Source organism: Bacillus sp. MYb209, from assembly GCF_002975175.1.
GTDB lineage: Bacteria > Bacillota > Bacilli > Bacillales > Bacillaceae_G > Bacillus_A.
Genome location: NZ_PCNZ01000005.1, coordinates 112,576 through 227,918, shown reverse-complemented (window position 1 = coordinate 227,918; position 115,343 = coordinate 112,576). Strand labels below are relative to the sequence as shown.

The following is a 115,343-nucleotide window of genomic DNA, read 5'->3' as shown; positions in this document are numbered from 1 at the left end:
AAGATTTATCACGTGAAGAAGCAGTATTAAAAATTCGTGGTAAAAAAGGAACGACTGTTGCAATTGAAATTAAGCGCGCAGGAGTGGCTGATCCGATAGAATTTAAAATTAAGCGTGAAAAGATTCCGATTTTCACTGTATTTAGTTCCGTAAAGCAAGAGAGTGGAAAAGACATCGGTTATATGCAAATTACTTCTTTCGCTGAAAATACTGCGAAAGAATTTAAGGATCAGTTAAAAGAGTTAGAGAAGAAACATATAGCAGGCTTAGTTATTGACGTACGTGGTAATCCTGGTGGCTATTTAAATAGTGTAGAAGAAATACTAGGAGACATCATGACAGATAAAAAGCCAATGCTACAAGTAGAACAGCGAAATGGTGAGAAGAAGAAATTCTCTACGGAACTGAAAGAAAGAAAGTCATATCCAATTTCAGTATTAATTGATAATGGAAGTGCTTCTGCTTCAGAGATTTTAGCGGGTGCGCTGAAAGAGGGAGAAGGATACGATTTAATTGGTGAAAAAACGTTTGGTAAAGGTACTGTCCAACAAGCTGTTCCATTTAAAGATGGCAGCAACATTAAATTAACAATGTTTAAATGGTTAACACCAGATGGCAATTGGATTCATAAAAAAGGAATCGCGCCAACTGTAGAAGTAAAGCAACCAGATTATTATCATGCGACGCCAATTCAAATTGAAAAGACACTTTCATACAATTCAAATGATGTACAAGTAAAACACGCGCAAGAAATGCTTAAGAGCTTAGGATATGTACCAGGACGTGAAGATGGATACTTTAGCAAAGAGACAGAATCAGCACTAAAAGCATTCCAAAATGCGAATGAGATGGAAGCAACAGGACAACTTGATAAAAAGACAGCTGAAGTGATTCAAACTAAAATCATTGAAAAAATCCGTTCTGGAGAAAATGATTTACAATTACAGACGGCATTGAAATTAATAGCGAAATAAGAAAGAATACAGGCACTTTGATGCCTGTATTTTTTTTATGTGTTAAACAAACATTTCTTTAGTTATGATAAGATAAAAAGAAAAAATGATATAAATGGTGGTGAATGAATTCGTGGAGGCATGGCTTTTTGAAATACTACGAGCAGTTGGACGTTTTTTCTTACACCCTGCTGTCTATGTATTTTTAATTAGTAGTATCTTCGTTGGATACTTACGTATATTACGAGAACGAAAAGATTTTTCTTTTAAAGTATATGATATTTGGTTTGAACTACGAACAACTCTATTTGCAGGTATTGGGTACGGATTAATCGTATCTATTATTACGGTTGGGCTTGGGCTTGTTGTTTCAAAAGCGAGTTTATGGGCAATTTTACTTTGGACGTTATTATTCGGATTAACTGCTATGTATCGATATTTATCTGTAGCTTATACTTTCGGAATCGCTATTGTACTCGTGTTGTTATCGTCTAAGATGCCAGTTTCCTTCTTACAGCTTGGAGAAGGTGAAGAGGGTACGATTGTATCCCTTGCTATTTTATTAGGCGTTATGCTCGTTGTAGAGGGGTTATTAATCTCTAAAAATGCAGTTCGCTATTCTACGCCGAAAATTAACAAAGGTAAGCGTGGGCTACGAATTGGACTACATGAATCAAATCGTTTATGGCTTGTGCCAGTATTTATTCTTATACCAGGAGACGCGGTGACAGGATTTATTTCTTGGTGGCCTGTCGTTTCAATAGGTTCGACTACATACTCTTTATTCCTCGTTCCATTTTTAATTGGATTTATGAGAAAGGTTAGAAGTTATGAGCCGACGGAAGCTTTATTATTTACAGGAAGACGTGTCTATGGATTAGCAGGGCTCGTACTCGTTTTAGGTGTCGCAAGTTACTGGTGGCACGTACTCGCAATTATCGCGATGGGAGTCGCAATGCTTGGGCGCTTTACGATCTCGATGCAAGAGAAAATTGCAGACGAGAAAAGACCAGCATACTTTGCAGCACGTAATGATGGACTTGTTGTGTTAGATACAATTCCGAATACAATCGGGGCGGAGATGAATTTAAAGCCTGGAGAAGTTATTACGAAAGTAAATGGAATCATTCCAAGAAGTACCGAAGAGTTTTATGACGCGCTTCAAACGAAGACGACAGGAGCATTTTGTAAATTAGAAGTAGTAGATACAAATGGTGAGCTTCGTCTTGCTCAAACAGCATTATACGCCGGGGGACATCATGAATTAGGTGTTGTGTTTGTCCAGCAAGAGCATGAGTGGGATTCGGAAGCTATATAAAATAAAATGGAAACCTTCATCAAACACAGATGAAGGTTTTTTTAGTTTCATAGACGGATAACTTGAATAATTATTTGATAATGGTTATCATTTAGAGAGTCTTTTAATTTGGAAAAGGGAGGAAAGATATGCTACGTAAATTTTTTTCTTACTATAAACCGTATAAAGGTTTATTCATACTTGATTTTTCCTGTGCAGTTATCGCAGGCTTACTCGAACTTGGTTTCCCGCTTATCGTAAATCAATTTATTGATAAGTTATTACCAGGGCAAAACTGGACGCTTATTTTATGGGCTTGTTTCGGTTTATTCGCAGTTTACGTGTTAAATGCAGGTTTGCAATATGTCGTTACATATTGGGGACATATGCTTGGTATTAACATTGAAACTGATATGAGACAGAAATTATTTGATCACATTCAAAAGCTATCATTCAGATTTTTTGATAATAATAAAACAGGTCATTTAATTTCACGTCTTACAAACGATTTAATGGAAATTGGGGAAATTGCTCACCATGGACCAGAAGATTTATTCATTGCCATTATGACTTTAGTCGGAGCATTTTCATTTATGATGATGATTAACTGGAAGTTAGCACTTCTAACATTCTTCGTAATTCCATTCTTATTATGGTTGGCACTTTACTTCAATAAAAAAATGACAGGTACGTTTAGACGTTTATTCTCAGACGTTGCTGATTTCAATGCATGTATCGAGAACAATGTTGGTGGTATCCGCGTTGTACAAGCATTCGGAAATGAAAAGTTTGAGAAAGAGCAATTTGCTGTAAACAATGCTCGTTTCCGTACAACAAAATTAATGGCGTATAAAATTATGGCGTTAAATTCATCTATTAGTTATATGCTGATGCGTCTTGTAACACTCTTTGTATTAATATGTGGTACATGGTTTGTTCTGCAAGGTGAATTAACGTACGGTGGATTTATTGGATTCGTTTTATTAACGAATATTTTCTTCCGCCCAATTGAAAAAATTAATGCGGTTATTGAAAGTTATCCGAAAGGAATCGCTGGTTTTAAAAGATATGTAGAACTTCTGGAAACAGAGCCGGATATTGTAGATTCTAAAGATGCAATCGAAGTTAAACATGTACACGGTGATATTCAATACAATAACATCACATTCGGATATGAAAATAAAGAGCCGATTTTAAAAGATATTAGTTTGAAAATACATGCAGGTGAAACAGTTGCTTTCGTCGGGCCATCAGGGGCAGGGAAAACAACACTATGTAGTTTATTACCGCGTTTTTATGAACACTCATCTGGATCGATTCAAATTGATGGCATTGATACGAAAGAGATGACGCTATCGTCACTTCGGAAACAAATCGGAATTGTGCAGCAAGATGTTTTCTTGTTCTCAGGAACAATTCGTGAAAATATCGCTTACGGAAACTTAAAAGCTTCAGAAGCTGAAATTTGGCAGGCGGTAAAACGTGCCCAGTTGGAGGACTTAATTTACTCGCAACCAGACGGTTTAGAGACAGTTATTGGTGAGCGTGGTGTGAAACTTTCAGGAGGACAAAAGCAGCGCTTAGCAATTGCCCGTATGTTCTTGAAGAACCCGCCAATTTTAGTTTTAGATGAAGCAACTTCTGCGCTAGATACAGAGACAGAACTTGCTATCCAAAAATCACTTGCAGAACTATCTGTCGGCCGTACAACATTAGTTATCGCTCACAGGCTTGCAACTATTAAAAATGCAGATCGCATCGTCGTTGTAAATAAAGACGGTATTGCAGAACAAGGTTCACATGATGAATTGATTGAGCGGGGCGGAGGGTATAGCCGATTATATGAGGCACAGTTTAGTTCGTAAATATAATTTCTGCTGAATTAGTGCACCATAAGTAAGTGAAAATCTTATATGGGAGGCTATAAAGCATGATTGTAACAACAACTTCTACAATTCAAGGGAAAGAAATTATGGATTATATCGATATCGTCAATGGAGAAGCAATTATGGGGGCGAATATCGTGCGTGACCTTTTCGCTTCTGTCCGCGACGTTGTCGGTGGTCGCTCAGGCGCTTACGAAAGTAAATTAAAAGAAGCGCGCGACATTGCAATGGAAGAGATGAAAACTCTCGCAAGACAAAAAAATGCGAACGCAATTGTTGGTATCGACGTGGACTATGAAGTAGTTCGCGAAGGGATGCTAATGGTTGCTGTGAGCGGGACTGCTGTCCGTATATAAAGTGAAAAGCCGTGCTGGTGCACGGCTTTTTGTTTTGCTATTAGTGTTGCAGTTGTTGTTTCGAATATTGTTGATAAGTCGATATTCTGTATCGAATCGTTGATATAATTTTATTTCCCGAGGGTATTTTTAAAATTGTTGTTGTACAGTTGTGCTTTTGCGAGTGTTTCCGTATCATTATGGATTTCATTTAGCCCGTTCGCATCCCCAATAATATACCCTTCAAATGATGAACCAACAAAATCAAAGATATATTGAAACTGGGCGATAAGTGGTAATGCCTTCAACTTTGGATTGTCTCCGCCAACGATGACAACGTACATTTTTTTACCTTTCATTTTCTCTTTGAAATGAAGAGATGTATCGCGTAAGCTTTGTGACCAGCGATCAACGAAGTTCTTCATGTGGCCGCTCATTCCGTACCAGTATAGCGGTGTAGCGAAGATAATCGTGTCGTGCTCTAGCATGCGCTCGATTAACTGTTGATAGTCATCATTTACAGGTTGAAATCCTTCTGCATCATGACGTTGGTCTGTAATAGGATGGACGATATGATCACGCAAGTAAATTTGTTCTGTTTCAATTCCATCAATCATCATATGTGTTAGAGTTTCAGTGTTCCCGTTTTGTCTTGAACTGCCGTGTATGACGAACATGTAATCATCCCTTTTCTTTTGCTTGTTTTAGGAGTGAAACGTGTTTTTGCAAATTGGCTTGAATACTAGAGAGCAATTCGATTTGTTTCGTAACTTCACATAGTTTATCTTCGTAAAGTGCAAGAATACTACTGCATGGATTTGCGTATAGATGTGATTCGATTTCAAGGCAACGCAGCATTCTCGCGGTCTCTTCTAAATTTAAGCCAAGCTGTAAGTACATTTGAATAAGTTCTACTTTTTCGATGGCACTTTCATCAAAATCACGGTAGCCATTTGTGAGGCGTTTCGAAGGGAGTAATCCCTTTTCTTCGTAATGTCTTAGTGACCTTTCGCTAACCCCAGTTTCTTTTGATAACTCCCCAATTCGCACTGCATCTCACTCCTTCTACATGTATTGTAAACCTTCACACTAATGTAAAGGTCAACTCTGCTTTTTCGCAAAAGAATCCACATGATTTAAAAACACTTGAATGGCTTTAGACGGGATGAAATATTTGCCGCGCACGATGGAGAATGGGCGGATTAGCTTTTCGTCCGGAACAGGGACGTGGAATATTTCTTTTGCCAACAGTTCTTTTCGAACAGTCCAATCGGAAAGTATAGCGATGCCAAGCCCGGCAGCGACGGCTTCCTTCACGCTTTGAATACTGCTGAATGTAAAGAAGCGTTTCATTTTTAAATGATGTTGGTGTATAAAGCGATCGCTATAGGCACGTGTGCCAGAACCGCTCTCCCTTAATACCCAGACTTGATCTTGGAGAGTATTTTCATTTATTTCCTCAGTATGGAGCAATGGATGGTTTGGCGGGACGACAAGCTTCATCTCATCTTGCATAAAAGTTTCAACATCTATATCGGTGTATACGACTTGGCCTTCCACTAAGCCGATATCAATTTGATTAGAGCGAATGCTTTGCAAAACTTCTTCTGTATTGGAGATGAATGTATGAACTTCGACGTGTGGGTTTTCATTAGCATAGTGCGCTAATATTTTTGGAAGTAAGTATTCGCCAATTGTAAAGCTAGCACCGATCCGCAGCGTTCCCGTTACGACGTTGTGCAATTCATTAATTTCTTGCTTCGCATCTTCATAAAGTGAGAGCATTTGCTTTGCGTGTATGTATAAAATGTTTCCAGCTTCCGTAACTTGGACGTGCTTTGGGGAGCGCTGAATAAGTGTAGTCCCAAATTCATTTTCCAGGTTGCGAATGTGCATACTAACGCCGGGTTGTGAAAGGTTTAATAGTTCCGCAGCACGCGAAAAATGTTTTTGTTCAACGACAGTAACAAAGATTTTTAAAATGTCGACGTTCATTTGTTAGGCCCCTTTATTTTTGTTTTCATTTTATCATAAGTATTTCTGATGATAGGGATTCAATATTGATATTAAACTTATTATTAAAACTCTCTTATAATGTAACTAGAAAGAACATGCATGTTCCAATACGATTATTGGGGTGGTACAAAGTGGAACAAACACTTGTTATACAAAAGAAGAAGGGCTTTGGATTTTCGCAAGGTATTGGGATTACGTTATTAATCGCAATCGCCGCGAAATATTTAGCAGAGCTTCCATTTTTAAATATTATGGGACAATTAGTAATCGCTATTCTAATCGGGATGGTTTGGCGCGCGGCAATCGGGATTCCTCAAGAAGCGATAGCGGGAACGAACTTTGCGAGTAAGAAGTTGCTACGCTTTGGGATCATCTTACTTGGAATGCGGTTAAATCTTGTAGATATTGCGAAGGCGGGGCCGAAAGTATTAATCATCGCAGCGGTTGTTATTACATTTACAATTTTCGTTGTATATGGACTAACGAAAGTATTTAAAGTAGAAAAGAAACTTGGAATTTTAACGGCGTGCGGAACGGCGATTTGTGGTGCGGCCGCAGTCGTCGCGATTGCACCGCAAGTGAAAGCGAAAGATGAAGAAACGGCAGTTGGGGCAGCGATTATTGCAATTTTAGGTACAATATTTACACTTATTTATACGCTATTATACCCAGTGCTTGGCTTCTCACCCTACGGTTACGGGGTGTTCTCAGGTGCGACATTGCACGAAATCGCTCATGTTATCGCTGCGGCGGCGCCAGGAGGTAGCACGGCTGTAGACATCGCAGTTATTGTGAAATTAACGCGCGTAGCGATGCTTGTGCCAGTAGCGATTTTAATTGGATTATGGTTTGGTAAGAGCGAGGGAAGCAAGGAAAAAAGATCGTGGCGCGACCTTCCAATTCCTTGGTTCATCTTCGGATTTTTAGCAATGAGTGCGGTGCATTCGCTTGGGGTTATCCCAGAAGTTGTTGCCGGATACATTGTAGTAATTGCGTACATGCTTATTGCAATGGCGATGGCAGGGCTAGGTTTAAATGTAGAGTTTAAAACGTTCCGCAAATTAGGAAGTAGGGCATTCGTGGCAGGGCTAATTGGCTCGGTTTGCCTTTCGGTACTTGGATACATTCTTGTATATGCATTAGGATTTATGTAGTAGCAAAGAGGCATCTTATGGATGTCTCTTTTTTTACCTTTTTTTGTAAAGATATCTTCACTTGTATTTGGAAAATATTTATAATTATAGTAAAGATATCTTTACTTTCGAAGGTGGATCCTATGGGTGTGAAAAATAAAATTAAGGAATTACGAAAACAACATCATATAACGCAAATTGAAATGGCAAAGGCGATGCAAGTGACGCGGCAGACAATCGTGGCGATTGAGAACCACCACTATAACCCGAGTCTAGAGTTATCCCTAAAAATCGCCAAATATTTTGGAATGAAGGTAGAAGAAATATTTACGCTGGAGTAAGGGGAGAGAAAATGAACGATACTAAAAAGTTGTATATCGCTACTGTCTTAGGATTATGTGGAGGGGACGTTTTGGTTCGTATTATGGATCCATCCATACCGATGTTATCGCTAATAGTTAGTAACATTTTAGCAATTCTACTTTTAACAGTGTATACGTATTATAAAAAACATAAGTACAAAAAAGAAGAACTGCCAGAGATAGATGAGCGAGTAAATGAAAATATAAAAAAGTATGTAAATGTCTCATTTATATTCGCATTTATCCTTCTCATTGTTTACATTGGTGCGAGCAAAGTCGTAGGCAGAGATGTCATACCTACGCCAGAAATATTCACTGTATGTAGTTTCTTATTTGCTGGTAGTCTCATCATAGAAGTAATGGTGGGAAAACGAGCATAGCGATAGGAGGAATGAAAATGCAAGATGAGTTTGAGAGATTTCAATCAGATAAAGCGTTTAAATATGTAGGGTTATTTTTCGTGATTAGTTTGGCTATATGGAGTCTGTACAATTTAATTGTTTACGGAAGTGCTGGAACACCTTTTGTTCTATTTGTTGCGGGACAGTTTGTATATTACGGTGTGAATTATTGGCCCAAGTGGAAATTTAGAAATAAGAAAGAGGCCGATAATGCATGAATAAGCAAGAAGTTATGAGGTTTATAGGAAGCTTATCTTTAGCGGGGCTTATTTTAAATACAAGTTTAGTCATTTTAAATATTTCGTGGGAAGCGATATTGATTTCAAATGTAGCCCTTATTAGTTTATACGCTGTGTCTGAGTATAAGGAGCGAAAGCGATGGAAAGAAGAAGGCGTACCTGCATTAGATGAGAGAATCATGAAAAAAATGCAGCAATATTTTATGGTTTGTATGGTAGGTTTCTTTCTGTTTTTTATCGTGTATCTTTGTATGAATAAATATTTAGATAAACAACTTGTAAATGTGAATGAACTATTATATGTAGTTATTTTTGGTTTATTAATTAGTATGGCGTCAACGAGTGTATTAGCAACAAAGACTAGTAAATAGATAGATAAAGGGGAAGCGGAATGGGATTACCGATATTATGCGTTGCTACAGCTATATTTGCTTTATTTTGGGGAATACAAAATTATTCTCGTAATCCAGTGCCAAGTGTATGTATTATATTTGACACTGTAGGCTTATCGTACTATTTGTTAATTTCAGCGTATTATCATAAAACAGCAGTGGGTGTTGTTGTTGTTGTTGTTGTTGTTGTTGGAGCGATTATATTATCGTGTGGGCGTGCTATACAAAAGGTGTTATTTCCATAAAGGCTGTTTATACAAAAAGGTATAAACAGCTTTTTGTATTTTTTTTACAAACTACTTGAAAGTTACGTTACGTCACCTTTTATAATGAAGAAGAAGAGGTGATGGAGTTGATTTCAATTCAAGAACTAACGAGGGAAACAGGGGTTACAGTAAGGACGTTACGTTATTATGATCAAATCGATTTATTAAAGCCGAGTAGGAAAACGGATGGAGGACATCGGTTATATAGCGAGAGAGATGTTGTTCGTTTGCAGCAAATTTTATTTTTAAAAGAAATGGGTTTTTCATTAAAAGAGATTACGAATATGTTAGTAAAAGGTGAACTTAACTTAAAAGACTCGCTTGAAAAGCAACTTAGATTTGTACAGGAAGAACAAAAGAAATTCAATCGAATGGAACGTGTTTTACAAGCCGTTGTTTATTCGGTAGATGTGGAGGAAGAACTGGATTGGAAAGTTATGTTTGAACTCATTCAGCTTTCGAAGCAGTCTCCTCGTATACGTGAAATATTCCAAAATGAACTGTTTTCAAAGGAAGAGCAAGATTTACTTCATAATTTACCAAATATGAGTGAGGAAGATCCGAATGTATTAGAGTGGGTAAATTTATTAAAACAATTACGTAACTTTATGAAAGACGGTAAGGAAGCAACAAATGATGAAGTACAAGGGGCAACGAAGAAATTAATGCTGAAGTGTTTAGAGATGGCAAATGGTGATGAAGCATTTTTAGATAAATTGTGGGAAGTGAGAAAGTCAAAAGAAGATTCACAGAAAATGAGTATGTATCCAATTGAGGAAGAGCTTCTATTATATATGGATGAGGCTTTTCGTATATATGACGAAAGGGAGAGGGATAAATGAGTATACTCGCAGAATATCGTTGGTATTTTTTAATTGGGGCAGAGATTGTATTTTGGTTATCGGCTATCGGATTCTTTTTACTAAGGTATGGATTTCGCTTGAAAAAGGCGAGTTTTATTATGGGGATTGTGCTACTCGTAAATGAAGTGTTTATTTTAACTTTAGGAGTAGTGGACTACTATCAAACAGGGAAGTTCTCTAATTTTCAAATCATTACTGTAATTATATTATTGTATGCTGTCTTTTACGGGAAAAAGGATTTGAAGAAGCTAGATATATATGTACAAAAACTAGTTGCGAAGTGGCGGAATGAACCGGCGCCTATTATCGAAGAACCACTTGAAGTAACAGGTAGGGCGCATGCGAAGCAGGAAATGAAAAATTGGGTTTTACATCTTATTTTGTTTGTTGCTGTTCATATATTCTTTTTCTTCATGTATGGGCTTATTCCAGTAGAACAGTGGGGGAATTGGTTAGAGTCAGGAATCGTTTTAAATAAAGCAGCAAGCCGTGTAAGCCAAGTGTGGGCTATTATTCTTTTAGCGGATACTGCAATTTCATTTTCATATGTGATTTTTCCGAAGAAGGAGAAAGGTAAAAGAGAGACTACTTTCATAAGATGAGAGTAGTTTTTTCTTGATAAAAGGTTCGGTAAAAGAGAGTATAGAACTTTTTAATTGTGTATACAAATAGTTTGAATAGGAGAGGATGACAATAGGAAAAAGAGCGAGTTTCATATGTGTTTTCTTCTTCAGTTTAGTAGCATGTTCACAATCTAGCAGTACAGTTGATGAGAAGGATGATATCGTTGCGAAAAGGACAGGAATTTCTAATCTATACAAATTTGAAAAGTTCGTTTTGAACGTTGAACAAGGAAAAGTTGATGAAATAAGGATTGTAAATTATACACATGAAGGCGATCCAATCTTTCAAACGTTAGAACATAGTGGAAAAGAGATACGTCATATTTTAGATAATAGACGAGATGAATTCGCAGGTGATAATAAAGGTGTTCAGTCTGATAGTTGTAAAAGAATAGTCAAAGAAGTTCGTGAAGTGGATATAAGGTATAGGTTGATAGATTGTATGAATGAAGACGGACGAAATGGATATGATTTGTTAGATGTGCCATTAAAATAAATTAGAGAGAGGAAGGGAGTGTTTACTCCTTCCTTTTTTATGTATATATTGTCGAAAATTTTACCGAATATCTGTTCGTTTTTTTTAGGTTTTTTATAGGCATTCGTGTTAAAATAATAATACAGATTTTTTATGAGGAGGTCGGATTTCACTTGGAACATCAATTTGAAATTATCTCAGAGTATTCCCCGCAAGGTGATCAGCCGGGAGCGATAGAGAAGCTTGTAGAGGGAATTAATAGTGGAAAGAAAAAGCAAGTGTTGCTTGGAGCAACAGGAACGGGTAAGACATTTACGATTTCAAATGTCATTAAAGAGGTGCAGAAGCCAACACTTGTAATGGCTCATAATAAAACGTTAGCAGGACAGTTATATAGTGAGCTGAAAGATTTTTTTCCTAACAATTCTGTGGAGTATTTTGTTAGTTATTACGATTATTATCAGCCGGAAGCGTACGTACCACATACGGATACGTTTATTGAAAAAGATGCGCAAATTAACGATGAAATTGATAAATTACGCCACTCGGCAACGTCTTCCTTATTTGAACGAGATGATGTTATTATCGTTGCGAGTGTGTCGTGCATATACGGTTTAGGTTCTCCGGAAGAATACCGCGAGTTAGTTGTTTCACTTCGGGTTGGTATGGAAAAGGACCGTAATCAATTGCTTCGTGAACTTGTTGATGTACAGTATGGCCGTAATGATATTGATTTCAAGCGTGGTACATTCCGTGTGCGCGGAGATGTAGTTGAAATCTTCCCCGCATCCCTTGACGAGCATTGTATTCGAATTGAATTTTTCGGGGATGAAATAGATCGTATTCGAGAAGTAAATGCATTAACGGGTGAAGTATTAGCAGAACGTGATCATGTAGCAATCTTCCCGGCATCTCACTTCGTTACACGTGAAGAAAAGTTGAAGGTCGCCATTGAAAATATAGAAAAAGAATTAGAAGCGCGTTTAAAAGAATTAAATGATAATGGTAAATTGTTAGAAGCGCAGCGTATAGAGCAGCGAACACGTTATGATTTAGAAATGATGCGTGAGATGGGTTTTTGTTCAGGGATTGAAAACTATTCCCGTCATTTAACACTTCGTCCAGCAGGTTCAACACCATATACACTTTTGGACTATTTTCCAGAGGATTTCTTAATTGTTATGGATGAGTCGCACGTATCGGTTCCGCAAGTAAGAGCGATGTATAACGGGGACCAAGCACGTAAGCAAGTGCTTGTGGAGCATGGATTCCGTCTGCCATCAGCTTTAGATAATAGACCGCTCACGTTTGATGAGTTTGAAGAGAAAACGAATCAAGTTATTTACGTTTCGGCAACGCCAGGACCGTACGAGTTAGAGCAGTCACCGGAAGTAGTAGAACAAATTATTCGTCCAACAGGGCTTTTAGATCCACCAATTGATATACGACCAATTGAAGGACAAATAGATGATCTATTAGGAGAAATCCATGACCGGATTGCGAAAAATGAACGTGTATTAATTACGACTTTAACGAAAAAAATGTCAGAGGATTTAACAGATTACTTAAAAGATGTAGGAATTAAAGTGAACTATCTTCACTCTGAAATTAAAACGTTAGAACGTATTGAAATTATTCGTGACCTTCGCCTAGGTAAGTTTGATGTACTTGTCGGTATTAACTTATTACGAGAAGGATTAGATATTCCGGAAGTATCACTTGTAGCTATTTTAGATGCTGATAAGGAAGGATTCCTGCGTTCAGAGCGTTCATTAATTCAAACAATTGGTCGTGCGGCACGTAATGAAAACGGCCGCGTTATTATGTACGCAGATCGCATAACGAGATCAATGGGAATTGCGATTGAAGAAACGCAGCGTCGTCGCCAGTTGCAAGAAGCTTACAATAAAGAGCATGGTATTACGCCGAAGACGATTCAAAAAGGAGTACGTGACGCTATTCGTGCGACAACAGCAGCTGAGGATACGGAAACATATGAAGCAGCACCAGCTAAGAAGATGACGAAAAAAGAACGTGAAAATACAATTGCGAAGATGGAAGCAGAGATGAAGGAAGCAGCAAAAGCGTTAGATTTCGAGCGTGCAGCTGAATTAAGAGATTTACTACTAGAATTAAAAGCGGAAGGGTGAAAAGAGTGAGTAAAGATTTTATTGTTGTAAAAGGTGCTAGAGCGCATAATTTAAAAAATATTGACGTAACCATTCCGAGAAATCAGCTTGTTGTTGTGACGGGATTGTCTGGTTCAGGGAAATCATCGTTAGCATTCGATACGATTTATGCAGAAGGGCAGCGTAGATACGTGGAATCTTTATCCGCGTATGCACGCCAGTTTTTAGGGCAAATGGATAAGCCGGATGTTGATACGATTGAAGGTTTATCTCCAGCGATTTCAATTGATCAAAAAACGACGAGTCGTAATCCTCGTTCAACGGTTGGAACGGTAACAGAGATTTATGATTATTTACGTTTATTATTCGCGCGAATTGGTACGCCGATTTGTCCGAATCATGGAATTGAAATTACATCACAAACAGTGGAACAGATGGTAGACCGTGTTCTTGAATATCCTGAACGTACGAAGTTGCAAGTGCTAGCGCCTATCGTGTCAGGGCGTAAAGGTACGCATGTGAAAGTATTAGAAGATATTAAGAAGCAAGGTTATGTTCGTGTGCGCGTTGATGGAGAGATGCTGGATGTATCTGAAGAGATTACTTTAGAAAAAAATAAGAAGCATTCAATTGAAGTTGTTATTGACCGTATTGTTGTGAAAGAAGGAATTGCAAGCCGACTTGCAGATTCACTCGAAAGTGCTTTAAAGCTTGGTGGGGGCCGAGTTTTAATCGATGTAATGGGAGAGGAAGAACTTCTATTTAGTGAACATCATGCTTGTCCACATTGTGGTTTTTCAATCGGAGAATTAGAGCCGCGTATGTTCTCGTTCAATAGTCCATTCGGCGCGTGTCCTTCTTGTGACGGACTTGGCTCGAAGTTAGAGGTAGATTTAGAACTTGTTATTCCGAACTGGGATGTATCATTAAATGAACATGCGATTGCTCCTTGGGAACCGACAAGTTCACAATATTACCCGCAATTATTAAAATCTGTGTGTAATCATTACGGCATCGATATGGATATGCTGGTGAAAGATATACCGAAGGATTTATTTGATAAAGTGTTGTACGGAAGCGGGGAAGAGAAGGTTTATTTCCGCTATGTGAATGAATTTGGTCAAGTAAAGGAAAATGAGATTTTATTTGAAGGTGTTATTCCGAATATCGAGCGTCGTTATCGTGAGACGAGTTCTGATTATATTCGTGAGCAAATGGAGAAATATATGGCAGAGCAAGCTTGTCCAAAGTGTAAAGGCGGACGCTTAAAGCCTGAGAGTTTAGCTGTTTTCGTTGGTGATAAAACGATTGCCGATGTAACGAAATATTCTGTTCAAGAAGTACAGGAGTTCTTCTCAACTGTTGAGTTAACGGAGAAACAACAGAAAATTGCTCATTTAATTTTAAGAGAAATTCAGGAGCGCGTTGGGTTCTTAGTGAACGTCGGTTTAGATTATTTAACGTTAAGTCGTGCCGCAGGAACTTTATCCGGTGGTGAGGCGCAGCGTATTCGTTTAGCGACACAAATTGGTTCTCGTCTTACGGGTGTACTTTACATTCTTGATGAGCCTTCTATCGGTTTGCATCAGCGTGATAATGATCGTCTTATTCGTACATTGCAGGAAATGCGTGACTTAGGAAATACGTTAATCGTTGTTGAGCATGATGAAGATACGATGATGGCTGCTGATTATTTACTTGATATCGGACCTGGTGCAGGTATTCATGGTGGTCAAGTTGTATCAGCGGGTACACCAGCTGAAGTTATGCAAGATGATAATTCATTAACAGGGAAATATTTAAGCGGTAAAGAGTTTATTCCGGTACCACTTGAGAGACGTAAAGGTGACGGACGTAAAGTGGAGATTATCGGTGCGAAAGAAAATAACTTAAAGAATGCGAAAATGTCATTCCCTCTAGGAACATTTGTAGCGGTAACAGGCGTATCTGGCTCTGGAAAAAGTACGATAATTAATGAAGTGCTATATAAATCATTAGCTCAAAAGTTATATAAGGCGAAAGCGAAGCCAGGGTCTCATAAAGAAATTAAAGGTCTTGAGCAGTTAGATAAAGTTATTGATATTGATCAATCACCAATCGGGCGTACACCACGTTCCAACCCAGCAACATATACGGGTGTATTTGATGATATTCGTGATGTATTTGCGCAAACGAATGAAGCGAAAGTACGTGGGTATCAAAAAGGGCGCTTCAGCTTTAACGTAAAAGGTGGCCGTTGTGAAGCGTGCCGCGGTGATGGAATTATTAAAATCGAAATGCATTTCTTACCGGACGTGTATGTTCCGTGTGAAGTTTGTCACGGTAAACGTTATAATCGTGAAACGTTAGAAGTGAAATATAAAGATAAGAATATTTCTGAAGTGTTAGGGATGACAATTGAAGATGGAGTAGAGTTCTTTGCTAATATCCCGAAAATTAAGCGTAAACTTCAAACGCTTGTAGATGTAGGGCTTGGCTATATGAAATTAGGGCAACCAGCTACGACGTTATCAGGTGGTGAAGCGCAACGTGTGAAATTAGCTTCTGAATTACACCGTCGTTCTACAGGGCGTACGTTATACATTTTAGATGAGCCAACGACTGGCTTACATGCACATGATATTGCACGTCTTCTAGAAGTGTTGCAGCGTCTTGTTGAGAGTGGCGAGACGGTACTTGTAATTGAGCATAATTTAGATGTTATTAAAACAGCTGATTATATCATTGACCTTGGACCAGAAGGCGGAGACAAAGGCGGACAAATCGTTGCTTCTGGAACGCCAGAACAAGTAGTGAAAGAAGAACGCTCGTACACAGGTAAGTATTTAAAAGAGATTTTAGATCGTGATAAAGCAAGAATGAAAGAGAAAATAAAAGAAGTAGAGTTATCACAATAAGTTGTTAATGAAAACCGAGTGGAAATGACGCTCGGTTTTTGTTTTATAGGGGGAGAAAATGGAGTTTGTAGAGGGATTAAGGAAGAAAAATATGAGGGTTAGAGAGTTTCAAAAGTGGGGCGTATATTTTCGGAAGCGCTGGGAAGATCGTTTTGCAAATCATTTAAGCGATGAAGAAAAAGAAGACATTTTTTTTATGGAGATAAGTATGCATGTGGTTATCTTTGGCACATATTTAGTTATGAGAAAAAGAAGTGTTCAGTAGGGACAGAAGCAGAGGGTGCGTTTCATAATGAAGTGAAAAAGGATTGTTATGTATTTTATCAACATTGTGATGAAGTACTGTTAATAAAGGATGCGAGTTTATTACATATGGATGATATATTACGGGAGACAGACGATGCGTATAAAGGTGATATCTATATTGTAGATAAAGATTTTACTTGGACCTTTGTGAAAACTCATGAACATAGATGGTGCGGACCGTATTTCGCAAGGGAAAACTGGTAAGCTACGTTAGTAGGTATACAAGCATGAAGAATAGAATAAGTTGGTATAAGTATTTGTATGATACTTGCGTTTATTATCTATTAGCGTATGATGAAATATATATGTTAAAAGGATGTGTAAGGAAATGAGATGGATTGTATCACTTCTTGTAAATAGCGTTGTGTTAATCGCTGTATCCGGACTTTTAAAAGGGGTTGCACCAGACGCATTTTACATAGCAAATATACAAACTGCAATTATTGCGAGTATTATATTGGCAATTTTAAACGTATTTGTAAAGCCACTTTTAATTTTAATTACGCTACCGATTACTCTTGTAACTTTCGGTTTCTTCTTAATTGTTATTAATGCGATTACGTTAAAGATGACGGATTCATTATTAGGGGACGCCTTTAATATATCTGGATTTGGTGTAGCGATTGTTGCGGCAATTTGTATTTCGATTTTTAATATGATAATTGAAAAAGTAATTGTTGAACCATTACATGAAAAAAAGAGAAAATGACAAAAAGAAAAACATTTCATGATTCATATGAAATGTTTTTTTCTATTTATTAGAAACCGTGTTTCTTGTTTCCAGAAAAAAATGGTACAATATCCGATAGAATGGAATTTTACATCAAATGAGACTGAATCCGCAGCGGAGTGGAGGTTTATACATATGCCGAAAGTAAGGACAAAAGATTTAATTGAACAATTTCAATTGGAGTTAGTAAGTGGTGAAGAAGGGATTCATCGTCCGATTGATACGAGTGATTTATCGCGACCTGGAATTGAAATGGCAGGGTTTTTTACATATTATCCAGCTGATCGCGTACAGCTTCTTGGAAAAACGGAGCTTACGTTCTTTGATACGTTAACGACAGAGCAAAAGCAAGAGAGAATGAAAGCGCTTTGTACTGAAGAGACGCCTTGTATTATTGTAACTCGTAATCAAGATGTACCGGATGAGTTATTACAAGCATCACGTGAATCAGGTGTGCCTTTATTACGTTCTGCTCAAACGACGACGAGATTATCAAGTCGTTTAACAAATTATTTAGAAGGTAAGTTAGCGCCAACAACAGCTGTTCATGGTGTGTTAGTAGATATTTATGGCGTTGGTGTTTTAATTACAGGCCAAAGTGGTGTCGGGAAAAGTGAGACAGCGCTTGAACTTGTAAAGCGTGGTCACCGTCTAGTTGCGGATGATAGCGTAGAAATTCGTCAAGAAGATGAAGATACATTAGTAGGGAGCTCACCTGATTTAATTGAGCACTTATTAGAAATTCGTGGTCTAGGTATTATTAACGTAATGACGTTATTCGGTGCAGGGGCAGTACGAAATTATAAACGTATTACGCTTGTTATTAATCTTGAAATTTGGGATCAAAAGAAAAATTATGATCGCTTAGGTCTTGATGAAGAGAAGATGAAGATTATTGATACAGAACTTACGAAGATTACACTTCCAGTTCGTCCTGGTCGAAACTTGGCTGTTATTATTGAAGTAGCAGCGATGAACTTCAGATTAAAACGTATGGGAGTCAATGCGGCACAGCAGTTCTCTGAACGATTAATGAGTGCGATTGAGTTAGGAAATCAAGAGTAGACTCTGGAGAGGGAGGTCATATATATGCTGTTAGGTTCTGTACCACAGCTTGACCGTATAGCAGTCCAACTTGGACCGTTCCCTGTTTATTGGTATGGGGTTATTATCGGTACAGGTGTGCTATTAGGTCTTTGGCTAGCAACTCGCGAGGGAGAAAGGCTTGGTATTCACAAAGATACATTTATCGACCTTGTATTAATCGCAGTACCAATTGCCATTCTTTTTGCGAGAATGTATTATGTCATTTTTGAATGGGAATATTATTCGCAAAATCCGAGTCAAATTATTAATATTCGTCAAGGTGGTTTGGCGATTCATGGTGGTTTAATCGGGGCTGTTATTACAGGGATCCTTTTTGCGAAACGACGCGGGCTTTCATTCTGGAAGTTAGCGGATATTGCTGCGCCGAGTATTTTATTAGGACAAGCAATTGGCCGATGGGGAAACTTTATGAACCAAGAGGCGCATGGTGATGAAGTAACGAGACAGTTTTTAGAAGGTCTTCATTTACCGGATTTCATTATTAATCAAATGTACATTGAGGGTGTGTATTATCACCCAACGTTTTTATATGAATCATTATGGAACTTTGCAGGTGTTATTTTACTACTCGCGTTACGAAAAGTGAATTTACGCCGTGGTGAATTATTCTTCACATATTTAATTTGGTATTCGGTGGGACGCTTCTTCGTAGAAGGTTTGCGTACAGATAGTTTAATGTTAGGACCACTTCGTATTGCACAAGTAATGTCTATTGGAATTGTTGTTATTTCTATCATTTTCATTATTGCGAGACGAAAAATGGGGCAAGCTGATAAAAGATATTTAGAAAATTAGAGAAAAGTAGCATCTTATATAAGATGCTGCTTCTTTCATATTCAGGTAATGAAAGGATTAAGGACGATGAAAATAAATACAGTGTTATTTGATTTAGATGGAACGTTAATTAATACAAATGAACTTATTATCTCTTCTTTTTTACATACGTTAAATCACTATTATTCTAATCAGTATAAGCGTGAAGATGTATTGCCATTTATCGGTCCATCTTTGCATGACACTTTTAGTAAGATTGATGCAAGCAAGGTTGAAGAGATGATTACATGTTATCGCCAATTTAATCATGAGCATCATGATGAATTAGTGGAAGAATATGAAACTGTATATGAAACGGTTCAAGAATTGAAGAAGCAAGGTTATAAAGTCGGCATCGTTACAACGAAAGCGAGACAGACGGTTGAAATGGGATTAAAGCTTTCAAAACTTGATCAGTTTTTTGATGTTGTCGTGACAATTGATGATGTGGAACATGTGAAACCACATCCAGAACCACTTCAAAAAGCGCTCGAATTATTAGATGCAAAGCCAGAAGAAACATTGATGGTTGGTGATAATCATCATGATATCGTCGGTGGACAAAATGCAGGTACGAAAACAGTAGCGGTTTCATGGACATTGAAAGGTAGAGCGTATTTAGAAGCGTATAAACCAGATTATGTGCTAGATAAAATGAGTGATTTACTACCGATTTTGTCTCGCATTAACGGGTAGTATGATTCCTGCCTGTAAATGCTTGATTGATGAGAGTTAGTAATCAGTGGGGAAAAGAGTTCCTACCGGTTAAAGTTTCACTTTATATAAGTAGAGGAGAGAGTTCAGTGCGACGGACAACGCGCTATCCTGTTTTAGGAGAAAATTCATTGTGGAATGTGTATAAAACAGTTTCTTTTTGGAAGGTAATGAAAAACTTTATTATCATCCAAATCGCACGTTACACGCCATTTTTATCCGTGAAGAATTGGTTATATCGCACGTTTTTACGGATGGAAGTAGGAAAGAAAACGTCGTTTGCACTTATGGTAATGCCAGATATTATGTTTCCAGAAAAGATTACTGTGGGAGACAATTCAATTATCGGCTATAATACAACGCTTTTAGCGCATGAATATTTAATTCATGAGTATCGACTCGGAGAAATCGTCATAGGGAATGGAGTTATGATTGGAGCGAATACGACAGTTTTACCAGGTGTGACGATTGGAGATGGTGCTATCGTTTCTGCAGGCACACTTGTCCATAAAGATGTACCAGGCGGCGCTTTCGTAGGCGGAAATCCGATGCGTATTATTTATACGAAAGAGGAAATGGCCACTAGAGAAGGTTGATGTTAAAAATGTAACATTTCCCTTCTCTTTTTATGAATAAAAAGGAAATAATTGATTATAATATACTGTTTTGTTTTTTACGGAATCGTTTATACTTATAGATAGAAGAATGTGTGAACGAAGAAAACAAAAAACTGGAGGATATATGGGGAAAAATCAAAGAATATATAAGGAGAGCGGACAAGTTATCTCTTTTAATCAGTTAGCGGACTTCTTTTATAAAAAAGGGATGAGGGCTTATAAAGGGCAAAAATTGCAAGATGCAATTAAATATTTTCGAAGAGCGGCAGAAAGCGAGAAGGAGCCGTTTATTTTATGCCAACTAGCAATAGCATTATCTGACTCTGGTGAATATCAAGAGTCGAATCAGATATTTCTAAAGCTTGTTAGATCCAATCCTGAACTTGAGCAATGCTATTATTTTATTGCAAATAATTATGCATATATGGGCTTGTTTCAACAGGCGAAGAAGTATGCAGAGCGATATTTAGAAGTTGCGGAAGAGAAGGAATTTGTAGAAGATACATTAGAATTGCTTGAGATTATGGAAGAAGAAGCAATGGGTGCGGAAGAGATTGAGGATGAAGATGAGCTAATTGTTATGCAAGAAGAAGCGAACCGCTACATTCGTAACGGACAATTAGAAGAGGCGATTGCTACACTAGAAGTTGTTACGAAAGAATATCCAGAATTTTGGTCGGGCCATAATAATTTAGCGATTGCACATTTTCAATCAGGTAATGTGGATCAAGCGCTTAAGTTAACAGAAATGATTTTAGAGAAAAATCCTGGTAATATGCACGCGCTTTGTAATACGCTTATTTTTCTATATTCAATTGGAGAGCATAAGCAAGTAGAGTCATTAGCAGGGCAGTTAGTTTCGGTATATCCAATTTCATTTGAGCATCGTTTGAAACTTGGAACAACGCTTGCAACAATTGGCCATTTTGAACCTGCATATAAATGGTTCAAAGTATTAAAGCGTCAAGGGTACGAAGGAGACGTTAGTTTTTATTACTGGTTTGCATACTCTGCGTATATGGTGAAGGAACAGCAAGTAGCTGAAAAAATGTGGCAACATGTTGTAGAATTGCATCCTGATAAAAAAGGAAAAGAACCGTGGAATGCACTGAATTTAGCAGATGAAGGACAAAATCTTTTATTTGAAGAGTTACGAAAATCATTTCGGCAAAGTACGACGCTAGAAGAGAAAATGCTAGCTTTATATTTAATGAATGAATTGTCAACACCAGAGAAGGTTGGATTCTTCTTTGATGTAACGCAAGCGAAAAATGGTGTTCCAATCGTATCGCAACTTGCAAAATATTTCTTTTTACTTAATAGTCATAAAAGCATCCCAGCTGATTTACAGCAATTTGAACAGTGCGTACGAATCGCGGATGCATTATACAATTATACGAAAAAAGACGATGAATTAATCGAAGAGTGTTTAAATTTTTGGTTTTGTACGTTCATACGTTTATATACATCTGGAGCGACTTTTACAAATGTGTACGGTTGGTCAGCGGCAATTGAATACATTGTGCGCGGCGAACAAAGGAATAAGATGACACAGGCAGAGCTTGGTGATGTATATAATGTATCTGTAGCGACTGTACGAAAGTATGTGCAGGCTGTTAAGCGCACGCATACGTAGGGTAGGCAAATCATTGGGAAAAAAATGATGCTAACAGTATAATGAGGGTAACTTAATGTGTATGAATGAATGGGAGTGAATAGTGTGTCAGAAGAAAAAATTTATGATGTCATTATTATTGGTGCAGGACCAGCTGGTATGACAGCTGCGGTATATACATCTCGTGCGAATTTAAGCACACTGATGCTTGAGCGTGGTATTCCAGGTGGACAAATGGCAAATACAGAAGATGTAGAGAACTATCCAGGTTATGAGTCTATTTTAGGACCAGACTTATCAAATAAAATGTTTGAGCATGCGAAGAAATTTGGTGCTGAATATGCATACGGTGATGTGAAAGAAATCATCGATGGTAAAGAGTACAAAACAATTATTGCTGGTAAAAAAGAATATAAAGCACGTGCAATTATCGTTGCAAGCGGTGCAGAGTATAAAAAAATTGGTGTGCCAGGTGAAACAGAACTTGGCGGCCGCGGTGTATCATATTGTGCAGTATGTGATGGTGCATTCTTTAAAGGGAAAGAACTTGTTGTTATTGGCGGCGGAGATTCTGCTGTTGAAGAGGGTGTGTTCTTAACACGCTTCGCATCAAAAGTAACAATCGTTCACCGTCGTGACACTCTTCGTGCACAGAAAATTTTACAAGATCGTGCTTTCCAAAATGAGAAAGTAGATTTCATTTGGAATCACACTATAAAAGAAATTAACGATGCAAATGGTAAAGTAGGAAGCGTAACACTTGTAGATGTAAACAGTGGAGAAGAACAAGAAGTTAAAACTGACGGCGTTTTCATATACATCGGTATGTTACCACTATCAAAACCGTTTGTTGAGCTAGGTATTACAAATGAAAATGGTTATGTTGAAACGAACGAGCGTATGGAAACGAAAGTTCCTGGTATTTTCGCAGCTGGTGATGTTCGTGAAAAAATGCTTCGTCAAATTGTAACTGCAACAGGCGATGGTAGTATTGCAGCACAGAGTGCACAGCACTACGTAGAAGAGTTATTAGAAGAATTAAAAACTGTAACAGAAAAATAAGGGTATTTTTCCTTTTGAGAAGAAAGCTACCGGTAGGTGGCTTTCTTTTTTGTTCAAATGTCAAACTTCTGTCAAAAATAATTAAGAATATAATGATTCTTATTGTTATACTAGAATTTACGGAAAAAATCACTATAAGAAATGAGGAATTTATTCAGTATGGAATGGCGTAATATATATCGTGGATTTTGTATGGGCGTTAGTGATTTAATTCCTGGTGTGAGCGGCGGAACAATCGCTGTTGTGTTAGGGATTTATGAACAATTGCTCGCAGCAATTAGCGGATTCTTTAGTCGTGAATGGAAAAAACATTTAGCATTTTTAATACCACTTGCAGCTGGTGTAGCGGCAGCTTTTCTAACGTTAAGTCACGTTATTAAATATTTATTAGCAAATCATTATGAACCGACTCAATTTTTCTTCCTCGGTTTAATTATTAGTATATTACCGATGTTAATGAGAGAAGCTGATGCAAAGGCAACGTTTAAAGGTAGTCATATTGTCCTGTTAATAATTGCAGCAATTCTTGTTGCAATAACAGCATTCTTTAAACCAGATAAGGCAGCTGATCCAATTACGACGTTAACAATTTTAAATGCAATTGGTTTGTTTTTCGCAGGATGGATGGCTAGTATGGCTATGCTTCTTCCTGGAATTAGTGGATCGTTTATTTTATTAATTATTGGTGTGTATCCAACAGCAATTAACGCTTTAACTACACTCAATTTACCGTTAATCGTGGTTATCGGTGCCGGTGTGATGGCCGGATTTGTTGTAAGTAGTAAAGGAATTAGTTATTTGTTAGATCGTTATAAAAGTATGACATTTGCGGCAATTATTGGGCTCGTTATCGGGTCGATTGTCATTGTGTTCCCAGGCATTCCGACTGGTGGAATTTCAATTGTAAGTTCAATTATTACTTTTATTTTAGGATTTGCGATTGTTACTTATTTCGGTAAGAAATAAGTGTTTTAATCCCCTTAACGATAAAAATCGTTAAGGGGATTTTTATGTAATGTTCATGGGAAGTAAGGTATTTTGATTGATTGTTATAGAAAGAATTTTTACAATTGCTTAGCGAAAGGGGACTGGTACCTTCGTTGTAGCAAACTGTTTTTGATAGTATAATGAAATGAGTATGCAGTGAGAAATTTTGCTGCAAGTAGCTGAGGTGAAGAAACATGCAAAGAGTGACAAACTGTGTGTTAATTAGAGATAATGAAGTACTCTTACTCCAAAAACCTCGCCGAAATTGGTGGGTTGCACCGGGCGGGAAAATGGAGCGTGGTGAGACAGTAAGAGATACCGTTGTTCGCGAGTATCGTGAGGAAACAGGTATTTATTTAAAGAACCCAGCGTTAAAAGGGGTCTTCACCTTTGTCATCCAAGAAGGTGATAAAGTTGTTTCTGAATGGATGATGTTCTCCTTTTTAGCAACAGATTTTGCAGGAGAAAACAAATTAGAGAGCGAAGAAGGCATCATTGGTTGGCATACATTTGATAAAATTGATGATTTAGCAATGGCACCAGGAGATTATCACATTATTGATTATTTAATTAAAGGAAATGGTATAATCTACGGTACATTTGTATATACCCCAGATTTTGAGTTGCTTTCATATCGATTAGATCCGAGTTAAACCTGCAAGGAGAGGATACGATGACAGAGAATAATGATATAAAAATGGTAATTATTACAGGGATGTCTGGAGCTGGAAAAACGGTAGCATTACAAAGTTTTGAAGATTTAGGATATTTTTGTGTAGATAATTTACCACCGATGTTATTGCCGAAGTTTATTGAACTTATGGCGGATTCAAAGGGTAAAATGAATAAAGTAGCACTCGGTATTGATTTACGTGGCCGAGAGTTTTTTGAATATTTATGGGGAGCACTTGATGATTTATCAGAACGTACATGGATTATTCCTCATATTTTATTTTTAGATGCGAAAGATAGCACACTTGTAACTCGCTATAAAGAAACGAGACGTTCGCATCCACTTGCGCCAACTGGCTTGCCGTTAAAGGGAATTGAAGCTGAGCGTGGTCTATTAACTGATATGAAGGCGCGAGCGAATATTGTGCTTGATACGTCTGATTTGAAACCGAAAGAATTACGAGAGAAAATTGTTCACTTATTCTCAACAGAAACTGAGCAAGCATTTCGTGTAAATGTTATGTCATTTGGATTTAAGTACGGAATTCCAATTGATGCTGATTTAGTATTTGATGTTCGTTTTTTACCAAATCCATATTATATTCCACATATGAAGCCATTAACAGGACTGGATGAAGAAGTTTCGTCGTATGTGTTGAAATTTAATGAAACACATAAGTTTTTAGAGAAATTGACGGATCTTATCACTTTCATGCTGCCTCATTATAAAAGAGAAGGCAAGAGTCAACTTGTAATTGCGATTGGATGTACAGGTGGGCAACATCGTTCTGTTACGCTTACAGAGTACCTTGGGAAACATTTGAAACCAGAGTATAGCGTTCATGTATCTCATCGTGATGTGGAGAAGAGAAAGGGCCATTAAGGGATGAAAAAAGAGAGAAAACCTAAAATTGTTATCATGGGGGGTGGAACTGGACTTTCTGTTTTATTAAGAGGATTAAAACAATATCCTGTTGATATTACAGCAGTTGTAACAGTAGCCGACGATGGAGGCAGTTCAGGTAGACTACGTGATGAGTTAGAAATTCCACCTCCAGGTGATATTCGTAACGTACTTGTTGCGTTATCGGATGTAGAACCATTAGTGGAAGCTTTATTTCAGCACCGTTTTACAACTGGAGACGGACTGAAAGGGCATGCGTTAGGAAATTTACTATTGGCAGGTATGACTTCGATTACAGGAGACTTTTACCACGCGATTACGGAAACGAGTAAAGTATTAAATGTCAGAGGACGTGTATTACCAGCAGCGAATCAAAGTGCGGTACTTCATGCAGAATTAGAAGATGGAGAAATTGTAACAGGTGAATCAAAGATTCCTTATTTCGGGAAGAAGATTAATCGTGTCTTTTTAACTCCAGAAGATGTAGAACCGTTATGTGAAACGTTGACGGAAATTAAACGAGCTGATTTGCTTGTTTTCGGTCCAGGAAGTCTGTACACAAGTATATTACCGAATTTAGTTGTTAACAAAATTGGAGACGCTGTTCTTGCTGCAAAAGCGAAGAAGGTATATGTATGTAATGTTATGACGCAAGCGGGCGAAACGAAGGGTTATACTGCGTTTGATCATGTGCAGGCGTTACATGATCATTTAGGTAAACCATTTATCGACACTGCGATTGTAAATAATCGTGATATTCCTCGTGAATTACGTAAGTTATATGAGGAAGAAATGTCGGAACCAGTTGCACTGGATACAGATCGTTTTGCTGAACATAATATTGAAATCATTCAAGATCGATTAGCGAAATATGATGATCGTGTTGTAAGACATGATACATTAAAGTTAGCTTCTATTTTATATTCATTGTTATAAATGTGCGTTGCCTCGTTTGAGGTAACGCTCCTCATTCATATAGGACAAGATTTTTGTTCCAAAGTAATAGTATAAGGAGGTGTTGACTGTGTCATTTGCATCAGAAACAAAGAAAGAGTTGACCAACCTTGAAATGAAGGAATGCTGTGAGAAATCAGAATTATCGGCGTTGCTTCGAATGAACGGATCGCTTTCTTTTTCAAACCGTCGCCTATCTATCGATATTCAAACGGAAAATGCAGCAATTGCAAGAAGGATTTATACGCTTTTGAAAAAAGGATATGATGTGACGGTAGAATTACTTGTTCGTAAAAAAATGCGATTGAAGAAAAATAATGTATATATCGTGCGGCTTGTTGAGAAGTCTCGCGAAATATTAGCAGATCTTCACATTGTTCGAGATGACTTTTCGTTTATTCGAAATATATCGCAGGAATTAATCGAGAAGAAATGTTGTAAACGATCGTATTTACGCGGTGCATTTTTAGCAGGTGGTTCAGTAAATAACCCAGAAACATCATCTTATCATTTAGAGATCTTTTCGTTATATAAGGAACATAATGATTCTATATGTGAACTGATGAACGGATTTGATTTAAATAGTAAGACGTTGGAAAGAAGAAAAGGGTACATTACGTATTTGAAAGAAGCTGAGAAAATTACAGAGTTTTTAAATATTATAGGTGCTCATAATGCACTTTTAAGATTTGAAGATATTCGAATTGTTCGCGATATGCGTAATTCAGTAAATCGTTTAGTTAACTGCGAAACAGCTAATTTAAATAAAACAATTGGTGCAGCGCTAAGGCAAATTGAGAACATCCGCTATATTGATGAGACGGTTGGGCTTGATATTTTGCCAGATAAATTAAGAGAAATTGCACAGTTACGAAGAGATTATCAAGATGTAACATTGAAAGAGTTAGGTGAGATGGTATCCGGGGGGAAAATTAGTAAATCGGGTATTAATCATCGTTTGCGTAAAATCGATGAAATTGCAGAGAAATTACGCGCGGGGGAAACGGTAGCAAAAAAATAAGAGGTTAAAGGGGAAATGGAGCTGTGGTTCAAAAACGGGTTAAAGTTTCATTAAAAAACGGCTTACAAGCACGTCCGGCTGCGTTGTTTGTACAAGAGGCAAATCGCTTTCATTCTGATATTTTCATTGAGAAAGATGGAAAGACAGTTAATGCAAAGAGCATAATGGGGATTATGAGCTTAGCGATCGGAACTGGTAGCATGATTACAATCACAACAGAAGGTTCAGATGCAGAAGAGGCTTTGGAAGCATTAGCTGCATATGTACAATAAAAGGCTATCGCGAATGTGCGATAGCTTTTTAGTTTGCTATTTGCGGGCAGCCTGATTGGTGGGGGCTAACAATAAGTGGGGGTATGTGGATGGTTCGCGCTTGTCGGGAATTGTCGATAAATCGATATGTTGTGTCGAAACGTCGATATAATTGAAAAATCGCTGATATATTTGGAGGGATACTAGATGGGGTATATACTGCCCGGGTGCATAATAAAAAAGCACCCTGTTACACAGGGTGCTTTCACTTTTAAGTATATCTAGCTCCAGTGGCTAGCTCTTCGTGTCTAAGAACTTTCCGCATAAGAAGGCAAAAAGCGCCTTCTATGCGAAAGAACCTTAGCCAGTCAGAGCTGAACGAGCCGCCTCCGCTTTTAATTAATTAACGGCTTGTGAAAATCTTATCGATTAAGCCGTATTCTAGAGCTCTTTCTGCTGTCATGAAGTTGTCGCGGTCTGTGTCGCGTTGTAGAACTTCAAGTGGTTGACCTGTGCGGTCAGCAAGAATTTGGTTTAATTTTTCACGTAAGAATAGGATGCGTTTTGCAGCGATTTCGATTTCAGTCGCTTGACCTTGTGCACCACCAAGTGGTTGGTGAATCATTACTTCACTGTTAGGAAGAGCGAAACGTTTTCCTTTTTCACCTGCTGCAAGTAAGAATGCACCCATAGATGCAGCCATACCGATACAGATTGTTGATACTTGTGGTTTAATAAACTGCATTGTATCGTAAATTGCCATACCAGCTGTGATAGAACCACCAGGACTGTTGATATAGATGTGAATATCTTTTTCTGGATCTTGAGATTCCAAGAATAAAAGCTGGGAAACGATTGAGTTTGCTACGTTGTCATCAATTGCGCTACCAAGCATAATGATGCGGTCCTTTAATAGTCGAGAGTAAATATCGTAAGCGCGTTCTCCACGATTTGTTTGTTCAATTACTGTAGGAATTAAATTCATCTGTTATTTCCTCCTTTGAAAGCTTTCTTAGTTTATAATACAATTATGGTCAATAAAGGTCAAACGAAACCACTTTAAATCAAAAAAATATGTAGTTGTATCATGATTTATTCGCTATGTTTTTTAAATTCCCTGCTTATGTATCTTCAACATCATAACCGAATTACATAAATTTAAACGTGATTAAAGGTGTAGAAAAGGCAAAAGAACGCCTTTTTACTGAAGCGTTCTTTCGGTATTTATTCTTTTAAAAGATAGGTTACTTTATTTAAAATTTTTTCAACTTGTTTCGCGTTTTTACTATACATATCACTCGCTGATTGTGATTTCGTTTCTAAAGAGAATAATTCAAGATCAGCATGGCATTTTTTTAAAGATGCCAATAGTAAAGGTTTGTTTTGAGGAGAAGGCATTTGAAGTTTGTCATTATAAATGTCGATAGTAAGTTGTCCGTATGAGTCAACTTGACCGAGAAATACATTTTCAATGACAACGCCGAGTTTTTCTAATTCAGAATGTAACCAAGCGCGGTTATGTCCACTTGCTGAAAGAGGTTCATCTAGTACATTTCCATCCATAATAACAGTTTGTGGTTCTTTTTCGTTTGGCACTTTTAAGCTGATATCTTTTGCTGTAAGTGGTTGGCGATCTTTCTTTAATAATACATTTAATTCTCCACTCGGTTCTAGTACTGCAAATTCAACATCAGCTACGCTGAACGCATCTTTTCCTCGGAGTAGTTCAAGTAATTCGTCACTTGTATATTTTTCTTTCTTTAAGTTATCTTCGAGTATTTTTCCATCTTTTATTAATACGGTAGATTTCCCTTCAAAGAAGTCCCGAGCTGTTTTGTTCTTTAAGGAGAGGATTCCTGTGAAAAAAGGTACCACAGCGAAAATGAGTATCGCAAAGACGCCGTGGAAAAATTTTGAATCGAGCCCTGTAGATACTTGGGCAGCGATGTCACCGATTGTCATTCCGGCTATGTATTCAAAAAAGGAGAGCTGAGAGATTTGTCTTTTCCCTAACCATTTCGTAATAGCGAATAAAATGATTAATATGAATACAGAGCGAAGAATAACGAGTGTCCATTCGGGCAGGTGAGACATAGTCATTTCCTCCAGTCTACTTAAAACCCTTTATATTGAGGTTCTTCACGTTCTAATACTGAAATTCTATCCTTTAAATCAGCGATGACGCTGTCCATTTCTAACATACATTCATGAAATACGCGTTTTGATTCTTCATCCTGTGAATTTAATGAAAGGGAGCTTAAACTTGCTTGAGCCCCTCTTACACTGGCAAGGCAAGTTTTTACGCTAGCGATAACAGTCATGCAAACACCTCTTATCCTTTCGGTTTAAATAGTAATGCTCCAATGAAGCCGAAAATAATCGCTGCTGATACACCTGCGCTCGTTACTTTAAACATACCAGTAATTACGCCGACGATTCCATGTTTTGCAGCTTCTTCCATCGCACCGTGAACGAGGGCGTTTCCGAAACTTGTAATTGGTACTGTTGCCCCGGCCCCAGCGAAATCAATTAGTGGTTCATACAAATTGAATCCGTCTAATATAGCTCCAGCAACAACGAGTGTTGCCATCGTATGGGCAGGAGTAAGTTTACCGACATCAAACATAAGTTGACCAATTACACATATAAGTCCGCCAATGACGAAAGCCCAGAAAAAAATCATTGTGTTGCACCTCCAAATTCGATCGATACAGCATGAGCGATACATGGAATTGTTTCTTCTTGTTGGAATGTAATGGGAGATAGTAAAGCACCTGTCGCAACAACTAGTATCTTTTTGAATTCTCCTTTTTTCATTCTATTTAATAAATGTCCGTACACGACTGTTGCTGAACAGCCTGGGCCACTTCCGCCGGCTATTACAGGTTGACCTTCTCTATAAATGAGTAGTCCACAATCTTGAAATTGTTCACTTGTTACTTTTGTCCCATGTTTATGTAGTAAGTCATAAGCAATTTCGCGTCCAACGTGTCCGAGGTCGCCTGTTACGATTAAATCGTAGTGAGATGCATCAAGATTTCTTTCTCTTAAATGAGCTTCAATTGTATCGACAGCAGCAGGAGCCATCGCGCCCCCCATATTAAATGGATCTGTTAACCCCATATCAACAATGCGCCCAATTGTGGCGGAAGTTACTCTTGGGCCATGTCCTGTATCACTTAAAATAGCTGCGCCTGCACCGGTCACTGTCCACTGGGCAGTAGGGGGTTTTTGACCACCATATTCAGTTGGATAACGGAATTGTTTTTCCACGGCAGCGTTATGGCTTGATGCACCAGTTAATAAATATTTTGCACCTTTTGCATTTACAATACTTGCGCCAAGTGCTAAGCCTTCCATAGAGGTAGAACAAGCACCGAATAAACCGAGATAAGGTGTACCAAGTGTGCGGCAAGCAAAGCTAGTAGGTGTAATCTGGTTAATTAAATCTCCAGCGAGAACGAATTGAATATCATCTTTTCGAAGTTTCGCTTTTTCTGTAGCACGGCTACAAGCTTCTTCAAACAAAATTTTATGTGCTTTTTCATAGGAATCTTGTCCGAGCCATAAATCTTCATGAAGGGTATCGAAGTCTTCAGGGATTTTTCCCTTTGCCTCAAAGGGGCCACCGACTACACCTGTTGAGATTATAACTGGTTTGTTTTCGAATACCCATGTTCGGTGTCCTTGTAACATTTACAGCCCTCCCCATTGAAAGAGAATGGTTTTAATAAGAGCGATGACGAAAGCTGAAAATACGCCAAACAAAATAACTGATCCTGCTAGTTTAAACATGTTACCCCCAACGCCGAGAACAAACCCTTCTGTACGGTGTTCAATACATGCAGCGATAACGGAGTTGCCAAATCCCGTAACAGGCACCGCAGTACCAGCGCCGGCGAATTGCCCAAGGCGATCGTAGACGCCAAATCCCGTCAGTAGCATAGAAATAAAAATAAGAGTTGCAACTGTAGGATTTCCAGCAGATCTTTCAGTGAAATCGAAATAAGTAATATAAAAGGTGGAAATCAGTTGGCCTATTAGACAAATTAATCCCCCGACGAAAAAAGCTTTTATACAATTTTTTAAAACGGGGCGCTTCGGTTCGCGCTGTTGTTCGAATTTTTTATATTCTTGTTGTACAGGTGTTAAATTTTTATCTTTACTAGACATTTCAATCCTTCCTTCTCTTTTAGAAAGCTTAAATATTAGATCCCATTTCTGATTGGATGAGTTTCAATTGTTTTTTTATGCCATCCTTACTTACTTTCTTTTTCTTAATTTTGTTTTCAAGTTCTTCTATGAGCATAAAGATCTTTTTGTCTGTACTTACACGAATATCGAAAGTAGGGTTTTCATCACTTAGCTTCTTTTTTAATTTGCTTCGTAACGGTTTTAAACCAAATCTTTCGTGATGTTCAGGTTTGACGGCTATGTAAAGATCTAAATTTGTATTAACTGCGGTAGCTTCTATAATTCCCTCCGTAGCGAGAGCTTTTTTCTTAGCTTCTTGCGATATAGATTGATTAAAGGATTCTGTACTCATTTTTGTTAACTTGGGGCCCTTTTCTTCTTTCGTTCGTTTTGCGTCTTCTTTCTTTACCTTTTTATCTAATGGGCTATTATCACATCCGGTAAGTGAACCGAATAGGAGCACAAATAACGCGGCTATGATTCCGAGTTTTCGCATTATAATCATTCCATTTCTATTGCATTATGTAATTTGATAGAAAAAGGATGATTGCATATCATCCTTTTTCTCAAATTGTGTACCATTAGATGAAATGGCACTTTTGGTTATTGCTGTGTGTATTGTGGTTCTTCTTGTTGGACTTCTTCAACACGTGGGTTTAAAGAATCAATAATCGTTTGCGTTTGCTGCGCAGCTGTTTGGAAAAGTTGCTTTGCTTGTTGGTTATCCGTATCAAGAGCGAATCCCTCTAAGCTAGCTTGTGCACTTTTTAATCCAGAAACAGTTTGCTTTAGTTTTGTAATTACAGTCATTGAATGAAGCCCCCTTTGGAATGTCAATTCAAAGATTATAATTTGTGATTTGGGGTGAACTTATGATTGGAAAATTTAGGAGAGAAATGTATTTATATGCTTCTAGCTAAGGTGTGTAAAGGATTAAGGGGATATTTTTATTGATTTAGATGGATTTTATTGCTATTATTATGAGAAGAAAATGAAGTCTGTTTTATAATCATGCGCCCATAGCTCAGTCGGATAGAGCGGTGGTTTCCGGTACCACGTCTGCCGGGGGTTCGAATCCCTCTGGGCGCGTCAAAAAGTCCTAACTTACGTTTTGTAGGTTAGGGCTTTTTTATTTCCCTCTTGTTATATCTAGTTATAGGATTTACTATTAGTATGTGGTGATAATAAATTAGGTTCATTATTTTCTTTCAATATTATTCAAATTTCGGTTGTAAGATGTAAATCTCATTAATACATATAAATTAATAATATTTTGGAATGGGTGTCTGCGTTAGGATTCTCCTTTTACCAAACTTATTGTACAATAGAAACAAGGGGGAGATTAGTTTGAAGGCAAGTCTTTTACAAGAACAAAGCTTACGTTTGGCAATGACACAAGAGTTAAGGCAAGCGATTACAATGCTCCAGTATAATGTACAAGAATTATCGGAGTTTTTGTATGAGCAATCGTTAGAGAATCCCCTTATTGAGTTAGGTGGTTTTGAGAGGGAGAAGAAAAAGAGCTCTAACACAAGTAAAAGTACCAGCAAACAAGTCGACAATCAAATGGAAATCTACAGTGTAGATTCGATAACGATTCAGCAACATTTATTAAATCAACTCCAGTATTATAAAATAGATGAAGAAGAGCGAAAAACAGCTTCTTTCATTATTATGAACATGGATGGAAATGGCTATTTACAAGAAACAAATGAAGAGCTATCAGAGCTTCTTTCTGCGCCGATCGATGTAGTGGACCGTTCTGTAGAGCTTGTTCAATCGTTAGAGCCAGCAGGGGTAGGTGCGCGTAATATTCAGGAATGTCTATCAATCCAATTGAAGCGCTTACAAAGAAGGAATGGGTTAGCGGAAGAAATTATAGATGATCATTTTAATTATTTCGTTAAGAAAGATTGGCGAAAGCTTGTTCACGCTATGAAGTGTACCAACGAGGAATTACAGGATGCGGTGAACTGTATTACATCATTACAGCCGAAACCAGGTCTTGCATTTTCTTCTGATAAACCACTTTATATCGTGCCTGATATGGCGGTGAAAAAAAATGGCGATCATCTCGTTTTACAGATGAATGAGAGAAATATGCCGAGAATTGAAATTCACTCTGAGTATAGTGCGTTACTAAATAATAGTGAAAGTGAAGTGGCTTCTTACGTATCGGAGAAGTATCAGCATGTGCAATGGATTATGCGCAGTTTGAAACAGAGAAAACAAACACTTCTGCAAGTGATGAATATTATTATGGAAAAACAGCATGATTTCTTCTGGGAAGGTCCAGAGTATTTAAAACCACTTGCTTTAAAAGAGGTGGCGGAAGAGTTAGGTGTGCATGAGTCTACAATTAGTCGTGCAACGCGTAATAAATATGTGCAAACGCCGCACGGTTTATTTGAGATGAAATCGTTCTTTAGTAATGCTATTTCTACGACGGAAGATGAGGCGGTTTCTACAAAGCGTGTGAAACAATTCATTCAAACGCTTGTTGGAGCGGAAAATAAGAAAAAGCCACTTTCGGATCAAAAGATTTCAAAATTATTAGAAGAAGAGCATGAAATCGTTATTTCTCGCAGAACGGTTGCGAAATATAGAGAACAAATGCATATTCCTGCTTCGTCTCTAAGAAAAACAATTGGATAGGTGAAGAAGATGAAAGTTGTACTATATACAAAAAAAGATTGTGGTCTTTGCGAAAAGGCGAAACAAGTTTTAAAGGAAGTACAATATGAATATTCTTTTCAAATTGAGGAAATAGATATATATGAAGATAATGAACTTTTAGAGAAATACCATCTAATGATTCCTGTTGTAGAAATAGGCGGAAGACAAGTAGAATATGGTAACATTCACAAAGGTGTCATAATAAACTATATAAACAATGCAGTTAAGAGTTGAATAAGTTTCTATCTCCTGTTACAATAATACACGTAGCAGGGATTATTTTTTTAACCAAAGTGGGACACAAAATGTCACTATGGGACATAAAGTGACCACGGAGGAAAATGAACCGATGTAGTGAGGAGAAAAGATATGCGCTCATGGATTCAGAACACAAAAAAATTATTACCTGATCTGCTACCTGTTATGCAAACGAGAATGCAAGTGCTTCAGTACATTAGGCTTATGCAGCCGATTGGAAGAAGAAACTTATCTGCAAGTCTCGGTATGACAGAACGAGTATTGCGAAGTGAAGTTCAAGTTTTGAAAGAACAAAACTTAGTTCACGTCGCTTCTTCTGGAATGACTTTGACAGAAGAAGGAACAGCTTTAGTTCTTGCTTTGGAAGACTTTATGAAAGAAATTTCCGGGTTAAAGGTTTTAGAAAAACAACTTAAGGAAACATTAGACTTGGATGAAGTTTTCGTTGTCCCTGGTGATAGTGATGAATCACCTTGGGTCAAACTGGAGATGGGCCGTGCTTGTGTGACTTGTATAAAAGACCGTCTGACAGTGAATAATATCGTTGCTGTGGCTGGAGGAACTACGCTAGCTGCTGCTGCGGACATGATGCAACTTGATTGCAAAGATTTACATATGCTATTTGTCCCAGCACGTGGTGGAATTGGAGAAGGTGTCGAGTTAGAAGCCAATACCATTTGCGCCAAAATGGCACAAAATACGATGAGTAATTATCGCTTATTGTATGTTCCAGATCACGTTAGTAGCGAAGCATATGCGTCTATTGTAATAGAGCCCTCCGTGAAAGAAGTTCTTGAGTTGATTCGATCTTCCAATATCGTCATTCATGGAATTGGTGATGCGTTAACAATGGCACGTCGCAGAAATACTTCAGAAGCAGATTGGTTAAAGATTCAGGCAAGCGAAGCAGTTGGCGAAGCTTTCGGTTACTACTTTAATGAACAAGGAAATGTTGTTCATAAAGTAAGAACAGTTGGTATGCAACTTGAAGATTTACAACATGTATCTCACGTTGTCGCAGTCGCTGGAGGTTCTTCAAAAGCAAAAGCAATACAGGCTGTAATAAAGCAAGGGCACACTTCAATTCTAATTACAGATGAAGGTGCAGCAAAACAATTAACAAAGGGTATTACCCTTTAATATAATCCCCCAAGGAGGAAATTTAAATGACTAAAATTGGTATTAATGGATTTGGACGTATCGGACGTAACGTATTCCGCGCAGCTCTTAACAACTCTGAGGTAGAAGTAGTAGCAATCAACGACTTAACAGATGCTAAAACATTAGCTCACCTTTTAAAATATGATACAGTTCACGGAACTTTAAATGCAGAAGTATCTGCTAACGAAAACAGCATCGTTGTTAACGGTAAAGAAATTAAAGTTATCGCTGAGCGTGACCCAGCTCAATTACCATGGAGCGACTACGGAGTAGAAGTAGTAGTAGAATCTACTGGCCGTTTCACTAAAAAATCAGACGCTGAGAAACACTTAGGTGGATCAGTTAAGAAAGTTATCATCTCAGCTCCAGCTTCTGACGAAGATATCACTGTAGTTATGGGTGTTAACCACGAAGAATACGATGCAGCTAACCACAACGTAGTATCTAATGCTTCTTGTACTACAAACTGTCTAGCTCCATTCGCTAAAGTATTAAACGAAAAATTCGGCGTAAAACGCGGAATGATGACAACAATTCACTCTTACACTAACGACCAACAAATCTTAGACTTACCACACAAAGATTTACGTCGTGCTCGTGCAGCAGCTGAAAACATGATCCCAACATCTACTGGTGCTGCTAAAGCTGTAGCATTAGTATTACCAGAACTTAAAGGTAAATTAAACGGCGGCGCTGTACGTGTTCCAACTGCTAACGTTTCTCTTGTTGACTTAGTTGTTGAACTTGACAAAGAAGTAACAGTTGAAGATGTAAACGCAGCATTCAAAGCAGCTTCTGAAGGCGAATTAAAAGGTATCCTTGGATACAGCGAAGAGCCATTAGTATCTATCGACTATAACGGATGTACAGCTTCTTCTACAATCGATGCATTATCTACAATGGTAATGGAAGGTAACATGGTTAAAGTACTTTCTTGGTACGATAACGAAACTGGTTACTCTAACCGCGTAGTAGACCTAGCTGCATACATGACTTCTAAAGGTCTTTAATTCTTAAGTATATAAGCAATCAATGACAAAACGAGGGAGAGGGTTTGTTCCCTCTCTCTCTTCTTTCGTTTTAGAAGCAAATGTGTTAAGCTTTTGAATGGGTTTTGTCAATCCTAACTAGTAGTCGGAGGGAAATCCAATGAACAAAAAATCAATTCGTGACGTAGATTTAAAAGGTAAGCGCGTATTTTGCCGCGTTGATTTCAACGTACCTATGAAAGAAGGCAAAATTACAGATGAAACTCGTATCCGTGCAGCTCTTCCTACAATTCAATATTTAGTAGAGCAAGGTGCGAAAGTAATTTTAGCAAGTCATTTAGGCCGTCCAAAAGGTCAAGCAGTAGAAGAATTACGTCTTACTCCAGTAGCAGCACGTTTAGGCGAGCTTCTTGGTAAAGATGTTAAAAAAGCGGACGAAGCATTCGGACCAGTTGCACAAGAAATGGTTGCAGCAATGAACGAAGGCGACGTAGTAGTTCTTGAAAACGTACGTTTCTATGCGGGCGAAGAAAAGAACGATGCAGAACTTGCGAAAGAATTTGCAGCTCTTGCTGATATCTTCGTAAACGATGCATTCGGTGCAGCTCACCGTGCTCACGCTTCTACAGCAGGAATCGCAGACTACCTACCAGCAGTATCTGGTTTATTAATGGAAAAAGAGTTAGATGTATTAGGTAAAGCACTTTCTAACCCAGAACGTCCATTCACAGCTATCATCGGTGGTGCGAAAGTAAAAGATAAAATCGGTGTAATTCGTCATCTATTAGACAAAGTAGATAACTTAATCATCGGTGGCGGACTTGCTTACACATTCGTTAAAGCTTTAGGTCATGAGATTGGTCTATCTCTATGTGAAAACGACAAAATTGAACTAGCTAAAGAATTTATGCAACTTGCAAAAGAAAAAGGCGTAAACTTCTATATGCCAGTTGATGTTGTCATCACAGAGGAATTCTCTGAAACTGCAACAACTCAAATCGTTGGTATCGACTCTATCCCTTCTACATGGGAAGGCGTGGACATCGGTCCTAAAACACGTGAAATTTATGCAGATGTAATTAAAAACTCTAAGCTTGTTGTATGGAATGGACCAATGGGTGTATTCGAAATGACTCCATTCGCAGAAGGTACAAAAGCAGTAGGGCAAGCATTAGCAGATGCAGAAGATACATACTCTGTTATCGGCGGTGGTGACTCTGCAGCAGCTGTTGAAAAATTCGGTATGGCTGATAAAATGAGCCACATTTCTACTGGCGGCGGTGCGTCATTAGAATTCATGGAAGGCAAAGAGCTTCCAGGTGTAGTTTGTCTTAACGACAAATAAGTAGCAGCCAAAGAAAAAGGACGGTGCAAAGCATGCGTAAACCAATTATCGCAGGTAACTGGAAAATGAATAAAACTCTATCTGAAGCAGTTAGCTTCGTAGAGGAAGTTAAAGGTCAAATCCCAGCAGCTTCAGCTGTTGATGCAGTAGTTTGCTCTCCAGCTCTATTCCTAGAGCGTCTTGTAGCAAAGGCTGAAGGAACTGACTTACAAGTAGGTGCACAAAACATGCACTTCGAAAAAAATGGTGCGTTCACTGGTGAAATTAGCCCAGTAGCACTTAGCGACTTAAAAGTAGGCTACGTAGTACTTGGCCACTCTGAGCGTCGTGAAATGTTTGCTGAAACAGACGAATCAGTAAACAAAAAGACTCTAGCAGCATTTGAACATGGTTTAACACCAATCGTTTGTTGTGGTGAGACTTTAGAAGAGCGCGAAAGCGGAAAAACATTTGATCTAGTAGCAGGTCAAGTGACAAAAGCACTTGCAGGTTTAACAGAAGAGCAAGTTAAAGTAACTATTATCGCTTATGAGCCAATCTGGGCTATCGGTACAGGTAAATCTTCTTCTTCTGCAGATGCAAATGAAGTATGTGCGCACATCCGTAAAGTTGTTGCAGAAGCTGTTTCTCCAGAAGCTGCAGAAGCTGTTCGTATTCAATACGGCGGTAGCGTAAAACCAGAAAACATTAAAGAGTATATGGCACAATCTGACATCGACGGCGCTTTAGTTGGCGGTGCTAGCTTAGAGCCTGCTTCGTTCTTAGGTCTTCTGGGGGCGGTAAAATGAGAAAGCCAACAGCTTTAATCATTCTTGATGGTTTCGGACTACGTGAAGAAACTTACGGGAATGCTGTAGCACAAGCTAAGAAACCTAATTTTGATGGTTACTGGAACAAATTCCCTCACACAACGCTTACAGCTTGTGGTGAGGAAGTAGGTCTTCCAGCAGGTCAAATGGGTAACTCTGAGGTTGGTCATTTAAATATCGGTGCTGGCCGCGTAGTATATCAAAGCTTAACACGCGTAAACGTTGCAATTCGTGAAGGTGAGTTCGATCAGAACGAAACTTTCCGAAATGCAATTAAAAGCGTGAAAGAAAAAGGTACTGCTCTTCATTTATTCGGTTTACTTTCTGATGGTGGTGTGCACAGTCATATGAACCATATGTTTGCTCTTCTTCGCTTAGCAGCAAAAGAAGGCGTGGAGAAAGTATATATCCATGCATTCTTAGATGGCCGCGATGTTGGACCACAAACAGCAAAAGGTTATATCGATGCAACAAATGAAGTAATTAAAGAAACAGGAGTAGGACAATTCGCGACTATCTCTGGTCGTTATTACTCCATGGACCGTGACAAGCGTTGGGATCGCGTAGAAAAATGTTACCGTGCTATGGTGAATGGTGAAGGCCCTACTTATAAATCAGCAGAAGAGTGTGTAGAAGACTCTTATGCAAATGGTATATATGATGAATTCGTATTGCCGTCTGTAATTGTTAACGAAGATGACACGCCAGTTGCAACAATCAATAATGATGATGCAGTTATCTTCTATAACTTCCGTCCAGACCGTGCAATTCAAATTGCTCGTGTATTTACAAACGAAGACTTCCGTGAGTTCGATCGTGGTGAAAAAGTACCTCACATTCCTGAATTCGTTTGTATGACACATTTCAGTGAAACTGTAGATGGTTACGTGGCATTCAAGCCAATGAACCTTGATAACACATTAGGTGAAGTTGTTGCGCAAGCGGGATTAAAGCAACTTCGCATCGCGGAAACTGAAAAGTATCCGCACGTTACATTCTTCTTTAGCGGTGGTCGTGAGGCTGAATTCCCAGGAGAAGAGCGTATTTTAATTAACTCACCGAAGGTTGCAACGTATGACTTGAAACCTGAAATGAGCATTTATGAAGTAACGGACGCTTTAGTAAATGAAATCGAAAATGATAAACATGATGTTATCATTCTTAACTTTGCAAACTGTGATATGGTTGGCCATTCTGGGATGATGGAACCAACAATTAAAGCAGTAGAAGCAACTGACGAATGTTTAGGAAAAGTTGTAGAAGCGATTCTTGCAAAAGATGGTGTAGCACTTATTACTGCTGACCATGGTAATGCTGATCAGGAGTTAACTGCTGATGGTGGACCAATGACAGCTCATACAACTAACCCGGTTCCTTTCATCGTTACAAAAAATGATGTAGAGCTTCGTGAAGGTGGTATTTTAGGAGATATCGCACCAACAATGCTTACACTTTTAAATGTGGAACAACCGAAAGAAATGACAGGTAAAACAATTATTAAATAATTTGCTTATATAAAAAGGAGAGAATTTATTATGTCAACAATTATTGATGTTTATGCTCGCGAAGTCCTTGACTCTCGTGGTAACCCAACTGTAGAAGTAGAAGTTTACACAGAAAGCGGCGCATTCGGACGCGCTATCGTACCAAGTGGTGCATCTACTGGTGAGCACGAAGCAGTAGAATTACGTGACGGTGACAAATCTCGTTACCTTGGTAAAGGTGTTATGAACGCAGTAAACAACGTTAATGAAGCAATCGCTCCAGAAATCGTTGGTTTCGACGTAACTGACCAAGCTGGTATCGACCGTGCTATGATCGAATTAGATGGCACTCCAAACAAAGGTAAACTAGGTGCTAACGCTATCCTTGGTGTATCTATGGCAGTAGCTCACGCAGCAGCTGACTTCGTTGGTCTTCCATTATACCGTTACCTTGGTGGATTCAATGCAAAACAATTACCAACTCCAATGATGAACATCATCAACGGTGGTTCTCACGCTGATAACAACGTTGACTTCCAAGAGTTCATGATCTTACCAGTTGGTGCTCCAACATTCAAAGAATCAATCCGTATGGGTGCTGAAGTATTCCATGCACTTAAAGCTGTATTACATGACAAAGGTCTTAACACTGCAGTAGGTGACGAAGGTGGATTCGCTCCAAACCTTGGTTCTAACCGTGAAGCATTAGAAGTAATCATCGAAGCTATCGAAAAAGCTGGTTACAAAGCTGGCGAGAACGTATTCTTAGGAATGGACGTTGCTTCTTCTGAGTTCTACAACAAAGAAACTGGTAAATATGACCTTGCAGGCGAAGGCCGTACTGGCTTAACTTCTGCAGAAATGGTTGATTTCTACGAGGAGCTTTGCAAAGACTTCCCAATCATCTCTATTGAAGATGGTTTAGACGAAAACGACTGGGATGGTCACAAATTATTAACTGAGCGTATCGGTGATAAAGTACAATTAGTTGGTGACGATTTATTCGTAACTAACACTCAAAAACTTGCTGAAGGTATCGAAAAAGGTATCTCTAACTCAATCTTAATTAAAGTTAACCAAATCGGTACTTTAACTGAGACTTTCGAAGCAATCGAAATGGCTAAACGTGCTGGTTACACAGCAGTTGTATCTCACCGTTCTGGTGAAACTGAAGATGCTACAATCGCTGACATCGCAGTTGCAACTAACGCTGGCCAAATCAAAACTGGTTCTATGAGCCGTACTGACCGTATTGCTAAGTACAACCAATTATTACGTATCGAAGACGAGCTAGGCGAAATCGCTGTTTACGCTGGTTTACAATCTTTCTACAATATCAAACGATAATTGTAGAAAATAACGACAGACCGTGAGAAATCACGGTCTGTTTTTTTTTATGCTAAAATTGTTCGTCCGTCATAAGTGACATGAAGTATTTAAAGAAGAGATTATAATCAAAATCGATAACAATTTGCTGCGAGGGCCGATTGATGAATGGGCTTGATCCTACTAAAGAGCGGAAATCACCGATGCTTGCTCCTTGAGCGTAAGATTCGGTCATGACGGTAATTGGTGATTTGTACGGCCATTTCTTTTGGAACATTGCCGTGATCAGCGACAATCCCAACAATTTCAATTTCATCGATAAAGAATGCGAGGAGGAGGGCTATCGTATCATCGATTCCAGGCTCACAAAAAACAAGAACTTTTTTAGACATATGTTCACCACCTATCTTTATATATATGTGTGCTAGAGAGAAGGCAGAATAAAAATGGAGTGAAGGATTTTGTTTTATCGAAATAATAACTGCTAAAATTCAGAAAATATAAACTTTATATATTAGGTCAAGGTTTTTGACGTAAATTACATGCGGAAACGCAGTCATATCAAGGGTGTAAGCGTATAATATAGTGGATTTTCGTTGTCGATTTGATAAATTGCAGGTTTTTACAATTTATACTATGATAAGGATATTAACAGAAGATCGTATAAACATGAGGGATGATGAACATGAAACTTACAAAGATTCTTGTCCAAATTGCTGCTCTTTATGTATTTTATATGGTTGGAAATTGGGTGCAAGAAATGTTGAATATTCCGATTCCAGGTAGTTTGATTGGGATGTTCCTCCTACTTGTTTTACTTAGCCTAAAAGTACTTCCAGTGAAATGGTTTGATTTAGGAGCAGAAACACTCGTTGCTATTATGCCGTTTTTATTAATTCCGCCAACGCTTGGCCTAATGAATTACGGTGCTTTTTTTATGACTAAAGGAATTTCTCTTTTCATTACAGTTGTAGCGAGTACGTTTTTAATTATTATTGTCGCAGGACATACAGGACAATATCTTGCGAATAGAGGGGAAAAAGAGACACAATGAGCCAAATATTAATCGGAATCGGTTGGGTTCTTTTCACGGTGCTATTATATCAATTATCTAAAAAAATCTATAAATTATTTCCAACACCATTTACCATTCCAATGCTTGTAGCGACAGGATTAATGGCTTTCTTATTTATAGTGCTTGATATACCATATCAAAATTATATGGAAAGTGGTGGAGGTTGGATTGCGAAGCTACTTGGACCAGGTGTAGTAGCATTTGCAATCCCGCTTTATAAACAACGTCATGTTCTGCAAAAATATGTTGTACCAATTGCTGGTGGTGTACTAGTAGGTACAACAGTTGCTATTGCAAGTGATTTTGCTATTGCCTCACTTATGGGAACAGATAAAAGTTTAATTTTATCTTCTTTACCAAAGTCAGTGACAATGCCCGTTGCGATGAGTGTATCTGAACAAGTTGGCGGTGTCCCGTCCTTAACAGCAGCCTTTGTCGTTATCGCAGGTATTACTGGAACGATTACGGGACCAATTTTATTAAAATGGAGCCGCGTTACAAACTCGGTTGGTAAAGGAATCGGATTTGGATGCGCTTCTCATATTATGGGTGTTATGAGAGCGATGAAAAATAACGAGCATGAAGGTGTTATTGGATCGGTAACAATGACATTGACAGCAATTTTGACATGTTTGCTCGGACCTTTATTTGCAATGATGTTCATGTAATAGAAGAAAAGCGAGAGTGACTCTATAGCTCTCGCTTTTCTATAGGATTTATGCTAACATTTAAACTAACTGAATCTTTGTAGGAGGTACGCCAAGTGCATACGTTATTATCAGTTTTACTTATTGTTGTATCGATTTTAATGATTGTTATGGTACTTATGCAGTCTAGTAATAGCTCAGGCCTTTCAGGCGCTATTTCAGGTGGTGCAGAGCAATTGTTTGGTAAGCAAAAAGCACGTGGAATTGAAGCGGTATTAAACCGTATTACAGTTGTCTTAGCTGTATTATTCTTCGTACTAACAATTGGTGTTACGTACTTAAATTTATAGAATTAAAAAGAAGAAGCGTTAGCTGATTTGTGCTAATGGTTCTTCTTTTTTTAATTTGTTATTCGAAAAAAGTTTCTAATTAGATTATAGAATTATAAATATGGTACACTAAGAATAGAAAGAATACGACTAGATTACAGAAGAGAAAGAGGAGAAGTACATGATGAAATTAGCATCTCCAAAACCATTTACATTTGAAGGTGGAGACCGCGCTGTTTTATTATTGCATGGATTCACAGGAAACTCAGCTGATGTACGCATGCTAGGGCGTTTCTTAGAGAAGAAAGGCTATACTTGTCATGCGCCAATTTATAAAGGACACGGCGTACCACCAGAAGAGCTTGTTCATACAGGTCCTGAAGACTGGTGGAAAGATGTAATGAATGCCTATCAGCATTTAAAAGATCAAGGTTACGAGAAAATAGCTGCGGTTGGATTATCATTAGGCGGAGTATTCTCATTAAAACTTGCTTATACATTACCGATTTTAGGTGTTGTACCAATGTGTGCACCGATGTACATTAAAAGTGAAGAAATTATGTACCAAGGTATATTGGCATATGCCCGCGAATATAAAAAGCGTGAGCAAAAATCACCAGAACGAATTGAGCAGGAAATGTTTGAATTTAAACAGACACCGATGAATACACTAAAAGCATTACAAGAGTTGATTCGTGACGTACGCAATAATGTTGATATGATTTATGCTCCAACATTCGTTGTACAAGCACGCCATGATGAGATGATTAATACAGATAGTGCTAACATTATTTATAACGGTGTAGAATCTACGTTAAAAGACATTAAATGGTATGAAGACTCTACGCATGTCATTACACTTGATAAAGAACGTGATGTGCTACATGAGGATGTATATAACTTCTTGGAGCAACTAGATTGGTAAGGTCTAGTTGCCTCTTTTTTTCATAAGGGAATTTTTTATCCCGCATTAACGGGCAGTAAGACTCCCACCTCAAAAATCGGCGAATGCGAAGAGGTTAGGTGGGAGATAACTGCCCGTAAAAGCCCGATTGGTGTGGGCTAATAATCAGTGGGGGATGGATAACCCCCCCAATGATTAAAGTTTCACTTTATGAAAGCTGTAAAAAATCATTGGGAGATGATTAAAGTTTCACTTTATACATCCCCCATCTTTCGGATACACTAAATAATATAAGGGTTAAAGGAGGTATTTCTGCTTGGAAGAAATCACACAAGAACATATTGATAAGTTGTTATTATTTATGAGAGAAGAAGCGTATAAACCGTTAACGATACAAGAATTAGAAGCTGCATTTGGAATCGAAGGCTCTGAGGGCTTTAAAGATTTTGTAAAGGCACTTGTAATGATGGAAGAGAAGGGACTTGTTGTTCGTACACGTAGTAATCGCTACGGTCTTCCTGAAAAGATGAATTTAGTACGCGGTAAGTTAATTGGACATGCACGTGGCTTTGCTTTCGTCGTACCAGAAGAGAAGAAAACTGGGGATGATGATCTTTTCATCCCACCTACAGAATTAAATGGTGCACTTCATGGTGATATAGTATTAGCACGTGTTAGCGCGCAATCAAGTGGATCACGCCAAGAAGGTGCGATTGTTCGTATTTTAGAGCGTGGAACGAAGGAACTAGTTGGTACATATACAGAATCGAAAAACTTTGGGTTTGTTGTACCTGATAATAAGCGCTGGACAAGTGATATTTTTATCTTGAAAAGCGCATCAATGGGTGCTGTAGAAGGTCATAAAGTCGTTGTGAAAATTACGAGCTACCCAGAGAACCGTTTAAGCGCAGAAGGTGAAGTTATTCAAATTCTAGGTCATAAAAATGACCCAGGGGTAGATATTTTATCTGTCATTCATAAACATCATTTACCTTTAGCTTTCCCTGAAGAAGTTATGGAGCATGCAAACAGTGTACCAGAAACGATTTCAGAAGAAGATATAAAAGATCGCCGTGATTTACGTGATCAAATGATTGTTACAATTGACGGTGCAGATGCAAAAGACTTAGATGACGCTGTTACAGTAACGAAGCTTGAGAACGGTAACTATAAGCTTGGCGTTCATATTGCGGATGTAAGTCATTACGTTCAAGAAGGTTCTCCAATTGATGCTGAAGCAGCAGAGAGAGCAACGAGTGTATATCTTGTAGACCGTGTAATTCCGATGATTCCGCATCGTTTATCAAACGGTATTTGTTCATTAAATCCGAAAGTAGACCGTCTGACACTATCTTGTGAAATGGAAATCAACAATCTAGGTGATGTTGTAAAGCATGAGATTTTCCAAAGTGTAATTAAAACGACAGAGCGTATGACGTATGCTGACGTAAGAAGCATTTTAGAAGATGAAGACGAAGCGCTAATTGAACGTTACGAACCGCTAGTACCAATGTTTAAAGAAATGGGGCAGTTAGCACAGATTTTACGTGAAAAACGTATGCGCCGCGGTGCGATTGACTTTGACTTTAAAGAAGCGAAAGTACTAGTAGATGAAGAAGGAAAACCGACTGATGTTGTAATGCGTGATCGTTCTGTATCAGAGAAGTTAATTGAAGAGTTTATGCTTGTTGCGAACGAAACAGTAGCAGAACACTTCCACTGGATGAACGTACCGTTTATGTACCGTGTCCATGAAGATCCGAAAGAAGATAAACTGGAGCGTTTCTTCGAGTTTGTAACAAACTTCGGATATGCAGTAAAAGGACGTGCGAACGAAATACATCCTCGTGCGCTGCAGCAAATTCTTGAAATGGTTCAAGGTCAGCCGGAAGAAGTAGTCATTTCAACAGTTATGCTTCGTTCTATGAAGCAAGCACGTTACGATTCGGACAGCTTAGGACATTTCGGTTTATCAACTGAGTTCTACACGCATTTCACATCGCCAATTCGTCGTTACCCAGATACGATTGTTCATAGATTGATTCGTGAATACATCATTAATGGTAAAGTAGACAACGAAACGCAAGCGAAATGGCGTGAAAACTTGCCTGAGATTGCAGAGCACTCTTCTAATATGGAACGCCGTGCTGTTGAAGCTGAGCGTGAAACAGACGAACTGAAAAAAGCAGAATATATGCTTGATAAGATCGGTGAAGAGTATGACGGTATGATTAGCTCCGTAACAAACTTCGGTTTATTCGTAGAGCTTCCAAATACAATTGAAGGTCTTGTACACGTTAGCTATTTAACAGATGATTACTACCGTTATGACGAAAAACATTTTGCGATGATTGGAGAACGTACAGGTAACGTATTCCGCATCGGTGACGAAATTACAATTCGTGTTATTAACGTAAATAAAGACGAGCGCGCAATCGACTTTGAAATCGTTGGCATGAAAGGCACACCTCGTCGTAAGTTCAAAGATCGTCCAGTTGTGATTGAACAGCCAAGAACAGGCAGAAAGAAACGCGGTGGACGTAACGAACGTAGTAATGAGCGCGGTGGCGAGCGCGGCACAGGAAGAAAGTTTGATCGTGGTGGACAAGGAAAAGGAAAAGGATCAGCATCCGCATCAGCATCCACATCCGCTAGTCAGCCAGGGAAAAAAGATGGTAACGGTAATGGTAAGAAGAAAAAAGGCTTCTTTGAAAATGTACCAGGATTCAAGAAGAAAAAGAAAAAGCGTAAGTAAGAAAAGAGTGGCTTCGCTTCACATTCTGAGCGAGCCACTTTCGCTTTTTGTTCACATTTGTTACAATAGTAAAGATAGAGGAGGGACGTTATATGCCAAAAGGTACAGGTAAGGTTATTGCGCAAAATAAAAAAGCATTTCATGATTATTTCATCGAAGAAACATACGAAGCAGGGCTTGTCCTTCAAGGAACGGAAATTAAGTCGATTCGCGCTGGACGCGTGAACTTGAAAGATGCGTTTGCACGTATACATAACGGTGAGGTATGGGTTCATAATATGCATATTAGCACATATGAACAAGGGAATCGTTTCAATCACGATCCACTTCGTACAAGAAAGTTACTTCTTCATAAAAAAGAAATTGATAAGCTAGCAGGTTATGCAAAAGAAACAGGATATGCATTAGTTCCAGTTAGAATTTATTTGAAAAATGGATTTGCGAAAATGGCACTTGGTTTAGCAAAAGGTAAGAAGCAATACGATAAGCGTCACGATTTAAAAGAGAAAGAAGCTAAACGTGAAATTGCACGTGTGTTCCGTGATCGTCAAAAGATGTAATACAGATATTTACATTTGTAAAACGGCGCGCGTATGATATAATAACCTATGTAAGATTGTTGCACATTGAAAAACAGCTCTTAGTAGCTATCACGATATTTTCTTCGTATGCTCCATTTTTATCATGGGGACGTTACGGATTCGACAGGGATAGTTCGAGCTTAGGTTGCGAGTCGAGGGGATCGGCCTCGTTAAAACGTCAAAGCCTATAATTGGCAAACAAAACAATCTTTCTTTAGCTGCTTAATTGCACTAAAGGTTCCTCCCTCCATCGTCCATGTGGTAGGGTAAGGGACTCAAACTAAGTGGACTACGCCGGAGTTCGCCGTCTGAGGGCGAAGGAAGAGAACAATCAGACTAGCAACTTGGAAGCCTGTCGATAGGCCGAAGAGTTTGCGAAATGCTAATATATCGACTACACTCGTAGAAGCTTAAGTGCCGATATTTTTGGACGTGGGTTCGACTCCCACCGTCTCCACCAATACATATTTGGTGGTTTTTTTATTTTGTATGATATGAACCATAAGTTTGCCGAAACGGCAAGCTTATGGTTCTTTTTGTTTCTGGCCAACTTATGCTTCCAGTGATTTTAATGTTTCTGAATTAAAGCTAAGAAGGATTTATTCAATCTTGGTACCAAAGATCACCTTTTATGAGCTCATAATGTCCAAAGATAATGAAGTCGTTTAAATTTAATTTAGAAAAACCAAAGCCCTACTACATATGAAATGTAATAGGGCTTTTAAAAGTTGTTTAAAAACATATAATTTCTGCAAATTTATTTATAAAAATGATAATAAAGTACTTTAATTTCATTGAACTAAAAGCACCTGTAAGTTAAATAATTTTTAGATTAAAAATTGAAGCCACTTATGTCCTGGTTCGTGTATTTCTAAAGCATATCGCAGCCATTTTTTCTTCTCATTATCAAGATAATCCTTTATAGCGATAAAGTCTTGATGGTCTTTTTCTCTTGTATTCTTCGCCTTATATAAAAGTACAATTTCTGGATTTAGGTATGGAATACCTGTTTTAGTAGTACTCCAAACGGAATTGAGTGGATAAGAAATCCTAAAGTCTCTTCTGAATATCCAATCATTTCCTTCTGTTTCATTAAGAAGAATTTCTATTTTATCTCCGTTTAACATATTCGAAGCGTGTATTTCGTGAATTGGCAAATCTAAAAACTCATTTTCCCAAGTATGGAACTTACCCTTAATTACCTTTTTGAACTCCCATTTATTAAGATAATCTTTCAGATATTGTTGGTCTTTTCGAAAGACAGCAAACTCTATATCTTTATGTTCTCTTGTTTCCTCATCAATAAAAAGGTCAATCGCCCATCCTCCAGCAATAAACCACGTTCTATCAAAGTTTGACATTAATGAATTGATCCTCTGGCATTGTTCAAATGACATATAAATCCCCAAAAAAAAGTTATCTAAAATCTATTTTCTTTTTGTACTCAAATTTTTTTTGTCTTCTTCAACCATCCTCCTCGTTAGTCTAATTAGGGGTAACGTCAGAAAAATGCGGATTTACAACGCTAAGGAAATGTCACTTATAAAAAAAGCCGATTTCCATCTCAAGGAATCGACTTTTTTAGTTATTCTTAATGAACTAACGCATGCATTAGTTCATTAAGTAAGAGGTTTGAAAAAATAGCCTGTATATATTTGAACGATGAATAACTTACCTATTTTCTTGTGTTTGTTTATGTGATATACAGAAAATTCAGAAGAATGCAATATGCTATTTATCCGTTTGTTTTTGCTTCTTTTTCAAATACTCCGCACGCAATTTTTCAAGTTGCTGCTTTTTATCAAATTTGGCAGGCGTCTGTTTTTCATGAAACTTTGTCACAGCTACCTGACTTTTGTAATCCAATTGATATTTTCCCACTTTGCTCACCTACTTTTCTTGTCTTTAAAGAGAATCTATTCTACAAATATAATATACCTTATTTTACTGAAGTAAAACTTATTACTTTATTAGTTTTTCTACTTATATCTATCTTAATTCAAATATTTCCTACTTAAACTAACCTGCCCCGTTAGTTTAAGTAGGAAACTTCACAATCTGAATAGAGTAAAGCCTAATAGAAAGAATACCGTTTTTTTGTTTTGTAGTTTTATAAAATGCTTAAGTTGATGGGGATGGGGCGGCATCCTTGAGACAGAAAATGAAGAAATAGTTATTGATGATAAGCAGGTAGAGACTATAGCTGCCCCTTAATGATTAAATAAGATTTATTTAAATCTTCATATATTTTGTGTTTTTATCCATATCTATTGTAAGATTGTATAGAGTTCTCCTAATAAGCTGTTATAATGGCTTTTTTAGGAATTTAATATTTATAAATCTTAAATTATTTTTTTAGGATAATTTTTTATCTAACTAAGTTATATTGAAGTAGAGGTGAACCATCGGTGAAGCAGGTGTTGGTAATTAAGAATGAACGGTCTTTAGCAAAGAAAATCGTAAGCGGTCTAACGCAAGAAGGCTATTTCATTTTAAAACTTCACAATGAAAACCAAGGTTTAAATATAATATATGAACAAGATTGGGATATTATCGTATTGGATTGGGATTCATTAAGTATATCCGGACCAGAAATTTGCAGACAAATACGACTTGTTAAAACGACACCGATAATTATTGTGACCGACAATATTTCTAGCAAGGATTGCATAGCAGGGTTACAAGCAGGAGCAGATGATTATATAAGAAAACCATTTGTGAAAGAAGAATTAGTAGCAAGGGTTAAAGCGATTTTAAGGAGAAGTGACTGTATCCAGCAAAATGAGACAAACTTTTTTCAGTTTAAAGATCTCTTTGTTGATGCATCTAGCAATATTGTGAAAAAAGGTGGTAAAAATCTCTCGCTTACTAAGCGCGAGTACGATTTACTTGTATTTTTAATTAAGAATAAAAATACAATATTGAGCCGTGAAATGCTTTTGAACCAGGTTTGGGGATATAACGTAGTAGTAAATCCAAATGTAGTGGACTTATATATTGGGTATGTAAGAAAAAAGTTAAAGTGCGAGAAGAAAGACAGATATATTCAAACGATACATGGCAGGGGCTATTCAATGATTGAATGATAAAAATAAGATAATAGGTAAAGTACAGTTTATCATAATAATCAATATCCAGCATAATAGAAAAAACGAGTAAAACTGTTTCATTCAGTTTTACTCGTTTTTTCTATTAAATCTAATAATCAAATAGTTTTTGAGAAATATTAAAAGACGGAAACTATAAAAAGAATATTTCTATCAGGCAATGAATTATGAAAATATTAGCTATTAATGGGCGTATTTTGTAGGAGAAACCATAGTTTATAAGGTGCTCATCTATTGGTTAGTGTGGAGGGGATGACTCTAGCACGCATTAGTTGAGGCCGTATCCAATGAAAGTGCCTACTTGAAAAGAAAATCAACATTCTTTCATGTATTCTCTGTAAAATAAAGGTTAATCAACACGCCTGACGGCACATATTACTTTTGGTATACAAATTATGCTTAATTCTATTAACTCACATCATTCACAAGATTTTCACAGAATTAATGACTATACTAATTAACAGGATATTCAAATGAAAATGATTATCAATAGCGATTTAGGTGAATACAAGTTACTATCTAATTCAATCTATGGACGTCATCATTTTCGAAATAAATTACATTATAAGGAGTATACGTATGAGAAAATCTATGCTTTTAAAATTAGTGAGTATTCTAGCAATTTTCACTTTAATGTTAGTAGCTTGCTCAGATTCAAGTAAAGAAACTTCGAAGGCTAATAAAGGTAATAGTAGTGATAAGCCAAAAACGGTTGAAATCACTGATGCACATGGAACTGTTAAAGTCCCTGTAAATCCAAAGAATGTAGTTGCTTTGGATAATAGAACTTTTGAAACTTTAGCTGATTGGGGAATTAAATTAGCGGCTGCTCCAAAGGATGTAATGCCTGCAGATTCAGCATATGTAAAGGATAATTCAGTTAAAAATATTGGAAATCACCGCGAACCAAATCTTGAAATTATAGCAGCTGCAAACCCTGAACTTGTAATCGTTGGTCAAAGATTTGCTGGCCATTACGAAGAGATCAAAAAATTAGTGCCAAATGCAGCTGTTATTGATCTTAATGTTGATGTTTCTGAGAAAGCTACTAAGCCTGGAGAAAACTTAGTAAAAGGACTTAAAGATTCTACGATTTCTTTAGGGAAAATCTTTGATAAAAATAAAGAAGCTAAACAATTAGTAGCTGATTTTGATAAATCTATTGAAAATGCAAAATCTGCTTATAATGGAAAAGATAAGGTTATGAGTGTTATCGTTACTGGTGGGAATATTGGTTTTGCTGCTCCTCATTCTGGTCGTGTTTGGGGGCCAATGTATGAAATTTTCGGTTGGGTTCCAGCACTAGAAGTTTCCAATTCTACTGCAGGTCATAAAGGTGATGACGTTTCTGTTGAAGCTATTGCACAAACAAATCCTGATTGGCTTTTCGTATTAGATCGTGATGCTGCAACATCTGATGCAGCTACTTCATCTCCTGCTCAAGATGTTATTTCTAAATCACCTGCTCTTCAAAACACAACTGCTGTTTCTAAAAAACAGGTTATTTATGCACCAGAGGATACTTACACAAATGAATCAATTCAGACTTATATAGAGTTGTTTGGAAATATTGCAAAAACTTTAGCTAAGTAGTGTAAAGGAGTACGAAACAGTGTCAAAAAATATAATTTCTAGGGTTGAGAATATTTCTCAACCCCAGTTTTATAATCACAATAAATTATGGACAAAACCTTTTATAATAGCGATTATAGTTGTTATAATTTTAGGGATTATATCACTGTTTACTGGAGTTTATGATATACGTGGACAAGAGGACGGAATGGAGATGTTTTTCATAACTCGTGTTCCGAGAACAGTTGCATTAATGCTTACTGGAGCTGCAATGGCGATGGCAGGGCTCGTAATGCAACTAATTACACAGAATCGCTTTGTTGAACCTACTACAACGGGGACTATTGAATGGTCAGGTTTAGGCTTGCTTTTTGTATATTTATTATTTCCTGCCCCGACTTTAGTTCAAAGAATGACTGGTGCAATCATTTTTTCTTTTATAGGAACTATGATTTTCTTTCTATTTTTAAGAAGAGTTAAACTTCGTTCGTCTTTAATTGTCCCGATTATTGGATTGATGCTTGGAGCAGTTATTTCTGCAGTGTCTACTTTTATGGGGCTCCTTTTTCAAATGACGCAAAGTATTGAAACTTGGTTTGTAGGTTCATTTGCTACCGTTCAGGTGGGAAGATATGAATATTTATGGTTGATTGTTATCATTACTTTGCTTATTTTTATGTATGCTAATAGATTGACTTTAGCTGGACTAGGAGAAGATGTCGCAACAAGCCTTGGAGTTAATTACAATAGAATTGTTCTTTTTGGGACTGCTCTTATCTCTGTTGCAGTTGGAATTGTTGCAGCTGTTATTGGAAACTTACCTTTCTTGGGATTAATTGTGCCAAATATTGTTTCAATGTTTAGAGGTGATGATCTTAGGAGTAATTTACCTTGGGTATGTGTGATCGGAATGGGGACAATAACTGCCTGTGACATCATTTCTCGAACAATTATAAAGCCTTTTGAAGTACCTGTTTCTTTAATACTTGCAACAGTGGGAGCAATCGTGTTTATTACTATTTTATTGAGACAAAGAAAACCAAGGAGGCTGCGATGATCACATTAGAATATAGAAATAAAGAAAATGTCGAAATCGATTCTAGCCTTCATAATGAAAGTAGATCAGCTAGTGCTTTTCGTTCTAAGAAGGAAGAAAGACGTTATTGGATTTTACTGATAACATTGATTGCTTTAGGCCTCCTTTCTTCATATGGACTTTTAGTTTATAACAATCCAGTTCCGATAGATTCACCTTCTTTTATCCCAGTTGTTAAGAGAAGGATAGTAGCTATTGTTGCAATGATTATTGCTGCAGTTTGCCATAGCTTGTCGACCGTTGCTTTCCACTCTATTACGAATAATAGGATTATTACTCCTTCGCTTTTAGGTTTCGAATCACTTTATTCAGCAATTCAGACGAGTACAATATTCTTCTTTGGTGCTAGTGTATTGATAAATTTTAGTGGAATTGGATCATTTTTATTTCAAGTTGTTGTTATGGTCTTCATGAGTTTGATACTTTATGGATGGTTACTTTCCGGTAAATACGGGAATTTACAACTTATGCTTTTAGTTGGAATTATTATTGGTACTGGGCTAAATTCTGTGTCAACTTTCATGAGAAAACTACTTGCGCCTTCAGAATTTGATATTTTACAAGCAAGATTATTTGGTTCTGTTAATCATGCAGATTCTGCATATTTTCCTATTGTAATTCCTATGGTCATAATTGTGGCAGTATTAATTTTTGCTCATTCTAAGAATTTGAATATATTGTCACTAGGAAAGGATGTTTCTACTTCTTTTGGAGTTAAATATCAACCTAGTGTAATTTATACGCTTGTATTAGTTGCTATTTTGATGTCCATTTCAACAGCTTTGATTGGACCACTTACTTTCTACGGCTTTTTAGTAGCGACTTTGAGTTATCAGGCGGCGTCAACTTATGATCATAGATATATTTTTCCAATGGCTCTTGCTATAGGATTTTTGATAATGACGAGTGCATACTTTTTAATGTATCATGTATTCCATGCTCAAGGTGTAGTTTCAGTTATTATCGAATTATTTGGTGGAATAATATTTTTAACTATAGTTTTAAGGAAGAGGGCTTTATGATAAAAATTGATAATGTTAAAAAGTTCTATACTGATAAGGTAAAAATAGGACCTTTGGATATTGAAATACCAAAAGCGGGCTTTACTTCTTTAATTGGACCAAATGGCGCTGGAAAGTCCACGACACTTTTGATGATTGGACGACTCTTAGATATGGATGAAGGTCAAATTCAGGTAGCAAATATGGATGTTTCTGAATCCAAATCAAAAGACTTAGCAAAAATTTTGACTATATTGCGACAAGAAAATCATTTTGTAACTAGGCTTACTATTAGACAACTAGTTGGATTTGGGCGCTTTCCTTATTCAAAGGGAAGATTAACTAAAGAGGACGAAGTTATTATTTCTAAATATATCGATTTTTTAGATTTAACTAATTTAGAGAATAGATATTTAGATGAGCTTTCTGGTGGTCAAAGACAAAGGGCATATGTAGCGATGGTATTGTGCCAAGAGACTGAATATGTACTTTTGGACGAGCCTCTGAACAACCTTGATGTTGCTCGTTCTGTTCAAATGATGGAGCATTTGAGACGTGCGGCTAATGAATTTGGAAGAACAATTCTGACTGTTATGCATGACATAAATTTTGCAGCCAAATATTCTGATAAAATTTGTGCTATGAAAGATGGACAAATTGCTGCTTTTGGAACAGTAGAAGAGGTTATGGACCCAAAAATTTTGACTGATATTTTTGAAACAAAAATAGAAATTATCAATGGCCCTTATGGGCCAATCGCTGTTTATTAGTTACAAAATGTAAAAAATGAGTATGCCAAAAAACTAATAGAAAATCAAATTATATAATGTAGCTTACATAGATCATAACAGCTACTCTAGTTGAAGTTGCTGTCTGTATTTTATAGGCAGCAGCTTTTTTTGTTTACTATGATTTTCTTCAGCTTTAGTACCAGCACACCCTGTTAATGCTAATGTAAATCTGGGCAGTATGGATGATAGTGCTTTTGTTTTTTTGTTCATTTTTATCGTCTCCTCATTTTATGATTTTAAGTAGTACGGTTTGCGATTATAGTAGCAGTTCGTCTATATTTCTTTTTGCTATAAGCCACATATGAAAAGACTCAAATTGAATCAATGAACTTAGTTGCTATGTTTATTATGTTAATACCTGAGTATAAACTCCCTCTAAATAAATTATTAAAAAAAGATAAACTAATTCCTAAAAAATTTGCATATTTATAAAAAACAATCGCTAGCTTGCTGTATTGTTCTTTCAAACACTTGGTTCCAGTAGAATAACAATCATGATGCCTACGAGTAATCAAAAAATACATTGTAAGGAGGAAGGAAAGTAGTTAACAATAATGTAATTCCTAATAGAGTTAATCGATTATATTGCAAAATTTTTGAACTATACTGTAGGGGAAATGAAAATCTTATAAAATTTGATTCCTATAGGAAGGGGATGGCCATGTTTGATTCAACAGATTTTAAGATTATACAATTGCTACAAGAAAACGCTAGAATGAATTGGAAGGAAATTGGAGAAGTAGTACATTTGACTGGCCAGGCTGTTAGGAAACGAATTAATAAATTAGAAGAGGCAGGGGTCATTCAAAAATATACGATAGACATAGATAGGGCTAAGCTGGAAGGATCTATTATGACATTTGTTACGCTATTTTTGCATGCACCACATTATCACAATCAAATTCAAAGTTTCTTTGAAAAAACAGACGTAATTACTGAAATGTACCGCATAAGTGGCGATGGGTGTTATATCATGATTCTTCATACATCTTCGCACCAACAATTAGAGGAGACGCTTGCAGATGTTTTACATTATGGTGATTATCGTATAAATACTGTCATTAAGACAATTGAAAAAAAGAAAGAATAAGAGATTTATCCTTTCTTTTTTTGATATGGAACTGTAATCCTTTATTTGTTTTTGTTTGCAAAACAGCTTGCTGACATGACTTTTGCGTAAATATCACCAAACTCTAATGCACTCATGAACGATTGATGAGCATGTACTGCTGGAATTAGGTTTCCTTGGAATTCTAAATCTTTTGTTGTACAAGCATCTTCAATTACAACACATTGAAATCCTAAATCACTGGCAGCGCGTACTGTTGCATCAATACATACATGAGTCATCATACCGCAAATGACTAGTTGGTCTATTTTCTCTTCTTTTAATATTTGTAATAAATTTGTTCTTAAAAAACTGTTAGGGTGATGTTTTTGTATGACTCTTTCAGTAGCAATCGGTTGTACGTCATCATGAATTTGAGCCCCTACTGTCTCGGGTAAGAAGAAAGTAGTCCCTTCATTGTTCGCAATATGTTGTACGTGAATAACTGTTTTATGTTTTTCGCGAAACACTTTCAATACTTCCTTCGCTTTTTGTACGGCTTTTTCAGGCTGATGTAATTCCATATTGCCGCCTTCAAAGTAATCATTTTGTATGTCGACTAATAGTAACGCTTCGTTCATAGTAAATCCCTCCACACTTATTTATACAGCATGTTATTTGTACTGTACCGTTATTATATAAAGTGCAAGTATGTGGAAGTAATAACGTCATGAAACGATTTTGACGTATTTAGTTTCATGGTGTAAAAAGTAAAAATTGGTATGGTAACAATAATCAAAAAGAGAAATATGAATATTATCTTTTTAATCCACTATTAAATTCATTTAATTCTCCTTTTTATAATTAAGTGTATAAATACTTTACTCTTTCCAAAACTGTTCCAGTAGAATGACAATCATAGTACCTACGAGTAATCCATTACTTAAAACATATTGTAAGGAAGAAGGAATTCCGCTAAATGCACTTTCTGGAAGAAACATTATTCCCAAACTGATTAATAATGAAATTCCTAATATAGTTAATCGGCGTTGATTTAATTCTTCACGTAAAATCGATTGAAATGAAATTCCTATCATCTGGACAAATGTTGCTAAAAGTGTAGCGTTAGCAATAGGGCCTGGTAGCAAGGATATAAAGCTTACAATTAAGGGAATAAAAGAAATTCCTGCTAATATGAGACTTGCTATAAGGAATGACTTCTCTTTTCTTTGTCCTGTTAGTTGAATAAATCCTGCTGATGCAGGTAATGGTACAATTCCAATTGTAGAGAACAACGACGAGATAATATGTGATATACCTCCGGCCCACACGCCACGGTTCAGTGTTTGCTTTTCATTTTCTTTAGATAACGGAGCCACTTGTTTTACAGCCGAAATAGCAGCAATCGTATTTGCAACTAAAAGGAATGTAAATAAAGTTGCAGTTAGAGTCATTCCAATATCGAATCTAGGTGTGCCCCAAGCAAATATCTCTGGTAACTTAACTAACGGTGTGTGTGAAGGCATATGAGATGATTTTCTTAATAAAGCATACAAAAGCCAACCACATGAAATGCCAAGTAACACAGCGTAACTTTTCATCCATCCTTTCCCTTTAATTGATAAGAAGGTAATCATGGCAAAAACAAAGAGTGCAATAGTAGCTGTTGTATAATCAGGATGAGTTGCAGACCCTTGTAATCCCATCATTCCTTTTAGTAACACACCACTAAGCTGAAGAGCTAAGATTAAAAGAAAAGTCCCTGTAACCAAAGGGGTAAATAAACGTAGAATTCGATGAACAAGCCCTGTTATACCAAGAACGAAGAGTAATATACCCGCAATAATTAATCCACCTTCTAAAAGTTGTAATACATCTTTTGCACTTTGTCCCTGATGCATAGCTACTTGTCCCAGTATGACAAATATACTTACCCATGAACCGGCTGGACCATCCGCAATGGGATAGCGATGCCCAAACCATGCTTGTATAAATGAGCTTACTCCCACGACTAAAAAAGTTCGTTGCATTAATGTTGAGATATCTTCTATTGATAAATGGAATATGCCACCGATAATGATAGGCAATGCAATTGCATTTGCTAATAAAAACACAAACCACTGTAGAATACTAAAGCCCGTCTCAAAATATTTTTTATTCATATTATTCTCCTTTGCCGAAAAAGAATCTCATAGTAAAAATCCATCCTTTTTATACAGTTAGATTAAAAAGGATGGATTTTTTAGGTCTATAAAATTATTTTAATTATATAGATGGATATTTAATTAATTACCATGTACGGAATGGCAAGAATTTCCCGTTAAGTGTAATCACGATACGAGGGTCGCCACCTTTTGGATCTTCTTGTGTGTCCACACCTAGATTGAAGTTAATTGCACTCATTACACCTTCGCCAGCTTTTTCTAGGATTAATTCTCTAAGAGTTGGTGCGTATTGTAACATCATTTCATATAATCGATATAAGATTGGGTCAGTAGGAGGCATTTGCATTACTTGACCTCTAAGTGGAACTACTGTTAATGCTTGAACTACTTCTTCATCTAATTCTAATAGTTTACCGATTTTTTCTGCTTCTGAACGTGTCATTGTAGCTTGTCCTAATAACGCTGTTACAACCCAAGTCTCAGAGTTTTCGCTTACTTTTGAAATTTCTTCCCATGTTAAACTTTTTTTAATTTTTGCTTCCATAATTTTTTGCGTAGCTTCTTGTCTATTCATATCTAATAACTTCCTTCCATTTAAGTAATAATTAATTTTTCATACTATTTAATGCTGTATATCCATCAACTACTAAATCTAATTTACCTGTGTGAGGATCAATAACTAAACCATGTACAGGAACATCTTTTGGAATAAGCGGATGATTTCTTACTAAATCAACATTAGCTTGAGTTGAATTGTTGACATCATCGAATCCAAATAACCATTTTTCAAGGTCAACACCAGCGTATTCAATAGCTGATAAAATTTCTGGTGAAGCTACTCCACGATCTAATATTTTTTGAAGTGTTCCTTTTGGATTAGTTTGACTCGCACCACATCTATGGTGTCCGATAAGGAAGATTTCATCTGCATTTAAATCATATACTGATGCTACAACACTTTGCATAACGCTATCGAAAGGAGAAGCAATTTTACCACCTGCATTTCTGATAACTTTTGCATCACCATCGTGTATATCTAAAGCTTTTGGAAGTAGCTCAATTAAACGAGCATCCATGCAAGAAACAACAACCATACGTTTTTTAGGCATTTTTGTCGCTTCACGAGGAGCGTATTCCTTATTTTCTACAAATTGTTCATTGAACGATAGAATTTCTTGTAATAACATATTTGTAACCTCCTTTAAATCTAGATGTATTTTTTTGTTGCGTCCTCTGTGTTATAAGTAAATATAACTGATAAACAATGCGATGTAAGAGGATAAACTAAGTATAGTGAATTGTATCGATAAGCAGAATAAGCTGGCGAAACACTTTCTGGCTTTCTACTTTCACGGTGAAAGGATTGGTTTATATCATTGATCAAACAGATTTTGAGATACTGAAATTATTAGGAGAAAACTCAAGAATACAATGGAAAGAACTTGGTCAGAAAATACATATGACGGGGCAGGCTGTAGGAAATCGAATTCGAAGATTAGAGGATTTAGGGATTATTGAACAATATACAATCGCAATAAACCGAATCAAATTAGGACAAATAGTGACTGCATTTGTTACTTTGTTTGTAACAACAGCTAATCATCAAGAGTTTATGAATTTCTTTCAAGGAGAAGAAGGGATTTCTGAAGTGCATCGTATAAGTGGTGAGGGATGTTATTTATTAAAAACACATTTTGCTTCTAATGAAGAATTGGATAACTTTCTGGGGCGACTATTAAAGTATGGGAATTATCGTGTTAACCTATCAATAGGGAAGTTAAAATAAACTTTCTGCAAGTTTATGGTTCTTTTTGCTTGTGGCTAAGACATGGTTCGAAAAATAAAAGGAGTATCTCTTATTAAATAAGAGATACTCCTTTTATTTGTTTTTAATAATTATTTATTATTTTACACCTAATTTTTCTTTTATTTTTGCTGGTATATCTGTTTTCTTTACGTCCTCTTGTTTAATGTAAAGGCGTAAGACTGCATTTTCTTTCGTTTTTTCATTATTTGCTTTTGACTAGTGAAGGGAACTTTTTTAACATCAAAAACCCCTGCGCTGTATACAACAGGGATTCTATTATTACTTATCTGACCGTATGATCCTATTTCATTTTATAGCTTATTTAGAAGAATCATGTACAGGTTTTGATTTAGTGTCCTCAGGCATTTCAAAGGTTTGATTATGGTTAGATTTCACATCTTCGTTAGGAATTGCTGGCACTGCGTCTTCAGGTGAATTATGGATGGGTGAAGAAGTTGTTGTTCCATCTACACTTGTTGTAACTGACATTGATTGATTTTGACCAATTTCTGTACCTTTTTCCATCTTTTTTGCGGATTCTTTTTCACTTTTATTTGTTTGTCTCCATTCTATTTTTTTATTCGATTCTAGTTTGTTCGTTTTCACATCTTCTGTACCTACTGCACCACCTGCTAATAATCCTGTACTTAAAAGTGTTCCTGCTAATAATGTTTTAAACATTTTTCATTACCTCCTTGTTTAAGATTACATTTAGCATAAAGCAAGTATCTGGAGTTTATTTGGAGTTCATCTGGATTTTATGTAAGTTTTGCATGTAGGGGGCACCATATCCAAAAAAGAAAATTGTACGCTTGGACACAAAGTAGCCGATTCCCTGTACGTTAAGGAACCGGCTACTTACTATACTACCTTTTTATGATTATGAAATTAAAAAAGGTAGAGTTGAAATCATGTATGAAATAAACGTAAGTAACACAAGGAAGAATATAAGCATGGTATTGAATACATCTCGTTTTATTCTTTTTTTCATTTGAAATTACTTTATTTTTTCAATTTGGTAGGATCGAATTGAAGCTGACCTTTCCAAGAACCAGATACTTTTCCAATCCTGCTTATATTTACATCTAATGTAAGTGGTTGTTTAAAAGAATCTTTCCCTTCAGGACCTTCGATAAATGTAATGACACCTTCTGGTCTATCCTTAAAACGAATACCTATATGCTTTAATTCTTCACCGGATGCTTTTAGTTCGAATGGTCCACCACTTGCTCCTTGAATAAATGCTAATTGTCCGAAGTACTCATTTTTCTTATACACTGGGTTGTTTTCTTGTTGTCCATTTACTTTGCCGTCATCTTCAAGTTGTAACCCCTTTGTATCAAATTCAAACGGTACTACACTTCCATTCTCTTTTTCAATTTTGTAATGAACGGATATACGTGAATCCGCCACATATAATTCTTTTAAATTTACCGTAACACCTTGATCTGTAATTTTTTCATCAAGCGGAATAAATTGACCATTTTCAACGTCTCTTCCTTCGTATATAATCGTATCATTTGAAATTGCATTGGAAAAATAGGAGGCAACATTCGTAGCTGCCACTCGCACTTGTGGAACCATGGCTGTTGTAAAAATCCCCGCTACCGCTACTGCTATATACATGAAACGTTTTGATTTTTTATTCATATTTGTAAATAATCCCTTCTTCTGTTCAGGTTTTTGATTGATATAAGAAACATCTTCAAATTTTGCGCGACTTTCAAATGCTTTCCACGCTTGGTCTACATCAATTTTGATTTCTTTTGATGAATGTACTGTTTCTTCTTCTAACATGACATTTTCCCAGTGATTTAATTTACTAATTTCTAGTAATAAGTCTTGGCATGCGTTACACGTATCTAAATGTTTTGTGAATTCTTTTCTTGTCTCATAAGGTAATTCCCCATCCATATATGCTTGAATAAATCCCACATCATAACAATTCATTTATTACGCCTCCTCTAACTGTTTATAAATCTTACGAAACTTTTGTTTGGCTCGGACTAATAATGTTCCAATAGAAGATATGTCAATTTGAAGCACTTCTGCAATTTCCTTATATTGAAAGTCAGAAAACCTCATTAATAAAATGGTTCGATCCCGTTCATCCATGTTACTGAGTACCATTTGTACCTTTGTAATTTCTTCTTGTCTAATCCAGTCATCATCTAATGATGAAATATGTTGTACTTCATGATATTGTATGGTTTTATCTACTCTCGCCTGATGTCGTTTTTCAGATTGTAGATATTTATACGCTACATAAGTAGAAGATTTTATTAGCCATCCAGGTAAGTGTTCAATTCTCTTCCAATCGTTGCGATATAGCTGTAAAAAGACTTCTTGGGCTAATTCTTCAGCGATAGTCTGATTTTTGACAATCCATACGATCTGTTTCACAACGTAAACATAGTTTTGTTTAAACAAATCTTCAAATGTCACATCCGAAAAAGGCCTGTCTTCCTTTTTTATTTTTAACATGTCAGTTAAAACCTCACTCTCATTTGATGCCTGTATTATAGAGAACCCGGAATAACGAGTTTTGTGACAAAATTTTTTATTTTTTATTATGTATGAAAAAAACATCCATCTTTCAATCAGATGAATGCAAAAATTAAAATCATTTTGGTTTCTTAGATTATTTGTGGAGTTTAAACCAAAAAACAAAGGCCGAAAATATGATTTAACCCCTCTGCAATTATAATTTTGCTATAATGAGTACGTATTAATATGAAGGGGAGTTTTAAAAGAGAATGAAATCATTTAATATCGATCATTTTATTGCGAGTGTTTTACAATGGATATTAAATATAGCTCTAATTATATTATCCATTGTTTTATCTATCTTTTTAATTAATGAGACAATCACGTTTATTCAATACATATTTTCGGCGAAGAAGTATACATCTTATAAATTAGTTGAAAGTATCATTGTCTACTTCTTATACTTTGAGTTCATCGCATTAATTATTAAGTATTTCAAATCGAATTATCATTTTCCGTTACGTTATTTTATTTATATCGGGATTACGGCTTTAATTCGATTGATTATTGTATCTCATGAGGAACCAATGGAGACGCTATTATATGCGGGATCCATTCTTGTTTTAGTCATTGCTTTATACATATCAAATATGAGAGATTTGAGAAAAGAGTAGTAGTGCAGACATCAATTTGCACTGCTTTTTCGTCTTGACCTTCAAGTTACTTGAAGGTTTACAATGTAAATAGGGCGTTTGAAATCGAAAAAAATTGAGAAATTAAGTGAAGAGGTTATTTTACTTGGAGGTTATAGAAATGAGTCAGGAATTAAAGTTACGTCCTTTAGAACGGGAAGATTTAAAGTTCGTGCATGAACTTAATAATAACGCGCATATTATGTCTTATTGGTTTGAAGAGCCGTATGAAGCTTTTGTAGAACTACAGGATTTATATGATAAACATATCCACGATCAAAGTGAACGCCGTTTTATCCTGGAGAAAGATAATGAGATGGTTGGATTAGTCGAGTTAGTGGAAATCGATTATATTCATCGAAGAACTGAATTCCAGATTATTATTGATCCGAATTATCAAGGACACGGTTATGCAGCGGAAGCAACACGTTTAGCGATGGATTACGCTTTTTCTGTATTAAATATGCATAAACTCTATTTAGTTGTTGATAAAGAAAATGAAAAGGCTGTACATGTTTATAAAAAGGTTGGATTTATGGTGGAAGGTGAGTTACAAGACGAATTTTTCGTTGATGGTAACTACCATAATGCGATAAGAATGTGTATGTTCCAAAAGGCGTATTTTGGATCGAAATAATTGATTGAAGAGGCTATAGACAATGTTTTGTCTATAGCCTCTTTACGTCTGGGTTTCATAAAAATCAACAATTATTTATTGTAAAACAATAAATAATTGTTGATTTTTAATGCCGTTGGATTTATTATGATGGTAGTAAGAATAGTGAAAAGGAATACAAAAAAATAATTATGAGATTGAAGGAGAATATATTATGAAAAATAAATATTTATTAGCGGCTAGTCCGATATTTTTAGGAGTGTTATGTATAATTATGTTTAATATAATTGGTTCGGAAGTGAAGCCGGATGGAACTTTAGTGGAACCATTTTTCTTAATTCCATTAGCTTATTTATTTGTTTTTACTGGAATTATTGCGATTTTATTCATGGCTATTTTCTCGATGCTTCGAAAAAAGAAAGCATGGTAAAGTGAAAAGACCGTATATTTACGGTCTTTTTGCTTTAGTATGGAGTAGGAAGCGGGGATCCTGGTGGTCTCCACCAAGATTCAACGGTTTTCCAAGCGGTATTATAATCGTAACCTCTTCCAAGTAAGTAGCCGATAGCGACAGCTTCGGTTAATGCGTGTTGATAGCCGAGATGAGCAGCTTCACGTAATCCGTGAGAAACAGCAGGACCAATTATAGCGATTGTTTGGTGTTTTAGTGGATTTTGGGGATGCCAATGTTGATCTCGATAATAGTTATCTTGAGTAAAAGGCTGTTGTTCGTAGAAACTCATATTCTCACTCCTTTTCATATATTTGTGGGCATTTATATACTCTATGAAGGTGTTTTATGTATGGGTTGGGCTAAAAACATGTTTTATGTAAATTTAAAACACTTGCATCGTATGTAAACATAACATGTAAAAGGAATTCATTCTGTATAAAAAGCGAGCTGAAGAATGATGAATCATTATTTTCACACTGGAAGACAAGTAGGGGCAGCTATTACGCTGGCCGGGGCACAGATGACAATTCAGGCAGTGCATCAGGCCATTCAAATGCAACAACAAGCACAAGTAGCGCAAATGATGCAGAGTCAGTATATGTCGCATTCGCAGCTTCCTGTGCAAAGTATACATTATGATGTGTATCCAGCTGGTTTATTTTCAATTCCATATGGCGGAGCATACTTTTTTATGAAAGAAAGCGATCGGTAAAAGAGTCGCTTTTTTTATATTCCACCTAACTTCATCCCAAGGAATGCGAAGAGGATACCAATCATATAATTCGCGCTTAAATATAGAAATAGTACGCCAAAGTTTTTGCGGTTGAAAAGCTGAACAGACTCTAATTTAAACGTTGAAAATGTAGTGAAGGCGCCCATAAATCCTGTGCCTAATACTAATTGCCAATTTGTAGTTATCCCTTTGCCAATTATATATCCGAGTAAAAATGCACCGGTTATATTAATGAGGAATGTAGCAATCGGAAATGAAGTTTTGTTTCTTTCTTTAAACCAATTACTAATTGCAAATCGTGTAATGGCACCGAAGAATCCTCCTGTTGCTACTAATAAAGCGTTAATCATGATATTTCACCTTCCTCAAGGTGTTTGTTTAGTAAAAAACCTCCAAGTTTATAGCCAAGCCCAGACATAATTAGACCGCCTAGCATACTGCATGATACATATAAAAATGCGATACCAAAATGTGAATGATTGATTAACTGTATAGTTTCTACGCTGAATGTTGAAAATGTCGTAAATGAACCGATAAATCCGGTTCCAATCCCGGTAATAACTTCGGAGGATAAGATGTTTAACCGAGCGATATAGGTGGTCAACAAAGCAAGTAAGAAACAACCAATTAAGTTAATCGTTAATGTAGCGAGTGGTAATGCATGATGCCAAAGAGTATCGATAGTAAAACCTAAATAATAACGGGAAAGAGCTCCTAATATACCGGCTATGCCAACAATAATATATTTCAATTTCTTCACCTCTCTAATAGTTTACTCAAAAAAAATAGACTCCTACCAGTAGTCATACTGGTAGGAGTCATTAGCTAAATAGCAGTTATGGCGAACTCCATCGCCTATAAGTTCTATGTATAGTTTACTAAATATTATTTTGGATTGCCAATAAATATGTTAATGAAAAGTGCGAAAAGTAGGATCTGTATATTCTTTGAAGTTGCAATTTCTCTGTTGTGGATTGTAATTGCCTTACAGTCTTGTCTTCTTAAATGTTATGATTGAATTTCAAGATAATTGCAGTGAGAGATACAATGATTATTTGTTAGCTAAATATAATGATATGAAGTTTTCTTTATGGTAAAATATTTCTTGTGTCTTTAATCTATCTTCATTTAACTGAAAATACAGAAATATGTTATTTTACAAAAAGGGGTCATGTGTTTTGAAGAAAATTTTAAAAATAGTATTAATATTTATTTTAATAGTAGCTGGTATTCTAGGTGGTTTTTTAGCTTATATGACACTTACAAAAGAGCAATCAGCGAATGTTTTAGACGTAAAGGTTGAAAATAATAAAGAGCGTGTGCTGCAGCTAGAAAATGAATTTAAAGTTACAACATTTAATATTGGATACGCTGGATTAGATAAGGACCAAGACTTCTTTATGGACGGTGGAAAAGGCTCTGGTTCGAGTAGCAAGGAGCAAACTGAGATTAATTTGAAAAATATGCTTTCATTTTTACAAAATGAGAATAGCGATTTTGCGTTATTGCAAGAAGTTGATATAAAATCCCACCGATCATTTGATGTAAATGAGCATGAGTTTCTAAAGCGAGGATTATCAGAGTATGCATCTTCGTTTGGAAAGAACTATGATACAAAGTGGGTTCCTGTCCCAGTCACAAAACCGATGGGATATGCTGAGGGAGGATTAAGTACATTTTCTAAATACACAGTTCAAACAGCGAAGAGGTTCCAACTACCAGGAATGGAGCCTTGGCCGAAGCGTTTATTTGATTTAGATCGAGCGATTGTTGAACATAAAATCCCTGTTAATAATGGGAAGTATGTTAGGCTCGTAAACGTACATTTATCTGCTTATGATGAGGGCGGAAAAATTAGAAAGCAACAAGCGGAATATTTAAAAGAATATATGAACAAGTGTTATCAAAATGGTGATTACGTAATATTAGGTGGAGATTGGAACCAGTTACTTTCTAATGTCCAATTAAGTGATCCTAAGTTTGTAAAAGAGCGTCCTGAATGGCTAGTAGAGTTACCAACGGACTTTGCGGATGGAGGATTTCAATGGGCTGTAGATCCATCTGTGATGACGGTAAGGGATGATGTGAAGAAGTATGTGGAAGGTGAAAACTTTGTCACTATTATTGATGGCTTTATCGTTTCGCCGAATGTTGAAATTGTAAATGTACAAGGCAAAGATTTAAAATTTGAAAATAGTGATCACAACCCAGTGAGCGCGGTATTTAAATTGAAGTAATTGATACGTATAAGTGTAGAAAGTGGGGCCTTATAGAATATCTTAAAGGATGTCACATGCGGTTAATTAGCAAGCGGAGTCGTTAAAGAATATTTTAGAAAAACAATTTCACTTAAAAAGAGCACAAATGATGTGCTCTTTTTATACTTGGTAGGAATTTAATTGCTTTTCTCCGCGTTTTCTGCCAAGCTTAAGGAGAAAAATACTTCGAAGAAAGAAATATATAGGTGACGCATATGATTGAAGTTAAGACTTCTGAACTTAGTGATGGAGAATTTAATAGAGGTGTATTTGCAACTCGTGATATTAAAAAGGGTGAGTTGATACACTCAGCACCAGTTATCTCTTATCCGAATGAACAGCATGAACACATTGAGAAAACGTTACTTGCTGACTACGCATTTGAGTATGGGGTAAATCATACGGCATTCCTTTTAGGATACGGCATGTTATTTAATCATTCATATAAGCCGAATGCAACGTATGATATTGTCTTTGAGAATCATACGTTTAACTTCTTTGCTTACAAAGATATAAAAGCGGGAGAAGAGATTCTAATCAATTATAATGGTGAAGTTGATGACGATGAGCTATTATGGTTTGATAAGGAAAAAGAAGAGAACGAAAAATAAATTAAAGAGTATAGAAAGGGCGCATTCTGTGGGATGTGCTCTTTTTTTATTGATGAAAATAAAAAAGATTACAAAAAAATACCATTTTTCTTTCGTATGGTATAGTAAGATATTGAAGGGTATTGCTTTGAAAAACATATATATTTTACAATTTGTTGTCTATATAGTTACATGTCAAGTTTAGTAGCCCATTTGGGTTGCTTTATTATGCAATATATATTTTAATATGAGTGGAACCTCTTATAATTTAAGAGGTTTATAGGTGTGCTTTATGTACACTTTATCCACCACTTGTGCTTTTTATTTGTAGCGCATTGTTATGTGGGGATATTATGGGCCCGTGGATAGCGGGATAAAAAGATTATAGAAATAGAGGAATCGTAAAATGAATATGCAAGAGGTTTATAAATATTTAAGTACAGTATTGCCTGAAGGTCATGTGAAGCAAGATGAAATGTTAAAGAATCATACGCATATTAAAGTGGGCGGGAAAGCAGATGTGTTCGTTGCTCCTACGAATTATGATGAAATTCAAGAAGTTATAAAGTATGCGAATCAATACAATATTCCAGTTACGTTTTTAGGAAACGGATCTAATGTAATTATTAAAGACGGTGGTCTTCGCGGGATTACAGTAAGTTTAATTCATATTACAGGTGTTACTGTAACAGGGACAACGATTGTCGCACAATGTGGTGCAGCGATTATTGATGTGTCACGAATTGCATTGGATCACTGTTTAACAGGACTTGAGTTTGCTTGTGGTATTCCAGGTTCAGTTGGTGGAGCGTTATATATGAATGCTGGTGCATATGGCGGTGAAGTAGCTTATGTATTAACAGAAGCAGTTGTAATGACAGGTGATGGAGAGCTATGCACTTTAACGAAAAATGAATTTGAATTTGGATATCGTAAGAGTGTATTTGCGAACAATCATTACATTATTCTTGAAGCGAAGTTTGAACTTGAAGAAGGTGTGCGTGAAGAAATCAAGGGGAAAATGGATGATTTAACGTTTAAGCGTGAATCAAAACAACCGTTAGAGTATCCTTCATGTGGTAGTGTATTTAAGCGTCCACCAAATAATTTTGCGGGTAAGCTTATTCAAGAATCAGGACTGCAAGGTAAGCGAATTGGCGGAGTGGAAGTTTCTTTAAAACACGCTGGATTTATGGTGAATGTTGATAACGGAACTGCACAAGATTATATTGATTTAATTCATTTTGTACAAACAACTGTTGAAGAAAAATTCGGTGTGAAATTAGAGCGAGAAGTAAGGATTATTGGAGAAGATCTACAGTAACCTTTGAATAAAAAACGTATAAAAGTATGAATTATTTTTGGAAAACATTTAGGTATTATTGACAATTTGTTTTTAATTCAATATAATGGCTAATAATTTAACATATGAAATACGTTGAAAGAGCCTAGTAGCAGTTTGTCACTGTTATCAAAGAGAGCTAGGGGTTGCTGGAACCTAGCACAAACAAACTTGTGAATTACACTCTGGAGTATCTTAGGTAATGCTAAGCGGAATAGCAATCGATATTATTGCTAAGAGTGGTATGAATAGCTATGCTATTTATGCAAACTGGGTGGTAACACGGTGAATAATCGTCCCTATGTCTATCGTAGACATAGGGGCTTTTTTGTTTTTAAAAAAATAAAGGGGATGGCAAGAGATGAATATTATCGATGAATTAGAATGGCGCGGTGCTGTGAATCAACAGACAGATGAAGAAGGATTACGTAAGCTAGTAGAAGAGAAAGAAATTTCGTTATACTGCGGGGTAGACCCGACCGGTGATAGTATGCATATCGGACATTTGATTCCGTTCATGATGATGAAAAGATTTCAATTAGCTGGGCATCATCCTGTTATTTTAATTGGAGGAGCAACAGGAACAATTGGTGATCCGAGTGGACGTCAATCAGAGCGTCAACTACAAACGTTAGAAGTGGTGCAGCATAATGTAGATGCGTTAACAGCACAAATGAAAAAGCTATTTGACTTTGGCGGGAATAGCGAAGTGAAGATGGTAAATAACTATGACTGGACACATAAAATAAACATTATCGAGTTTTTACGTGATTACGGAAAAAACTTTAGCATAAATAGCATGTTAGCGAAGGATATTGTAGCGAGTCGTTTAGATACAGGAATTTCATTTACAGAGTTCACGTACCAAATTTTGCAAGCGATGGACTTCCACCATTTATACAAAGAAGAAGATGTTCAATTGCAAATCGGTGGTAGTGATCAATGGGGAAATATTACGAGTGGTTTAGATTTAATTCGTAAATTAGAAGGTCATGAGGCGAAAGTATTCGGGCTAACAATTCCGTTATTATTAAAATCGGATGGTACGAAATTTGGTAAATCAGCAGGTGGTGCTATTTGGCTTGATCCGGAAAAAACAACACCGTTTGAATTTTACCAGTTCTGGGTGAATACAGATGACCGTGATGTAATTAAATACTTAAAATACTTTACGTTCTTAACGAAAGAGCGAATTGATGAATTAGCTGTGAAAGTAGAAATGGAGCCACATAAACGTGAGGCACAAAAAGTGTTAGCTGAAGAAATGACGAAATTCGTTCATGGAGAAGAAGCATTTTTGCAGGCTGTGAAAATTACATCGGCATTATTTAGCGGAGATATTAAATCGTTAACAGCCGATGAAATTGAACAAGGATTTAAAGAGATGCCAACATTCCAGTCTTCAAAAGAGATGAAAAACATCGTAGAGTGGCTAGTTGATTTAGGAATTGAACCATCTAGACGACAAGCGCGTGAAGATATTAATAATGGGGCTATATCTATGAATGGCGAGAAAGTAACGGATGTGGGTACGGATGTTACGGTCGAAAATTCATTTGATGGAAGATTTATTATCATTCGCAAAGGGAAGAAGAATTACAGCTTAGTGAAATTGGGAGAATAGTTTTTGTGAAAGAGCGGAAGTAGGGAAGATACCTACTTCCGCTCTTTTCATATACACAATTTTGATGAGAAAAAGTCAGTATATTTAGATAATTAAAGAGGGTTATATTATTACTCTGCCGAATAAATAAAGTAGAGAAAATTACGGATAAAAATAGCCCGAACCATGCAGGGCATGATTCGGGCTTGTATTCAGATTAGTAAGCTAAGCTGAATAGACCTTTAATGTGTGATAAGTAACGAACGTTACTTGCTTCTTTCATTAATGATGCTGGTAGACCTTTAAGTGGAGTATTGCTTGCTCCGATTGTAGCAACAGCATCTTTACGTCCTAGACTAGCAAGTGTTCCAGAGTTGATAGGTGCGAACTCTTCGAATGCTTTGCCTTCTAGTGCTGCGTATAAGTTGTATCCAATTAACTCGCCCATTTGCCAAGCAATTTGTGCAGTTGGTGGGTATGGACGACCGTCTGCAGCGAAGACAACAGCGCTGTCTCCAGCAACGAATACGTCTTTGTGAGAAGTAGATTGTAGGTGCGCATCAACTGTTGCACGACCACGGTTTACTTCAAGACCTGATTCACCAATTAATGGGTTACCTTGTACGCCACCTGTCCAAACGAATGTGTTAGCAACGATTTTTTGACCGTCTTTCAAGTCGATTTCATTGCCAGCAACGTTTGTTACAGGAAGACCTGTTAAGAATGTAACACCGCGTGCTTCTAAGCTAGTAGTTGCACGTTCGATTAAGTGGTCTGGTAATACTGGAAGGATTTTTGGACCTGCTTCAACAAGAAGAAGTTTAACTTCTTTTGGATTTACGCCGTGGCTTTTTGCAAGTTTAGGCATAATGTCAGCAAGCTCACCAACTAGCTCAACGCCAGTTAATCCGCCACCACCGATTACGATTGTAGCATCAGCTTCGTTTTTCGTTTTAGCGTATTCACGAATACGGTCTTCAACGTGTTTGTAGATTTTGTTTGCATCAGCAGCAGATTTTAATACCATGCTGTTTTCTTCTAGTCCTGGAATACCGAAGTAAGCAGTTTTACTTCCTAAAGCAACTACAAGTGCATCGTAAGATAGCGTAGTGCCACCAGCTAGTTTGATTTCTTTGCTATCAACTGAGAATGACTCAACTGTTGCAATTTTAAGATCGATGTCTTTGCCTTTGAAAAGCTTTGTAAGTGGCATTGCAATTGCTTGCTCAGCAACGTTACCAGCTGCAAGGCGGTGTAGTTCAGTGATGATTTGGTGTGTTGGGTATTGGTTGATCACTGTAACTTGTGCTTCTGATTTACTGTAGTATTTACGTACGTTTAAAGCGGCAAGAAGACCGCCATAACCAGCGCCTAAGATGACAATTTGTTTTGACATAGTATGTTATCCCCCGTCTTTACTAATTGTTGTTATAAGTAAAATTATTTATTATTACGTTCTGCACTAATTTGAAGGTATGCGTTCACAAAGCGGAACATTTTTTGTGCTTGTGGGTCTTTTAGTAATTTTAATAGACCGAACAGACCGATAACTTCGTTGCTTTCGTCAGCACGATCTTTCGCTTCGATAGCAGTTGCAGCCATGCTTTTTACTGTATCTTTTACAGGTTCTACAAGTTCTTGGATTGCACTAACAGTGTCGTTTTTTAATACTTCATCAGTAGCAACAGTTTGAGCGAAGTCATAAGACTTAGTTAAAATGTTAACAAGCTCAGTTAATTTTGGAAGCTGCGCTACTAGTGTTGTTAATGATTCTTGTACCTCAGGTTTTAACAACTGATCAAGTACATCAAGTTGTCCTTGGCTAGCAGAAATTTGTACAGTTTCTTGTTCTGGCTTTGTTTGAGTCATAGTTTCTGGCATCTCCAATTCTCCTTTACGATAGCAATACTCTTATTTTTTTGGAATTAATATTCCTTATTTAGGTAAGGTAGTGAATGTTATGAAACTTTATACAAAGTTTCACAAAACACAATAAAATGCCTTTAAATTTATGACAGCAAGTAGGCTGAAAACATAAATTTAAAACCATAACGTCTTACCTATTATTTATGAACTGTCCGATACATGGCTTGTCCGCATAATGGAAAGTTCCCTTATCGGAAAGTGTATATAATATATATCCTATATTATATACTATATACACGTATGTTAACATAAAAATGATTCCTAATTATTTGATATTGAGCCCGTAACCTAGTAATGACAAGGTATGAAAGCGCATAAATTATTTTACTTCGATGAGAAGTATACCTATATAATAATAAGAAAAGGAAAAAATAAACAAATTCACGTTCGTTTTTTCCTTTTTTCTTATTGTTCACTCTCTGCGATTAGCATCGATGTGTTACCGCTTTTTTCAAGATGACATTCGCCCCAAGTACAAAGAGAATCAAGAATGGATTCTAAAGACCATCCATAGTCAGTAAGGGAATATTCTACTTTTGGTGGTACTTGATTGTATACCTTTCTTTGAATAACCCCATCCTCTTCTAATTCACGTAATTGCTGTGTTAACATCTTTTGTGTAATACCAGGCATTAAACGTTTTAGTTCACTCGTTCTCTTTGTGCCTTTCGTTAAGTGACAAAGAATAACGACTTTCCATTTGCCACCGATAACCTCTAAAGTCGCCTCAACAGGAATATTATATTTCTTCATATGAAAATCTCCTTTGATGAATGTGAATTTCAGTTCTTCAACAAAAGAAGCTAAATAAGTTAAATGTTACTTTTTAGTGCCTATAGCACTTTAAAGTACGTACTTTTTATCGTGTTGAATATGTTTCATAATAGCATACGTAAGAGGGAAATGAGTAGTACGGTACTAAAAAGTACCTATGTTACTTTTTGGTACCTATCGTACTTTAAAGTGCGTTCTTCAAAAAAAGAGTGAAGCCATTCATAATAGCATTTATGAGCAGTAAAGTTATTTTTGTAGAAGATAAAAAGGCCTTTTTATCGCACTATTATGATTGGATTTCTCGTATTAAGGAGGAGTTCAATTGAATTCATATACAGTATCTTCTTCGGCTGTTCAGACGAATCGAAGAAGTATGTTTGCTTTATTAGCGCTAGCAATTAGTGCGTTTGGAATTGGTACAACCGAGTTTATTAGCGTCGGTTTATTACCATCTATTTCGGAGGATTTACATGTTTCTGTTACAACAGCGGGTTTAACCGTTTCTTTATATGCGTTAGGGGTAGCATTTGGCGCTCCAGTTTTAACGTCGTTAACAGCTAGTATGTCGCGAAAGACGTTATTAATGTGGATTATGATTGTTTTCATTATTGGTAATGGAATTGCAGCGGTAGCAACGAGTTTTACTGTGTTACTTATCGCGAGGGTTGTTTCTGCATTTGCACATGGCGTGTTTATGTCGATTGGCTCAACAATTGCGGCTGCACTTGTACCAGAGAATAAACGTGCTAGCGCAATTGCTTTTATGTTTACTGGTTTAACCGTTGCGACTATTACAGGTGTCCCAATTGGAACATTTATTGGTCAACAATTTGGCTGGAGAGCGTCATTTATGGTGGTTGTGGTCATTGGAATCGTTGCCTTAGTCGCAAACAGCATGCTAATTCCGTCTAACTTAAAAAAGGGTACGTCTGTATCATTTCGTGATCAATTCAAACTCATCACGAACGGAAGACTATTACTTGTCTTCGTCATTACTGCATTAGGGTATGGTGGAACATTCGTAACATTTACGTACTTATCACCGCTATTACAAGAAGTAACAGGGTTTAAATCGAGTACCGTTACAATCATTTTGTTAGTGTACGGGATTGCAATTGCGATTGGAAATATGATTGGCGGGAAGTTATCGAATCATAATCCAATTCGTTCATTATTTTATATGTTCTTTATTCAAGCGATTGTATTATTCGTACTAACATTTACAGCACCATTTCAAGTAGCGGGGCTTATCACAATTATTTTTATGGGGCTATTCGCGTTTATGAATGTTCCAGGACTACAAGTATATGTCGTTATTTTGGCGGAACGATTCGTACCGAACGCTGTCGATGTGGCATCAGCAATGAATATTGCAGCATTTAACGCAGGAATTGCTCTTGGTGCTTATTTGGGCGGTATTGTAACGAACTCGTTAGGGTTAATTCATACAGCTTGGGTAGGCGGCATTATGGTAGTAGGCGCTGTTATCTTAACAGCTTGGAGTATGAGCTTAGAAAAAAGAGATCAAGCAAAATAAAGGAGAGAAAAATATAATGAAAAATTTACAAAGTAAAACAGTATTGCATAACGGTGTAGAAATGCCTTGGTTCGGTTTAGGTGTATTTAAAGTAGAAGATGGGCCAGAACTTGTAGAGGCTGTAAAAGCAGCCATTAAAGAAGGATACCGCAGTATTGATACGGCTGCGATTTATGGAAATGAAAAAGCAGTTGGAGAAGGCATTCGCGCTGGTATAAAAGAAGCAGGGATTTCTCGAGAAGATTTATTCATTACTTCAAAAGTGTGGAACGCAGATCAAGGATATGAAACGACACTTGCTGCATATGAAGAGAGCTTAAAAAAATTAGAACTAGATTATTTAGATTTATATCTTGTTCATTGGCCTGTTGAAGGAAAATATAAAGATTCGTGGAGAGCGTTAGAAACAATTTATAAAGAAGGGCGCGCGCGTGCAATTGGCGTAAGTAACTTCCAAATCCATCATCTGAAGGATGTAATGGAAGGTGCGGAAATTAAGCCGATGATTAACCAAGTAGAGTATCACCCGCGTTTAACGCAGAAAGAACTACAAGCTTTCTGTAAAGAACAAGGAATCCAAATGGAAGCATGGTCACCACTTATGCAAGGGCAATTATTAGATAACGAAACTTTACAAGAAGTTGCTGATAAGTACGGTAAAACAACAGCACAAATCATTTTACGTTGGGATCTTCAAAATGAAGTTGTAACAATTCCGAAATCAACGAAAGAGCAGCGCATTATTGCAAATGCTGATATATTTAACTTCGAATTAACGAAAGAAGACATGGAAAAGATTGATGCTTTAAATGAAAACCACCGCGTCGGTCCAGATCCTGATAACTTTGATTTTTAAGTTCAAAGTAGGTAAAAGAGTGCAAAAAGTTTGCACTCTTTTTTATTTTGTCTATGCATAAAAAACGTTTCTAACTAAATAATAAACAGTATTAAATTTGTTATTATATAAGGGGTTGTAGACATGAATATAAAACGATCGTTCAAACTAATGGCCGCTTTTTTGAGTGTTTTATTTGTATTTGCGAACTTATTATTCCCACTTCAAAAGGCATCCGCAGAAGTTATGGATCACACGAAGTATCAAATGGATTGGAGTTATAGTAAGTCAAAGAAAAAACCAATTCGAACAGAGCTTATTAAAACAGCAGATGGCAAAATTGCTTTTTGCTTAAATGTAGATCTGAAATCTCCGAGTGGCCAAGATTTACCTGAAATGGGTAAAGTAGATATTAACGTATACCGTGTACTATTAAACGGGTATCCACAGAAGAGCCCACAAGAATTAGGTGTTTCCGATTGGAGAGATGCACATTACGCAACACAGCTTGCGGTGTGGAATGCGTTAAAACAAATTGATATTAACGATTTAGATTTCCGTAATAAAAATGTAGAAAAAGTAACGAAAGATATTGTGGCAAAAGCAAACGCTAGTGAAGAATTACAAGAAATTACGATGAGTGTAACACCTTCAGAAGAACAAGAAGCAGTATTGAAAGATGAGTTTTTTGAAACTGGTTTATATACAGTGCAAACAAACGCTAAAAGCGGAACTTATAAAGTACAAGCAACAGGCGCACCAGAAGGCGCGAAGTTCGTAAATGAAAAAGGTGAAGCGAAAACTGAATTTAATGTGGGAGAGAAATTCCGCATTTTAATTCCGAAACAAACACCAGCGGGTGGATTTAGCTTTAAAGTATCAGGAAATTTAACGAAATTACAAGGAATTGCGCATAAAGGAACGCCAACGATTCAAAATGCAGTTGTGTTACTTGAGCGTAGTGAAGAAAAAACAAGTCCAGAGTTAGCGGTAAGTTGGAAAAAAGCAAATGGTCATGATAATAAACCAAATAAACCCTATACACCAAATGAACCACATAAACCGAATCAATATAACAGATGATGAAAAAAGCTCGTAAACACTATGTTTACGAGCTTTTTTATTACTCAGCTTCAGAAACTACTGTGAAGCGTTCGTTTAAGTGTTTTGGAGTTTCGATTTCATCAAGTGCTGCAACTGCGAAGTCTTCGTAACTTACGTAGCTATCACCTTTTGAGTTAATAAGAAGGTTGTCTTTGCCAGCTTGGTAAGAGCCAGTACGTTTTCCTAATGCGAATAGTGCAGAAGGGCTGATGAATGTCCAAGTAATATCATTTGTTTGTTGTAAGATTTCTAAGTTTTTACCTTGGTTTTGAGCAGTTGCAAGATATTCATTTGGGAAACCTGGTGTATCAAATACACGTGTTGTTTTCTCTTCGTCTACAAATAAGCTACCAGCGCCGCCAACAACAAGTAATTTCGTGTTAGGTGCACCTTTCATAGCTTCAATCAGTACATTTCCTGCATCTACGTGAAGATGTTCTTGTCCTGCTGGAGCGCCGAATGCATTTACAACTACATCGAATGCTCCTAGGTCGTTAGATGTAAGAGCGAATACATCCTTCTCTAAAACCTTTACATTTTCTTCTGTAATTTTTGCAGCGCTTCTTACGATTGCAGTTACTTCATGTCCACGATCTAATGCTTCTTTTAAAATGCGACTTCCAGCTTTTCCACTTGCTCCGATAATTCCAATTTTCATAATGATTCCCTCCAAGTTTCTTTATTAAAGTGTATATCTAAAAATAAATAAATTTAGTGTAATTAGGTTTGTTACAACTAGGTGTAATCATTATAGTTACAGGTGTGCATTTTTGTCAATGGTGTTGTCTATGAAATTATTTTTTTGTTTTAGTATGTGCAGTTAGTGAAAGGTAAGTCATAAAAACATAATTACGTTATAAAACCTCTAACATTTGGAAGTTGGAAATTGTCGAAAAATGTTGATTTTTGAATATTTTTTAAATATAATTCGATTTATGAAGAAAAGGAGGGGTTAATTGTATGAATATTTTAGAACAATTCGTTTCATCAACGAATACAATTCTTTGGTCATATATTCTTATTGCAATGTTAATTGGTTTAGGGCTTTATTTTTCTATTAAATTAAAATTTGTACAAATTACTCATTTAGGGGAAATGGTTCGATTAATGGGTGATGGCTTAACTGGAAAGACACGTAAAAAGGGAAGTGTATCGTCATTCCAAGCATTTTGTATGAGTTCAGCAGCTCGTATTGGAATCGGGAACTTAGCTGGTGTAGCGCTAGCTATTTCTATGGGAGGACCAGGAGCTGTATTTTGGATGTGGGTTATTGCGATTATTGGGGCGTCTTCAAGTTTCGTAGAAAGTACGCTTGCGCAAATTTATAAAATAAAAGATGGTAGTGGCTTCCGTGGAGGTCCTGCTTATTATATGGAAAAAGGTTTAAATAAACGTTGGATGGGAATTTGGTTCTCTATCCTTATTACAATTAGTTACGGTTTAATTTTCAACTCAGTACAAGCAAATACAGTGACATTAGCATTTAAAAATGCATTTGGTATTGAGCGTTATGTTGTAGGGATTGTACTTGCGGTATTGGTTGCGGTTATTATTTTTGGTGGTGTGAAAAGTATTGCGCGTATGTCAGAAATGATTGTTCCGCCGATGGCAATTATTTATATTGCAGTAGCTATTTTCGTTGTTATTAAAAATTATTATTTAATACCGGATATGTTTACAGAAATCTTTAAAGGTGCATTCGGTTTAGATTCAGCTGTAGGTGGCGGTATTGGTGCTGCAATGAAGTTTGGTATTCAGCGCGGATTATTTGCGAATGAAGCAGGTATGGGTAGTGCACCGAATGCGGCTGCAACAGCGGATGTAACGCATCCAGCGAAACAAGGTTTTATTCAAACAATTGGAGTATTAGTAGATACATTTTTAGTATGTACATCAACAGCGTTTATCGTACTATGTTCTGGTGCATATAAGGCAACAAATTTAGAAGGTATTGAATTAACGCAAGTTGCGCTAAGTTCACAGATTGGTTCGTGGGCAAGCGGCTTCTTAGCGATTATTATTTTCTTATTTGCTTTCAGTTCACTTCTAGGAAACTACTATTATGGTGAAACGAATATTGAATTTATTAAACAAAGTAAAACTTGGTTAACGATTTATCGTCTTGCGGTAGTTGGAATGGTACTATTCGGCTCTGTTGCGACACTTCAAGTTGTATGGAATATGGCAGACTTATTTATGGGTCTAATGGTAATCACAAACTTAATTGCGATTACACTTCTTGGCCGATTTGCGTATGCTGCGTTGGCGGACTATGTAAGGCAAAAGAAACAAGGAAAAGATCCGGTATTCAGCGCGGATTCTATTCCTGGCTTAACAAACACAGAGTGTTGGGATAAGTCAGTGGTAACGGATAAAGAAAAAGCAGTATAATAAAAAGGTGAGCATCGAGATGAATTCGATGCTCTTTTTTTGTTGTGATAAATGATATTAAGGTTAAAAGATGATTAATATCATTTTTATAAAAAATACGGATGTTATAATTGTTAACATTTCCATGTCACAAAACCTTACATTTCGTGTCGAAAATTCTTGATTGTTAAAAGTTTTTAGAATATAATCTTCTTAGTGTTATGAAGAGGGGGAACGCAATGATGGATTTTTTAACTAGGGTTATTGGGGATATAAATAATGTTCTTTGGTCATATATTATTATTGCAATGTTAATTGGATTAGGACTTTATTTTTCTTTCCGTGTAAAGTTTGTCCAAATTCGTTACTTTGGTGAAATGATTCGTTTACTTGGGGATGGAGCGAGTTCGAAAACAAGAAAAGCGCAAAAAGAGAAGAGCGGTGTTTCATCATTCCAAGCATTTTGTATGAGTACAGCATCTCGTGTAGGAACTGGTAACTTAGCTGGTGTAGCAATTGCAATTTCAGCAGGAGGACCAGGAGCTGTATTTTGGATGTGGTTAATCGCGATAATCGGAGGAGCTTCTGCATTTGTAGAGAGCACGTTAGCGCAAATTTATAAGGTGAAAGATGGGAATGCATTCCGCGGTGGCCCAGCGTATTATATGGAAAAAGGTTTAAAGAAACGCTGGCTAGGGGTTGTCTTCTCTGTTCTAATAACAGTTAGTTTCGGATTAATCTTCAACGCCGTGCAGTCAAACACAGTAGCGGCAGCTTTTGATGGCGCATTTAAAATGGATAGTAGACTTGTAGGTCTGTTTATGGCTGGTTTACTTGCAATCATTATTTTTGGCGGGGTTAAGCGAATTGCACGTGCGGTTGAAATGATTGTTCCAGTAATGGCAATTATATATGTAGCAGTTGCATTATTCGTTGTTGTAACAAACATTACGGCAATTCCATATGTATTTAAAGAGATTTTCCTACATGCTTTTGGAATTAAAGAAGTAGTGGGCGGGGGATTAGGAGCTGCGATTTTATTAGGAGTAAAACGTGGATTATTCTCAAATGAGGCTGGTATGGGTAGTGCGCCAAATGCTGCAGCAACAGCTAACGTAACGCATCCAGTGAAACAAGGTTTCATTCAAACTTTAGGGGTATTTACAGATACATTATTAATTTGTAGTTGTACAGCATTTATTATTTTATTATCAGATGTGCCTGGAGCGGCTGATTTAAACGGAATTCAATTAACGCAACAAGCATTAAGTCAACATATCGGACCATGGGCTTCTATATTTGTAGCAGTGGCAATCTTCTTATTTGCATTTAGTTCATTGGTAGGAAACTATTATTATGGTGAAACGAATATTGAGTTTTTAAATGGAAGTAAAGTTTTACTAAATGTTTATCGAATCGCGGTACTTGGTATGGTTATGTTAGGGTCTGTAGCAACAATTCAAATTGTTTGGGACTTAGCTGATTTATTCATGGGTATTATGGCTGTTATTAATTTAATTGCGATTGTATTCCTTTCTAAGTATGCTTTCGCGGCATTATCAGATTACGTAAAACAAAAGAAACAAGGAAAAGATCCTGTCTTTTATGCGGAGTCTATTCCCGGTTTAAACAATACAGAGTGCTGGGATAAGCCAGCAGTAGCAGATAAAGAAAAAGCTGTATAATAAAAAAGGAACGAGCATCAGAGAAATTTGATGCTCGTTTTTTTATGGTGATAAACTAAGGGAAGAGGGAAAATACGAACATTAATGAGTATTTTATAATAAAATGTATTTTTTTAAGAAAAGTGCGGATGTGAGTTATAATTTGTGTTAGAATGGAAAATGGCTTTGAAACAAGAGGTTTTATGGTTTTTCATATCCGATTGAAGGTTTTGGAGGAGAAATGGAAAGTTCGGATTATTTCTTGTTTTGAGTAGTCAGACGTTCAACGTTAATGATGAGTTAAATGGAGGATTTTATTAATGAAGTTTGTTATGTTTCTTGTAGGATTACTAGTTGTATTCGTACTCGGTTTTCTTATAAGTTCTGATCGTAAGAAGATTAAGTATAAACCAATCGCGATTATGCTTGTTATTCAGCTAGCGTTAACGTATTTCTTATTAAATACGCCAATTGGTTATATTTTAGTAAAAGGAATTTCAGATGGATTTGGAGCACTTCTTGGATATGCGGAATCTGGAATCGTTTTCGTATTTGGTGGTCTTGTTAATAAAGGAGAGGTTTCATTCTTCCTAACAGCTTTATTACCAATCGTATTCTTTGCAGTATTAATCGGAATTCTGCAACACTTTAAAATTTTACCGATACTTATTCGTGCTATTGGTACTTTGTTAAGTAAAGTAAATGGTTTAGGAAAATTAGAATCATATAATGCAGTAGCAGCTGCAATTGTTGGGCAAGCAGAAGTATTTATTACAGTAAAAGATCAATTAAGTAAAATCCCAAAACATCGTTTATATACACTATGTGCATCTTCCATGTCGACAGTATCGATGTCGATCGTTGGTTCTTATATGAAAATGATTGAGCCAAAATATGTAGTAACAGCACTTGTATTAAATTTATTTAGTGGTTTCATTATTATTCATATTATTAATCCGTACGATATTACGGAAGAAGAAGATACACTGAAGTTAGAAAATAAGAAAAAACAGTCATTCTTTGAAATGTTAAGCGAATATATTATGCTTGGTTTCACGATTGCGATTACGGTAGCAGCAATGTTACTTGGTTTCGTAGCATTAATTACAGCAATCAATAGCTTGTTTGATTCAGTGTTCGGTATTACATTCCAAGCTATTTTAGGATATATTTTCTCACCATTAGCATTCGTAATGGGCATCCCGCAATCAGAAATGGTAACGGCGGGACAAATTATGGCAACGAAATTAGTATCGAACGAATTTGTTGCGATGCTTGATTTAGGAAAAGTAGCTGGTGATTTATCAGCTCGTACAGTCGGTATTCTTTCTGTATTCCTTGTATCATTTGCGAACTTCTCATCTATCGGAATTATCGCAGGTGCAACGAAAGGGATCGATGAAAACCAATCAAACGTTGTTTCATCATTCGGATTACGACTTGTATATGGTGCGACATTAGTAAGTCTTTTATCGGCGATTATCGTTGGTGTTATGTTATAAAAAGGGTGGTCCTAGCTCATAGCTAGGGCTATTTTTCATGGTGAATTTACATAAAAAAACCAATCAATTAGGAATATATTAACATATAAAAATCTTTTTAAATTTATATTGCATTTCAATTAGATAACGCTTACAATTTGATTTGTAGGTGGTATCCATTTCAGACGTTAAATACGGTAGAGAAGAAGAGACTACCTGTTATAAATTGCAATTTATGTAAACGCTTACTGATTTTAGAAGGCAGTTCAAAATATTTTAGGGGTTCATATTTTTTAACATCAATGGTCGGACGTCATTCGTTATACGACTGATAACTCATGGAAGTGGAGGATTCACATATGAAGTTAGTAATGTTTCTAGTCGGTTTACTTGTAGTATTTGTACTAGGGTTCCTTATAAGTTCAGATCGAAAGAAAATTAAATATAAACCAATTGCAGTTATGCTTGTAATTCAATTGGTACTTGCGTATTTCTTACTAAATACAAAGGTCGGATTTGTATTAGTAAAAGGGATTGCAGATGGATTTGGCGCTATTTTAAAATTTGCGGAAGCAGGGGTTAATTTCGTATTTGGTGGTCTAGCAAATGATGGACAAGCACCATTCTTCTTAACAGTATTATTACCAATTATTTTCTTAGCAGTACTAATTGGGATCTTACAACATATTAAAGTTTTACCGATTATCATTCGTGCAGTCGGTTTCGTATTAAGTAAAATTAACGGTTTAGGAAAACTTGAATCATATAATGCAGTAGCGGCGGCAATTGTCGGCCAAGGTGAAGTATTTATTACAGTAAAAGATCAATTAAGCAAATTACCAAGAAATCGTTTATATACACTATGTGCATCTTCAATGTCGACAGTATCGATGTCAATCGTCGGTTCTTATATGAAAATGATTGATCCAAAATATGTAGTAACAGCACTTGTACTAAACTTATTTAGTGGATTTATTATCATTCATATTATTAATCCGTATGATGTGAACGAAGAAGATGACATTTTAGAATTACAAGAAGATAAGAAACAAACATTCTTTGAAATGTTAGGCGAATATATTATGCTAGGTTTCTCTATCGCTGTAACAGTAGCGGCGATGTTAATCGGTTTCGTAGCATTAATTACAGCAATTAACGGTGTGTTCGATTCTATTTTCGGAATCACATTCCAAAGCATTTTAGGATACATCTTCTCACCATTAGCATTCATAATGGGTATTCCAACTTCAGAGATGCTAACAGCAGGACAAATTATGGCAACGAAATTAGTAACGAACGAATTTGTTGCGATGCTTGATCTTGGAAAAGTAGCTGGTGAGTTATCAGCTCGTACAGTAGGTATTTTATCAATTTTCCTTGTATCATTTGCGAACTTCTCATCTATCGGAATTATCGCAGGTGCAACGAAGAGTATCGATGGAAAACAAGCAAACGTTGTATCTTCATTCGGATTAAAACTTGTATACGGTGCAACGTTAGTAAGTATATTATCAGCGATTATCGTTGGGGTTATGCTTTAATAAATAATAAAGAAGTCGTTTATCTCTCACTTCGGGGGATAAACGACTTTTTGTTTAACTTGCTTTATCCAAGTCTCTTTTAAATTGTGGTTTCTCCAAATAAGTTCCCAGTCTCCATATATATTCCACAGGACCCATTCGATATTTCTGTAGCCAATAGGTACTAACTAATAGTTGAATCGTATAAATTCCGATGGTTAAAAGAATACCGAAGAAATAGCCAATTTTACCGTATAAGCCAAATCCATATGCGTAAAAAATAGTTGTTGCGATAATAGATTGCGCTAAGTAATTACTAACCGACATTTTTCCCATGTTCGCCATGTATGTTAGTAAACGCGCTACCTTTTTGTAATGGAATAATAAAATAATCGTGCTTCCGTAAAAGAAGGTCATGGTTACTGGTGTAAGACTATCTTGTAACATAATTAAAATCGGATGTTTCACGAATATGGCTAAGATTTTAATTGTAAAAGAGAAAATCCCAGTGATAAGCCAGATTTTTTTGACAGCAGGTATATGTTGATCGACCTCAAATAGCCAGCCCTTTTTCCCCACATACATTCCGAGTAAGAAAAGTGGAGACATAAAAATTATTGCGAAAACTGATATGAAAACTAATCCGAATACACCGTTAATCCCCATGTAATCAAAAGGATTTTCAGTCAATCTAAAGTTGACGTGATCCACATAGCTTCCAGTCTCATGGACCTTATGTTCCTTTTCGGTATAAGGTGCGAAATCATCATAGGGGTTCGATGTTGATTCCGATTGGTAAGATGCGAGCATAATGAGTGCTAGTAAAATAGATGCCCAAATGAGCAACGTTTTCGGTTTTCGATTGATGAACATCATTAAGAAAATCCCGATAATCCCGTAGGCAAATAAAATATCTCCCTCCCAAACAAAGGTGCCGTGAATGTAGCCTAGTAGTAAAAGAATGATAATACGTCTTATGTATGTGGGGAAGAATTTTTTTCCTTTCGCAATAATACTTTTTTGCAACAAAATAATGCTAAGACCAAATAAAAAAGAGAATAGGGACATGAAATTGTGGGTGCCGAAAAATTGAATAAACCAATTAGCACCTTCATCAAGTTTTCCAAATATGTAAGTTGGTTTTTCACTGGCGAAGAATCCAAATTGAATTAAGGTCATATTGACAAGTAAAATACCAAACAAAGCGAAACCACGGATTGCATCAACAGCTTCTACACGCTGATTCATTTTTTCTCTCCTCGTATATTATTTTATCCCGCTATTTGCGAGCAGTAAGACTCCCACCTCAAAATTCGGCGGGAGCAAAGAAGTTAGGTGGGAGATCAACTGCTCGTAAACGCCCGATTGGTGAAGGCTAATAATCCGTGGGGGATGAACAAAACCCCCGCGGATTAAAGTTTCACTTTATATTGAAAATAATACCATTTTAAAACTAGTGCCATGTCAAAAATGAGGAAATTTAAAGTGATTTTAAGCTAGGGAGAAAATAAAAAATCACCTTAATACATTCATTAAGGTGATCAAAATATTATTCAGCTGGAGGCGTAAATGTACGTTTCTCTAATTCAGCATCTAGCATAAATAGTGCATTTGAATCGCTTGTAATACGTTTTAATTTTTGGATGATGCTATCGAATGAAGCTTCTTCTTCTACTTGCTCATCAACGAACCATTTTAAGAATGTAATTGTTGCGTGCTCACGCTCATCCCAAGCGATATCAGATAAGTTGTAAATACGCTTCGTTACTTCACGCTCGTGCTCAAGTGCCATTTCAAAAGCGTTCAGTACAGATTCGTATTCGTTATTTGGATTATCAAATCCAGTAATAATAGCGCGCTCACCGCGGTCATTAATGTAGTTGTAAAGCTTCATTGCGTGGAAGCGTTCTTCTTCAGCTTGTACAAGGAAAAAGTTAGCGAAACCATCATAGCTCTCCGCCGTACAGTAAGCAGCCATTGCCATATAAGCATGGGCAGAGTAAAATTCAAAGTTCATTTGATCGTTTAATGCGTCGTGCAATTTTTTAGATAACATAAAATCCCCCTTAGTATTGTGACAAGAATATTATACCATAATTGATAATATTCTCATTTGGATACCTCGAACCTTTTCGAAAGCTTTGTGACGTGTGCCTCCATAATGTCTTGTAAATCTAAATCATATTTTTGTGAAAGAATAATAAGGTTAGATAGTACATCACCAAGTTCTTCTTTTAGTTCTTGTTTTAGCTCTTCTTCTGTTTTCACTTTTTCATCAGGACGATCACGCCCAATTTCGATTGCGCGAACAACGCGTGAAACTTCTCCAACTTCCTCTGTTAAGAAATTTAAGCGAATAAAGGAATTATACTGTGACCAGCTTCGTTTTTCGTAAAATTCCTCCACCCATCTTTGAAATGCGACGATATCCATTTCTTCCTCATCCCTTCAATATGTTGTACAATATTCATTGTATCATAACAATATATAGTTTCGGGGTGTAGGGATGAGAAAGATTTGTGTGTTTGCAGGTTCAAATTTAGGGGAGAGACCAGAATTTAAAGAGCAGGCAATTGAATTAGGAAAAATGTTTGTTGAAAACGACTATGAGCTCGTATACGGTGGTTCATGCGTTGGATTAATGGGAGAAGTAGCAAACGAAGTTCTTCGTTTAGGTGGGCGTGTAACAGGTGTTATGCCGCGTGGTTTATTCCGTAGTGAAATCGTTCATACAGGACTAACGGAATTAATTGAAGTAGAAACGATGCATGAGCGTAAGGCAAAAATGGCAGAGCTTGCAGATGCTTTTATTGCTTTACCAGGCGGATACGGAACGTTTGAAGAACTATTTGAAGTTGTATGTTGGTCACAAATTGGTATACATAATAAGCCAGTTGGTTTATTAAACATTAAAGACTTTTACGGACCAATTTTGCAAATGGTTGAACGTGCAGCGGATGAAGGGTTCATGAATCCATCAAATAAAGAGTTGATTGTTTCAGCCGAGACGGCAGATAAATTAATTCATGAAATCCAAAATTACGAGCGTCCTGTTTTGGGAACGAAGTGGAAGCAGCTATCATAATACAATTTTATAGAGATTTATAGAAACACATGTAAATTTTTTTTAAAAAGCATGTGTTTTTTATTTGTTTAAATATATTGACATTTAGATATAAAAATATGGAAGGGGAGAAGTGGATGGAGGTATGTTTTTATGACTTAAAGAAAAAGAACATCTGAATAAAAGGTGAGTAAGGAATTATTGAGTGACATAGAATTGTTCCATTAAAGGGTCAGATTGTGGAAGATAGCGAATGTTTTTTATGAAGTTAATAGAGGTTTTTTTAATCGAAATCAGAATGAATTTTATAGATGTAATCCTTTGGGAATTTTTAATCAGTTATGTATCATAATCTAATCATTAAAATGAAAATTGGAGGAGAAATGAGCATGGGTCGTTCTGTATTAAAAATGTATAACTACCACTTATGGGCAAATGAAGTTATTTTAAATCGCTTAAAAGAACTACCGCAAGACATTTTCCATAAGGAAGTTAAGAGTGTTTTTTCTTCGGTGGCAAAAGTAATGTCTCACATATACCTCACAGATTTAGCCTGGCTCGAGATTATTTCTGGTAAAAGCATGAGTGATGCAATGGTACACACAAACCAATTGAAAGAACAGCTGGAAACAAAAAAATATTGAGGAAATGGAAACTAGTTTTTATGAATTATCTAAACGATATAAAGAACTTTTAAGTAGTCAACGAGATTATGAAAAAGTGTTTGAGGTTGATAATCCATATGCTGGGCACCTGGATACGACGGTTTCTGAAACAATACTACACGTCGTTACCCACGGAGCATATCACCGTGGGAATATAGCCACAATGTTGCGGCAAATGGGTCATACCTCTGTTATGCAAGATTTTGGACTATTTCTATATTCAAAATGAATTCTTTTTATTTACCATAGAATATGGGTTTGTATGATGTTTTTTGGGACTGCTTTATTAGTGATTTAAGCTTAATTATGTATTATAGAATAAAGGCACTCCATATTATTTCGGAATGCCTTTATTGTTATTGTTATTTTGTTTTTTATATAGGTACCAGCCACCCCAGCCGCCACCAATTGCTACAACAACGAGGAAAGCATAGTCTTTAACCTCGACACGTATGTTGAAAATATTAGCTGTAAGTAAGAGAATCCCAACTGTTATTAACGCAAAAAATGCTCTAATTAAGTAGTCTTTCAACTGAACCACTCCCGTCATTTAAGTCGTAAATGATGAACTTGGAAAAGCTTTTTTGGATCTATTTTACTAAAGGGTGTTTCCTATATTTTAACATAAATGAGATTGTAATATATTGATAAAAGTAGAGGAGAGGAGTGTTAATATTGTCGTGATTTGTCGGTAAGTCGATATTCTTTGTCGGAACTTCGATAAAATGAAAAATCGGTGATGAAATTCGAGTTGCGGTCGATAAATTTGAAAAATCGCCGATATAATTTTATGTACCATTGTGATGTGCGACGACTACATAAAAGAAGCGACTCTGAACGAGCCGCTTCCGCTTTTAATGCTATCCAGCTCCAGCGGCTAGAATCTCCGGTCATTTCGCTCTCTCGCTCGAAGCAAAAAGCGCTTCAAGGTCGAGAACTCCAATGCCCTGCGATTCTGAACGAGCCGCTTCCGCTTTTAAATCTATTATTGATTCAAGAACGCACGTAGCATCCAAGCGTGTTTTTCTAGTTCTGTGTAGATGCCTAGTAGTAGGTCAGATGTCATTTCGTCGTCAGAGTTTTGAGCGATTTCCATGCCTTTTTTCAGTTCAGTTAGCATCATTTCGTAGTCTTTCATGATTGCTTCGACCATCCCTTCTGCAGTTTCTCCGTAAGCTGCTTCTTGAATAGAAGATAGTTCTAAGTATTCTTTCATTGTTGCTACTGGTTTGCCGCCAATTGCTAAAATACGTTCTGCAATTTCATCGATGTGAGTAGCTGATTCTGTGTAAAGCTCTTCAAATTTTTCATGTAGTGTGAAGAATTGAGGTCCTTTTACGTACCAATGGAAGTTGTGTAGTTTTGTAAATAAAACGCTCCAGTTTGCTACTTGTTTGTTTAATGCTTCGATTACTTGTTTGTTCATTATGATCAATCTCCTCTTGAGTTATTATGTTATATGAATTACTAATTTATAATTATTATAATCTAGTGATTTATATAAATCAACCCTTTTGCTGGAATTAATTTGAACAAATTATGAACTGTTGTAAATAAAAAATCCCTATTACTGTGAAGTAATAGGGATTTTTTATTTGATATATAGCTCCTGTTTTTAACGAGCCGCTTGCGCTTTAAGTGATATTCAGCTCCAGTGACTAGAACAGTCGGTCATTTCGCTCCTGTTCTGAGCAAGTCACCTCCGCTTTTAGTTGTTATCCAGCTTGTTTATTCTCTTCTGCATCCTGTCCATCCCAGCACTCCGTATTCTTTAAGGCAGGGATAGAACTTGCAACGAAAACAGGATCTTTTCCTTGTTTCTTTTGCTTTATATAGTCTACTAATGCTGCGTAGGCAAATTTGCTAAGGAATGAGATAGCAATTAAGTTTGTGAATACCATTAGTCCCATAAAGAAATCAGCTAAACTCCAAACTGTTTGAAGGGCAGCGATTGATCCGAAGAACACCATTCCGACAACTGCAACGCGATAAATCATTAACCATGTTTTACTTTCTTTAATGAATGCGATATTTGTTTCACCATAATAGTAGTTTCCTAGTAAGGAACTGAAAGCGAATAGGAAAATAATAATCGCTAAGAAAGTGCTTGCCCACGGTCCAATTTGAGAACTTAATGCTTGTTGTGTTAATTCAATTCCTTGTAAGTTAGATCCTTTATAAAGTCCAGAACATAATACGATAAATGCTGTTGATGTACATACTAAGAATGTATCTATGAAAACACCTAATGCTTGAACGAGTCCTTGTTTTACAGGGTGAGATACATCTGATGTTGCTGCTGCGTTAGGAGAGCTCCCCATACCTGCTTCTGTCGCGAATAAACCGCGCTGAATTCCGAACTTGATTGCTGCTCCAATACCACCAGCGATGGCTTGGTCTAAACCAAATGCGCCGTTAAATATTTCTAGGAAAATGCTTGGTAACATATTGAAGTTTTTAATAACGACAAAAACAGCTACGCCGATATAAACGATTGCCATTGGAGGAACAATCATTTCTGTAATACGTGAAATGCTTTTAATACCACCAAAAATAATAACAGCAACTAATAAAGCTAATACAGCTCCTACGATAGTTCGTTCTAGTCCAAAAGCATTTTCAAATGCTATTGTTACTGTATTTGCTTGTACTGAATTGAAAATTAATCCGTATGCAACTGTGATGAGAAGTGAAAACCAAATGCCCATCCAGCGCTTGTTTAAACCTTTTTCCATATAGTAAGCAGGGCCACCACGGAATCCACGTCCATCTTTTACTTTATAAATTTGTGCGAGAGTACATTCTACAAAACTAGTAGCTGCACCGATAATAGCGATAAACCACATCCAAAATATTGCACCAGGTCCACCCATAGAAATTGCGAGTGCTACACCAGCTAAGTTCCCGATACCGATGCGTGCTGCTGCACTTAAGCAAAATGCTTGGAACGGGGAGATGCTATCTTTTTTCTTTTCTTTTCGATTGAATCCTTTACTAATTAAACTGACCATCTCACCGAAATGAGTAATTTGGACAAATTTTAATTTAAAAGAGAAATAAAGACCGAAGCCGATTAGCATTGCAATAAGAATATATGACCATAAAATATTATTCGTTACCTCAAGGAATCTGCTAAAGATATCAACCATATAATACACTTCCTTTTTTTCGTAATAAGAAAATTATATGCAAAAAATATACCAGAATCAATTTTTCTAAAAAATGATGTTACTTAAATGTGTTTTATGTTATGATTATGTTACATCGTAATATTTTTAGAATTATTTACATTTTAAAAAACTAAATTTAAAGCGAGAAAGAGGGGATAATTTGAAAGAAGAAACTTTATTGAAAGTAAGCCTTGAGAGTCTAAAGATGAGAAGTAATGTATTTTTTATCATTACATCTTCAAGTATCTTTCTAGGAGCTACTTATTATTACAATAAAAGATTTCCAAATCACAGGTATCCTGAATGGCTAGAATTTCTAAAATTGATTGGATGAACAAAAGACAGAAAAACAGAAAATTTAAATAAAGATTGTTGAGGAGGAACTAGTATGAATATAAGAGAAAGCGAACTTCCGGGTATTGGTTATAAGTTTCAGATCGTTACGAAAGGTAACGAAAAAATGGTGATTGTTATTCATGATGATGGACGTAGGGAAATGTATCATTTTGATTCAGACCATGAAGAAAGTCTATCAAGTATTTCATTGCGTGACTCAGAGGCAAGACAAATTGCAGCAATATTAGGTGGAATGGTATATAAGCCTAGGGCATTAGAAAATGTTGAAATGGTCTTTGAAGGTTTAGCAATTGAGTGGTTCAAAGTGGAGAATGCAGCGCCAGCAATTGGAAAAACAATTGGTGATCTTGAAATAAGAAAAACATATAGCGTAACTATAATTGCAGTTATGAAAAAGAACATGAAAAAGCTATTTAATCCAGGGCCAGACACGGTGATTGAAGAAGGAGATATGCTTGTAGTTTCTGGTGAGAGAGAAGAAATTAAAAAGATTATTAATGAATTACTTTCGAACAGGGGGACTGACTAGATGGATACTTTAATTTTTGAAGTTGGTACAGCTTTAGTTTTAGTAGCAATTGCGGCGGTAATTGCTGGGAAGTTTAAATTCTCAGTAATTCCTTTTCTAATCGTTCTTGGCATGTTAGTAGGGCCGCACGCGCCGACAATAGGTGTTATCGATCTCAAATTTATTGAAAGTGCAAGTGTGATATCCTTCCTTGGAAGGATTGGCGTTCTGTTCCTTCTTTTCTATCTGGGATTAGAGTTTTCGATGAAAAAACTAATTAAATCTGGACGTTCTATCGCGATTGGCGGAACAATCTATATTTTGATTAACTTTTCACTAGGATTATTATACGGATTTATAATGGGATTCCCGTTACTCGAAATCTTAATTATTGCGGGTATTATTACGATTTCTTCTAGTGCTATCGTTGCAAAAGTGTTAGTTGATTTAAGAAGAACTGGTAATAATGAAACCGAATTAATTTTAGGAATTATTATGTTTGAAGATATATTCCTTGCTGTATATTTATCAGTAGTTTCTGGCTTAGTCCTTGGGGATCACGCTTCGTTCTTAGGTGCCCTCACTTCAATTGGAATTGCTTTAGGATATATGCTTCTATTCTTCGTAGTAGCTAGAAAGGCTACGCCGTTATTAAATAAATTGTTGAATATTAGTTCTGATGAAATCTTTATTATTGTAGTATTTGCTTCGTTGTTCTTCATTGCTGGTTTTTCAGAAACAATTCACGTTGCAGAAGCAATCGGGGCACTTCTTTTAGGGTTAGTTTTCTCTGAGACAGAGCATAGTGATCGAATTGAACATCTTGTTGTTCCATTTAGAGACTTTTTCGGAGCTATTTTCTTCTTCAGTTTCGGATTAAGTATAGATCCATTCTCATTGGGCGGAGCAATATGGTTAACGTTAGGTGCTGTACTTCTGACGATAATTGGAAACTTTGTAGCAGGGATGATTGCAGGACGACAAGCTGGACTATCTCATAAAGCATCAACAAATATTGGATTAACAATCGTTTCAAGGGGAGAATTCTCAATCATTATGGCTAATATCGGTATCGCGGGTGGTTTAATGGCGGTATTGAAACCATTCTCAGCACTATATGTGCTTATATTATCCATTTTAGGTCCGCTTCTAACGAAAGAGTCAAAGAATGTATATAAATTTTTAAATAAAATCTTTAAGTGGGATATGAAGAATAGCTAAATTTTAAACAATTGACGTGTAAGGTCAGATTTTATATAAGGTATTATCGTGAAGGAATCTATAGTTAAATAGATTCCTTTTTTATGGAAAATTAATAACTTGTTGTTATTTGTTAGAGAAGGATATGTTTAATATTTTACATATTGTGGCATACATATAGGAAAAGGGAGTTTGGGAAGGGGATTATTGAGAAATGGAACTCCAGTTTCAAAATGTATATCAACAAGTTGAGAATTGGTATGTGTTGGATTCGGAGCTTCCTTGGGATGTCAAAAAGTTAAGAAATGATTTATTTTCCCTTATTGAAATAAGCACAACGCCAGTTATTTTTTGTGATACGTGTGATGCGAATCATGTCCTTTTATCATTAGGAGGAGAAGAAGAGGAGTTTTTATTCCCGGTAGGTGGTTTTTATCATAAAGAAAAACAATTAATTTTCATTTGTAAGTGGGAAGAGTATGAACAAGTGCTCAAAACGCTATTGCATGAATTCAGGCATGCGATGCAGCATAAGAATGATGTACTATATGTTGGAAATGAACTATACGAAGAAAGATGGATCGAGAAAGATGCGAGGCATTTCGCGGAGAGGAAGCTAGATGAATATAAAAATAGAAATTTAATCTGAAGCATAGTGGAGAAAAATCACTGTGCTTTTATTTGTTGCTAATGAAAAATAAGTAGTTGACCTTTATTAAGTTTAGTTCTAAACTAATAGTATCAAATGAGCGAGGTGATGGAATGAAAGCAGAGGAAAGACTTGGATTACTATTATGGTTTCGTTTATCACGCTTTTATAATAGAAGTATTCGTGAGACGAATCAGCATTTGAAAAAGTGGAATGTATCTGCCGCTCAGTTTGATGTATTAGTTCAAATTGGAGGACATGATCGTTTAACGCAGCAGGAGCTTGGAAATAAGTTGTTTGTTACGAAAGGAAATGTTACTCAACTTTTAAATAAAATGGAGCAACTAGATTGGATTCAGCGTGAACAAGAAGGTACCACGAAATATATTTCATTAACAGAAAAGGGAAAGGTTCTATATGAAGAAATAGTCTCACCGCAAGAAACATTTCAAGCAGAGCAATTTGAGAAGTTAAATAGAAAAGAACAAAAACAATTATTAGAATTACTGAAGAAGTTGCAGTGATAAAATTCAAAAAAATATCTCGATTTCGAGATAATATGAGGTGAAGGATATGTTTAGAAAAGTTGATCATAAAAATATGGGAAGAGCAAATCACGGTTGGTTAAATACACATTTTCATTTTTCTTTTGCAAATTATTATAATCCAAACAACATGAATTTTGGAGCAGTACGTGTTATGAATGATGATTTAATAGCGGCACAAACTGGTTTTGATATGCATCCGCACCGTGATATGGAGATTATCTCTTACGTTATAGATGGTGAATTAACACATGAAGATAGTATGGGGAACCGAGGGACAATTGAGCGTGGGCATGTTCAATATATGAGTGCAGGTACTGGTGTATTTCACAGTGAGCATAACTTAGGAAGTGAAACATTACGTTTATTGCAAATTTGGATTTTACCAGACCGCGATGGTCATAAACCAAACTACGGTGAGTTTAAATTTGATTGGAGTAAACGTGAAAATGAGTGGTTCCATATGGTATCTCCTTCTGATGGAGATGCACCAATTCATATTCATCAAGATGCAAATTTATATTCTTTATCATTAGAAGCTGGTAAAGAAATTCATTTTCCTGTTAAAGAAGGACGTCAATTGTACCTTGTACAAATTGAAGGTAGCAGCGTTGTAAACGGTGAAACACTTGTAATGCGTGATGCAGCGGAGGCTGTAGAAGAAGATATTCAAATTCAAGCGAAAGAGAAGTCTCACTATTTAGCAATTGAAATGAAAATACAATAAAGTGAGGCTTTAATCAGTGGTGGCTTTCCAACATATAAATAGCGGAATGAAAAGTTATAGGAAAGAGGACATCGTTTTTCGATGTCCTCTTTTTGGTGAGTCGAATTGTCAGAAAAAACTTTCTCAATTTTTGAGAACAGGTATACGAATAAGTATTTAGAATTGTATTAAGAGTGTCAAAAATTCTTAGGGGAATGGGGAGTGTTAGATTGAAAAAGCAAATAATTTCATCAGCATTAGCGTTAACTGTTATCGCAAGTGGGTTTGGGGCATTTGGAGCAACTACGACGAAAGCAGAAGAGCAAAAAATCCAGTATCACCAAGAGTTTAAAACACCAGCTTACATAGGTGAAGAATGGAAAGCACCGGAAGGACTAGATAAAAAAGAGACGGTCTTTCAATATTTAGAGAATAAAAAAGATATGTTTAAACTAGCAGGAAATATTGAAAAACATTTCAATATCGTTGGTGAAGAAAAAGATGCTGAGTCTGGTACAACACATGTGAAGTTAGTTGAGAAGCATAATAACATTCCTGTGTATGGTTCAGATCAAACGGTTACGCTTGATAAAGAGAATAATGTAAAAGCGTTTTTCGGACAAGTTATTCCGAATTTAGATGATAAAAATATTCCTGCATCTGCAAGTATTAGTGCGGAACAAGCAGAAACGATTGCAAAAGCTAATATTGAGAAAGAAATTGGTAAAGTAAAGAATTATGATGGTGTGAAAAAAGATTTATATGTGTATGAAAAAGATGGCCAATACTATCTTGCGTATCTTGTAAAAGCATCGGTTTCAAAACCAGCTCCAGGATATTGGCATTACTTTGTTGATGCGACAAATGGAAATGTTATTGAGAAATATAATGCTGTAGATCACATTACTGGATTTGGTTACGGAGTATTAGGGGCTAGACAATCATTTGAAATTGCTCAAGATACGAAAACAGGAGCGTTCAACTTATTTGATGGTACACGAGGACAAGGTGTCCATACATTTGATGCAGAGAATATGGATGAAAACTGGTTTAATTTATTCTCACAAATTCTTGGATATACAGGAGAAGAAGTTGTAAGTAAATCTAAGTTCTTCGAAGATAAAGCGGCAGTTGATGCGCATGTGAATGCAGGAAAAGTATATGATTACTATAAAAAGACATTTAACCGTAACTCTTTCGATGATAAAGGTGCGAGACTTATTTCTACTGTTCACGTAGGTGAATCTTGGAATAACGCAGCTTGGAACGGTGTTCAGATGATGTATGGTGATGGCGATGGCAAGACATTCATTCCATTATCTGCTGGACTAGATGTTATCGGTCACGAATTAACGCATGCTGTAACTGAACATACAGCAAACCTTGTTTATAAAAATGAGTCAGGTGCATTAAACGAATCATTGTCTGATATTATGGGTGTAATGGTTGAGAAGAAGAGCTGGGATTTAGGTGCTGACATTTATACACCTGGTAAACCTGGTGATGCACTTCGTTCTCTGAAAGATCCAGCATCTATTCCAAATCCATTAAAACCTGGCGAAGGTTACCCAGATCATTACAATAAACGTTATACTGGAACAGCTGATAATGGCGGCGTTCATATTAACAGTAGCATCAATAATAAAGCAGCATACTTAGTATCTGAGGGCGGCACTCATTACGGTGTGAAAGTAACTGGAGTGGGCCGTGAAGCAACAGAAAAAATTTACTATCGTGCTCTTACAAAATATTTAACTGCAAACTCTGACTTTAAAATGATGCGTCAAGCAGCACTTCAATCAGCAGAAGATTTATACGGTAAAAACTCTAAAGAGTTACAAGCTGTAACGAAAGCTTATGACGCAGTAGGAGTAAAATAATAAGAGAAAAAAGACCTGACTGGATTGTCAGGTCTTTTCCTTATTTAATCACGGACACCTAATGCGATTTTTGCCATGCGTGACATACGTTCTTTTGTCCATGGTGGATTCCATACAACGTTTACTTCTATTTCATTTACTTCGGGTACGTTCGTTGATAGTACTTTTTTAACGTCTGATACGATTTGACCAGCCATTGGACAACCGATAGAAGTCATCGTCATCGTAATAACAGCATTATTATTTTCATCAGCTGTAACGTCATAAACTAATCCAAGATTGATAATATCAACACCTAATTCAGGGTCAATAACAGCTTCTAAGTTTGCATATAACTTTTCTTCAAATGCTTGTTGTGACATGTGTAGCACCCCCTAAATATTAATGATATCGATTCTCATTATAACGGATATGCGTATAAAGTGCAGGAAATGAGCTCAAAAAAATATTCCTCTTGAAGGAGGAATATTTTTTGAAAAGCTATTCAGTTTTAAAATGAGATACGAGTTGATCTAATTCTTCAACTGTTTGTTTCATTTGTTTTGCAGTTAGAGTCATTTCATTCATCACGATGACTTTCTGTTCAGCAAACTGTGCTGTTGCGACAGTCTCACTTGAAACGTCATTAGAAATTGAAGCGATGTTATTAAGTGAAGCATTCATTTCTTCAGCGCTTGCGGCCATTTCTTCAGCAGTTGCTGATATGTCTTGAATTCGAGTAGACACTGTATTCACTTGACCAACAATTGTTGTGAAAGAAGAGCCTGCTTCACGAATGACGTTAATGCCTTCAGATGCTTCAGAGCGACCTTGAGACATCATAGAGCTAGCAGTTTCTGTATCATTTTGAATTTGATGTAGCAACTGGTTAATATCCGTTGCCGCTGTTTTTGATTGTTCAGCAAGTTTACGAACTTCATCAGCTACGACAGCAAATCCTTTTCCTTGTTCACCGGCACGAGCCGCTTCAATAGAAGCATTTAAAGCAAGTAGATTTGTTTGTTCAGCGATATTAGAGATAGATTGTACAGCTGTATCAATGTATTTTGTGTGAGTGATTAGACGTTCGACTACTTCTGATGTAGCATTTACAGCTTCGTGAATCGTCGTCATTTGTGAAATAGATTTTTGAATAACAGTACTTCCGTCGTTAGCGTGTTCTGACGTGGCTACAGCTAGTTCGGCTACAGAAGAAGCAGATTCTGCAATGCGCTGAACACTCATTGCCATATCATCCATTGCAGTCGAGCTTTCTTCCATACTAGAAGTTTGCGATTGGATGCTGGCATTTAAATTGGACATTGAGCTTTGAACTTTTATTGTTGCATCACGCGATGTATTGGTCTTTTCTAGCATATTTTCAGAAGCATTTTGTACTTCTACAGAAGTTTTTTGAACACGATTAATGATGTGCTGCAAGTTTTCTAACATGTTATTAAATGATGTGGCAATTGCACCGATTTCATCATTGCTATTTACTTGTAGACGAGCTGTTAGGTCACCCTCTTGGGAAGATAACTCTTTTAGTTTAGTATCAATTTGTTGAATTGGTTTTACAAGTTTACCAGAGAACCACCATGCAAGAATAATTGCAACGACAATACATATAACAAGTGATAAGAATACAACGTATTCAATTAGTAGTGATGATTGGTCAATTTTTTCAATGGATTGATCACGTAACTTAGCTTGTTCGTTGCTATAGTTTGTGAAATCACCAATAACTTTATAAACCGTACCATTTTCTTTAGAAGCAACTTGTAATGCTTCTTCCCATTTTTGTTCTTTCGCAAGAGTAACAACTTTATCATCAATAAATTGTCTCCATGTAGAGCCTAATTGCATTGTGTCTTTTACTTGTTGAGAAACATTAGGGTTAGAAAGAAGTTCATTTTTTGAATCCTCAAGACGTTTACTCATTTCATGAAACTTGTCTAATTCGACTTGATCATGTTGCAGTAAATAACCTCTTAAAGCAGAAAGTTGTACTTGATAAGCGTCTCCACGTTCTTTTAACTCTGTTGCAAGAGGAGAAATTTCTTTTTGCAATGCTTCAGCTTTACGAGACTGATCAATAGTGAAGAATAAAATAAAAGCTAATGCGATGCCAAATAAAGCGCAAATCGTTCCCATCATGAACATTAATTTTTTTCGAATGCTAATAAAATTCATATGATTGAAAAACCTCCTTTGTAAAATTTGAGTATTATGATTACTTTATATAACGATTTAAAAGAAAGCCTTATTCCTATTTAAAGTTGGAATAAAGCTTTCTTATTTCCTTTAGGAATTATAGCAGACAGAGTGGGAGAGAGAAAGATATATTTTAAAGTAAAAAAGAGGGGCTAAAAAAAGAAATCCCTCTTTTTTCCTATTATCCCGCTATTTGTGGACAGTTAATTTCTCACCTCAAAATTAGGCGGGAAATTAACTGCCTGTAAAAGCCCGATTGGTGAAGGCTAATAATCAGTGGGGGAGGAGAAAAAAATCACTGATTAAAGTTTCACTTTATGCATTTGTTTTGAAATGAGAAACGAGAACTTCAAGTTCTTGTACTGCAGTTTTCATTTCTGATGACTTTGTAGCAATGTCTTTCATTACATCTACTTGGCCACCAGCTGAATGTGCTGTCTGTGATGTTTCAGCGGCAACTTCGTTTGAAATAGAAGCGATATTATTTAAAGCTGCATTCATTTCCTCAGAACTTGCGGCCATTTCTTCAGCAGTTGCAGACATTTCTTGCATCTGTGTAGAGACTTTGTTAACGTGGTTAACAATTGCTGAGAATGAAGAGCCAGCCATACGAATGACTGTGATTCCTTGTGAAGCTTCTGATTGACCTTGTGTCATCATTTCATTAGCTATTTTTGTATCCTCTTGAATTTGATAAAGTAAATGGTTAATGTCGGTTGCAGCTAGTTTAGATTGTTCCGCAAGTTTACGAACTTCATCAGCGACAACAGCGAATCCTTTACCATGTTCACCAGCGCGGGCAGCTTCAATAGAAGCGTTTAAAGCAAGTAGATTCGTTTGTTCTGCAACGTTAGAAATGGATTGAAGAGCAGTATCAATATGGTTTGTATGTGTAATGAGTCGCTCTACCACTTGCGATGTAGCGTTAACAGCGTCATTGATTGTATTCATCTGTGTAATAGATTTTTTAATTACTTTACTACCATCATCTGCTTTTTCTGAAGTTGTAACAGCTAAGCTAGCAACAGAAGAGGCAGATTCTGCAATGCGCTGAACACTTGTTGCCATATCATCCATTGCCGTTGAGCTCTCTTCGATGCTAGACACTTGTGAACGAATATTATGATCAAGAGCATTCATAGTCTCTTGGATTTGTGCGGTAGTGTCCATAGATGCAGTTGTTTCGATGAACATATTTTCTGAAGCTTCTTTTACACTTGTTGATGTTTGTTGAACTTGCTTTATTATACGTTGTAAGTTAGCGAGCATTTGATTAAAGGAATGTGCAATATCACCGATTTCATCTTTACTAGTTACATTCAATCTCGCAGTCAAATCGCCATGTTGAGAAGCTAATTCTTTTAATTTCGCATCAATTTGTCGAATAGGTTTAACGAGTTTACCAGAGAACCACCATGCTAATAAAATAGAAGTTAGTGTGCATGTAATGAGTGAGAAGAAAATAATATATTGGATAAGAGATGAAGAAGATTGAACTTCAGCAATTAATGTATCACGTTTTTCATTCTCTTTATTTGCATATTTAGTAAATCGACTTAAAAGGTCATTTACGTAATCTGTTTGAGCTAAAGCGATTTTGGATGCTTCGTCCCATTTCCCTTCACTTGCAAGGGGGAGAACCTCATTGTCTATGACGCTTCGCCACTTTGCGCCCATTAAAATGGCCTCTTTCATTCCTTCAGGGAGTTTTTTATCACTCGTTACTTTTTCTCTTGTATCAGCTAATTTCTTTCCTTCCCGGTTGAATTTATCTAATCCTTTTTGATCGTGCGATAGTAAATGTTCTTGTAAGCCAGCAACTTGCGCTTGGAACCAATCACCGCGTTCTTTTAAAATGGTTGCTCTTTTCGATACATCATTTTTTAATGTTTCAACTTCATTTGCTTGGTTCATAGCGAATGTAAGAATAATAATTAGAGCAATGCTAAATAAGGAACAAATGCTTAAGAGTGTGAAGAGTATTTTTTTTCGAATACTAATATATTTCATCGTTACCCTACCTTTTTTAAAGAACTATTTATTATAATTTATAAATATAAAAACGGAATTAATAAAAACATTATTATGAAGTTATTAATCTGTTCAGTGAAAATTATAGCAGATAACGGAAGGAGGCAAATTGATATGAGTAAATGTTCTTAAAATGTATACATTTTTATATCAAAAAATTCATAAATAAAAACCAGAAAGGCTATTGTAATTTGAAATGACATCCTGTATACTTCTAATTAGTTGATAACGATTATCACTATCAACTAAAACATTACTCTTCGTTATGTTGGTCATACCCCTTTTTGACGACGTGAGTCAGAGATGAATGTTGAAATATCTTGTGTCCTATTCTACAGAATTATGGTAATCTCCAACCTCAACTTATATGCGTAAGCATGCAAAAAAAGGATCCTATCCGTGAAGGGATCCTTTTTTGCATGTTGTCGCAATTAATGTATATAGAGCGGGTATACGCTCTTCAGTTCCTTCGGGTGCAGTAGAAGGGAAGACCCATTTTTGATGAGATCCGTGTTCTTCAATCAATTTTTCAACCTTGAAATTTGTTTCCGCCATTGCTGTAATAATTTCTCCTAGTGTCCAGCGCCGAATTTTTGTTCTTGGTAAGGCTTCTTTCTGTGATTCCGTAAGGAGAATACTATAAGCTACGTCATCTTCAATAAGTTTCTCATCGAAATAATTTCCATTTGCTCGAAATGATGGATGATCTATTCCTAATAATTTTGTATAAACGGGATGATAGTCACGCAGTATAAATGTCCCATCTTGTTTTAGTAAGTGAGAGATTATATGAAAGAGTGGCTTTAAGTCTAAAAAGTAATGGAGCACGCCAAGTTCCAGTAACACGATATCAAATGATTGGGATAGATTTAAATCTAGTACATCGGAAATGATATATTGAATAGAGACTCCAGCAGCCTCTGCTAGTTCATTGGCATATTTCGCATTACTTGCTGAAATGTCTACAACTGTTACATCGGCTCCTAAAAGGGCAAGAGCAACTGCTTTATTGCCTTTTGATCCGAGTAAATTAATAATACGCTTTCCTTTTGGAGATTGTATGTAGGGTAAATAATGATCTACCTCGCGTATTGGATCTTCCATGAGCTTTTTCGCATAATCCTCTGGCGCCCCGTGGCGATTTGTCCAAGCTTCATAAGCAGCTGCGTTCCAGCTTTTTTCATTTATCGTGCTTAGTTGCTTTTGATTCAATTTTATCACTCCTTTTGTGAACATATAGTTATTCGGTGATTGAGTAGGATTTCCTGTTTTTTTAAAAAGTTTGATTTTTCTGTTATTAAGTCGTACAATACGTGTTATACATAAAAGCGTTGAAAAGGAAAAGTAGAATGAAAACATTCTTTCCAGAGAGCTTCGGTAGCTGAGAAGAAGCAAGAATATTCATTTGAACAATGGCCTTTGAGCTTCGTCCTGAACTTATCAAATGATAATAGTAGGCGGCGACGAGAGTTGGTACTCGTTATCAAAACCACAGTATAAGAGCATATAGCTCCGTACTTGTTAAGGTTAGTTATGTGAATGACTGACGAAATAAGGTGGTACCGCGACTGTTTATACAGCCCCGCCCTTATCTTTTTTAAGATAGGGGCGGGGCTTTTTATATTTTAAAGGAGGAATGTAAGATGAGTATTTTTATTGGAGGCGCTTGGCCGTATGCAAATGGTTCGTTACATCTTGGGCATATTGCTAGTTTGTTGCCAGGAGATATTTTAGCACGTTATTATCGGGCAAAAGGTGAGAGAGTGTTGTATGTTTCAGGAAGCGATTGTAATGGAACGCCAATTGCAATTAGAGCAAAACAAGAAGGGGTTACAGTAAAGAAAATAGCTGATCAATATCATGAAGAATTCCAGCGATGTTTTCATAATCTTGGTTTTACGTATGATTGCTATACACGTACAGATAGTGAGCACCATCATGAAACTGTTCAAAAAGTCTTTTTGCGACTATTAGAAGAAGGTTATATTTATAAAAAAGTAGTTGAACAAGCTTATTGCGAAACGTGTACGCAATTTTTACCGGATCGATATGTAGAAGGTATTTGTCCACATTGTCATGAAGGGGCGAGGGGTGATCAATGTGATGCTTGTTCCGCTATTTTAGATCCACTCGATTTGTTAGAAAAGAAATGTAAGTTATGCGGTAGTACGCCATCAGTACAGGAAACAGAGCATTTCTATTTTGCATTGCATAAATTTCAGCAGCAAATTAAAGAGGTTGTAGAAATTGCAAAGCAGAAAGGAACATGGCGCGACAATGCAATTCAATTAACAGAGAGATATTTAAAGGAAGGATTACAAGATAGGGCAGTGTCACGTGATTTACCAATCGGGGTACCAATTCCAGTGGCAGGATATGAAGATAAGAAAATTTACGTATGGATTGAAGCTGTGACAGGATATTATTCAGCGAGTAAACACTGGGCTGAAGAAACAGAGAAAGCTGATCAAGAGTTTTGGGATAGAGATGCGAAAACATATTATGTACATGGTAAGGATAATATTCCGTTTCATTCAATCATTTGGCCAGCGGTATTACTTGGAATAGGAGAAGAAGCGATCCCGCGTCATATCGTTTCGAATGAGTATTTAACAGTAGAAAAAAGAAAGTTATCGACAAGTAAAAACTGGGCAGTATGGGTACCTGATATATTGGAACGCTATAATCCAGATTCTATTCGTTACTTTTTAACAGTAAATGCACCAGAAAATCGTGATACTGATTTTTCATGGCGTGAATTCATTTACAGTCATAATAGTGAACTATTAGGCGCATACGGGAATTTTGTGAATCGGACGTTGAAGTTCATTGAAAAGTATTATGATGGCATTGTGCCAAAAGCAAATATTAATATGGAGCTGAGAGATAAGGTAGAAGGATTATATAAAGGTGTAGGAGAAACAATTGAACAAACTAAATTTAAGGTGGCATTAGAAACAATATTTGATGCAGTACGCTTTGCAAATAAATACTTTGATGAAAAGCAGCCTTGGAAACAAAGAGAAGACGACCCAGTTTCATGTGAAGAAACGATTTGTAACTGTGTTTATCTTATCGCTAATTTTGCACAACTGCTTGAACCATTTTTACCGTTTTCAAGTGAAAGAGTTAGAAATACATTATCGAGTGTTAAAGTAAATTGGGAACCTCAAAATACGTTGCCAAACCGAATTGATAATGTGCGGCCATTATTTGAGCGAATCGATGTAAAACAAATTGAACATGAGGTAGAGAAGTTATATGGAGCGGTAAAGTGAAATATAAGGAAAAGACCTTTCAAATAAATGAAAGGTCTTTAGTTATGCAGTAGGATTCTCTTTTTTATCTTTTAAAAAGAAAAGTACAGCAAGGATTACGAGAATAATAGCTGCAATATCATATGTTATCTTGAATGTAGTATTAAAGTTTAAGTACTCTGCTAATGGAGTTTTCACTGCTCCTGCATATATGCAAATGGGAATGAGGAGCAAGTCGTAAAATTTCTTTTCTTTCATATATCTTATTAGGAAGAAGATACACATAATAGCAAACCACGCTATGCTTAAAATAGTCATTTATACCTCCAAATAGATTTACTTATTTTAAAATATATACCGTATTTTAACTTCATTTGCATTTTTGTACAAGTATCTAATTTTCACGCATTATGCTCTTTTCCTTTCCTAGCTGTAAGCAGTTGTGGTGTGAAAATACCAAACAATATAAAAATAATACCAAGCCACTGCATAGGTGATACAACTTCATGAACGAGTGTAATGGAAGCGATAATTGCTGTTGGTAATTCAGCTGCACCTAATATTGTACCAAGTCCCGTTCCGACTTTTGGTACCCCAATTGAAAAACAAATGACAGGTATAATAACCCCGAACAATCCAAGGAAGAAAGCATATTTCCATAGGCCTGTTTGTAAGGCACCATCTGTTAAAAAGGTAGGCGGGAAAAATAAGCATACAATAAGAGTAGCACTCGTTGTCATAAGAAAGCTTTTCGTATAAGGCGGAACATCTGTAGCAACGCGCCCGCTTACAAATACATAGAATGAGAAAGAGACGGCAGCTAATAGTCCAAAAATAATACCTTTCGTAGAAAAGTTTTGTCCAAGACCTTCAAATACTCCACCAGCAAACAATGTACCAGTAAATAAAATAATAATAGATATAACTTTTTCACGGCTTGGGAATGTTCGATTCGCAATCGCTTCGATGACTACACCAATCCAAGTGAACTGAAAGAGTAAAACGACAGCGATAGAGGCTGGCAGCTCTTCTACAGAAATAGCATAGAAAATACCTGTCATACTCATTGTTGTGCCGACTATTAGTAACGAAAAGAATTGTTTTTTTGATACTTTATGACGTGAAAAGAAAAGAACGAGTAAAAGTAGTCCAATCCATCCGAAGACATATTGTCCTCCTAGTAGTTGGTGTGCTGAAAATCCGTCGATGAATCCGAGTTTAAAAATAGTTGAAAGTACGCCGTAGCTACAAGCGCCGAATAAAACTAGTAATGAATACTTAAATTTCTCCATGTGAAAACCTCCTTATATAAAGTGAAACTTTAATCAGTGGGGGTTTTGTTCATCCCCCACTGATTATCAGCCCGACTCCCACCTAACTTCTTTGCTCCAGCCGAATTTTGAGGTGGGAGTTTTACTGCCCGGCAAATAGCGGGATAAATAAAAAACGCCCGTTATCCTAATAAGGACAACGGGCGAACGAAACAGAGTCAGAGACTCTACAAAATTCCGCCACTCATACGAAGTATGAGTTTGGGGTATGAAATTATAGTAGTAGTTTACATTGTTTTTGGAAAGACAATTGAGCATTTTACACCTTGAGGTGTGTTTTGTATTCCATAAGGAAACTGATGTTTATCTAGTATTTGTTTTACAATATATAATCCAAGACCGCTACCTTGTACTAAACCGTTGTTTCCAGGATTAGCGCGATAGAAAGGCTCAAATAAATGAGCGAGTTTGTCCTCATCAATTTGTGAACCTGTATTTAATACTTCTAATGCGTAACCGTTTGGTTTTTCATAAAGCTTTATATATACATGCTGACGATCGATTGTATAGTGAATTGCATTTGAAATAATATTAAAAATAGCAGTTTGAATAAATTTAGGATCAGCTAAAATTTGTACGTCTTGTTTAATATTAGATTGAACATTTAATTGCTTTACTGATATAAAATAATCTACTTTCTTCATAACGTCCTCAATGATGTTAGATAGTGAAATAACTTCTAAATTCGGTTTGAATTGAGGATTTTGTATTTTGGATAATTCTGATATCTTTTCCGTTAATACGTTAATATCTTGCATCATCTCGTAGGAACGTTTTAAGTATTTATCTCTATCTTTGTAAGCACCGATTCCGTGAATCATGCCATCTATTTGTCCCATAACGGCTGCGATAGGTGTTTTTAATTCATGGGATACCATAGACATAAATTCTTTGCGAGATTGTTCTAATTGTTGTTCTTTCTTGAGCTCATTTCTTAAATCTTTATTTGTTTCATGTAGATTCTTCACAATGGTTGGGACTTGTGAAGCGGCTACTTGCAAATTAAAATCTGTTTGATCTGTATTTTTGTTAGGTGATTGTTGATCTGAAAAGTCCAGATTTATAATATCTTTTAAAGTATCACTCATATATTGAAAAGGTTTGGCAATTAGTTTGGCATAAACTAAAGAACCGAGCAGAGATAATACAAGCATTGTTGCACCAATATTTGGAGCTAATTGTTGCAAGGCATCTGCTAAACTAGGATTATCATGTGTTTCGTTTGTTTTCTTTGCTGTATTTTGTGTATGTAAGGAATCAGTGTTAGCGGCTGTTTGTTCCGCTTTAGTATGTGATTCAGTTTTGTTACTTTCCTCCGAAAGATGTGCTATATTTTCTTTTGCTTTTGTAGTTTGGCTAGGTTGCAAAAGATGATTAATAGCAGTAGAGAGTGTTTTGAAATCTATAATAGATGACTGGAAATTTGAGATGCTACTCTCTGAAACAACTTTATTCCGTTCTCTTTTATTTTGTTCGTTTTTCGGAACTGAATCCGCATGTTCTGCAGTTTGAGTTTCAGGGTTTTTCGCATAATGCCCTTTATCATAGTTTAAAGCTAGAAAATAAATGATTTGATAAAAACAAATTGATAAAAGAACACAAAACAATAGGGTTTTGATGAAAATATTTTTGGTGATGTTATCCTTGCTATGCTTCGATTTTGTAGCCAATGCCTTTCACCGTTTTAATATAAGTAATCCCTAATTTTTTCCTTAAATTTTTAATATGTGTATCTATAACTCTTACATCACCATAATGTTCATAGCCCCATACCTTATTTAACAAATCACTTCTTGATAATACTTTTCCTCGATTTTGTAACAACGTATATATAATCTCAAATTCTTTAGTTGTTAGTTCAATTTGATTACCATGAACATAAGCTGCATATGCTGTGGAATTTAACATCAATTCATGGAATTGTAGTATAGTTGCAGTTTCGGCTTCCTTCGTTGTTGTCCTTCTTAATACAGCTTCTACGCGTTTAATAAATACCGTGTAATGGAACGGTTTCGTAATATAGTCATCAACGCCCAACTCAAACCCTTTAATTTCACTCTCTTCATTATGTAAGCCTGTTAACATAATGATTGGTACATCAGACTGTCCTCGCATAATTTTACAAATACTATAACCATCTATATCTGGTAACATTACATCAAGGAGGACAAGGTCGTATGAGTTTTTTTGGAAAAGAAGAATACCCTCCGTTCCAGCGCCAACTACATCAACGGTAAAATTTTGGGCAGTTAAAAATTCACGAATAAGTTCTTGTATATCTGGGTTGTCTTCAATCACCAGTATATGCGTCATAGTAACACCTCCTAAATAACGCTTTTTACTGCAATATTCGAATTCATCATTTTTCGGATGACTCAGGTTGTATATACATATAATAAGCCCCCGCTATAAAATAATCATAAAAGTAGCAAGGGGAATTGTTTATTGGACTGAATATTTCAGGATCACAGTAGTTCTATTATAGTATGCAATGTGAAATTTATAAAATATTATAACTGTATAATTTTAATATCTATGTTTATTAATGTTTTTATGCTATTTAGTGCAGTCTACTTTCATTATATATGCAAGTAGAGTTGTTTAGCTACTGTAAATGAATAAATAAAATAAGCCAAGATATAAAATTCTTGGCTACATGTAAATCTTGTTCATAGGTTATTTTACAGTGACAGTGGCACGTTCGTGAATACGTTCAAATAACCAATGTATATCATTGTTATACATGCGAATACAGCCAAGTGTTGTAGCTTTACCAATCGCTTGATTATTGTTATTCCCATGAATCGCATACGTTGTTCCGTATGTTCCTGCCATATTTAATCCGAGCCAACGGTCACCAAGTGGATTACGTGGATCGCCGCCTTTAATACGCCCTGTATAATAAGGACGGTTTTTAATTTTGTTTACCACTTGAAAAGTACCTTTAGGTGTAGGTGTTGCTGTTTTGCCAGTAGCGACAGTGAAGCTTTTTATAAGCTTTCCATTTTGATAGAAATCCATTTTATTTAATTTCGTGTCAACGATAAGTTGTTCGTTAGTTGAAGCTGCCTCTGCAGATATATATGGAACAGTTAAAAAAACTAACGATAACATAATAGTTACTAGTAATTTTTTCATTGATATTCTCCTTTTACTATTTTAGTAGTATTACATACAATGAATTTGTAATCCTCGTAATGCTTGATGTACGTTTTCATTTAGTGATTCAAAAAAAGTAGTAATTTTTGTATTATGTTTGTTGTTTTTATCAATGAGCAATCTTTCATTTAGTAAAAGCTCACCGTGTAGTCCGAAGCTCTGTACTTGAATACTCATTTCATCTTCTGTTTCAGAAATCATAGGTAAAAAATAGTGAAACGCTTTCGTTGGAATGATATAACTTTTTCCAATCATGCTTTCTTGATTAGAATTAGTCCATTTTTTCGTGACAATTTTAATATTCTTTTTAGAAACGACAAAAGATAGCGTTGTGGATTTTGTTAAACTTACGTCAAATTCATTTGTTTCACATATGTGTAAATTAAAAATCGTTTCATTTGGATGAGATTCAACATTTTTATTAATAAAATCATGCATTTTATAAGCTTCCATTCTTATTCTCCCTTTTTTCAATTTCAGAAAACGACTTATATTTATTCAATTTAATGTTTAGGTAATATAGTAATTAAACTTTTCAACAAATTCCGATATAATCTTACAATACATATATGAAGCTAATATGAAGTTAGTATGAGTTTGTTATGGTTTTTTATAGAGAACAAAATGAGGCGATTTCCGAGTGCTGAAAACGGGATGACATCTATCTCTAGCCATTGCAATAGATAGGCGTCATCCCGTTTTAAAACGATAATTTATATAATTAAATAAAGAACAGAAAACTTTAGCATGAGCCTTACAAAAATGTAATAAAAATGTAAGCTATTGTGATAGTTATTTCGACAATTTTTTTATACAATAATAGTAACAACTTGTACGTGAATGAAAGGGGAGATGACATGGAATGGGTTCATGAATTATTTCAGCAATACGGGTATTATGTAGTACTTGTAGGCTTGCTGTTAGAATATATTGCACTTCCGTTTCCGGGAGAGCCAACATTAGCATATGCGGGATTTTTAGCACAGAAGGGTGATTTAAGTTTACCTATTTTAATTATTTTATCCTTTATTGGGACAAGTGTAGGAATGACGATCCAATATTTTTTAGGGAATAAGCTTGGTATGCCTTTTGTTCAAAAATACGGGAAGTACGTATTTTTAACACAAAGAAAAATTGATTTAACGAGAATGTGGTTCGATAAGTATGGATATTTTCTAATCTTTATTGGCTTCTTCATCCCTGGTGTACGTCATTTTACAGGATACTTTGCAGGTATCATTAACTTACCGTTTCGCCGCTTTGCGATTACAATTTATTCAGGTGCTTTATTCTGGGTATCATTCTTCTTAATTGGTGGCTACTGGCTAGGTGGTAACTTACATGATATTTTCGGAGTACTGGAAGATAATATCGGTAAAATCATCTTTGGAGTAGTTGTAATTGTAGTAATCACGCTGAGCGTTCGTTTCCGCAAACAGCTAAAACGAGTATTCGTACAAAACGCAAGTTAATATGAAATCCATTCTATGTCAGAATTTAGGAAGGCAGTGCAAAAGCACTGCCTTTTTATTTTATCCCGCTATTTGTGGGAGTCGGGCCACCCGTAAAAGCCCGATTGGTGCGGGCTGATAATCAGTGGGGGATGAACAAAACCCCCACTGATTAAAGTTTCACTTTATGTTCCAATCTATTTTCAGTTTCCCTTTTAACTTATTTCCGCTAACTATAATGTAATAAGTTCCTGTCTTAATTGCCGCAAATTGGTATGTATTAGGGCCGTTTGAAGCTAAATAGTTTTCTTCCTCTTCAAATTCACTAGCCATTCTTATGTCTCTCATGTAGCCATTTGGATTTTCAGATGGTGATTCAACGGTAAATTCTAATATGTCACCCCGTTTTAGTTCAATTGGGACTTTATGTTCACCGCTAAAATGCTGAAAAGATGCTTCGAAAGAGTTTTCTGTTTTTGTTTCGATCCATTGTTCTTTTGATGTTCCAATCTTTGCTAGATCGATTAAGTTGATTGTGATAAATATAATAAGCATAATGCTTGGCACGAAATATTGTATCCAATTAAATTTTGTTGCTATGACTGTACATAAGTAGAAAAAAAGAGAACATACTGCTCCAATTGAACCGAGGAACAAGAACTGTATTAGAGCAGCTTCTTTAAATATTAGGAAGGGAAGAAAGAATAAATAGCCGCAAAAAATATAAAGGCATAATCTCTTAAGTCTTGTATGTGTTTTTAAGTTCAATTTATCGATGCAAATAGAGCAAAAAATTGCATATAAAGCAAGAAGAGGAATGAAGGGAACATATAGTAATTCCCGTAATCCAGCTAAGAAACTATATAGTGTTTGTTGACTAGTTGTTAAGAGAAGTGTGCTAATAAGTAATAATAACAAGAAAGTTGCTGTTAGCTTAGTAAGAATGTAAGAAAAGGTAGATGTTTTATTCATATGTCACCTCCTTTGTTTAATATTTCACATTCATTATATAGGTTATTTGCATCATAATAAATCCTTATTTTTGTCAATTATTAACGTCAAAATGACAATGATAATTGACATTTATCAGGATATTATTTACAATTTTAATTAAATAAATGAAAAAGAGGTAAGACATGAAGCTTCAAAATCGAGTGAGGGAATTGCGAGCAAAGCATCGTTTATCACAAGGGGATTTAGGGAAAGCGATTGGCTCATCACGGCAAACCATTAGTTTAATTGAGCGTGGGGATTATGCGCCGTCTATTGTATTATCGCTAAAAATCGCACAAATTTTTGGAGCGCCGGTGGAGGAGATATTTACGTTAGTGGAGGGGGAAGACGAAAATGAAGAGTAAGGCGAAGGGGAAAATGTCTGCTATATTTAAGCTGTTGGTAGGAGCGATATTTGGTGGATTTATAGGGTATGTAATAGGAGATATTGCTACAGCTGGTACTAGCAAAATATCTCCTGTTATTAGCATTATTATGATGAGTGTATTCGGTATAGCGGCTATGTATTATATTTGGAAGCGTACAAGAGCGCTCGCACAAACGAAAGATGAAGAGGATAATGTTAAGGGACGAAGATTAGGAATAGTACTTATTTATCTTCGAATAATGGAAATTGTTATTCCATCATGGTTTGTTTGCTCAGTTATTGCTTTTTACCGAACGTATACAGGTGAGGGGAACTTATTCTTTGTGAGTGTAAGTACAGTGGCATCTGCAGTATGCTTTATTGCTATAACTTGGTTAGGATTTGCAATGAAGAAAAGGTATAACAATCTATATCCAGAACAGAGTGTCACGTATTCTCAGTCAATGGAAATGTGGGCGAAGAATGCAGATGAAGGGCAAAAGCAAATCGTTCATGAAGCCGGATATAAGGCATATCAATATACAAATATGACACTTGTTTGTGCGTGGTTTGCGGCGATTGCGTATGCACTTTTAGACGGAAAAGATTTCTTTATGGTCATTATGATTTCGTTCGTTTGGGTATTACATGTTGGAACATATATGTATGAAATGCATAAAAAGATGATTTATTGAGGGGAGAAAAGCGTTGGACATTTTAAGAAGACCTGCTTTTTCAATGTTCGTTGCCTTCGTTTTCTCCGCTTTATATGGGTTCATTCGAATAGAAAAAGTACAGCAAATTATAGAAATATGGGCCTTTTTCGGGATTGCATTGCTAGTGTTAGCTATTCATGAATTAGGGCATGTAATATGTGGTTTGATAGTCGGTTTGAAATTTAAGTTTATGACAGTAGGGCCTATTACTGTTCAAAAAGAAAAGGGGAAAATACGAATTCGAGAAAATAAAATATGGATGTATGTTGGTGGCGTTGCAATGTTAGTGCCGCCTTCCACACAAACACCGAACCTTTCAAGAAAATGGGCATGGATGACTTTAAGCGGACCGTTAACGAGTTTCGTATTTGGCATTGTATCAGGTTACATATATATGGTGAGTTATTACCACATGCTTTTATACTTTTCTGTGTTACACCTTGCAATCTTTGTCGTCACAGCAATTCCAATTAAGGGAACGCTATTAAGCGATGGCATGCAATTCCTCATTTTAATTAAAGATGATGAAAAGGCTAGAGAGCATTTATACACGATTCAAGTATCGAGTGAGTTATTTAGTTACAAAAGACCGAAAGATTGGGATGAGAGATTAATAGAACTTAGTGAGGAAAAATTAAAAGAGGATAAAAGTATAAGCGAGATAATGAGTGGACTTATGCTCGTCTTTTATGCCCGAGCTGATCAAGAGGGAATGGAAAGGGCGATACCGTATGTAGAACAAATTGTTCAACTACCTGTAACGAAAGAAAATAAATTTTTCGTTAGTATCTTTCATAGTTGGTATCTTTTATATAAAGTACTGTATCAGGAGGAAAGTCTTTCTCTGCAAGAAGCGAAGGAACATGCAAAGGCAATTACAAAAATGGACTTAAATGGGTATTACCGCACACAAGGAATTGTTAAATATTTAGAGGGTGATTTAGAAGCTTCACGCACTTATATGAGGAAAGCTGATAAAGAATTGAAGAGCACTGAGAAGAGTGAAATAGGATATTTACAATTAGAGAGAGAATGGTTTGAGCAGTTGAAGGAGAGGGTATCTTACGATGGGTGAGGTATCCTCTTTTCTATATGTAATCTTATGCCGTTCCGTAAAAAGCTTGGGGCGAGTAAAATGAGGTAAGAAGAGCAAAGCTTGGAGGAATTATATATGGAAATTTTAGCGATTATTTTGTTAGTCTTGCTCATTTATGCTGTTTTTAAAGTGACGTATGTGGCATTAAAGATACTTGCGATTCTTGTAGTTATCTTTTTAATTGTGGAGTTCGGTAGTAAGTTGCTTGGGGGATAGGGTATGTTGTGCTTTAGGGATGTCGAACGATGTCGTTAAATCGATATCCTGTGTTGAAACGTCGATATAATGATATATTCCAGGAAGTACTATGCGGGGTATATGAGGTGATCTAAAAAAGCTGGAAGAGTATCTTCCAGCTTAAGAGTTACTTTCAATTTGTTGACCATTTTCTTCTTCGTGGTCTTGTAATAGGTTGAATACGTCTGCTAGGCAGAATGCGATAAACCAAGTCCATAGACCGTGGAAGAAAGCTGAGCTTAATTGAAGTGGTAATGTATAGTTTGTCATTGAGTAGGAAATACATCCACCAACGATTCCGATCATTGTTAATAACATTGTTTTTTGAGCATTTTCTTCTGGATTGAAGAGGAAGAAAATGTATCCACCTAAAATTGAAGCGCTTACAAGCGTTTCGATTCCATTAAAAATGATATTCTCTCCAAGCTGGGTGTTTGTCCAGAAGCAGATCACACCGCCTACGATGGCAAACAGGACAGCTATTGTGTATCGTACATATTGATTCATATGTTCATCTCCTTATGTAGTAAGATGATTTGGAAGTCAAAAAGGTAGGTATAGTATATTGAAGTGAATTTTAGTTGTACGTATCTTTTTATAAAAAGATCAGTGAAGAATAACTAAGATGATCGGCTTTTTTTT

122 protein-coding genes, 1 tRNA gene, 1 other RNA gene, 5 pseudogenes, 1 riboswitch and 2 other annotated features (1 of these 132 running past the window's edge) are annotated in these 115,343 nt (G+C 36.3%); of the genes and pseudogenes, 81 read left to right on the top strand and 48 right to left on the bottom strand.

What is annotated here, in order from left to right; translation table 11 throughout:
- The 4 genes from CQZ94_RS12420 to CQZ94_RS12405 form a co-directional block, all read left to right on the top strand.
- Positions 1-974 carry the 3' portion of a S41 family peptidase gene (locus CQZ94_RS12420; protein WP_105585622.1) on the top strand. 463 nt of this gene lie to the left of the window's left edge, so the window shows 974 of its 1,437 coding nt (coding positions 464-1,437); the start codon falls outside the window, past its left edge; its stop codon occupies positions 972-974.
- 112 nt (positions 975-1,086) lie between these two features.
- Positions 1,087-2,271 (top strand): PDZ domain-containing protein, encoded by a 1,185-nt coding sequence (locus CQZ94_RS12415; protein ID WP_181149483.1) that lies wholly within the window; start codon positions 1,087-1,089, stop codon positions 2,269-2,271.
- Positions 2,272-2,399: 128 nt separating this feature from the next.
- On the top strand, positions 2,400-4,115 hold the full coding sequence (locus CQZ94_RS12410; protein WP_105585620.1) for an ABC transporter ATP-binding protein: 1,716 nt from the start codon (positions 2,400-2,402) through the stop codon (positions 4,113-4,115).
- Positions 4,116-4,180: 65 nt separating this feature from the next.
- Complete coding sequence (locus CQZ94_RS12405) at positions 4,181-4,492, top strand: YbjQ family protein (protein WP_105585619.1); 312 nt, start codon at positions 4,181-4,183, stop codon at positions 4,490-4,492.
- 110 nt (positions 4,493-4,602) lie between these two features.
- On the opposite strand, the gene CQZ94_RS12400 is transcribed toward CQZ94_RS12405, so the two are convergent.
- The 3 genes from CQZ94_RS12400 to CQZ94_RS12390 are packed head-to-tail and all read right to left on the bottom strand — an operon-like array spanning position 4,603 to position 6,466.
- Positions 4,603-5,148, bottom strand: a complete 546-nt coding sequence (locus CQZ94_RS12400; protein WP_105585618.1) for a flavodoxin family protein — start codon at positions 5,146-5,148, stop codon at positions 4,603-4,605.
- A 4-nt stretch (positions 5,149-5,152) separates the two neighbouring features.
- The gene (locus CQZ94_RS12395; protein ID WP_105585617.1) at positions 5,153-5,521 is read right to left on the bottom strand and encodes a MerR family transcriptional regulator; all 369 of its coding nucleotides are present in this window, start codon (positions 5,519-5,521) and stop codon (positions 5,153-5,155) included.
- A gap of 51 nt (positions 5,522-5,572) precedes the next feature.
- Positions 5,573-6,466 carry a LysR family transcriptional regulator gene (locus tag CQZ94_RS12390; RefSeq protein WP_105585616.1) on the bottom strand — a complete coding sequence of 298 codons (894 nt, stop codon included), beginning with the start codon at positions 6,464-6,466 and terminating at the stop codon, positions 5,573-5,575.
- A gap of 152 nt (positions 6,467-6,618) precedes the next feature.
- Between CQZ94_RS12390 and CQZ94_RS12385 the strand changes: the two genes are divergently transcribed.
- From CQZ94_RS12385 to CQZ94_RS12265, 25 genes and pseudogenes are all read left to right on the top strand, one after another.
- Complete coding sequence (locus tag CQZ94_RS12385) at positions 6,619-7,641, top strand: YeiH family protein (protein ID WP_142395822.1); 1,023 nt, start codon at positions 6,619-6,621, stop codon at positions 7,639-7,641.
- Positions 7,642-7,763: 122 nt separating this feature from the next.
- Positions 7,764-7,961 carry a helix-turn-helix transcriptional regulator gene (locus CQZ94_RS12380; protein WP_002016109.1) on the top strand — a complete coding sequence of 66 codons (198 nt, stop codon included), beginning with the start codon at positions 7,764-7,766 and terminating at the stop codon, positions 7,959-7,961.
- An 11-nt stretch (positions 7,962-7,972) separates the two neighbouring features.
- Complete coding sequence (locus CQZ94_RS12375) at positions 7,973-8,362, top strand: hypothetical protein (RefSeq protein WP_105585615.1); 390 nt, start codon at positions 7,973-7,975, stop codon at positions 8,360-8,362.
- A gap of 17 nt (positions 8,363-8,379) precedes the next feature.
- A complete protein-coding gene (locus CQZ94_RS12370) occupies positions 8,380-8,601 on the top strand; it encodes a hypothetical protein (RefSeq protein WP_105585614.1) in 222 nt (73 codons plus the stop codon).
- Positions 8,598-8,993, top strand: coding sequence for an ATPase (locus tag CQZ94_RS12365; protein ID WP_105585613.1), 396 nt, complete (start codon positions 8,598-8,600; stop codon positions 8,991-8,993). The genes CQZ94_RS12370 and CQZ94_RS12365 overlap by 4 nt, the downstream gene beginning before the upstream one ends.
- A 20-nt stretch (positions 8,994-9,013) precedes the next feature.
- Complete coding sequence (locus CQZ94_RS12360) at positions 9,014-9,259, top strand: hypothetical protein (protein ID WP_105585612.1); 246 nt, start codon at positions 9,014-9,016, stop codon at positions 9,257-9,259.
- Positions 9,260-9,360: 101 nt separating this feature from the next.
- Complete coding sequence (locus CQZ94_RS12355) at positions 9,361-10,122, top strand: MerR family transcriptional regulator (RefSeq protein WP_142395821.1); 762 nt, start codon at positions 9,361-9,363, stop codon at positions 10,120-10,122.
- Complete coding sequence (locus CQZ94_RS12350) at positions 10,119-10,745, top strand: hypothetical protein (RefSeq protein WP_105585610.1); 627 nt, start codon at positions 10,119-10,121, stop codon at positions 10,743-10,745. Before CQZ94_RS12355 ends, CQZ94_RS12350 begins: the two co-directional genes overlap by 4 nt.
- Positions 10,746-10,830: 85 nt before the next feature.
- On the top strand, positions 10,831-11,262 hold the full coding sequence (locus CQZ94_RS12345; protein WP_105585609.1) for a DUF4362 domain-containing protein: 432 nt from the start codon (positions 10,831-10,833) through the stop codon (positions 11,260-11,262).
- A gap of 152 nt (positions 11,263-11,414) precedes the next feature.
- On the top strand, positions 11,415-13,391 hold the full coding sequence (gene uvrB / locus CQZ94_RS12340; protein WP_105585608.1) for an excinuclease ABC subunit B: 1,977 nt from the start codon (positions 11,415-11,417) through the stop codon (positions 13,389-13,391).
- A 5-nt stretch (positions 13,392-13,396) separates the two neighbouring features.
- Positions 13,397-16,267, top strand: a complete 2,871-nt coding sequence (gene uvrA, locus CQZ94_RS12335) for an excinuclease ABC subunit UvrA (RefSeq protein ID WP_105585607.1) — start codon at positions 13,397-13,399, stop codon at positions 16,265-16,267.
- A gap of 58 nt (positions 16,268-16,325) precedes the next feature.
- Positions 16,326-16,777, top strand: a pseudogene (locus tag CQZ94_RS12330) (DUF4275 family protein).
- A 124-nt stretch (positions 16,778-16,901) separates the two neighbouring features.
- Positions 16,902-17,282 carry a phage holin family protein gene (locus CQZ94_RS12325; RefSeq protein WP_002089574.1) on the top strand — a complete coding sequence of 127 codons (381 nt, stop codon included), beginning with the start codon at positions 16,902-16,904 and terminating at the stop codon, positions 17,280-17,282.
- A 156-nt stretch (positions 17,283-17,438) separates the two neighbouring features.
- Positions 17,439-18,368, top strand: a complete 930-nt coding sequence (gene hprK, locus CQZ94_RS12320; RefSeq protein WP_002016091.1) for an HPr(Ser) kinase/phosphatase — start codon at positions 17,439-17,441, stop codon at positions 18,366-18,368.
- 24 nt (positions 18,369-18,392) lie between these two features.
- Entirely contained in the window at positions 18,393-19,205 is an 813-nt protein-coding gene (lgt, locus tag CQZ94_RS12315) for a prolipoprotein diacylglyceryl transferase (RefSeq protein ID WP_105585606.1), read from the top strand.
- Positions 19,206-19,271: 66 nt separating this feature from the next.
- Complete coding sequence (gene ppaX / locus CQZ94_RS12310) at positions 19,272-19,919, top strand: pyrophosphatase PpaX (protein ID WP_105585605.1); 648 nt, start codon at positions 19,272-19,274, stop codon at positions 19,917-19,919.
- Between the two features lie 107 nt (positions 19,920-20,026).
- The gene (locus CQZ94_RS12305) at positions 20,027-20,533 is read left to right on the top strand and encodes an acyltransferase (protein ID WP_105585604.1); all 507 of its coding nucleotides are present in this window, start codon (positions 20,027-20,029) and stop codon (positions 20,531-20,533) included.
- A 145-nt stretch (positions 20,534-20,678) separates the two neighbouring features.
- A complete protein-coding gene (locus CQZ94_RS12300; protein WP_105585603.1) occupies positions 20,679-22,190 on the top strand; it encodes a tetratricopeptide repeat protein in 1,512 nt (503 codons plus the stop codon).
- Between the two features lie 84 nt (positions 22,191-22,274).
- Complete coding sequence (gene trxB / locus CQZ94_RS12295) at positions 22,275-23,231, top strand: thioredoxin-disulfide reductase (RefSeq protein ID WP_142395820.1); 957 nt, start codon at positions 22,275-22,277, stop codon at positions 23,229-23,231.
- A gap of 159 nt (positions 23,232-23,390) precedes the next feature.
- Entirely contained in the window at positions 23,391-24,197 is an 807-nt protein-coding gene (locus CQZ94_RS12290; RefSeq protein ID WP_002124059.1) for a DUF368 domain-containing protein, read from the top strand.
- A gap of 215 nt (positions 24,198-24,412) precedes the next feature.
- On the top strand, positions 24,413-24,871 hold the full coding sequence (locus CQZ94_RS12285; RefSeq protein WP_002124062.1) for an NUDIX hydrolase: 459 nt from the start codon (positions 24,413-24,415) through the stop codon (positions 24,869-24,871).
- Between the two features lie 20 nt (positions 24,872-24,891).
- Positions 24,892-25,773: an RNase adapter RapZ gene (gene rapZ / locus CQZ94_RS12280; RefSeq protein ID WP_002016084.1), complete on the top strand. Its 882-nt coding sequence runs from the start codon at positions 24,892-24,894 to the stop codon at positions 25,771-25,773.
- Between the two features lie 3 nt (positions 25,774-25,776).
- Positions 25,777-26,730: a gluconeogenesis factor YvcK family protein gene (locus CQZ94_RS12275; protein WP_105585602.1), complete on the top strand. Its 954-nt coding sequence runs from the start codon at positions 25,777-25,779 to the stop codon at positions 26,728-26,730.
- A gap of 88 nt (positions 26,731-26,818) precedes the next feature.
- Positions 26,819-27,769 carry a DNA-binding protein WhiA gene (whiA, locus tag CQZ94_RS12270; RefSeq protein WP_002016082.1) on the top strand — a complete coding sequence of 317 codons (951 nt, stop codon included), beginning with the start codon at positions 26,819-26,821 and terminating at the stop codon, positions 27,767-27,769.
- Between the two features lie 23 nt (positions 27,770-27,792).
- Positions 27,793-28,041 (top strand): HPr family phosphocarrier protein, encoded by a 249-nt coding sequence (locus tag CQZ94_RS12265; protein WP_105585601.1) that lies wholly within the window; start codon positions 27,793-27,795, stop codon positions 28,039-28,041.
- Positions 28,042-28,423: 382 nt separating this feature from the next.
- On the opposite strand, the gene clpP is transcribed toward CQZ94_RS12265, so the two are convergent.
- From clpP to CQZ94_RS12225, 8 genes are all read right to left on the bottom strand, one after another.
- Complete coding sequence (gene clpP / locus CQZ94_RS12260; protein WP_002159906.1) at positions 28,424-29,005, bottom strand: ATP-dependent Clp endopeptidase proteolytic subunit ClpP; 582 nt, start codon at positions 29,003-29,005, stop codon at positions 28,424-28,426.
- A gap of 239 nt (positions 29,006-29,244) precedes the next feature.
- A complete protein-coding gene (locus CQZ94_RS12255; protein ID WP_105585600.1) occupies positions 29,245-30,114 on the bottom strand; it encodes a DUF421 domain-containing protein in 870 nt (289 codons plus the stop codon).
- 20 nt (positions 30,115-30,134) lie between these two features.
- Positions 30,135-30,341 (bottom strand): DUF1657 domain-containing protein, encoded by a 207-nt coding sequence (locus CQZ94_RS12250; RefSeq protein ID WP_000215909.1) that lies wholly within the window; start codon positions 30,339-30,341, stop codon positions 30,135-30,137.
- Between the two features lie 11 nt (positions 30,342-30,352).
- Entirely contained in the window at positions 30,353-30,703 is a 351-nt protein-coding gene (gene spoVAE / locus CQZ94_RS12245; protein ID WP_000575919.1) for a stage V sporulation protein AE, read from the bottom strand.
- Entirely contained in the window at positions 30,700-31,716 is a 1,017-nt protein-coding gene (gene spoVAD / locus CQZ94_RS12240) for a stage V sporulation protein AD (protein ID WP_105585599.1), read from the bottom strand. Before spoVAD ends, spoVAE begins: the two co-directional genes overlap by 4 nt.
- Entirely contained in the window at positions 31,717-32,193 is a 477-nt protein-coding gene (gene spoVAC / locus CQZ94_RS12235; RefSeq protein WP_002034730.1) for a stage V sporulation protein AC, read from the bottom strand. It lies immediately after the preceding gene.
- A 28-nt stretch (positions 32,194-32,221) separates the two neighbouring features.
- The gene (locus CQZ94_RS12230; RefSeq protein WP_105585598.1) at positions 32,222-32,710 is read right to left on the bottom strand and encodes a YhcN/YlaJ family sporulation lipoprotein; all 489 of its coding nucleotides are present in this window, start codon (positions 32,708-32,710) and stop codon (positions 32,222-32,224) included.
- A 107-nt stretch (positions 32,711-32,817) separates the two neighbouring features.
- Positions 32,818-33,024: a DUF1657 domain-containing protein gene (locus CQZ94_RS12225; protein WP_000216167.1), complete on the bottom strand. Its 207-nt coding sequence runs from the start codon at positions 33,022-33,024 to the stop codon at positions 32,818-32,820.
- A gap of 203 nt (positions 33,025-33,227) precedes the next feature.
- Between CQZ94_RS12225 and CQZ94_RS12220 the strand changes: the two genes are divergently transcribed.
- The 9 genes from CQZ94_RS12220 to eno all read left to right on the top strand — a co-directional run bounded on the left by CQZ94_RS12220 (position 33,228) and on the right by eno (position 42,283).
- Positions 33,228-33,303 (top strand) — tRNA-Arg (locus CQZ94_RS12220).
- Between the two features lie 258 nt (positions 33,304-33,561).
- A complete protein-coding gene (rpoN, locus tag CQZ94_RS12215; protein WP_105585597.1) occupies positions 33,562-34,869 on the top strand; it encodes an RNA polymerase factor sigma-54 in 1,308 nt (435 codons plus the stop codon).
- 9 nt (positions 34,870-34,878) lie between these two features.
- Positions 34,879-35,124 (top strand): glutaredoxin family protein, encoded by a 246-nt coding sequence (locus CQZ94_RS12210; RefSeq protein WP_105585596.1) that lies wholly within the window; start codon positions 34,879-34,881, stop codon positions 35,122-35,124.
- A 135-nt stretch (positions 35,125-35,259) separates the two neighbouring features.
- Positions 35,260-36,288, top strand: a complete 1,029-nt coding sequence (cggR, locus tag CQZ94_RS12205; protein WP_002144912.1) for a gapA transcriptional regulator CggR — start codon at positions 35,260-35,262, stop codon at positions 36,286-36,288.
- A 26-nt stretch (positions 36,289-36,314) separates the two neighbouring features.
- Positions 36,315-37,319 (top strand): type I glyceraldehyde-3-phosphate dehydrogenase, encoded by a 1,005-nt coding sequence (gene gap, locus CQZ94_RS12200; protein ID WP_070145443.1) that lies wholly within the window; start codon positions 36,315-36,317, stop codon positions 37,317-37,319.
- Positions 37,320-37,458: 139 nt separating this feature from the next.
- Positions 37,459-38,643, top strand: coding sequence for a phosphoglycerate kinase (locus CQZ94_RS12195; protein ID WP_002112800.1), 1,185 nt, complete (start codon positions 37,459-37,461; stop codon positions 38,641-38,643).
- Between the two features lie 32 nt (positions 38,644-38,675).
- Positions 38,676-39,431, top strand: a complete 756-nt coding sequence (gene tpiA / locus CQZ94_RS12190) for a triose-phosphate isomerase (protein WP_105585595.1) — start codon at positions 38,676-38,678, stop codon at positions 39,429-39,431.
- Positions 39,428-40,957, top strand: a complete 1,530-nt coding sequence (gene gpmI, locus CQZ94_RS12185) for a 2,3-bisphosphoglycerate-independent phosphoglycerate mutase (RefSeq protein WP_105585594.1) — start codon at positions 39,428-39,430, stop codon at positions 40,955-40,957. The genes tpiA and gpmI overlap by 4 nt, the downstream gene beginning before the upstream one ends.
- Positions 40,958-40,987: 30 nt before the next feature.
- Positions 40,988-42,283 (top strand): phosphopyruvate hydratase, encoded by a 1,296-nt coding sequence (gene eno, locus CQZ94_RS12180; protein ID WP_002112796.1) that lies wholly within the window; start codon positions 40,988-40,990, stop codon positions 42,281-42,283.
- 52 nt (positions 42,284-42,335) lie between these two features.
- On the opposite strand, the pseudogene CQZ94_RS32385 reads toward eno, so the two are convergent.
- Together CQZ94_RS32385 and CQZ94_RS32380 are read right to left on the bottom strand one after the other, a co-directional pair.
- A pseudogene (locus tag CQZ94_RS32385) lies at positions 42,336-42,518 on the bottom strand (nucleoside hydrolase); the annotation flags it as partial.
- A pseudogene (locus tag CQZ94_RS32380) lies at positions 42,502-42,654 on the bottom strand (nucleoside hydrolase); the annotation flags it as partial. The pseudogenes CQZ94_RS32385 and CQZ94_RS32380, both read right to left, overlap by 17 nt.
- Positions 42,655-42,938: 284 nt before the next feature.
- Between CQZ94_RS32380 and CQZ94_RS12170 the strand changes: the two are divergent.
- The 7 genes from CQZ94_RS12170 to ssrA all read left to right on the top strand — a co-directional run bounded on the left by CQZ94_RS12170 (position 42,939) and on the right by ssrA (position 49,013).
- Positions 42,939-43,316: a CidA/LrgA family holin-like protein gene (locus tag CQZ94_RS12170; RefSeq protein ID WP_181149481.1), complete on the top strand. Its 378-nt coding sequence runs from the start codon at positions 42,939-42,941 to the stop codon at positions 43,314-43,316.
- A complete protein-coding gene (locus CQZ94_RS12165) occupies positions 43,313-44,005 on the top strand; it encodes an LrgB family protein (protein ID WP_002174165.1) in 693 nt (230 codons plus the stop codon). The genes CQZ94_RS12170 and CQZ94_RS12165 overlap by 4 nt, the downstream gene beginning before the upstream one ends.
- 95 nt (positions 44,006-44,100) lie before the next feature.
- Complete coding sequence (gene secG / locus CQZ94_RS12160; RefSeq protein ID WP_002089535.1) at positions 44,101-44,334, top strand: preprotein translocase subunit SecG; 234 nt, start codon at positions 44,101-44,103, stop codon at positions 44,332-44,334.
- A gap of 163 nt (positions 44,335-44,497) precedes the next feature.
- On the top strand, positions 44,498-45,238 hold the full coding sequence (locus tag CQZ94_RS12155; RefSeq protein WP_162836430.1) for an alpha/beta hydrolase: 741 nt from the start codon (positions 44,498-44,500) through the stop codon (positions 45,236-45,238).
- 295 nt (positions 45,239-45,533) lie between these two features.
- Complete coding sequence (gene rnr, locus CQZ94_RS12150; RefSeq protein ID WP_105585592.1) at positions 45,534-47,972, top strand: ribonuclease R; 2,439 nt, start codon at positions 45,534-45,536, stop codon at positions 47,970-47,972.
- A gap of 92 nt (positions 47,973-48,064) precedes the next feature.
- Entirely contained in the window at positions 48,065-48,532 is a 468-nt protein-coding gene (gene smpB, locus CQZ94_RS12145; RefSeq protein ID WP_105585591.1) for an SsrA-binding protein, read from the top strand.
- Between the two features lie 126 nt (positions 48,533-48,658).
- Positions 48,659-49,013, top strand: a transfer-messenger RNA (tmRNA) gene (gene ssrA / locus CQZ94_RS12140).
- A 367-nt stretch (positions 49,014-49,380) separates the two neighbouring features.
- Here the strand turns inward: ssrA and CQZ94_RS12135 are convergent.
- Positions 49,381-49,950: a nucleotidyltransferase domain-containing protein gene (locus CQZ94_RS12135; RefSeq protein WP_105585590.1), complete on the bottom strand. Its 570-nt coding sequence runs from the start codon at positions 49,948-49,950 to the stop codon at positions 49,381-49,383.
- A gap of 334 nt (positions 49,951-50,284) precedes the next feature.
- Positions 50,285-50,434 (bottom strand): hypothetical protein, encoded by a 150-nt coding sequence (locus tag CQZ94_RS31195; RefSeq protein WP_003203575.1) that lies wholly within the window; start codon positions 50,432-50,434, stop codon positions 50,285-50,287.
- Positions 50,435-50,961: 527 nt separating this feature from the next.
- On the opposite strand from CQZ94_RS31195, the gene CQZ94_RS12125 reads away from it, so the two are divergent.
- From CQZ94_RS12125 to CQZ94_RS12105, 5 genes are all read left to right on the top strand, one after another.
- Complete coding sequence (locus tag CQZ94_RS12125; protein ID WP_105585589.1) at positions 50,962-51,639, top strand: response regulator transcription factor; 678 nt, start codon at positions 50,962-50,964, stop codon at positions 51,637-51,639.
- Between the two features lie 600 nt (positions 51,640-52,239).
- On the top strand, positions 52,240-53,253 hold the full coding sequence (locus CQZ94_RS12120; protein WP_105585588.1) for a siderophore ABC transporter substrate-binding protein: 1,014 nt from the start codon (positions 52,240-52,242) through the stop codon (positions 53,251-53,253).
- A 19-nt stretch (positions 53,254-53,272) separates the two neighbouring features.
- The gene (locus CQZ94_RS12115) at positions 53,273-54,289 is read left to right on the top strand and encodes an ABC transporter permease (protein ID WP_105585587.1); all 1,017 of its coding nucleotides are present in this window, start codon (positions 53,273-53,275) and stop codon (positions 54,287-54,289) included.
- Positions 54,286-55,350: an iron chelate uptake ABC transporter family permease subunit gene (locus tag CQZ94_RS12110; RefSeq protein ID WP_105585586.1), complete on the top strand. Its 1,065-nt coding sequence runs from the start codon at positions 54,286-54,288 to the stop codon at positions 55,348-55,350. Before CQZ94_RS12115 ends, CQZ94_RS12110 begins: the two co-directional genes overlap by 4 nt.
- A complete protein-coding gene (locus CQZ94_RS12105) occupies positions 55,347-56,099 on the top strand; it encodes an iron ABC transporter ATP-binding protein (RefSeq protein WP_105585585.1) in 753 nt (250 codons plus the stop codon). Before CQZ94_RS12110 ends, CQZ94_RS12105 begins: the two co-directional genes overlap by 4 nt.
- A 123-nt stretch (positions 56,100-56,222) precedes the next feature.
- Here the strand turns inward: CQZ94_RS12105 and CQZ94_RS12100 are convergent.
- Positions 56,223-56,330 (bottom strand): annotated as a pseudogene (locus CQZ94_RS12100) (DUF4822 domain-containing protein); the annotation flags it as partial.
- Positions 56,331-56,775: 445 nt separating this feature from the next.
- Here CQZ94_RS12100 and CQZ94_RS12095 point away from each other — a divergent pair.
- Complete coding sequence (locus CQZ94_RS12095) at positions 56,776-57,210, top strand: Lrp/AsnC family transcriptional regulator (protein ID WP_219845213.1); 435 nt, start codon at positions 56,776-56,778, stop codon at positions 57,208-57,210.
- A gap of 41 nt (positions 57,211-57,251) precedes the next feature.
- On the opposite strand, the gene CQZ94_RS12090 is transcribed toward CQZ94_RS12095, so the two are convergent.
- The 4 genes from CQZ94_RS12090 to CQZ94_RS12075 form a co-directional block, all read right to left on the bottom strand.
- The gene (locus tag CQZ94_RS12090; protein WP_105585583.1) at positions 57,252-57,809 is read right to left on the bottom strand and encodes a cysteine hydrolase family protein; all 558 of its coding nucleotides are present in this window, start codon (positions 57,807-57,809) and stop codon (positions 57,252-57,254) included.
- Positions 57,810-58,049: 240 nt separating this feature from the next.
- On the bottom strand, positions 58,050-59,330 hold the full coding sequence (locus CQZ94_RS12085; RefSeq protein WP_105585582.1) for a purine/pyrimidine permease: 1,281 nt from the start codon (positions 59,328-59,330) through the stop codon (positions 58,050-58,052).
- A 127-nt stretch (positions 59,331-59,457) separates the two neighbouring features.
- Complete coding sequence (gene cynS / locus CQZ94_RS12080) at positions 59,458-59,907, bottom strand: cyanase (RefSeq protein ID WP_105585581.1); 450 nt, start codon at positions 59,905-59,907, stop codon at positions 59,458-59,460.
- Between the two features lie 31 nt (positions 59,908-59,938).
- A complete protein-coding gene (locus CQZ94_RS12075) occupies positions 59,939-60,520 on the bottom strand; it encodes a beta-class carbonic anhydrase (protein WP_105585580.1) in 582 nt (193 codons plus the stop codon).
- Positions 60,521-60,687: 167 nt separating this feature from the next.
- On the opposite strand from CQZ94_RS12075, the gene CQZ94_RS12070 reads away from it, so the two are divergent.
- Positions 60,688-61,119, top strand: a complete 432-nt coding sequence (locus tag CQZ94_RS12070; protein WP_002068214.1) for an Lrp/AsnC family transcriptional regulator — start codon at positions 60,688-60,690, stop codon at positions 61,117-61,119.
- Between the two features lie 339 nt (positions 61,120-61,458).
- On the opposite strand, the gene CQZ94_RS12060 is transcribed toward CQZ94_RS12070, so the two are convergent.
- The 3 genes from CQZ94_RS12060 to CQZ94_RS12050 all read right to left on the bottom strand — a co-directional run bounded on the left by CQZ94_RS12060 (position 61,459) and on the right by CQZ94_RS12050 (position 63,624).
- Positions 61,459-61,821 (bottom strand): hypothetical protein, encoded by a 363-nt coding sequence (locus tag CQZ94_RS12060; protein WP_105585579.1) that lies wholly within the window; start codon positions 61,819-61,821, stop codon positions 61,459-61,461.
- Positions 61,822-62,142: 321 nt separating this feature from the next.
- On the bottom strand, positions 62,143-63,090 hold the full coding sequence (locus CQZ94_RS12055; protein WP_105585578.1) for a DUF4179 domain-containing protein: 948 nt from the start codon (positions 63,088-63,090) through the stop codon (positions 62,143-62,145).
- A 3-nt stretch (positions 63,091-63,093) separates the two neighbouring features.
- Complete coding sequence (locus CQZ94_RS12050; protein ID WP_105585683.1) at positions 63,094-63,624, bottom strand: RNA polymerase sigma factor SigX; 531 nt, start codon at positions 63,622-63,624, stop codon at positions 63,094-63,096.
- Positions 63,625-63,896: 272 nt separating this feature from the next.
- Here CQZ94_RS12050 and psiE point away from each other — a divergent pair, with 272 nt between their 5' ends.
- From psiE to CQZ94_RS12035, 3 genes are all read left to right on the top strand, one after another.
- A complete protein-coding gene (gene psiE, locus CQZ94_RS12045) occupies positions 63,897-64,301 on the top strand; it encodes a phosphate-starvation-inducible protein PsiE (RefSeq protein ID WP_098268296.1) in 405 nt (134 codons plus the stop codon).
- 139 nt (positions 64,302-64,440) lie between these two features.
- Positions 64,441-64,956 carry a spermidine N1-acetyltransferase gene (speG, locus tag CQZ94_RS12040; protein WP_105585577.1) on the top strand — a complete coding sequence of 172 codons (516 nt, stop codon included), beginning with the start codon at positions 64,441-64,443 and terminating at the stop codon, positions 64,954-64,956.
- Between the two features lie 193 nt (positions 64,957-65,149).
- On the top strand, positions 65,150-65,365 hold the full coding sequence (locus CQZ94_RS12035; protein ID WP_105585576.1) for a DUF3955 domain-containing protein: 216 nt from the start codon (positions 65,150-65,152) through the stop codon (positions 65,363-65,365).
- A gap of 34 nt (positions 65,366-65,399) precedes the next feature.
- On the opposite strand, the gene CQZ94_RS12030 is transcribed toward CQZ94_RS12035, so the two are convergent.
- On the bottom strand, positions 65,400-65,678 hold the full coding sequence (locus CQZ94_RS12030) for a hypothetical protein (RefSeq protein ID WP_002144954.1): 279 nt from the start codon (positions 65,676-65,678) through the stop codon (positions 65,400-65,402).
- A 165-nt stretch (positions 65,679-65,843) separates the two neighbouring features.
- Between CQZ94_RS12030 and CQZ94_RS12025 the strand changes: the two genes are divergently transcribed.
- On the top strand, positions 65,844-66,101 hold the full coding sequence (locus tag CQZ94_RS12025) for a DUF3947 family protein (protein ID WP_105585575.1): 258 nt from the start codon (positions 65,844-65,846) through the stop codon (positions 66,099-66,101).
- A gap of 14 nt (positions 66,102-66,115) precedes the next feature.
- Here CQZ94_RS12025 and crcB (CQZ94_RS12020) read toward each other — a convergent pair whose 3' ends face one another.
- Positions 66,116-66,472: a fluoride efflux transporter CrcB gene (gene crcB / locus CQZ94_RS12020; RefSeq protein ID WP_105585574.1), complete on the bottom strand. Its 357-nt coding sequence runs from the start codon at positions 66,470-66,472 to the stop codon at positions 66,116-66,118.
- Complete coding sequence (gene crcB / locus CQZ94_RS12015) at positions 66,469-66,873, bottom strand: fluoride efflux transporter CrcB (RefSeq protein WP_142395818.1); 405 nt, start codon at positions 66,871-66,873, stop codon at positions 66,469-66,471. The genes crcB (CQZ94_RS12020) and crcB (CQZ94_RS12015) overlap by 4 nt, the downstream gene beginning before the upstream one ends.
- 54 nt (positions 66,874-66,927) lie before the next feature.
- Positions 66,928-66,987, bottom strand: a riboswitch (Fluoride riboswitch).
- Between the two features lie 313 nt (positions 66,988-67,300).
- On the opposite strand from crcB (CQZ94_RS12015), the gene CQZ94_RS12010 reads away from it, so the two are divergent.
- The 4 genes from CQZ94_RS12010 (at position 67,301) to tyrS (ending at position 71,936) form a co-directional block, all read left to right on the top strand.
- Entirely contained in the window at positions 67,301-68,359 is a 1,059-nt protein-coding gene (locus CQZ94_RS12010; protein WP_105585572.1) for an endonuclease/exonuclease/phosphatase family protein, read from the top strand.
- Positions 68,360-68,595: 236 nt separating this feature from the next.
- Entirely contained in the window at positions 68,596-68,991 is a 396-nt protein-coding gene (locus CQZ94_RS12005; RefSeq protein ID WP_000573656.1) for an SET domain-containing protein, read from the top strand.
- Between the two features lie 385 nt (positions 68,992-69,376).
- Positions 69,377-70,294, top strand: coding sequence for a UDP-N-acetylmuramate dehydrogenase (gene murB, locus CQZ94_RS12000; protein WP_105585571.1), 918 nt, complete (start codon positions 69,377-69,379; stop codon positions 70,292-70,294).
- Between the two features lie 105 nt (positions 70,295-70,399).
- Positions 70,400-70,616, top strand: a binding site (T-box leader).
- A 57-nt stretch (positions 70,617-70,673) separates the two neighbouring features.
- Positions 70,674-71,936 (top strand): tyrosine--tRNA ligase, encoded by a 1,263-nt coding sequence (gene tyrS / locus CQZ94_RS11995; RefSeq protein WP_105585570.1) that lies wholly within the window; start codon positions 70,674-70,676, stop codon positions 71,934-71,936.
- A gap of 196 nt (positions 71,937-72,132) precedes the next feature.
- Here tyrS and CQZ94_RS11990 read toward each other — a convergent pair whose 3' ends face one another.
- The 3 genes from CQZ94_RS11990 to CQZ94_RS11980 form a co-directional block, all read right to left on the bottom strand.
- Complete coding sequence (locus CQZ94_RS11990; protein ID WP_105585569.1) at positions 72,133-73,311, bottom strand: NAD(P)/FAD-dependent oxidoreductase; 1,179 nt, start codon at positions 73,309-73,311, stop codon at positions 72,133-72,135.
- Positions 73,312-73,355: 44 nt separating this feature from the next.
- Positions 73,356-73,796, bottom strand: coding sequence for a DUF1641 domain-containing protein (locus tag CQZ94_RS11985; RefSeq protein ID WP_105585568.1), 441 nt, complete (start codon positions 73,794-73,796; stop codon positions 73,356-73,358).
- A 450-nt stretch (positions 73,797-74,246) separates the two neighbouring features.
- On the bottom strand, positions 74,247-74,594 hold the full coding sequence (locus CQZ94_RS11980) for a winged helix-turn-helix transcriptional regulator (protein WP_105585567.1): 348 nt from the start codon (positions 74,592-74,594) through the stop codon (positions 74,247-74,249).
- 394 nt (positions 74,595-74,988) lie between these two features.
- Between CQZ94_RS11980 and CQZ94_RS11975 the strand changes: the two genes are divergently transcribed.
- The 3 genes from CQZ94_RS11975 (at position 74,989) to CQZ94_RS11965 (ending at position 78,070) form a co-directional block, all read left to right on the top strand.
- Positions 74,989-76,152, top strand: a complete 1,164-nt coding sequence (locus CQZ94_RS11975) for an MFS transporter (protein ID WP_181149489.1) — start codon at positions 74,989-74,991, stop codon at positions 76,150-76,152.
- A 16-nt stretch (positions 76,153-76,168) separates the two neighbouring features.
- Positions 76,169-77,008 carry an aldo/keto reductase gene (locus CQZ94_RS11970; protein ID WP_105585565.1) on the top strand — a complete coding sequence of 280 codons (840 nt, stop codon included), beginning with the start codon at positions 76,169-76,171 and terminating at the stop codon, positions 77,006-77,008.
- A 123-nt stretch (positions 77,009-77,131) separates the two neighbouring features.
- Positions 77,132-78,070: a thioester domain-containing protein gene (locus tag CQZ94_RS11965; RefSeq protein WP_105585564.1), complete on the top strand. Its 939-nt coding sequence runs from the start codon at positions 77,132-77,134 to the stop codon at positions 78,068-78,070.
- A 40-nt stretch (positions 78,071-78,110) separates the two neighbouring features.
- Here the strand turns inward: CQZ94_RS11965 and CQZ94_RS11960 are convergent, their stop codons facing one another.
- The gene (locus tag CQZ94_RS11960; protein WP_105585563.1) at positions 78,111-78,749 is read right to left on the bottom strand and encodes an NAD(P)-dependent oxidoreductase; all 639 of its coding nucleotides are present in this window, start codon (positions 78,747-78,749) and stop codon (positions 78,111-78,113) included.
- Between the two features lie 302 nt (positions 78,750-79,051).
- Between CQZ94_RS11960 and CQZ94_RS11955 the strand changes: the two genes are divergently transcribed.
- The 4 genes from CQZ94_RS11955 (at position 79,052) to CQZ94_RS11940 (ending at position 85,147) form a co-directional block, all read left to right on the top strand.
- Positions 79,052-80,482, top strand: a complete 1,431-nt coding sequence (locus CQZ94_RS11955) for an alanine/glycine:cation symporter family protein (protein ID WP_105585562.1) — start codon at positions 79,052-79,054, stop codon at positions 80,480-80,482.
- A 221-nt stretch (positions 80,483-80,703) separates the two neighbouring features.
- A complete protein-coding gene (locus tag CQZ94_RS11950; protein WP_105585682.1) occupies positions 80,704-82,146 on the top strand; it encodes an alanine/glycine:cation symporter family protein in 1,443 nt (480 codons plus the stop codon).
- Between the two features lie 299 nt (positions 82,147-82,445).
- Complete coding sequence (locus CQZ94_RS11945; protein ID WP_105585561.1) at positions 82,446-83,627, top strand: NupC/NupG family nucleoside CNT transporter; 1,182 nt, start codon at positions 82,446-82,448, stop codon at positions 83,625-83,627.
- Positions 83,628-83,965: 338 nt separating this feature from the next.
- Entirely contained in the window at positions 83,966-85,147 is a 1,182-nt protein-coding gene (locus CQZ94_RS11940) for a NupC/NupG family nucleoside CNT transporter (RefSeq protein ID WP_105585560.1), read from the top strand.
- Positions 85,148-85,201: 54 nt separating this feature from the next.
- Here the strand turns inward: CQZ94_RS11940 and CQZ94_RS11935 are convergent, their stop codons facing one another.
- The 3 genes from CQZ94_RS11935 to CQZ94_RS11925 form a co-directional block, all read right to left on the bottom strand.
- Entirely contained in the window at positions 85,202-86,374 is a 1,173-nt protein-coding gene (locus CQZ94_RS11935; protein ID WP_105585559.1) for a DUF418 domain-containing protein, read from the bottom strand.
- A 301-nt stretch (positions 86,375-86,675) separates the two neighbouring features.
- The gene (locus tag CQZ94_RS11930) at positions 86,676-87,182 is read right to left on the bottom strand and encodes a ferritin (protein ID WP_105585558.1); all 507 of its coding nucleotides are present in this window, start codon (positions 87,180-87,182) and stop codon (positions 86,676-86,678) included.
- Between the two features lie 53 nt (positions 87,183-87,235).
- Complete coding sequence (locus CQZ94_RS11925; protein WP_000355764.1) at positions 87,236-87,559, bottom strand: MazG nucleotide pyrophosphohydrolase domain-containing protein; 324 nt, start codon at positions 87,557-87,559, stop codon at positions 87,236-87,238.
- Between the two features lie 73 nt (positions 87,560-87,632).
- On the opposite strand from CQZ94_RS11925, the gene CQZ94_RS11920 reads away from it, so the two are divergent.
- Together CQZ94_RS11920 and CQZ94_RS11915 are read left to right on the top strand one after the other, a co-directional pair.
- Positions 87,633-88,211, top strand: coding sequence for an LOG family protein (locus CQZ94_RS11920; protein ID WP_105585557.1), 579 nt, complete (start codon positions 87,633-87,635; stop codon positions 88,209-88,211).
- 368 nt (positions 88,212-88,579) lie between these two features.
- Positions 88,580-89,084, top strand: a pseudogene (locus tag CQZ94_RS11915) (DinB family protein).
- A gap of 105 nt (positions 89,085-89,189) precedes the next feature.
- Here CQZ94_RS11915 and CQZ94_RS11910 read toward each other — a convergent pair.
- From CQZ94_RS11910 to CQZ94_RS11900, 3 genes are all read right to left on the bottom strand, one after another.
- Entirely contained in the window at positions 89,190-89,387 is a 198-nt protein-coding gene (locus CQZ94_RS11910; RefSeq protein ID WP_105585556.1) for a hypothetical protein, read from the bottom strand.
- Between the two features lie 453 nt (positions 89,388-89,840).
- A complete protein-coding gene (locus CQZ94_RS11905) occupies positions 89,841-90,281 on the bottom strand; it encodes a Dps family protein (protein WP_105585555.1) in 441 nt (146 codons plus the stop codon).
- 289 nt (positions 90,282-90,570) lie between these two features.
- Entirely contained in the window at positions 90,571-92,004 is a 1,434-nt protein-coding gene (locus CQZ94_RS11900) for an alanine/glycine:cation symporter family protein (protein ID WP_105585554.1), read from the bottom strand.
- Between the two features lie 409 nt (positions 92,005-92,413).
- Between CQZ94_RS11900 and CQZ94_RS11890 the strand changes: the two genes are divergently transcribed.
- The 6 genes from CQZ94_RS11890 to CQZ94_RS11865 all read left to right on the top strand — a co-directional run bounded on the left by CQZ94_RS11890 (position 92,414) and on the right by CQZ94_RS11865 (position 97,870).
- Complete coding sequence (locus CQZ94_RS11890; RefSeq protein ID WP_002015988.1) at positions 92,414-92,911, top strand: cation:proton antiporter regulatory subunit; 498 nt, start codon at positions 92,414-92,416, stop codon at positions 92,909-92,911.
- A complete protein-coding gene (locus tag CQZ94_RS11885) occupies positions 92,912-94,111 on the top strand; it encodes a cation:proton antiporter (RefSeq protein WP_105585552.1) in 1,200 nt (399 codons plus the stop codon). It abuts the gene before it with no gap.
- 193 nt (positions 94,112-94,304) lie between these two features.
- A complete protein-coding gene (locus CQZ94_RS11880; protein ID WP_105585551.1) occupies positions 94,305-94,739 on the top strand; it encodes a DUF3920 family protein in 435 nt (144 codons plus the stop codon).
- Between the two features lie 113 nt (positions 94,740-94,852).
- Positions 94,853-95,263, top strand: coding sequence for a MarR family winged helix-turn-helix transcriptional regulator (locus tag CQZ94_RS11875; RefSeq protein ID WP_105585550.1), 411 nt, complete (start codon positions 94,853-94,855; stop codon positions 95,261-95,263).
- A gap of 49 nt (positions 95,264-95,312) precedes the next feature.
- A complete protein-coding gene (locus tag CQZ94_RS11870) occupies positions 95,313-96,011 on the top strand; it encodes a pirin family protein (protein ID WP_105585549.1) in 699 nt (232 codons plus the stop codon).
- A 209-nt stretch (positions 96,012-96,220) separates the two neighbouring features.
- Complete coding sequence (locus CQZ94_RS11865) at positions 96,221-97,870, top strand: M4 family metallopeptidase (RefSeq protein ID WP_142395817.1); 1,650 nt, start codon at positions 96,221-96,223, stop codon at positions 97,868-97,870.
- A 44-nt stretch (positions 97,871-97,914) separates the two neighbouring features.
- On the opposite strand, the gene CQZ94_RS11860 is transcribed toward CQZ94_RS11865, so the two are convergent.
- The 4 genes from CQZ94_RS11860 to CQZ94_RS11845 all read right to left on the bottom strand — a co-directional run bounded on the left by CQZ94_RS11860 (position 97,915) and on the right by CQZ94_RS11845 (position 103,306).
- A complete protein-coding gene (locus tag CQZ94_RS11860) occupies positions 97,915-98,232 on the bottom strand; it encodes a metal-sulfur cluster assembly factor (RefSeq protein WP_070145396.1) in 318 nt (105 codons plus the stop codon).
- A 118-nt stretch (positions 98,233-98,350) separates the two neighbouring features.
- Positions 98,351-100,042 (bottom strand): methyl-accepting chemotaxis protein, encoded by a 1,692-nt coding sequence (locus CQZ94_RS11855; protein ID WP_105585547.1) that lies wholly within the window; start codon positions 100,040-100,042, stop codon positions 98,351-98,353.
- A 336-nt stretch (positions 100,043-100,378) separates the two neighbouring features.
- Complete coding sequence (locus tag CQZ94_RS11850) at positions 100,379-102,073, bottom strand: methyl-accepting chemotaxis protein (protein ID WP_105585546.1); 1,695 nt, start codon at positions 102,071-102,073, stop codon at positions 100,379-100,381.
- A 414-nt stretch (positions 102,074-102,487) separates the two neighbouring features.
- Positions 102,488-103,306 (bottom strand): class I SAM-dependent methyltransferase, encoded by an 819-nt coding sequence (locus CQZ94_RS11845; RefSeq protein ID WP_105585545.1) that lies wholly within the window; start codon positions 103,304-103,306, stop codon positions 102,488-102,490.
- 110 nt (positions 103,307-103,416) lie between these two features.
- Positions 103,417-103,687: a binding site (T-box leader), on the top strand.
- A 50-nt stretch (positions 103,688-103,737) separates the two neighbouring features.
- Between CQZ94_RS11845 and metG the strand changes: the two genes are divergently transcribed.
- On the top strand, positions 103,738-105,372 hold the full coding sequence (gene metG, locus CQZ94_RS11840; protein WP_105585544.1) for a methionine--tRNA ligase: 1,635 nt from the start codon (positions 103,738-103,740) through the stop codon (positions 105,370-105,372).
- A gap of 42 nt (positions 105,373-105,414) precedes the next feature.
- Here metG and CQZ94_RS11835 read toward each other — a convergent pair whose 3' ends face one another.
- From CQZ94_RS11835 to CQZ94_RS11805, 6 genes are all read right to left on the bottom strand, one after another.
- Complete coding sequence (locus CQZ94_RS11835; protein ID WP_105585543.1) at positions 105,415-105,669, bottom strand: hypothetical protein; 255 nt, start codon at positions 105,667-105,669, stop codon at positions 105,415-105,417.
- An 83-nt stretch (positions 105,670-105,752) separates the two neighbouring features.
- Complete coding sequence (locus tag CQZ94_RS11830) at positions 105,753-106,643, bottom strand: EamA family transporter (protein ID WP_105585542.1); 891 nt, start codon at positions 106,641-106,643, stop codon at positions 105,753-105,755.
- A 266-nt stretch (positions 106,644-106,909) separates the two neighbouring features.
- A complete protein-coding gene (locus tag CQZ94_RS11820; protein WP_105585540.1) occupies positions 106,910-108,352 on the bottom strand; it encodes a sensor histidine kinase in 1,443 nt (480 codons plus the stop codon).
- Positions 108,330-108,995 carry a response regulator transcription factor gene (locus tag CQZ94_RS11815; protein WP_002124171.1) on the bottom strand — a complete coding sequence of 222 codons (666 nt, stop codon included), beginning with the start codon at positions 108,993-108,995 and terminating at the stop codon, positions 108,330-108,332. Before CQZ94_RS11815 ends, CQZ94_RS11820 begins: the two co-directional genes overlap by 23 nt.
- 363 nt (positions 108,996-109,358) lie before the next feature.
- Positions 109,359-109,820 (bottom strand): L,D-transpeptidase, encoded by a 462-nt coding sequence (locus tag CQZ94_RS11810; RefSeq protein WP_105585539.1) that lies wholly within the window; start codon positions 109,818-109,820, stop codon positions 109,359-109,361.
- Between the two features lie 30 nt (positions 109,821-109,850).
- Positions 109,851-110,294, bottom strand: a complete 444-nt coding sequence (locus tag CQZ94_RS11805) for a DUF3978 family protein (RefSeq protein WP_105585538.1) — start codon at positions 110,292-110,294, stop codon at positions 109,851-109,853.
- 404 nt (positions 110,295-110,698) lie between these two features.
- On the opposite strand from CQZ94_RS11805, the gene CQZ94_RS11800 reads away from it, so the two are divergent.
- On the top strand, positions 110,699-111,313 hold the full coding sequence (locus CQZ94_RS11800) for a DedA family protein (protein WP_105585537.1): 615 nt from the start codon (positions 110,699-110,701) through the stop codon (positions 111,311-111,313).
- A gap of 159 nt (positions 111,314-111,472) precedes the next feature.
- Here the strand turns inward: CQZ94_RS11800 and CQZ94_RS11795 are convergent, their stop codons facing one another.
- Positions 111,473-112,264, bottom strand: a complete 792-nt coding sequence (locus tag CQZ94_RS11795; RefSeq protein WP_105585536.1) for a PPC domain-containing protein — start codon at positions 112,262-112,264, stop codon at positions 111,473-111,475.
- A 164-nt stretch (positions 112,265-112,428) separates the two neighbouring features.
- Here CQZ94_RS11795 and CQZ94_RS11790 point away from each other — a divergent pair, with 164 nt between their 5' ends.
- From CQZ94_RS11790 to CQZ94_RS11775, 4 genes are all read left to right on the top strand, one after another.
- Positions 112,429-112,650 carry a helix-turn-helix transcriptional regulator gene (locus CQZ94_RS11790; protein WP_105585535.1) on the top strand — a complete coding sequence of 74 codons (222 nt, stop codon included), beginning with the start codon at positions 112,429-112,431 and terminating at the stop codon, positions 112,648-112,650.
- The gene (locus tag CQZ94_RS11785; protein WP_105585534.1) at positions 112,640-113,347 is read left to right on the top strand and encodes a DUF3169 family protein; all 708 of its coding nucleotides are present in this window, start codon (positions 112,640-112,642) and stop codon (positions 113,345-113,347) included. The genes CQZ94_RS11790 and CQZ94_RS11785 overlap by 11 nt, the downstream gene beginning before the upstream one ends.
- A 13-nt stretch (positions 113,348-113,360) precedes the next feature.
- A complete protein-coding gene (locus CQZ94_RS11780; protein WP_105585533.1) occupies positions 113,361-114,443 on the top strand; it encodes a M50 family metallopeptidase in 1,083 nt (360 codons plus the stop codon).
- A 96-nt stretch (positions 114,444-114,539) separates the two neighbouring features.
- Positions 114,540-114,680, top strand: coding sequence for a DUF3985 family protein (locus CQZ94_RS11775; protein ID WP_002124182.1), 141 nt, complete (start codon positions 114,540-114,542; stop codon positions 114,678-114,680).
- Between the two features lie 141 nt (positions 114,681-114,821).
- Here CQZ94_RS11775 and CQZ94_RS11770 read toward each other — a convergent pair whose 3' ends face one another.
- Positions 114,822-115,208, bottom strand: coding sequence for a DUF3938 domain-containing protein (locus CQZ94_RS11770; RefSeq protein ID WP_105585532.1), 387 nt, complete (start codon positions 115,206-115,208; stop codon positions 114,822-114,824).
- Between the last annotated feature and the right edge of the window lie 135 nt (positions 115,209-115,343).

Coding starts and splice junctions, on each gene's coding strand:
- CQZ94_RS12375 (WP_105585615.1), top strand. CDS start 7,973: ATGAACGATACTAAAAAGTTGTATATCGCTACTGTCTTAGGATTATGT.
- CQZ94_RS12075 (WP_105585580.1), bottom strand. CDS start 60,520: ATGTTATTACAAGAAATTCTATCGTTCAATGAACAATTTGTAGAAAAT.
- CQZ94_RS11875 (WP_105585550.1), top strand. CDS start 94,853: ATGAAAGCAGAGGAAAGACTTGGATTACTATTATGGTTTCGTTTATCA.
- CQZ94_RS11940 (WP_105585560.1), top strand. CDS start 83,966: ATGAAGTTAGTAATGTTTCTAGTCGGTTTACTTGTAGTATTTGTACTA.
- spoVAE (WP_000575919.1), bottom strand. CDS start 30,703: ATGATTTTTTTCTGGGCTTTCGTCATTGGCGGACTTATATGTGTAATT.
- gap (WP_070145443.1), top strand. CDS start 36,315: ATGACTAAAATTGGTATTAATGGATTTGGACGTATCGGACGTAACGTA.
- CQZ94_RS12400 (WP_105585618.1), bottom strand. CDS start 5,148: ATGTTCGTCATACACGGCAGTTCAAGACAAAACGGGAACACTGAAACT.
- CQZ94_RS11800 (WP_105585537.1), top strand. CDS start 110,699: ATGGAATGGGTTCATGAATTATTTCAGCAATACGGGTATTATGTAGTA.
- CQZ94_RS11890 (WP_002015988.1), top strand. CDS start 92,414: ATGAATATAAGAGAAAGCGAACTTCCGGGTATTGGTTATAAGTTTCAG.
- CQZ94_RS11985 (WP_105585568.1), bottom strand. CDS start 73,796: ATGCCAGAAACTATGACTCAAACAAAGCCAGAACAAGAAACTGTACAA.
- CQZ94_RS11970 (WP_105585565.1), top strand. CDS start 76,169: ATGAAAAATTTACAAAGTAAAACAGTATTGCATAACGGTGTAGAAATG.
- CQZ94_RS11795 (WP_105585536.1), bottom strand. CDS start 112,264: ATGAATAAAACATCTACCTTTTCTTACATTCTTACTAAGCTAACAGCA.
- CQZ94_RS11990 (WP_105585569.1), bottom strand. CDS start 73,311: ATGTCAAAACAAATTGTCATCTTAGGCGCTGGTTATGGCGGTCTTCTT.
- CQZ94_RS11950 (WP_105585682.1), top strand. CDS start 80,704: ATGGATTTTTTAACTAGGGTTATTGGGGATATAAATAATGTTCTTTGG.
- CQZ94_RS12405 (WP_105585619.1), top strand. CDS start 4,181: ATGATTGTAACAACAACTTCTACAATTCAAGGGAAAGAAATTATGGAT.
- CQZ94_RS12355 (WP_142395821.1), top strand. CDS start 9,361: ATGGAGTTGATTTCAATTCAAGAACTAACGAGGGAAACAGGGGTTACA.
- CQZ94_RS12135 (WP_105585590.1), bottom strand. CDS start 49,950: ATGTCATTTGAACAATGCCAGAGGATCAATTCATTAATGTCAAACTTT.
- CQZ94_RS11855 (WP_105585547.1), bottom strand. CDS start 100,042: ATGAATTTTATTAGCATTCGAAAAAAATTAATGTTCATGATGGGAACG.
- CQZ94_RS12025 (WP_105585575.1), top strand. CDS start 65,844: ATGATGAATCATTATTTTCACACTGGAAGACAAGTAGGGGCAGCTATT.
- CQZ94_RS11790 (WP_105585535.1), top strand. CDS start 112,429: ATGAAGCTTCAAAATCGAGTGAGGGAATTGCGAGCAAAGCATCGTTTA.
- CQZ94_RS12155 (WP_162836430.1), top strand. CDS start 44,498: ATGAAATTAGCATCTCCAAAACCATTTACATTTGAAGGTGGAGACCGC.
- spoVAC (WP_002034730.1), bottom strand. CDS start 32,193: ATGTCTAGTAAAGATAAAAATTTAACACCTGTACAACAAGAATATAAA.
- CQZ94_RS12120 (WP_105585588.1), top strand. CDS start 52,240: ATGAGAAAATCTATGCTTTTAAAATTAGTGAGTATTCTAGCAATTTTC.
- CQZ94_RS12170 (WP_181149481.1), top strand. CDS start 42,939: ATGATGAACATGAAACTTACAAAGATTCTTGTCCAAATTGCTGCTCTT.
- hprK (WP_002016091.1), top strand. CDS start 17,439: ATGCCGAAAGTAAGGACAAAAGATTTAATTGAACAATTTCAATTGGAG.
- CQZ94_RS12275 (WP_105585602.1), top strand. CDS start 25,777: ATGAAAAAAGAGAGAAAACCTAAAATTGTTATCATGGGGGGTGGAACT.
- CQZ94_RS12030 (WP_002144954.1), bottom strand. CDS start 65,678: ATGAGTTTCTACGAACAACAGCCTTTTACTCAAGATAACTATTATCGA.
- CQZ94_RS11975 (WP_181149489.1), top strand. CDS start 74,989: ATGTTTGCTTTATTAGCGCTAGCAATTAGTGCGTTTGGAATTGGTACA.
- CQZ94_RS11860 (WP_070145396.1), bottom strand. CDS start 98,232: ATGTCACAACAAGCATTTGAAGAAAAGTTATATGCAAACTTAGAAGCT.
- CQZ94_RS12285 (WP_002124062.1), top strand. CDS start 24,413: ATGCAAAGAGTGACAAACTGTGTGTTAATTAGAGATAATGAAGTACTC.
- eno (WP_002112796.1), top strand. CDS start 40,988: ATGTCAACAATTATTGATGTTTATGCTCGCGAAGTCCTTGACTCTCGT.
- CQZ94_RS12250 (WP_000215909.1), bottom strand. CDS start 30,341: ATGACTGTTATCGCTAGCGTAAAAACTTGCCTTGCCAGTGTAAGAGGG.
- CQZ94_RS11955 (WP_105585562.1), top strand. CDS start 79,052: ATGAATATTTTAGAACAATTCGTTTCATCAACGAATACAATTCTTTGG.
- CQZ94_RS12095 (WP_219845213.1), top strand. CDS start 56,776: ATGGCCATGTTTGATTCAACAGATTTTAAGATTATACAATTGCTACAA.
- CQZ94_RS11900 (WP_105585554.1), bottom strand. CDS start 92,004: ATGGTTGATATCTTTAGCAGATTCCTTGAGGTAACGAATAATATTTTA.
- CQZ94_RS11960 (WP_105585563.1), bottom strand. CDS start 78,749: ATGAAAATTGGAATTATCGGAGCAAGTGGAAAAGCTGGAAGTCGCATT.
- CQZ94_RS11770 (WP_105585532.1), bottom strand. CDS start 115,208: ATGAATCAATATGTACGATACACAATAGCTGTCCTGTTTGCCATCGTA.
- CQZ94_RS11885 (WP_105585552.1), top strand. CDS start 92,912: ATGGATACTTTAATTTTTGAAGTTGGTACAGCTTTAGTTTTAGTAGCA.
- CQZ94_RS12225 (WP_000216167.1), bottom strand. CDS start 33,024: ATGACTGTAATTACAAAACTAAAGCAAACTGTTTCTGGATTAAAAAGT.
- CQZ94_RS11980 (WP_105585567.1), bottom strand. CDS start 74,594: ATGAAGAAATATAATATTCCTGTTGAGGCGACTTTAGAGGTTATCGGT.
- CQZ94_RS11920 (WP_105585557.1), top strand. CDS start 87,633: ATGAGAAAGATTTGTGTGTTTGCAGGTTCAAATTTAGGGGAGAGACCA.
- CQZ94_RS12365 (WP_105585613.1), top strand. CDS start 8,598: ATGAATAAGCAAGAAGTTATGAGGTTTATAGGAAGCTTATCTTTAGCG.
- CQZ94_RS11830 (WP_105585542.1), bottom strand. CDS start 106,643: ATGGAGAAATTTAAGTATTCATTACTAGTTTTATTCGGCGCTTGTAGC.
- CQZ94_RS12105 (WP_105585585.1), top strand. CDS start 55,347: ATGATAAAAATTGATAATGTTAAAAAGTTCTATACTGATAAGGTAAAA.
- CQZ94_RS12410 (WP_105585620.1), top strand. CDS start 2,400: ATGCTACGTAAATTTTTTTCTTACTATAAACCGTATAAAGGTTTATTC.
- tyrS (WP_105585570.1), top strand. CDS start 70,674: ATGAATATTATCGATGAATTAGAATGGCGCGGTGCTGTGAATCAACAG.
- cggR (WP_002144912.1), top strand. CDS start 35,260: ATGCGCTCATGGATTCAGAACACAAAAAAATTATTACCTGATCTGCTA.
- smpB (WP_105585591.1), top strand. CDS start 48,065: ATGCCAAAAGGTACAGGTAAGGTTATTGCGCAAAATAAAAAAGCATTT.
- CQZ94_RS11945 (WP_105585561.1), top strand. CDS start 82,446: ATGAAGTTTGTTATGTTTCTTGTAGGATTACTAGTTGTATTCGTACTC.
- CQZ94_RS12370 (WP_105585614.1), top strand. CDS start 8,380: ATGCAAGATGAGTTTGAGAGATTTCAATCAGATAAAGCGTTTAAATAT.
- murB (WP_105585571.1), top strand. CDS start 69,377: ATGAATATGCAAGAGGTTTATAAATATTTAAGTACAGTATTGCCTGAA.
- CQZ94_RS12055 (WP_105585578.1), bottom strand. CDS start 63,090: ATGAATTGTTATGATGTGGGATTTATTCAAGCATATATGGATGGGGAA.
- clpP (WP_002159906.1), bottom strand. CDS start 29,005: ATGAATTTAATTCCTACAGTAATTGAACAAACAAATCGTGGAGAACGC.
- lgt (WP_105585606.1), top strand. CDS start 18,393: ATGCTGTTAGGTTCTGTACCACAGCTTGACCGTATAGCAGTCCAACTT.
- speG (WP_105585577.1), top strand. CDS start 64,441: ATGAGTCAGGAATTAAAGTTACGTCCTTTAGAACGGGAAGATTTAAAG.
- CQZ94_RS12090 (WP_105585583.1), bottom strand. CDS start 57,809: ATGAACGAAGCGTTACTATTAGTCGACATACAAAATGATTACTTTGAA.
- CQZ94_RS12110 (WP_105585586.1), top strand. CDS start 54,286: ATGATCACATTAGAATATAGAAATAAAGAAAATGTCGAAATCGATTCT.
- CQZ94_RS11965 (WP_105585564.1), top strand. CDS start 77,132: ATGAATATAAAACGATCGTTCAAACTAATGGCCGCTTTTTTGAGTGTT.
- gpmI (WP_105585594.1), top strand. CDS start 39,428: ATGAGAAAGCCAACAGCTTTAATCATTCTTGATGGTTTCGGACTACGT.
- CQZ94_RS12325 (WP_002089574.1), top strand. CDS start 16,902: ATGAGATGGATTGTATCACTTCTTGTAAATAGCGTTGTGTTAATCGCT.
- CQZ94_RS12210 (WP_105585596.1), top strand. CDS start 34,879: ATGAAAGTTGTACTATATACAAAAAAAGATTGTGGTCTTTGCGAAAAG.
- CQZ94_RS11815 (WP_002124171.1), bottom strand. CDS start 108,995: ATGACGCATATACTGGTGATTGAAGACAACCCAGATATACAAGAACTT.
- CQZ94_RS11785 (WP_105585534.1), top strand. CDS start 112,640: ATGAAGAGTAAGGCGAAGGGGAAAATGTCTGCTATATTTAAGCTGTTG.
- CQZ94_RS11930 (WP_105585558.1), bottom strand. CDS start 87,182: ATGTTATCTAAAAAATTGCACGACGCATTAAACGATCAAATGAACTTT.
- CQZ94_RS11905 (WP_105585555.1), bottom strand. CDS start 90,281: ATGAACAAACAAGTAATCGAAGCATTAAACAAACAAGTAGCAAACTGG.
- CQZ94_RS12230 (WP_105585598.1), bottom strand. CDS start 32,710: ATGCGAAAACTCGGAATCATAGCCGCGTTATTTGTGCTCCTATTCGGT.
- CQZ94_RS12300 (WP_105585603.1), top strand. CDS start 20,679: ATGGGGAAAAATCAAAGAATATATAAGGAGAGCGGACAAGTTATCTCT.
- CQZ94_RS12035 (WP_105585576.1), top strand. CDS start 65,150: ATGAAAAATAAATATTTATTAGCGGCTAGTCCGATATTTTTAGGAGTG.
- CQZ94_RS12360 (WP_105585612.1), top strand. CDS start 9,014: ATGGGATTACCGATATTATGCGTTGCTACAGCTATATTTGCTTTATTT.
- CQZ94_RS12060 (WP_105585579.1), bottom strand. CDS start 61,821: ATGTTTAAAACATTATTAGCAGGAACACTTTTAAGTACAGGATTATTA.
- CQZ94_RS11835 (WP_105585543.1), bottom strand. CDS start 105,669: ATGACTATTTTAAGCATAGCGTGGTTTGCTATTATGTGTATCTTCTTC.
- CQZ94_RS12005 (WP_000573656.1), top strand. CDS start 68,596: ATGATTGAAGTTAAGACTTCTGAACTTAGTGATGGAGAATTTAATAGA.
- CQZ94_RS12085 (WP_105585582.1), bottom strand. CDS start 59,330: ATGAATAAAAAATATTTTGAGACGGGCTTTAGTATTCTACAGTGGTTT.
- CQZ94_RS11925 (WP_000355764.1), bottom strand. CDS start 87,559: ATGGATATCGTCGCATTTCAAAGATGGGTGGAGGAATTTTACGAAAAA.
- psiE (WP_098268296.1), top strand. CDS start 63,897: ATGAAATCATTTAATATCGATCATTTTATTGCGAGTGTTTTACAATGG.
- CQZ94_RS11850 (WP_105585546.1), bottom strand. CDS start 102,073: ATGAAATATATTAGTATTCGAAAAAAAATACTCTTCACACTCTTAAGC.
- CQZ94_RS12390 (WP_105585616.1), bottom strand. CDS start 6,466: ATGAACGTCGACATTTTAAAAATCTTTGTTACTGTCGTTGAACAAAAA.
- CQZ94_RS12345 (WP_105585609.1), top strand. CDS start 10,831: ATGACAATAGGAAAAAGAGCGAGTTTCATATGTGTTTTCTTCTTCAGT.
- CQZ94_RS11935 (WP_105585559.1), bottom strand. CDS start 86,374: ATGAATCAGCGTGTAGAAGCTGTTGATGCAATCCGTGGTTTCGCTTTG.
- spoVAD (WP_105585599.1), bottom strand. CDS start 31,716: ATGTTACAAGGACACCGAACATGGGTATTCGAAAACAAACCAGTTATA.
- CQZ94_RS12165 (WP_002174165.1), top strand. CDS start 43,313: ATGAGCCAAATATTAATCGGAATCGGTTGGGTTCTTTTCACGGTGCTA.
- metG (WP_105585544.1), top strand. CDS start 103,738: ATGAGTATTTTTATTGGAGGCGCTTGGCCGTATGCAAATGGTTCGTTA.
- crcB (WP_105585574.1), bottom strand. CDS start 66,472: ATGATTAACGCTTTATTAGTAGCAACAGGAGGATTCTTCGGTGCCATT.
- CQZ94_RS12290 (WP_002124059.1), top strand. CDS start 23,391: ATGGAATGGCGTAATATATATCGTGGATTTTGTATGGGCGTTAGTGAT.
- CQZ94_RS11810 (WP_105585539.1), bottom strand. CDS start 109,820: ATGAAAAAATTACTAGTAACTATTATGTTATCGTTAGTTTTTTTAACT.
- CQZ94_RS11880 (WP_105585551.1), top strand. CDS start 94,305: ATGGAACTCCAGTTTCAAAATGTATATCAACAAGTTGAGAATTGGTAT.
- tpiA (WP_105585595.1), top strand. CDS start 38,676: ATGCGTAAACCAATTATCGCAGGTAACTGGAAAATGAATAAAACTCTA.
- CQZ94_RS12350 (WP_105585610.1), top strand. CDS start 10,119: ATGAGTATACTCGCAGAATATCGTTGGTATTTTTTAATTGGGGCAGAG.
- CQZ94_RS11870 (WP_105585549.1), top strand. CDS start 95,313: ATGTTTAGAAAAGTTGATCATAAAAATATGGGAAGAGCAAATCACGGT.
- CQZ94_RS12195 (WP_002112800.1), top strand. CDS start 37,459: ATGAACAAAAAATCAATTCGTGACGTAGATTTAAAAGGTAAGCGCGTA.
- CQZ94_RS12380 (WP_002016109.1), top strand. CDS start 7,764: ATGGGTGTGAAAAATAAAATTAAGGAATTACGAAAACAACATCATATA.
- ppaX (WP_105585605.1), top strand. CDS start 19,272: ATGAAAATAAATACAGTGTTATTTGATTTAGATGGAACGTTAATTAAT.
- rapZ (WP_002016084.1), top strand. CDS start 24,892: ATGACAGAGAATAATGATATAAAAATGGTAATTATTACAGGGATGTCT.
- CQZ94_RS12255 (WP_105585600.1), bottom strand. CDS start 30,114: ATGTCTCACCTGCCCGAATGGACACTCGTTATTCTTCGCTCTGTATTC.
- CQZ94_RS11805 (WP_105585538.1), bottom strand. CDS start 110,294: ATGGAAGCTTATAAAATGCATGATTTTATTAATAAAAATGTTGAATCT.
- cynS (WP_105585581.1), bottom strand. CDS start 59,907: ATGAATAGACAAGAAGCTACGCAAAAAATTATGGAAGCAAAAATTAAA.
- CQZ94_RS11775 (WP_002124182.1), top strand. CDS start 114,540: ATGGAAATTTTAGCGATTATTTTGTTAGTCTTGCTCATTTATGCTGTT.
- CQZ94_RS12050 (WP_105585683.1), bottom strand. CDS start 63,624: ATGTTAAAAATAAAAAAGGAAGACAGGCCTTTTTCGGATGTGACATTT.